Source organism: Novosphingobium sp. NFX11, from assembly GCF_057376415.1.
Window position 1 is genome coordinate 735,066 of sequence record NZ_CP080384.1, and the last position, 115,343, is coordinate 850,408.

The 115,343-nt window shown below is 65.9% G+C and carries 87 protein-coding genes, 2 tRNA genes and 20 pseudogenes (1 of these 109 only partly in view); 59 read left to right on the plus strand and 50 right to left on the minus strand.

Features of this window, described 5'->3' with window-relative positions:
• Positions 1-10 precede the first annotated feature (10 nt).
• The 8 genes and pseudogenes from KZO24_RS03835 to KZO24_RS03870 all read right to left on the minus strand — a co-directional run bounded on the left by KZO24_RS03835 (position 11) and on the right by KZO24_RS03870 (position 10,857).
• Entirely contained in the window at positions 11-154 is a 144-nt protein-coding gene (locus KZO24_RS03835; RefSeq protein WP_486486892.1) for a hypothetical protein, read from the minus strand.
• Positions 151-1,239 (minus strand): GDSL-type esterase/lipase family protein, encoded by a 1,089-nt coding sequence (locus tag KZO24_RS03840; protein WP_486486893.1) that lies wholly within the window; start codon positions 1,237-1,239, stop codon positions 151-153. Before KZO24_RS03840 ends, KZO24_RS03835 begins: the two co-directional genes overlap by 4 nt.
• A 70-nt stretch (positions 1,240-1,309) precedes the next feature.
• On the minus strand, positions 1,310-4,198 hold the full coding sequence (locus tag KZO24_RS03845) for a TonB-dependent receptor (RefSeq protein WP_271184197.1): 2,889 nt from the start codon (positions 4,196-4,198) through the stop codon (positions 1,310-1,312).
• Between the two features lie 132 nt (positions 4,199-4,330).
• The gene (locus KZO24_RS03850) at positions 4,331-5,548 is read right to left on the minus strand and encodes a GH35 family beta-galactosidase (protein ID WP_486487136.1); all 1,218 of its coding nucleotides are present in this window, start codon (positions 5,546-5,548) and stop codon (positions 4,331-4,333) included.
• The gene (locus tag KZO24_RS03855) at positions 5,443-6,006 is read right to left on the minus strand and encodes a beta-galactosidase (RefSeq protein ID WP_486486894.1); all 564 of its coding nucleotides are present in this window, start codon (positions 6,004-6,006) and stop codon (positions 5,443-5,445) included. Before KZO24_RS03855 ends, KZO24_RS03850 begins: the two co-directional genes overlap by 106 nt.
• 21 nt (positions 6,007-6,027) lie before the next feature.
• Positions 6,028-7,311 (minus strand): MFS transporter, encoded by a 1,284-nt coding sequence (locus tag KZO24_RS03860; protein ID WP_271184202.1) that lies wholly within the window; start codon positions 7,309-7,311, stop codon positions 6,028-6,030.
• 5 nt (positions 7,312-7,316) lie between these two features.
• Positions 7,317-8,527 (minus strand): annotated as a pseudogene (gene manD, locus KZO24_RS03865) (D-mannonate dehydratase ManD).
• A gap of 8 nt (positions 8,528-8,535) precedes the next feature.
• Positions 8,536-10,857, minus strand: coding sequence for a glycoside hydrolase family 3 N-terminal domain-containing protein (locus tag KZO24_RS03870; RefSeq protein WP_271184203.1), 2,322 nt, complete (start codon positions 10,855-10,857; stop codon positions 8,536-8,538).
• 302 nt (positions 10,858-11,159) lie between these two features.
• Here KZO24_RS03870 and KZO24_RS03875 point away from each other — a divergent pair.
• A pseudogene (locus KZO24_RS03875) lies at positions 11,160-13,263 on the plus strand (alpha-glucuronidase family glycosyl hydrolase).
• A gap of 184 nt (positions 13,264-13,447) precedes the next feature.
• Here the strand turns inward: KZO24_RS03875 and KZO24_RS03880 are convergent.
• From KZO24_RS03880 to KZO24_RS03915, 8 genes and pseudogenes are all read right to left on the minus strand, one after another.
• A complete protein-coding gene (locus KZO24_RS03880; protein WP_486486895.1) occupies positions 13,448-14,548 on the minus strand; it encodes a LacI family DNA-binding transcriptional regulator in 1,101 nt (366 codons plus the stop codon).
• 135 nt (positions 14,549-14,683) lie between these two features.
• Positions 14,684-15,523: an aldose 1-epimerase gene (locus KZO24_RS03885; protein WP_430097340.1), complete on the minus strand. Its 840-nt coding sequence runs from the start codon at positions 15,521-15,523 to the stop codon at positions 14,684-14,686.
• A complete protein-coding gene (locus KZO24_RS03890) occupies positions 15,520-16,968 on the minus strand; it encodes a sugar porter family MFS transporter (RefSeq protein ID WP_379525513.1) in 1,449 nt (482 codons plus the stop codon). The genes KZO24_RS03885 and KZO24_RS03890 overlap by 4 nt, the downstream gene beginning before the upstream one ends.
• A gap of 88 nt (positions 16,969-17,056) precedes the next feature.
• Positions 17,057-17,950, minus strand: a complete 894-nt coding sequence (locus KZO24_RS03895; protein WP_271181553.1) for an SMP-30/gluconolactonase/LRE family protein — start codon at positions 17,948-17,950, stop codon at positions 17,057-17,059.
• Positions 17,934-18,739 (minus strand): annotated as a pseudogene (gene xylB, locus KZO24_RS03900) (D-xylose 1-dehydrogenase). Before xylB ends, KZO24_RS03895 begins: the two are co-directional and overlap by 17 nt.
• 143 nt (positions 18,740-18,882) lie before the next feature.
• Positions 18,883-20,046 (minus strand): fumarylacetoacetate hydrolase family protein, encoded by a 1,164-nt coding sequence (locus KZO24_RS03905; RefSeq protein ID WP_379525515.1) that lies wholly within the window; start codon positions 20,044-20,046, stop codon positions 18,883-18,885.
• A 99-nt stretch (positions 20,047-20,145) separates the two neighbouring features.
• On the minus strand, positions 20,146-21,930 hold the full coding sequence (locus tag KZO24_RS03910; protein ID WP_271182293.1) for an IlvD/Edd family dehydratase: 1,785 nt from the start codon (positions 21,928-21,930) through the stop codon (positions 20,146-20,148).
• 139 nt (positions 21,931-22,069) lie between these two features.
• The gene (locus KZO24_RS03915; protein ID WP_486486896.1) at positions 22,070-23,641 is read right to left on the minus strand and encodes an aldehyde dehydrogenase (NADP(+)); all 1,572 of its coding nucleotides are present in this window, start codon (positions 23,639-23,641) and stop codon (positions 22,070-22,072) included.
• Between the two features lie 209 nt (positions 23,642-23,850).
• On the opposite strand from KZO24_RS03915, the gene KZO24_RS03920 reads away from it, so the two are divergent.
• Both KZO24_RS03920 and KZO24_RS03925 read left to right on the plus strand, forming a co-directional pair.
• Positions 23,851-24,285, plus strand: a complete 435-nt coding sequence (locus tag KZO24_RS03920; RefSeq protein WP_271182295.1) for a hypothetical protein — start codon at positions 23,851-23,853, stop codon at positions 24,283-24,285.
• Between the two features lie 357 nt (positions 24,286-24,642).
• Positions 24,643-25,085, plus strand: a pseudogene (locus KZO24_RS03925) (transposase); the annotation flags it as partial.
• Here the strand turns inward: KZO24_RS03925 and KZO24_RS03930 are convergent.
• The 3 genes and pseudogenes from KZO24_RS03930 to yghU all read right to left on the minus strand — a co-directional run bounded on the left by KZO24_RS03930 (position 25,086) and on the right by yghU (position 26,489).
• The gene (locus KZO24_RS03930) at positions 25,086-25,250 is read right to left on the minus strand and encodes an Arm DNA-binding domain-containing protein (protein WP_271181215.1); all 165 of its coding nucleotides are present in this window, start codon (positions 25,248-25,250) and stop codon (positions 25,086-25,088) included. It lies immediately after the preceding pseudogene.
• 219 nt (positions 25,251-25,469) lie between these two features.
• Positions 25,470-25,544: transfer RNA gene (locus KZO24_RS03935), tRNA-Gln, on the minus strand.
• 98 nt (positions 25,545-25,642) lie between these two features.
• Positions 25,643-26,489, minus strand: a pseudogene (gene yghU / locus KZO24_RS03940) (glutathione-dependent disulfide-bond oxidoreductase).
• Positions 26,490-26,675: 186 nt separating this feature from the next.
• Between yghU and KZO24_RS03945 the strand changes: the two are divergent.
• Positions 26,676-27,398: a DUF7700 domain-containing protein gene (locus KZO24_RS03945; RefSeq protein WP_486486897.1), complete on the plus strand. Its 723-nt coding sequence runs from the start codon at positions 26,676-26,678 to the stop codon at positions 27,396-27,398.
• On the opposite strand, the gene KZO24_RS03950 is transcribed toward KZO24_RS03945, so the two are convergent.
• The 3 genes from KZO24_RS03950 to KZO24_RS03960 all read right to left on the minus strand — a co-directional run bounded on the left by KZO24_RS03950 (position 27,283) and on the right by KZO24_RS03960 (position 29,775).
• Positions 27,283-28,383, minus strand: a complete 1,101-nt coding sequence (locus KZO24_RS03950) for a branched-chain amino acid aminotransferase (RefSeq protein ID WP_271181212.1) — start codon at positions 28,381-28,383, stop codon at positions 27,283-27,285. The genes KZO24_RS03945 and KZO24_RS03950 overlap by 116 nt on opposite strands.
• Before the next feature lie 781 nt (positions 28,384-29,164).
• Positions 29,165-29,371: a hypothetical protein gene (locus tag KZO24_RS03955; protein WP_486486898.1), complete on the minus strand. Its 207-nt coding sequence runs from the start codon at positions 29,369-29,371 to the stop codon at positions 29,165-29,167.
• A complete protein-coding gene (locus KZO24_RS03960) occupies positions 29,335-29,775 on the minus strand; it encodes a hypothetical protein (protein ID WP_486486899.1) in 441 nt (146 codons plus the stop codon). The genes KZO24_RS03955 and KZO24_RS03960 overlap by 37 nt, the downstream gene beginning before the upstream one ends.
• Here KZO24_RS03960 and KZO24_RS03965 point away from each other — a divergent pair.
• The 8 genes and pseudogenes from KZO24_RS03965 to KZO24_RS04000 all read left to right on the plus strand — a co-directional run bounded on the left by KZO24_RS03965 (position 29,774) and on the right by KZO24_RS04000 (position 35,387).
• Positions 29,774-30,549: pseudogene (locus KZO24_RS03965) on the plus strand (TlyA family RNA methyltransferase). The gene KZO24_RS03960 and the pseudogene KZO24_RS03965 overlap by 2 nt on opposite strands.
• A 130-nt stretch (positions 30,550-30,679) precedes the next feature.
• Complete coding sequence (locus tag KZO24_RS03970; RefSeq protein ID WP_486486900.1) at positions 30,680-31,192, plus strand: TspO/MBR family protein; 513 nt, start codon at positions 30,680-30,682, stop codon at positions 31,190-31,192.
• 41 nt (positions 31,193-31,233) lie between these two features.
• Positions 31,234-31,485, plus strand: coding sequence for an accessory factor UbiK family protein (locus tag KZO24_RS03975; RefSeq protein WP_271181208.1), 252 nt, complete (start codon positions 31,234-31,236; stop codon positions 31,483-31,485).
• Between the two features lie 79 nt (positions 31,486-31,564).
• A pseudogene (locus tag KZO24_RS03980) lies at positions 31,565-31,753 on the plus strand (hypothetical protein); the annotation flags it as partial.
• A 101-nt stretch (positions 31,754-31,854) separates the two neighbouring features.
• Positions 31,855-32,459, plus strand: a pseudogene (gene recO / locus KZO24_RS03985) (DNA repair protein RecO).
• 10 nt (positions 32,460-32,469) lie between these two features.
• On the plus strand, positions 32,470-33,513 hold the full coding sequence (gene leuB / locus KZO24_RS03990; protein ID WP_271181206.1) for a 3-isopropylmalate dehydrogenase: 1,044 nt from the start codon (positions 32,470-32,472) through the stop codon (positions 33,511-33,513).
• A gap of 58 nt (positions 33,514-33,571) precedes the next feature.
• Positions 33,572-34,767 (plus strand): annotated as a pseudogene (locus KZO24_RS03995) (glycosyltransferase).
• A 62-nt stretch (positions 34,768-34,829) separates the two neighbouring features.
• On the plus strand, positions 34,830-35,387 hold the full coding sequence (locus tag KZO24_RS04000; RefSeq protein ID WP_486487137.1) for a DUF2238 domain-containing protein: 558 nt from the start codon (positions 34,830-34,832) through the stop codon (positions 35,385-35,387).
• On the opposite strand, the gene KZO24_RS04005 is transcribed toward KZO24_RS04000, so the two are convergent.
• Positions 35,374-36,654 (minus strand): phospholipid carrier-dependent glycosyltransferase, encoded by a 1,281-nt coding sequence (locus KZO24_RS04005; protein ID WP_271181203.1) that lies wholly within the window; start codon positions 36,652-36,654, stop codon positions 35,374-35,376. The two genes, KZO24_RS04000 and KZO24_RS04005, sit on opposite strands and share 14 nt — an antisense overlap.
• A gap of 208 nt (positions 36,655-36,862) precedes the next feature.
• Here KZO24_RS04005 and KZO24_RS04010 point away from each other — a divergent pair, with 208 nt between their 5' ends.
• The 4 genes and pseudogenes from KZO24_RS04010 to KZO24_RS04025 all read left to right on the plus strand — a co-directional run bounded on the left by KZO24_RS04010 (position 36,863) and on the right by KZO24_RS04025 (position 39,531).
• Positions 36,863-38,071: a trans-sulfuration enzyme family protein gene (locus tag KZO24_RS04010; protein ID WP_271181202.1), complete on the plus strand. Its 1,209-nt coding sequence runs from the start codon at positions 36,863-36,865 to the stop codon at positions 38,069-38,071.
• 73 nt (positions 38,072-38,144) lie between these two features.
• Positions 38,145-38,219 (plus strand) — tRNA-Asn (locus KZO24_RS04015).
• An 86-nt stretch (positions 38,220-38,305) separates the two neighbouring features.
• Positions 38,306-38,704 (plus strand): Co2+/Mg2+ efflux protein ApaG, encoded by a 399-nt coding sequence (gene apaG / locus KZO24_RS04020; RefSeq protein ID WP_008831267.1) that lies wholly within the window; start codon positions 38,306-38,308, stop codon positions 38,702-38,704.
• Positions 38,705-38,741: 37 nt separating this feature from the next.
• Positions 38,742-39,531: pseudogene (locus KZO24_RS04025) on the plus strand (LysR family transcriptional regulator).
• A gap of 203 nt (positions 39,532-39,734) precedes the next feature.
• Here the strand turns inward: KZO24_RS04025 and rlmN are convergent.
• Positions 39,735-41,064: pseudogene (rlmN, locus tag KZO24_RS04030) on the minus strand (23S rRNA (adenine(2503)-C(2))-methyltransferase RlmN).
• A gap of 301 nt (positions 41,065-41,365) precedes the next feature.
• Here rlmN and KZO24_RS04035 point away from each other — a divergent pair.
• Positions 41,366-42,037, plus strand: a complete 672-nt coding sequence (locus tag KZO24_RS04035; protein WP_486486901.1) for an outer membrane protein — start codon at positions 41,366-41,368, stop codon at positions 42,035-42,037.
• Positions 42,038-42,090: 53 nt separating this feature from the next.
• Here KZO24_RS04035 and KZO24_RS04040 read toward each other — a convergent pair whose 3' ends face one another.
• The 5 genes from KZO24_RS04040 to KZO24_RS04060 are packed head-to-tail and all read right to left on the minus strand — an operon-like array spanning position 42,091 to position 46,177.
• Positions 42,091-42,585 (minus strand): hypothetical protein, encoded by a 495-nt coding sequence (locus tag KZO24_RS04040; RefSeq protein WP_271181199.1) that lies wholly within the window; start codon positions 42,583-42,585, stop codon positions 42,091-42,093.
• Position 42,586: 1 nt separating this feature from the next.
• Positions 42,587-43,360 carry a TSUP family transporter gene (locus KZO24_RS04045; protein WP_309298974.1) on the minus strand — a complete coding sequence of 258 codons (774 nt, stop codon included), beginning with the start codon at positions 43,358-43,360 and terminating at the stop codon, positions 42,587-42,589.
• Positions 43,360-43,839: a transcription elongation factor GreB gene (greB, locus tag KZO24_RS04050; protein WP_036523799.1), complete on the minus strand. Its 480-nt coding sequence runs from the start codon at positions 43,837-43,839 to the stop codon at positions 43,360-43,362. Before greB ends, KZO24_RS04045 begins: the two co-directional genes overlap by 1 nt.
• Before the next feature lie 30 nt (positions 43,840-43,869).
• Positions 43,870-44,166 carry a hypothetical protein gene (locus KZO24_RS04055; protein WP_271181197.1) on the minus strand — a complete coding sequence of 99 codons (297 nt, stop codon included), beginning with the start codon at positions 44,164-44,166 and terminating at the stop codon, positions 43,870-43,872.
• 19 nt (positions 44,167-44,185) lie between these two features.
• Complete coding sequence (locus tag KZO24_RS04060) at positions 44,186-46,177, minus strand: lytic transglycosylase domain-containing protein (RefSeq protein WP_486486902.1); 1,992 nt, start codon at positions 46,175-46,177, stop codon at positions 44,186-44,188.
• Between the two features lie 100 nt (positions 46,178-46,277).
• Here KZO24_RS04060 and dapA point away from each other — a divergent pair, with 100 nt between their 5' ends.
• Positions 46,278-47,159, plus strand: a complete 882-nt coding sequence (gene dapA / locus KZO24_RS04065) for a 4-hydroxy-tetrahydrodipicolinate synthase (protein WP_271181195.1) — start codon at positions 46,278-46,280, stop codon at positions 47,157-47,159.
• Positions 47,160-47,208: 49 nt separating this feature from the next.
• Here the strand turns inward: dapA and KZO24_RS04070 are convergent, their stop codons facing one another.
• From KZO24_RS04070 to KZO24_RS04080, 3 genes are read right to left on the minus strand one after another with little or no spacing between them, the layout of a single operon-like run.
• Positions 47,209-47,505, minus strand: coding sequence for an alpha/beta hydrolase family protein (locus tag KZO24_RS04070; protein WP_486486903.1), 297 nt, complete (start codon positions 47,503-47,505; stop codon positions 47,209-47,211).
• Positions 47,403-48,230: an alpha/beta hydrolase family protein gene (locus KZO24_RS04075; protein WP_486487138.1), complete on the minus strand. Its 828-nt coding sequence runs from the start codon at positions 48,228-48,230 to the stop codon at positions 47,403-47,405. The genes KZO24_RS04070 and KZO24_RS04075 overlap by 103 nt, the downstream gene beginning before the upstream one ends.
• Entirely contained in the window at positions 48,134-49,159 is a 1,026-nt protein-coding gene (locus KZO24_RS04080; RefSeq protein WP_486486904.1) for a hypothetical protein, read from the minus strand. Before KZO24_RS04080 ends, KZO24_RS04075 begins: the two co-directional genes overlap by 97 nt.
• A gap of 224 nt (positions 49,160-49,383) precedes the next feature.
• Here KZO24_RS04080 and smpB point away from each other — a divergent pair, with 224 nt between their 5' ends.
• From smpB to KZO24_RS04110, 6 genes are all read left to right on the plus strand, one after another.
• Positions 49,384-49,866, plus strand: a complete 483-nt coding sequence (smpB, locus tag KZO24_RS04085; protein WP_008831278.1) for an SsrA-binding protein SmpB — start codon at positions 49,384-49,386, stop codon at positions 49,864-49,866.
• Positions 49,867-49,872: 6 nt separating this feature from the next.
• Positions 49,873-50,460, plus strand: coding sequence for a DUF2062 domain-containing protein (locus KZO24_RS04090; protein ID WP_271181193.1), 588 nt, complete (start codon positions 49,873-49,875; stop codon positions 50,458-50,460).
• 13 nt (positions 50,461-50,473) lie between these two features.
• Positions 50,474-52,909: a hybrid sensor histidine kinase/response regulator gene (locus KZO24_RS04095; protein ID WP_271181192.1), complete on the plus strand. Its 2,436-nt coding sequence runs from the start codon at positions 50,474-50,476 to the stop codon at positions 52,907-52,909.
• A gap of 122 nt (positions 52,910-53,031) precedes the next feature.
• Positions 53,032-54,102, plus strand: coding sequence for a recombinase RecA (gene recA, locus KZO24_RS04100; protein WP_008831281.1), 1,071 nt, complete (start codon positions 53,032-53,034; stop codon positions 54,100-54,102).
• A gap of 681 nt (positions 54,103-54,783) precedes the next feature.
• Complete coding sequence (alaS, locus tag KZO24_RS04105) at positions 54,784-57,432, plus strand: alanine--tRNA ligase (RefSeq protein ID WP_486486905.1); 2,649 nt, start codon at positions 54,784-54,786, stop codon at positions 57,430-57,432.
• A gap of 142 nt (positions 57,433-57,574) precedes the next feature.
• Complete coding sequence (locus KZO24_RS04110; RefSeq protein ID WP_271181189.1) at positions 57,575-58,510, plus strand: glutaminase; 936 nt, start codon at positions 57,575-57,577, stop codon at positions 58,508-58,510.
• A 106-nt stretch (positions 58,511-58,616) separates the two neighbouring features.
• On the opposite strand, the pseudogene KZO24_RS04115 reads toward KZO24_RS04110, so the two are convergent.
• Positions 58,617-59,554: pseudogene (locus KZO24_RS04115) on the minus strand (DMT family transporter).
• A 113-nt stretch (positions 59,555-59,667) separates the two neighbouring features.
• Between KZO24_RS04115 and KZO24_RS04120 the strand changes: the two are divergent.
• Positions 59,668-59,748 (plus strand): annotated as a pseudogene (locus KZO24_RS04120) (AsnC family transcriptional regulator); the annotation flags it as partial.
• Between the two features lie 61 nt (positions 59,749-59,809).
• Positions 59,810-60,145, plus strand: coding sequence for an Lrp/AsnC family transcriptional regulator (locus tag KZO24_RS04125; protein WP_486486906.1), 336 nt, complete (start codon positions 59,810-59,812; stop codon positions 60,143-60,145).
• Here the strand turns inward: KZO24_RS04125 and KZO24_RS04130 are convergent.
• Entirely contained in the window at positions 60,142-61,920 is a 1,779-nt protein-coding gene (locus tag KZO24_RS04130; protein WP_271181186.1) for a cation:proton antiporter domain-containing protein, read from the minus strand. The two genes, KZO24_RS04125 and KZO24_RS04130, sit on opposite strands and share 4 nt — an antisense overlap.
• Positions 61,921-62,020: 100 nt before the next feature.
• On the opposite strand from KZO24_RS04130, the gene KZO24_RS04135 reads away from it, so the two are divergent.
• The 5 genes and pseudogenes from KZO24_RS04135 to ligA all read left to right on the plus strand — a co-directional run bounded on the left by KZO24_RS04135 (position 62,021) and on the right by ligA (position 70,122).
• The gene (locus KZO24_RS04135) at positions 62,021-62,815 is read left to right on the plus strand and encodes an outer membrane protein assembly factor BamD (RefSeq protein ID WP_271181185.1); all 795 of its coding nucleotides are present in this window, start codon (positions 62,021-62,023) and stop codon (positions 62,813-62,815) included.
• Positions 62,816-63,261: 446 nt separating this feature from the next.
• Positions 63,262-65,800 (plus strand): annotated as a pseudogene (locus KZO24_RS04140) (TonB-dependent receptor).
• A 259-nt stretch (positions 65,801-66,059) separates the two neighbouring features.
• Complete coding sequence (locus KZO24_RS04145; RefSeq protein WP_486486907.1) at positions 66,060-66,263, plus strand: hypothetical protein; 204 nt, start codon at positions 66,060-66,062, stop codon at positions 66,261-66,263.
• A 14-nt stretch (positions 66,264-66,277) separates the two neighbouring features.
• Positions 66,278-67,941 (plus strand): annotated as a pseudogene (gene recN / locus KZO24_RS04150) (DNA repair protein RecN).
• A 45-nt stretch (positions 67,942-67,986) separates the two neighbouring features.
• A complete protein-coding gene (ligA, locus tag KZO24_RS04155; RefSeq protein WP_486486908.1) occupies positions 67,987-70,122 on the plus strand; it encodes an NAD-dependent DNA ligase LigA in 2,136 nt (711 codons plus the stop codon).
• A 114-nt stretch (positions 70,123-70,236) separates the two neighbouring features.
• On the opposite strand, the gene sciP is transcribed toward ligA, so the two are convergent.
• Positions 70,237-70,539, minus strand: a complete 303-nt coding sequence (gene sciP / locus KZO24_RS04160; RefSeq protein WP_271181180.1) for a CtrA inhibitor SciP — start codon at positions 70,537-70,539, stop codon at positions 70,237-70,239.
• A 231-nt stretch (positions 70,540-70,770) separates the two neighbouring features.
• On the opposite strand from sciP, the gene KZO24_RS04165 reads away from it, so the two are divergent.
• Positions 70,771-71,046 (plus strand): PilZ domain-containing protein, encoded by a 276-nt coding sequence (locus tag KZO24_RS04165; RefSeq protein WP_271181179.1) that lies wholly within the window; start codon positions 70,771-70,773, stop codon positions 71,044-71,046.
• Between the two features lie 21 nt (positions 71,047-71,067).
• On the opposite strand, the gene KZO24_RS04170 is transcribed toward KZO24_RS04165, so the two are convergent.
• Together KZO24_RS04170 and bla are read right to left on the minus strand one after the other, a co-directional pair.
• A complete protein-coding gene (locus tag KZO24_RS04170) occupies positions 71,068-71,970 on the minus strand; it encodes a 50S ribosomal protein L11 methyltransferase (protein WP_271181178.1) in 903 nt (300 codons plus the stop codon).
• Entirely contained in the window at positions 71,967-72,863 is an 897-nt protein-coding gene (gene bla, locus KZO24_RS04175; protein ID WP_271181177.1) for a subclass B3 metallo-beta-lactamase, read from the minus strand. Before bla ends, KZO24_RS04170 begins: the two co-directional genes overlap by 4 nt.
• 150 nt (positions 72,864-73,013) lie before the next feature.
• On the opposite strand from bla, the gene sdhC reads away from it, so the two are divergent.
• The 6 genes from sdhC to KZO24_RS04205 all read left to right on the plus strand — a co-directional run bounded on the left by sdhC (position 73,014) and on the right by KZO24_RS04205 (position 78,666).
• Entirely contained in the window at positions 73,014-73,409 is a 396-nt protein-coding gene (gene sdhC, locus KZO24_RS04180; RefSeq protein WP_008831297.1) for a succinate dehydrogenase, cytochrome b556 subunit, read from the plus strand.
• Between the two features lie 12 nt (positions 73,410-73,421).
• A complete protein-coding gene (sdhD, locus tag KZO24_RS04185; RefSeq protein WP_008831298.1) occupies positions 73,422-73,808 on the plus strand; it encodes a succinate dehydrogenase, hydrophobic membrane anchor protein in 387 nt (128 codons plus the stop codon).
• On the plus strand, positions 73,808-75,616 hold the full coding sequence (gene sdhA, locus KZO24_RS04190; RefSeq protein WP_036523815.1) for a succinate dehydrogenase flavoprotein subunit: 1,809 nt from the start codon (positions 73,808-73,810) through the stop codon (positions 75,614-75,616). Before sdhD ends, sdhA begins: the two co-directional genes overlap by 1 nt.
• 232 nt (positions 75,617-75,848) lie before the next feature.
• Positions 75,849-76,436 carry a DUF308 domain-containing protein gene (locus KZO24_RS04195; protein ID WP_271181176.1) on the plus strand — a complete coding sequence of 196 codons (588 nt, stop codon included), beginning with the start codon at positions 75,849-75,851 and terminating at the stop codon, positions 76,434-76,436.
• Between the two features lie 56 nt (positions 76,437-76,492).
• The gene (locus KZO24_RS04200) at positions 76,493-76,891 is read left to right on the plus strand and encodes a BlaI/MecI/CopY family transcriptional regulator (RefSeq protein ID WP_271181175.1); all 399 of its coding nucleotides are present in this window, start codon (positions 76,493-76,495) and stop codon (positions 76,889-76,891) included.
• Entirely contained in the window at positions 76,888-78,666 is a 1,779-nt protein-coding gene (locus KZO24_RS04205; protein ID WP_486486909.1) for a M56 family metallopeptidase, read from the plus strand. The genes KZO24_RS04200 and KZO24_RS04205 overlap by 4 nt, the downstream gene beginning before the upstream one ends.
• Before the next feature lie 120 nt (positions 78,667-78,786).
• Here the strand turns inward: KZO24_RS04205 and KZO24_RS04210 are convergent, their stop codons facing one another.
• From KZO24_RS04210 to ypfJ, 3 genes are all read right to left on the minus strand, one after another.
• Entirely contained in the window at positions 78,787-79,374 is a 588-nt protein-coding gene (locus tag KZO24_RS04210; RefSeq protein WP_271181173.1) for a hypothetical protein, read from the minus strand.
• Between the two features lie 160 nt (positions 79,375-79,534).
• On the minus strand, positions 79,535-80,263 hold the full coding sequence (locus KZO24_RS04215) for a hypothetical protein (RefSeq protein WP_486486910.1): 729 nt from the start codon (positions 80,261-80,263) through the stop codon (positions 79,535-79,537).
• Between the two features lie 10 nt (positions 80,264-80,273).
• On the minus strand, positions 80,274-81,149 hold the full coding sequence (gene ypfJ / locus KZO24_RS04220; protein WP_271181171.1) for a KPN_02809 family neutral zinc metallopeptidase: 876 nt from the start codon (positions 81,147-81,149) through the stop codon (positions 80,274-80,276).
• Between the two features lie 202 nt (positions 81,150-81,351).
• On the opposite strand from ypfJ, the gene KZO24_RS04225 reads away from it, so the two are divergent.
• The 4 genes and pseudogenes from KZO24_RS04225 (at position 81,352) to KZO24_RS04240 (ending at position 86,335) form a co-directional block, all read left to right on the plus strand.
• Positions 81,352-82,902 carry a M28 family peptidase gene (locus KZO24_RS04225; RefSeq protein ID WP_271181170.1) on the plus strand — a complete coding sequence of 517 codons (1,551 nt, stop codon included), beginning with the start codon at positions 81,352-81,354 and terminating at the stop codon, positions 82,900-82,902.
• A gap of 115 nt (positions 82,903-83,017) precedes the next feature.
• Positions 83,018-84,475: an IMP dehydrogenase gene (guaB, locus tag KZO24_RS04230; RefSeq protein ID WP_069708019.1), complete on the plus strand. Its 1,458-nt coding sequence runs from the start codon at positions 83,018-83,020 to the stop codon at positions 84,473-84,475.
• A gap of 139 nt (positions 84,476-84,614) precedes the next feature.
• A pseudogene (locus KZO24_RS04235) lies at positions 84,615-85,780 on the plus strand (RsmB/NOP family class I SAM-dependent RNA methyltransferase).
• Positions 85,781-85,792: 12 nt separating this feature from the next.
• Entirely contained in the window at positions 85,793-86,335 is a 543-nt protein-coding gene (locus KZO24_RS04240; RefSeq protein WP_008831309.1) for a tetratricopeptide repeat protein, read from the plus strand.
• A 180-nt stretch (positions 86,336-86,515) separates the two neighbouring features.
• On the opposite strand, the gene KZO24_RS04245 is transcribed toward KZO24_RS04240, so the two are convergent.
• Positions 86,516-86,998 carry an RNA pyrophosphohydrolase gene (locus tag KZO24_RS04245; protein ID WP_271181167.1) on the minus strand — a complete coding sequence of 161 codons (483 nt, stop codon included), beginning with the start codon at positions 86,996-86,998 and terminating at the stop codon, positions 86,516-86,518.
• A gap of 253 nt (positions 86,999-87,251) precedes the next feature.
• Between KZO24_RS04245 and KZO24_RS04250 the strand changes: the two are divergent.
• The 3 genes and pseudogenes from KZO24_RS04250 (at position 87,252) to KZO24_RS04260 (ending at position 91,268) form a co-directional block, all read left to right on the plus strand.
• Positions 87,252-89,209 (plus strand): annotated as a pseudogene (locus tag KZO24_RS04250) (2-oxoacid:acceptor oxidoreductase subunit alpha).
• A gap of 35 nt (positions 89,210-89,244) precedes the next feature.
• On the plus strand, positions 89,245-90,258 hold the full coding sequence (locus KZO24_RS04255) for a 2-oxoacid:ferredoxin oxidoreductase subunit beta (protein ID WP_271181165.1): 1,014 nt from the start codon (positions 89,245-89,247) through the stop codon (positions 90,256-90,258).
• Between the two features lie 59 nt (positions 90,259-90,317).
• Positions 90,318-91,268: a metal-dependent hydrolase gene (locus tag KZO24_RS04260; RefSeq protein ID WP_486486911.1), complete on the plus strand. Its 951-nt coding sequence runs from the start codon at positions 90,318-90,320 to the stop codon at positions 91,266-91,268.
• Here KZO24_RS04260 and KZO24_RS04265 read toward each other — a convergent pair.
• Positions 91,225-91,917 carry a phosphatase PAP2 family protein gene (locus KZO24_RS04265; protein WP_271181163.1) on the minus strand — a complete coding sequence of 231 codons (693 nt, stop codon included), beginning with the start codon at positions 91,915-91,917 and terminating at the stop codon, positions 91,225-91,227. The two genes, KZO24_RS04260 and KZO24_RS04265, sit on opposite strands and share 44 nt — an antisense overlap.
• A gap of 54 nt (positions 91,918-91,971) precedes the next feature.
• Here KZO24_RS04265 and KZO24_RS04270 point away from each other — a divergent pair, with 54 nt between their 5' ends.
• Entirely contained in the window at positions 91,972-93,351 is a 1,380-nt protein-coding gene (locus KZO24_RS04270) for a cryptochrome/photolyase family protein (protein ID WP_271181162.1), read from the plus strand.
• Between the two features lie 33 nt (positions 93,352-93,384).
• Here the strand turns inward: KZO24_RS04270 and KZO24_RS04275 are convergent, their stop codons facing one another.
• Complete coding sequence (locus KZO24_RS04275; protein WP_271181161.1) at positions 93,385-93,612, minus strand: hypothetical protein; 228 nt, start codon at positions 93,610-93,612, stop codon at positions 93,385-93,387.
• A 171-nt stretch (positions 93,613-93,783) separates the two neighbouring features.
• Between KZO24_RS04275 and KZO24_RS04280 the strand changes: the two genes are divergently transcribed.
• Positions 93,784-95,091 carry an SAM-dependent methyltransferase gene (locus tag KZO24_RS04280; protein WP_271181160.1) on the plus strand — a complete coding sequence of 436 codons (1,308 nt, stop codon included), beginning with the start codon at positions 93,784-93,786 and terminating at the stop codon, positions 95,089-95,091.
• 157 nt (positions 95,092-95,248) lie between these two features.
• Here KZO24_RS04280 and KZO24_RS04285 read toward each other — a convergent pair whose 3' ends face one another.
• The 3 genes and pseudogenes from KZO24_RS04285 to purF form a co-directional block, all read right to left on the minus strand.
• Positions 95,249-95,587: a PilZ domain-containing protein gene (locus KZO24_RS04285; protein ID WP_271181159.1), complete on the minus strand. Its 339-nt coding sequence runs from the start codon at positions 95,585-95,587 to the stop codon at positions 95,249-95,251.
• Between the two features lie 77 nt (positions 95,588-95,664).
• Positions 95,665-96,373: pseudogene (locus KZO24_RS04290) on the minus strand (SDR family NAD(P)-dependent oxidoreductase).
• Positions 96,370-97,815 (minus strand): amidophosphoribosyltransferase, encoded by a 1,446-nt coding sequence (gene purF, locus KZO24_RS04295; protein WP_486486912.1) that lies wholly within the window; start codon positions 97,813-97,815, stop codon positions 96,370-96,372. Before purF ends, KZO24_RS04290 begins: the two are co-directional and overlap by 4 nt.
• 886 nt (positions 97,816-98,701) lie before the next feature.
• Here purF and KZO24_RS04300 point away from each other — a divergent pair.
• From KZO24_RS04300 to KZO24_RS04330, 7 genes are all read left to right on the plus strand, one after another.
• Entirely contained in the window at positions 98,702-98,995 is a 294-nt protein-coding gene (locus tag KZO24_RS04300) for a hypothetical protein (protein WP_486486913.1), read from the plus strand.
• A gap of 385 nt (positions 98,996-99,380) precedes the next feature.
• A complete protein-coding gene (locus KZO24_RS04305) occupies positions 99,381-100,622 on the plus strand; it encodes a lipoprotein-releasing ABC transporter permease subunit (protein ID WP_271181154.1) in 1,242 nt (413 codons plus the stop codon).
• Complete coding sequence (locus KZO24_RS04310) at positions 100,615-101,298, plus strand: ABC transporter ATP-binding protein (protein WP_271181153.1); 684 nt, start codon at positions 100,615-100,617, stop codon at positions 101,296-101,298. The genes KZO24_RS04305 and KZO24_RS04310 overlap by 8 nt, the downstream gene beginning before the upstream one ends.
• Before the next feature lie 155 nt (positions 101,299-101,453).
• The gene (locus KZO24_RS04315; RefSeq protein WP_008829733.1) at positions 101,454-101,732 is read left to right on the plus strand and encodes a hypothetical protein; all 279 of its coding nucleotides are present in this window, start codon (positions 101,454-101,456) and stop codon (positions 101,730-101,732) included.
• A gap of 9 nt (positions 101,733-101,741) precedes the next feature.
• Positions 101,742-102,248 carry a glutathione peroxidase gene (locus tag KZO24_RS04320; protein WP_271181152.1) on the plus strand — a complete coding sequence of 169 codons (507 nt, stop codon included), beginning with the start codon at positions 101,742-101,744 and terminating at the stop codon, positions 102,246-102,248.
• Positions 102,249-102,528: 280 nt separating this feature from the next.
• A complete protein-coding gene (locus tag KZO24_RS04325) occupies positions 102,529-102,810 on the plus strand; it encodes a carboxylesterase family protein (RefSeq protein WP_486486914.1) in 282 nt (93 codons plus the stop codon).
• 82 nt (positions 102,811-102,892) lie between these two features.
• Positions 102,893-103,756, plus strand: a complete 864-nt coding sequence (locus KZO24_RS04330) for a carboxylesterase family protein (RefSeq protein WP_486486915.1) — start codon at positions 102,893-102,895, stop codon at positions 103,754-103,756.
• Here the strand turns inward: KZO24_RS04330 and KZO24_RS04335 are convergent.
• The gene (locus KZO24_RS04335; RefSeq protein ID WP_271181150.1) at positions 103,753-104,961 is read right to left on the minus strand and encodes a GGDEF domain-containing protein; all 1,209 of its coding nucleotides are present in this window, start codon (positions 104,959-104,961) and stop codon (positions 103,753-103,755) included. The two genes, KZO24_RS04330 and KZO24_RS04335, sit on opposite strands and share 4 nt — an antisense overlap.
• Positions 104,962-105,290: 329 nt before the next feature.
• Between KZO24_RS04335 and dnaE the strand changes: the two are divergent.
• A pseudogene (gene dnaE / locus KZO24_RS04340) lies at positions 105,291-108,889 on the plus strand (DNA polymerase III subunit alpha).
• 40 nt (positions 108,890-108,929) lie between these two features.
• Here the strand turns inward: dnaE and KZO24_RS04345 are convergent.
• Positions 108,930-109,199 (minus strand): hypothetical protein, encoded by a 270-nt coding sequence (locus KZO24_RS04345; RefSeq protein ID WP_271181148.1) that lies wholly within the window; start codon positions 109,197-109,199, stop codon positions 108,930-108,932.
• Positions 109,200-109,568: 369 nt separating this feature from the next.
• Positions 109,569-110,638, minus strand: a pseudogene (locus KZO24_RS04350) (PA0069 family radical SAM protein).
• Positions 110,639-110,747: 109 nt separating this feature from the next.
• Here KZO24_RS04350 and KZO24_RS04355 point away from each other — a divergent pair.
• Positions 110,748-111,329, plus strand: coding sequence for a TetR/AcrR family transcriptional regulator (locus tag KZO24_RS04355; RefSeq protein ID WP_271181145.1), 582 nt, complete (start codon positions 110,748-110,750; stop codon positions 111,327-111,329).
• Between the two features lie 142 nt (positions 111,330-111,471).
• The gene (locus tag KZO24_RS04360; RefSeq protein WP_271181144.1) at positions 111,472-112,320 is read left to right on the plus strand and encodes a TauD/TfdA dioxygenase family protein; all 849 of its coding nucleotides are present in this window, start codon (positions 111,472-111,474) and stop codon (positions 112,318-112,320) included.
• 101 nt (positions 112,321-112,421) lie between these two features.
• Here the strand turns inward: KZO24_RS04360 and KZO24_RS04365 are convergent, their stop codons facing one another.
• Positions 112,422-113,645, minus strand: a complete 1,224-nt coding sequence (locus tag KZO24_RS04365; protein ID WP_008829742.1) for an NADP-dependent isocitrate dehydrogenase — start codon at positions 113,643-113,645, stop codon at positions 112,422-112,424.
• Positions 113,646-113,800: 155 nt separating this feature from the next.
• On the opposite strand from KZO24_RS04365, the gene KZO24_RS04370 reads away from it, so the two are divergent.
• Together KZO24_RS04370 and KZO24_RS04375 are read left to right on the plus strand one after the other, a co-directional pair.
• Positions 113,801-114,562: a crotonase/enoyl-CoA hydratase family protein gene (locus tag KZO24_RS04370; RefSeq protein ID WP_271181143.1), complete on the plus strand. Its 762-nt coding sequence runs from the start codon at positions 113,801-113,803 to the stop codon at positions 114,560-114,562.
• 231 nt (positions 114,563-114,793) lie between these two features.
• Positions 114,794-115,343, plus strand: partial view of a glycosyltransferase 61 family protein gene (locus tag KZO24_RS04375; RefSeq protein WP_271181142.1) — the 5' portion only. The gene runs 485 nt beyond the window's last position; the window shows 550 of its 1,035 coding nt (coding positions 1-550); the start codon lies at positions 114,794-114,796; its stop codon lies off the right edge, out of view.

Sequence of the window (115,343 nt, forward strand, 5' to 3'; positions counted from 1 at the left end):
CGCCCCTTCCTCATTTCAGCAGATGTAACGAAACGGCCTCCCCCATGGCCTTGTAGCCGGCCGGGTTGGGATGGATCGCGTCACCCCCGTCGTAGGCCGGATTGAGATGATCGGGGCGCGCGGGATCGCGCATTACCGCGTCGAAGTCGATCACCGCGTCGAAGTGGCCGGGGTCCGGATCCAGGCGTTGATCGCCTGCCGGTCGGCCTCGCTGGCGGCGGCGGGGTGGTAGTATTCCATGCCCATGAACGGCAGCAGGGTGCCGCCGTAGACCGTGATGCCGCGTGCATGCGCGCGCGCGACGATCTGGGCGTAAGCGCCGGTTACTTGCGCGACCAGTGCGGCATGGGCCTCGGGCGTGGCCGGCGCGTCTCGCGTGAGCATGCCGATGTCGTTGATCCCCTCCAGTACGATCAAGTGGGTGACGCCGGGGACCGAGAGCACGTCGCGATCGAAGCGCGCCACCGCGTTCGGGCCGGTGCCGTCGAGCAGCACGCGGTTGCCGCCGATACCCTGGTTCACCACGGCGCGCTTGCCGGAGAGGCGGCGGGCCAGCACGTCGGTCCAGCGATCGTTGCCGTTGGTGGTGGAGCCGCGTCCGTCAGTGATCGAATCCCCGAGTGTGACCACGGCGCCGGCGCCGCAGCGGCGCATCTCGATGCCGGAGAGCATGTACCAGTGATCGGTCGTGGTCGCGCCCGCGAAGGGGTTGTCGTTCGTCCGGTCGCCGTTCAGCCAGTATGAGGTGGCGCGTGATCCCGGGTGGCCGGTCTGCTGCACGGGCAGCGCCGCGAAGTGCAGCGACACGGCGAGATCGTCGAATGCAGAGACGGCCATGCGGACGGGGTCGGAGAGCCAGTCGGCACCGGTGGGGATGACTACCCGGTCCTTGCCGTCGAAGCGCAGCGGCACCGAGGAACCGGCGGTGAGGTCGGGATGCTGCGGGGAGGCCGCGCGGGCCAGCGTTGCGTTCTCGATGACCAGCGGCGCCTCGCCAAAGGCGTTGGAGAGTCGGATGCGCAGCTCGCTTCCGGCGGTCGAGGGGCGGACGATCTGGCGCAGGGTAACGTCGCGGCGGGCCGCTTCCGGCAGGCGATCGTCACCGTTCAGCGGCATCTGCGAGGAACCCCATGCGGCGGTCCATGGACATTGCGCGGCTGCAGGCGCAGCCGTGGCGGGAAGCGGCGCGGCGAGCGCAAGCGCGGCGGTCAGAACGGCTGGGCGCAGCATGTGTGTCATGAAAACGAAGTCTCCCGAAAAAGAAAGAGCCGGCACAAAGGCCGGCTCAGTGGGTAGGGTAGGGAGGAAATCAGAAGTTGGCCCTTATGCCGGCCAGTACCTGACGGCCCGGCTTGTAGACCGAGTAGGCCGCGTTCGAGTATTCGAAGGTGGTGCGGATCGACTCGTTGGTGATGTTCAGCACATCGAGCGTCAGACGCACGCCGTCGTTGAGGAATGGCAGCTGGTAGCCCGCCGACATGTCCAGCTGGCCGCGTGCGTCGTTGCGCAGCGAAGCGTTGGCGATGCCGTTCTGCGGCTTGTTCACGGCGATCGACTTGTCGTTCCAGACGTAATTCACGCTGATCGACAGGCCGTTGTTCTCGTAGAAACCCTGCAGATTGTAAGAGTACTTGGACACGCCGGTGGCAACCAGGCCCGAGGACGAGGACTGCTTCAGGTACGTGCCGTTGGCCGAGAAGCCGAGGCCCTTGACCAGAAAGTCGAGCGGCTGGACCCAGGTGGCTTCCATACCCTTGATCTTCAGGTCGCTCAGGTTGACAGGACGGTTGACCGTGATCGGCAGGTTGTTGACGGCGATGCCGGTCGCAGCCGAACGATCGTTAAGAGCGTTCTGCTGCGTCGAGAGCAGGCCGTCGAACGGGATGTTGAGCGAACCGAAGGTGACTTCGTTCGAGGTGGTGACGGTGAAGCCCTGGATATTCTTCATGAACGCCGACAGGCCGATGTAGCCAATGCCGCCGGTGTAGAGTTCACCGCCGATATCGTAGTTGTCGGAGGTGTAGGGCTTCAGGTCCGGGTTGCCCGCCGTCGCCGTCAGCGCCGAGGGATCGGAGAAGGTGATACCGGGCAGGATCTGGCCCGCATCCGGACGGGTCATCGTGCGCGACGCGGATGCGCGCAGCTTGATGTTGTTCGCCAGATCATAGGTCAGGTTAATCGAGGGCAGGAAGTTCTCGTACTTCGACTTCGAGGTGATGTCGATGATCGAGGTGCCGACCTGGCTCGGCCCGGTCACGGTCTGGTTGGTGTGGGCATAGCGCATGCCGGTGTTGATATGCAGGTCGCGGCCCGCGATCGTGGTCACGCCGTTCAGCTCGAAGTAGGCGCCCATGACCTCTTCGTCCATGTCGCCGGTCGCGCCGCCAGTCACCGCGCCGCGCGTTTCAGGCGCGCTGTCGCGGTAGCTGGCGTAGTTCGTGGCGCTCTTGATCGCGTCAAAATCGGGCACGATGAAACCGGCGACCGACGAGCTCTTGAGGTACTCCGAGATTTCGCCGGTGGTAATCGAACCGGTGTTGCCGGTGCAGCCGGTGCCGCAGACCGACAGCTGGTAGGCGGTGCTGTTGTCGTATGCGCGGATCGAGCGCGTAGCACGGTCATAAGCCGCGCCGACCTTCACGTTGAACATGTCATCACCGTACGTGACGTCGAGGTGCGCACCCTTGGTTTCCGTCTTGCGGCGAACGAGCTGGATGTTCTGGCGATACCACTGCCAGGTGCCGCTATCGGGATCGTTCAGGTCGATGTTGCTGGTGATCGACGGATAGGAACCGCTCGTGTTGTCGTAATAGACGTCCACGCCCGACTGCGGAGTAGTCTGGAAGGCCCAGGTCGGCTGTTCACGGAAGAAGCTGCTCTTCGAATAGTTCGCGCTCGCCTCGATCTTGAGATCTTCGGTCGGCTGCCAGGTTACGCTGGGGTTGATGTTCCAGAACTTGGTCGTCTGCTTGAACAGGCTAGCCTCGAGGAAGAACGACGAGTTGGCGAACGTACCGCTGGTGACGACGTTGTTGTCATCCACGGTCAGGTCGATCGGGATCATGCCGCCGGTCGACTGCGCGCTGGTGCCCGGGCCCGAGTTGCGGACCTGCCAGTTCATGTTGACCTTGCTGTAGTTGCGCTGCGACTTGGCCCAGAGGCCGTCGAGCGCGAAGTGCAGCTCGTCGCTGGGGCGCCATTCGAGCGAGGCGAGGGCGGACACGCGCGAGCGGGTGCCTTCGGTCAGGCTCTGGCGGCCGAGGCGCGGGATCAGCGCGGTGCTGAGCTGGTCGGCGGTCAGGCCCGAGGTGGCCACCACGTCTACGGGATCGCCGGCGGTCAGGCCGTGGCCCGCGTTGGCGGGAACGACCGAAGCCCACGAGAAGTTGTTGCCGCCTGCGTCGGTGCAGTCGGTGCCGCAGGACAGGTTGCCGTCGGTCCAGCCAACGGACTCGAAGCCCTTCACGCGGGTCTTGGTCTTCACGCCGGCAACGCCGACGAGGATGCCGAAGGTATCGGTGGTGTGGCTGGCGACGAGGGCGCCGCGCGGGCTGAACTTGTCGTTGGTGTCGGTGTACTGGCCCTGTGCCACGACGGTGACGTGGGTGCCTTCCTTGTCGAAGGGCCGCGCGTTACGCAGGTTCACGGTGCCGGCAATGCCGCCTTCGAGCGTCGAGGGCGACGGGCTCTTGGCAAGGTCGAGGCGGGTGAACAGTTCCGAGGGGAAGAAGTCGAGGTCGACTTCGCGGTTGGCGCTGCCGCCGTTGGTGCCGCCGTCCGACGCCACCTGCAGCTGCGAACCGTTCAGCAGCACGCGCGTGAAGCTGGGGCCGAGGCCGCGGATGGCGACCTGGGTGCCTTCGCCGTTGATGTCGCGGTTGAGGCGCACGCCGGGCATGCGGTTCAGCGTTTCGGCGAGGTTGGTGGCGGGCAGCTTGCCGATGTCCTCGGCGAAGATGCTGTCACCGAAGCTCACCGCGTCGCGCTTGGCGTTGGTCGCGCTCTGCAGCGAGCCGCGAATACCGGTGACGATGATGTCTTCGGCCGAAGCGCCGGTATCGTCCACGGTCGAGTCGGTGGCCTGAGCCTGCGCTGCTACAGTTGCAGCGTCCTGCGCCCGGGCGGCGGAACCGACGAACGGGGTGAGCGCGGCGGCTCCCAGCAGAACGGCGCGAACGGTCACGAAATTACGTGTCATAATATCTGAACTCCCTCCCATGCGTCTGCTGCCCTTTGCTCGGGGCTCGCAGGATGCGCTGGCTTTGCTAGCGCTATCATTTTTCCATATTCCTGTGACCGGATGCCGTCAAGAACAATGATAGCGTTATCTTTACTTGTAGGTGTAGAGCTTCACCCGCTGGATCTGCCACTGGCCCGGGAACAGCCGGATATGGCGGCCCTGATGGGTCTGGTCGCCGTTGAGCAGGCGTCCGGCCACCCATTTTCCGGCGGCGTCATAGTGGCCTTCCCAGGCCGAATCGATGCCTGCGAGGGCACCGCCGTCGGCGCGCGGCTTGAAGGTCACGGTGATGCCTTGACCCGCGATCAGGTATTCCTCGGGACCGGTCTGGATGATGATGCCGCCCGCCGCCGCGATGGCGGCATTGGCGGCTTTCCGCTCCTCCGCCCCGGGATCTGCGCCCGGCTTGGGGGCATCGACATAGCTAATGGTGAAGCGATAGGGCCCGACGTCGCGCGTTTCCGGTTCGGTGGCGAGGGTTTCGTCGTAGAGCTGGCGCGGCTTGAAGCCGACCATGCGATCGGTGCCCTGCGCATCGAGGATATAGGGCTTGAGCTGCTGCAGCACGCCGTAGGCATCCTTGAGCGCGCCGGGGTTCTCGTCGACCGAGTCGATCGAGAACGGGCCGAAGCCGATCGCGTCGAGCTGGCCGATGGCATAGAACGCATTTGCCGGGGCGATGGGATTGTCGGAGTTATGCGCCTCGGGAATGAACAGCACGTTGTCCGGCCGCTTGTAGCCGTTCACGATGTCCACGAAGTTCGGGAAGTAGATGTCGGGCGCCAGGAAATCGAGGTGAGGGGCGCCTGCCTTCCAGACGTCGAGCAGGTGCGGCAGCGGGCCGCCGCTGGGGTATTCGCCGGGAATCCGGCCCGGCCGGTTGAGCGCGACATTGACGTACATCGGCAGCGGGTAGGCGGCCTTGCCTGCCGCCGTCAGCTGGTCAGCGAAGCGGGCGTAGTGCCAGGCGGCGAAGATCTCGGCGGAGGTGTCGCCCGCGCCGAACAGGTCTTCCCAGGTGCCGCTGGTGCGCGCGCCGCGCTCCGCCCACACGCGCTTCATGGCGGGGACGAGGGTGTCCTTGTGCGCGACGAGATAGTTGACGAGGTCGGTCGGCACCGGTTCGCGGAAGACGGCGTTGGCCGCCGCGCTGTAATCGCGTGCGACCGGGAGCATGCCGATCTCGTTCTCGACCTGCACCATCAGCACGGTGTTCTGCGCGGCATCCACCGCCTTGATGTGCGCCAGCAGCGCGGCATAGGCGCGCTGGTCGGCCTGCAGGGTGTCGCCGCCGAAGGTGGAGAGAATTTCGACGCTCTGGCCGTTGGGCATCGCCGCGCGCGGAAGCGCTGCTGGTCGCGCTTGACCCATGCGGGGACGTAAGTGGACATGGAGTTCTTCCACGCCCCGAACCACAGCACCACCAGCTTGAGGTTGTTGGCGCGCGCCGCCTTGATCTGCGAGTCCACCGATGACCAGTCGAACTGGCCCTCGACCGGCTCGATCAGTTCCCACGACACCGGGGTGATCACGGTGTCGAGGTTCATGTCCTTCAGGCGCTTCCAGTGCGGCGCCATGTAGTCCGCGCTGGACGAGGCCGAATTGCTCAGTTCGCCCGCGATCATCAGCACGGGCTTGCCGCCGACGATCAGCTGCTTCGTGTCGCCCTTGGTCTCCAGCCGGGGTACGTCGGCATGCGCCGGGGCCGCGAGGGTGAGGGCGGTAGCCAGTATCGACGTGGCGGCCAGTGCTGTGCGTAAGGTCATCCTGATGCTCCCGAATTTATCTTATGCGTGCGTGAGCTGGTAGCGCGGCAGGATCAGGTGGATCGCCGCGAGCGCCACCAGATACGCGCAGGAGGCGACGAGGAAGATCGGCTCGTAGCTGCCGATCGTCTCTAGGATCACGCCTGCGAACTTGGCCATGAGCATGCCGCCCACCGCGCCCGCCAGTCCGCCGAGGCCGACGACCGAGCCGGTCATCCAGCGCGGCATCGTGTCGCCGGGCAGGGCGTAGAGGTTGGCCGAGAAGCCCTGATGTCCGGCGCAGGCGAGGCCGATCAGCGCCACCGCCGTCCACAGGCTGGTCGCCTGCGGGGCCAGCGCGATCGGCACGGCGCACAGCGCGGCCAGCAGCATCGCCGTCTTGCGCGCGCGGTTGAGGCTCCACCCGCGGCCCATCAGGCGCGAGGAGGTCCAGCCGCCGGCCACCGAGCCGACGTCGGCCAGCAGGTACACCGCGATCAGCGGCGGGCCGAAGTCCAGCATCTTGACGCCGAACTGCTTGTTGAAGAAGTCTGGCAGCCAGAACAGGAACGTCCACCAGACCGGGTCGATCAGGAAGCGGCCCAGCATGTAGGCCCAGGTCTGGCGCAGGCGCAGCACGTCGCGCCAGCGCACCGGCTGTACCGGGTCGACGGGATCGGCCTCGATCCATGCCAGTTCTTCGGTGGTCAGGGTCTTCTTCTCGCGCGGGCGGCGGTAGAAGCCCAGCCACGCCGCCAGCCAGATCACCGTCAGCGCGCTGGTCAGGATGAAGGCCCAGCGCCAGCCCAGCGTCAGCGCGATCACCGGCACCACCAGCGGGGTCAGGATCGCGCCGACATTGGAGCCCGCGTTGAAGATGCCGATCGCCAGCGCGCGCTCGCGCTTGGGGAACCACTCGTTGGTCGCGGCGATGGCGGCGGGGAACGTCCCCGCCTCACCAATCGCGAGCGGGATGCGTGCCAGCAGCATGCCGCTGGTGCTGGTGAACAGCACGTGGGCGATATGCCCGAAGGTCCACAGCGCCACCGCCAGCGCATAGCCCGCACGCGCGCCGATCCGGTCGATCAGGCGCCCGAAGAACACATAGGCGATGCCGTAGCCCGCCTGGAACCAGATCGCGAGGTCGGCATAGCCGCTCTCGCTCCAGCCGTAGCGCGCCTGCAGTTCGGGCTTGAGCGTGGGCAGGACCAGACGGTCGACATAACTGAGCACCACCGCCGCGAACAGCAGTGCGCATACGATCCAGCGCACGCGCCCGGCCGGCTTGGCCGGGGCTTCCGTTTCGACGGCGGTGACGGCCTGCATCGTGCTCACCAGTTGTACATCGTGCCGTCTTCGAGACGGTTCACCGGCAGGAAGGCGCGCTTGTATTCGTAGCCGGCGGCCAGTTCCTCGTCGATATCGACGCCGAGGCCCGGCGCGTCGCCCGGATGCATCATGCCGTTCTCGAATGTGTAGGCATGCGGGAACACGGCGTCCGTCTCGGGCGTGTGGCGCATGTATTCCTGAATGCCGAAGTTGGGCACCGAGAGGTCGAAGTGCAGCGCGGCGGCCATGCAGACCGGCGAGAGGTCGGTGGCGCCGTGGCAGCCGGTGCGGATCTGGTAGAGGTCCGCCAGCGCGGCGATGCGGCGCAGATGGGTGATGCCCCCGCGTGGACGACGGTGGCGCGGATGTAGTCGATCAGCTGGTTCTGGATCAGATCCTTCGCATCCCAGATCGAGTTGAAGATCTCGCCCACGGCCAGCGGCGCGGTGGTGTGCTGGCGGATCAGCTTGAACGCTTCCTGGTTCTCGGCCGGGGTCGCGTCTTCCAGCCAGAACGGGCGGTAAGGCTCCAGATCCTTGCCCAGACGGCCCGCCTCGATCGGGGTCAGGCGGTGGTGGATGTCATGCAGCAGGTGCACGTCCCATCCCAGCGCCTCGCGCGCGGCCTTGAACAGTTCGGGCACGACGCGCAGGTACTTCGAGGTGTTCCAGACGTTCTCGGTCGGCAGGTCGGCATCGGCAGGCTCGTAGAAATACTTGTCCTTCGAGACGCCGTACGTCGAGGCCATGCCGGGCACGCCGCACTGCAGGCGGATCGCCTTGTAGCCCTGCGCCTGATAGTCGAGCGCGACGTTGATGGTGTCCTCGATCGAGGTGCCGTTGGCGTGGCCGTAGACCATCACGCCCTCGCGGCTGGCACCGCCGAGCAGCTGGTAGACCGGCAGGCCCGCGATCTTGCCCTTGATGTCCCACAGCGCCATGTCGACGGCGGCGATGGCGGTCATCGTCACCGGGCCGCGGCGCCAGTAGGCGCCCTTGTAGAGATACTGCCAGACGTCCTCGATGCGGTGCGCGTCGCGGCCGATCAGGCAGGGGATGACGTGGTCGGTCAGGTAGCTGGCGACCGACAGTTCGCGGCCGTTGAGGGTGGCGTCACCGACGCCGGTGGTGCCGTCGTCGCAAGTGATCTTGAGGGTGACGAAGTTGCGGCCGGGGCAGGTCACGATGACCTTGGCGTCTACGATCTTGGGCATGATGGTCCTCAGGCGATTTCGAGGGTTGCGGTCTTCAGGGCGGCGCTGCTGTTGCCGACCATGATGTCGAAAAGTCCGGGCTCGACGACTTCGCGCATGTCCTCGTTCCAGAGGCTGAAGTCGTCGCGGCCGAGGGTGAATTCCACCTTGCGGGTCTCACCGGGCTTGAGGGTGACGCGGCGGAAACCGCGCAGTTCCATGACCGGGCGGGTCACGCTCGCCTCGCGGTCGTGGACGTAGAGCTGCACCACCTCGTCGCCTTCGCGCGCGCCGGTGTTGGTCACTTCGACCGCGACGGTGACGGTGCCCGCCGCCGCGATGCGCGGGGCCGAGAGGGCAGGGGCGCCGAGGGTGAAGCTGGTGTAGCTGAGGCCGAAGCCGAAGGGGTATAGCGGCGCGGTGTCGGCGAACAGATAGCCGCGCTTGGCCGATGGCTTGTGGTTGTAGAAGAACGGAACCTGGCCCACGTCCTTGACCACGGTGACCGGCAGCTTGGCGCCGGGGTTGACGTCGCCGAACAGTGCTTCGGCCATGGCGGTGCCGCCTTCCTGGCCCAGATACCAGCATTCGAGGATCGCGTCGGCCTGCTCTGCCACGGTCGGCCACGAGGGCGGGCGGCCGTGGAGCGCGACGACGATCACCGGCTTGCCGGTGGCCTTGAGCGCTGCGAACAGCGCGTTCTGTTCGCCCAGGAGGTCGAGGTCGGTGCGGTCGCCGAGGTGGTTCTTCGCATAGCCTTCGCGGCTGGTCTGCTCGGTATCGCCGATGGCGAGGATGACCACGTCGCTGGCCTTGGCGGTCTCGACCGCCTCGGCGATCAGCGCGCGGTTCTTCGCGGGATCGGCCAGCAGCACTTCGTTGGCGGAGCGGTCCTCGCTCTGGGTGATGAACACGCCCTGCGCGAAGACGACTTCGGCCTTGCCCTTCAGGCGCGCCGTGATGCCCTCGACCAGATTGACGCTGGAGCGCGGCTCCGACGAATAGCCGCCGAGGCGCGTGACGTTGGCGTTGGGGCCGATCACCGCGACGCGCTTGTGCGCGCCGGGGGTGAGCGGGAGCACGCCGCCGTTCTTGAGCAGGCAGATCGACTTGCGTGCTGCCTCAAGAGCCAGCGCGCGCGCCTCGGCGTTGGCGGTGAGTTTGGCCGAAGCCTTGGGGTCGATCGGTCCCGCCTCGAACATCCCGGCGCGGAACTTGAGCGTCAGCATGCGGCGGCACGCGGCATCGACGACCGAGACCGGCACCAGACCCTTGCGCACCTGATCGGCGAGCGTGCGATAGGCTTCGCCATCAGGCAGGTCGGTATCGACGCCTGCGTGAAGGGCAAGGCGCGCGGCGCCCTCAAGGTCGGCGGCGAGGTGGTGGAACGTCGCCAGTTCGGGGATCGCGGCGTAGTCGCTGACGATCGCGCCGTCGAAGCCCCATTCGCCGCGCAGCACGTCGTTCAGCAGCCAGCGGTTGGCGTGGCTGGGGATGCCGTCGATCTCGTTGTACGAGGGCATGACGGCGGCGATGCCGGTGCGGCGCACGACCTCACGGAACGGCGGGAAGAAGCTGTCGTACAGTTCGCGCCTGCCGAGCGGGGCCGGGGCGACGTTGTTGCCCGCTTCGGGCTGGCCGTGGCCGGTCATGTGCTTGAGCGTGGCGAAGACCTTGCCCTCGGGCAGTTCCTTGCCGGGGCCCTGCAGCCCGCGCACGGCGGCGACGCCCATTTCGCCGCACAGGTACGGGTCTTCGCCGAAGGTCTCCTCGATGCGGCCCCAGCGCGGGTCGCGGGCGATGTCGACCACCGGGGAAAGCGCCAGCGTCGAGCCGTGGGCGCGAACCTCGCGGCCGATCACCGACTGCACGCGCTCGACCAGTTCGGGATCGAAGCTGCCCGCCATGGCGATCGCCTGCGGGAAGCTGGTCGCCTCGGGCGCCATGTAGCCGTGGAGCGATTCCTCATGGAACAGCACCGGGATGCCGAGGCCGGTCGCGCGCGCCCATTTCTGGGTGGCGTTGACGAAGGCGATCGTCTCGGCGGGCTTGCGCCAGCGGCCGGTGACGTCGGTGCCGGTGTTGTTGGCGGTCGCCGCGCCGCCCCGGTCGGAGGGGCGGGCGATCTGGCCGATGCCGTGGGGATAGGCGCGGGTGGCGCGGGCCGGGTCGAAGGCGCGGTCCTCGTCCATCACGTCGCGCTTGCGGGTGGACAGGGTGATGATCTGGGCGACTTTCTCGTCCAGCGTCATGCGGCTCATCAGGTCGGCGACGCGAAGGTCCACCGGTGCGCGGGCGTCCTTGTAGACCGGCGCGGCGGCACGCGCGGCGACGGGCAGGAAGGCGAGCATCGAAGCACCGCCACCCCAGCCGAGGAGGACGCGGCGCGATACGGCGAAACGCGATTCAGCAGGGCGCAGGCTCATGCCGTCACCGCGCGCTGTGCCGAGGCTGCGTGTCGATACAATGCGTGATGGCATCCCACTTCCCGATACTCCCAAATGCCCGTTCCGGCTGCACTCGCCCCGATTCGGCAAACGGCGTTGCCTCGGCCGGTTCTTTTGTGATAGCGCTATCTTTCAAGGTAACGACGAAGCTTGTCAACCGCATTGGGCAGGCAAATTTTTAAGGGATGGACGGGATGCAGAGGCGAATGTCGCGGATTTGCGCGTGGACTTCGGCGTGGCTTGCGGGGACGGCGCTGGCCGTCGGCGTGCTGCCGGGCGCGGCGCTGGCGAACGACGGATACGACTTGTGGCTGGCGCCTGCACCGGCCGGATCGGCCCAGGCGGACGTGCGCGTGGTGGGCGATCTCGCCGACGCTGCAACTGGCCGCTGCCGAGCTTCGCCGTGATCTTGGCGCTGCGCCGCTTCCGGTGGTGCTGGCCCGCGCGGACGCTCCGGAACTGGCGGCGCTGCGCCTGCCCACCGCGGGGCTCGGCACCGAGGGCTACCTCGTGCGCGCTGCCACGGTTGCCGGGCGCCCCTCGCTGCTGGTCACCGGCAATTCCGATGCCGGGGTGCTCTACGGCGCTTTCGCGGCGATCCGTGCGCAGAAGACCGGCGGCAATCTGGCGAAGCTTGACCTCACCTCCACGCCGAAGGTCAAGCTGCGCGTGCTCAACCACTGGGACAATCTCGATGGCAGCGTGGAGCGCGGCTATGCGGGGCAATCGCTGTGGGACTGGTGGACGCTGCCGGACTTCAAGGATCCGCGCTACACCGACTATGCCCGCGCCAACGCCGCGCTCGGCATCAACGGGACGGTGCTGAACAACGTCAACGCCAGCCCCGACAGCCTGAGCGCGGCCTATATCGCCAAGGCCGCCGCGCTGGCCGACGTGCTGCGGCCCTGGGGCATCAAGGTCTACCTTTCCGCGCGCTTCTCCGCGCCGATCGAGCTGGGCGGGCTGAAGACCGCCGATCCGCTCGATCCGCAAGTGCAGGCCTGGTGGAAGGCCAAGTCGGACGAGATCTACCGCGCGATCCCCGACTTCGGCGGCTTCCTCGTCAAGGCGAACAGCGAGGGCCAGCCCGGTCCGCGCGACTATCACCGGACACATGCCGAGGGCGCCAACATGCTCGCCGCCGCCGTCGCGCCGCATGGCGGCGTGGTGATGTGGCGCGCATTCGTCTACGCAGAGACCGATCCAGACGACCGCGCCAAGCAGGCCTATAGCGAGTTCAAGCCGCTCGACGGCAAGTTCGCCGACAACGTGCTGGTGCAGGTCAAGAACGGCGCGATCGACTTCCAGCCGCGCGAGCCGTTCCATCCGCTGTTCGGCGCGATGCCGAAGACGCCGATGATGCTGGAACTGCAGATCACCAAGGAATACCTCGGCTTCGCGACGCACCTGGCCTACCTCGGCCCGCTGTTCGAGGAAGCGCTGGAGGCGGATACCCGCGCGAAGGGCAAGGGATCGACGGTGGCGAAAGTCGTCGACGGCGCGCTGGAGGGGCATGACCTCACCGGCATGGCGGGCGTCGCCAACATCGGGCGCGACCGTGACTGGTCGGGCTCGACGTTCAACCAAGCCAACTGGTACGTCTTCGGCCGCCTCGCCTGGGATCCGACGCTGTCGGCCGAGGCGCTTGCCCGCGAATGGGCGCGCCAGACGTTTGGCAACGATCCGCGCGTGGTCGATACCGCCGTCTCGATGATGATGGAATCGCGCGAGGCGGTGGTGGAATACACCGGCCCGTTCGGGCTCGCGCACCTGATGGACACCGGCCACCACTACGGGCCGGGGCCATGGGTGAACGAACTCGCCCGGCCCGAGTGGAACCCGACCTATTACCACAAGGCCGACCGCGGCGGCATCGGCTTCGACCGCACCAGCACCGGCAGCAATGCCGTTGCCCAGTATGCGCCGCCCGTCGCGCGCATGCTTGCCGATCCGCGCACGACGCCGGAAACCGAACTGCTGTGGTTCCATCATCTGCCGTGGGACTGGAAGATGAAGTCCGGCCGCACGCTGTGGCAGGAGATGGTCGCCCGTTACGATCGCGGCGTCGCCACGGTGGCGCAGATGCAGCAGCAGTGGGACGGCGTGAAGGACAAGGTGGACGCCGAACGCTGGTCCAAGACCGCGACCTATCTTGCCATCCAGCACAACGAAGCGCGCTGGTGGCGCGATGCGAGCCTGGCCTACTGGATGTCGGTCAACGGCTTGTCGCTGCCGGAGGGCAGCCCCGCGCCGGAGCACGATCTGGCGTGGTACAAGGCGCAGCGCTTCCCGCTGGCGCCGGGGCATTGAGGTAACGCCGGTCCCGCCCTCGCGAGATCGCGGCGGGGCCTGCGGTCACCCGCCTCGGATCGTCATTGCGGGCGCAGCGAAGCAATCCAGAGCGGTTTGGTCTGCCCTGGATTGCTTCGCTGCGCTCGCAATGACGAGGAAGGGTGATGCCCCCTGCGATATAGGGGGCAGCGCGGAACTTCGTTCACCCCTGACGCGGGGACGCATCCGATCTGCGCTGGATGAACTCGAAGGGCATCTGGACGTGCGAGGGCGTGACGGCGCGCCCCTCGCGGCGCCCCCGGATTTCCTCGACCAGAAGCTGCACCGCCGTGCGCGACATCTCGGCGATCGGCTGGCGGATCGTGGTCAGTTCGGGCCAGGTGAAGGTCGCCTGCGGGGCATCGTCGAAGCCCACCACGGTCAGGTCGCCGGGCACGTCGAAACCCAGCCGGTGCGCGACGGTGACGGTCGCGGCCGCCATGTCGTCGTTGCTGGCGAAGATCGCCGTCGGCGGCTCATCGCGTTCCAGCAGGCGGTGCGCTGCCTCAAGGCCCGAGCGATAAGTGAACAGGCCGGGCAGGACCAGTTCCTCGTCGATCGCGATGCCGTTGTCGCTCAGCGCCGCCTGAAATCCCTGGAGGCGCCGCGCGCCAGCGCTCTGGTTGGGGTTGCCCTTGATGAAGCCGATCCGCCGGTGGCCCAGCGCTACGAGGTGGCGCGTCATCGCCTCGGCCGCGCCGAGGTCGTCGATGTTGACGGACGACAAGTCCTTGGACGGCTTGCCCGATGCCACGATCACCGTCGGCGTGCCTCTTTCCAGCAGCAGGTCGAGGATCGCCGTGTTGTCGCACAGCGGCGGCGGCAAAACGACGCCGTCGATGCCGTTGCCGACCAGTCGGCGCACGATGGTGAGCACTTCGTCCTCGTTGTCGCAGAGCTGGACGAGGAGCTGCGCGTTCGACCCGTTCGCCTGATCGAGACTGCCGACCAGAAACTCGTTGAGATAGCCGGCGCTGGGGTTGGCGTAGAGCAGGCCGATGCGGATCTCCGCAGCGGCGGCAAGGTTGCGGGCGGCGGCGCTGGGCGAGTAGTTGAGTTCCTCGATCGCCTTGAGCACGCGGGCGCGGGTGTCTTCCTTGACGTTGCCCTTGTCGTTCATCACGCGAGAGACCGTCATCAACGAGACTTCGGCTCGCTCGGCCACGTCGGCGATAGTGATGGTGGCCCGGGATCGCCGCGCGGTGCGCCGCCGTGGGCTGGCGCGGTCTGCGGGTTTATCCTGGGTCGTATCCTGATCTGTCACGCTGGCCTGATCCCCGTGCGGCGGGCCGGGTCGCTACGGAATCCCGCCGCTTACATGTTCAGCCTATTACAATTTTCCTGCCACGCCGCCAGCGATTACGTGCCGGGCGACGATGAGCTGGTCAATTCGAGCTGGTCAATTCGAAGCAGCGCGGATGACCATGCCCAGACCTGTGCTCTGGCCCGGTTCGAGGACGGCGGGGCCTGCATTGTCGCGACGGTTGAAGGTATCGGGCATCTGGCTGGTAGGTTCGATGCAGACGAAATCCTCGCCGGGCGGGGCGAAGACATGGACGAACCGCGCGTCGTCTGACCGGAGTTCGACGCCTTGCCATGCGGCGGTGCCGTTCCAGCCGAACCAGCAGTTGTCGGTCAGGGTGTCTGCCCGCGGCACGGCGCCCTGCGCGAAGTGGCCGAAGTGGTCGGCCGGGGCAGGGTGTTCGGGCATCATGCCGGCATTGTTGATCCATACGCCCTCTGCGGCGAACTGCAGCCGGCCGCCCGGCTCCCGCACGAAGTAGGGGTGTTGGCCCAGCGCACAGGGCATCGCGCGGTCGGACCGGTTGGTGGCCTCCAGCGTCACGTGCAGCGCGCCGTCTTCCAGCACGAAACTCTGCGTGGCGGACCAGTCCCACGGCCAGTGCGCGTCCGCCGAATGCATGCAGGTGAGGACCGCGCGGTCGGCCTCCTGTGCCCTGACCATCCACGGCATGATCCAGCCGAGACCATGGATCGGATGCTCGAAGCCCGCGACGTTGCGGGGGAGGGCATAGTCCTTTCCCGCGAAGGAGAAGCGCCCATCGGCAATGCGGTTGGCGTAAGGAACCATCGGAAAGCAGGCGGCGTCCAGCGGGCTCGCGGCGTCCGCCGGGGTTGGACGCAGGATGTCCCTGCCGCCGACCGCGAACGAACCGATGGACCCGCCCAGATGCGGCAGCAGCGTGGCTTCGCTGCTGCCCGAACGCAGCTGGATCAAGCCGCCATCTCCTCAAGCGTGCGGCCGCGCGTCTCGGTCACCATGGCGCGCACGAAGAAGAACGAGAGGAAGGCGCTGAGCGCATAGAACCCGTACGTCAGCGGCAGGCCGAGCCCGGCAGCCATCGCCGGGAAGCTGACCGAGATGCCGAAGTTGGCGATCCACTGCGCGAAGCCCGAGACGGCCAGGGCCGAGCCGCGAATCTGGTTGGGGAACATCTCCCCCAGCATCACCCACATGACCGGGCCCCAGCTGACGTTGAAGAACACGACGTAGGCATTCGCGGCGATCAGCGCGACGGTGCCGGTCTGGTCCGAAAGGGTCAGGTGCCCGCCGGTGAAGCTGCCGCTGGCGAAGCACACCGCCATCGTGCCGAGGGTCACCGCCATGCCCGCCGAACCGATCAGCAGCAGCGGCTTGCGGCCCAACCTGTCGATCAGTAGCACGGTGACGAGGCAGGCCAGGATCGAGAGCGAGCCGGACAGGATGTTGATGAGCAGCGCGTCGCTTTCGGAGAAGCCGACCGACTGCCACAGCACCGCGCCGTAATAGAACACGATGTTGATGCCAACCAACTGCTGGAACACGGCGATGCCGATGCCCGCCCAGACCAGCTTGCGCCAGCGGCCGGTCTTGGGATCCTTGAGGTCGGCGAAGCTCGGGCGGTGATGGTCGGCGGCGATCGCGATCAGGCTAGCACGGATGTCGGCGGTCATCTTTGCGGCCGTCTCGGCTCCGAAGATGCGGGTGAGCACGGCCTCGGCCTCGGCATCGCGCCCGGAGGCGACAAGGAAGCGCGGGCTTTCCGGGATCATGAACAGGGCGACGAGGTAGATCACGGCGGGGATCACCTGCATCCAGAACATCCAGCGCCAGGCGGGCAGGCCCAGCCACAGCGGCGCGGTGCTGGACCCGGCATGGCTGGCCAGCGCCCAGTTGGCGACGAAGGCACCGGTGAGGCCGGTGATAATCATGATCTGCTGCAGGCTGGACAGGCGCCCGCGGATCGAGGCGGGGGCCACTTCGCTGATGTAGACCGGCGCCAGCACGCTGGCCGCGCCCACGCCGATGCCGCCGATCAGGCGGGCGATCACGAACAGCAGCGATGATGTCGCCGCGCCCGCGCCCAGAGCGCTGACCACGAAAAGCGCCGCGCCGATCATCATTACGCTGCGCCGGCCCCAGATGTCGGCGAGGCGGCCCGCCACGAAGGCGCCGATCGCACAGCCTACCAGGATCGCGCCGACGTTGAGGCCGGTGCCCAGCTTGGAGAGGTTGAAGGCCTTTTCCAGCCCGTCCTGCGTGCCGTTGATGACGCCGCTGTCATAGCCGAACATGAAGCCGCCGATCGTCGCCACCGCAACGATCATGGCGACGAAGGCCATGTTGACCTTCCCGCCGTACTCGACGCCCGCAGGCGCGCTGCCCATATCTATCGCGGCCATTCGATCACATCCTCTTCACTTGTGCCTGTCGTGGCATTCTTGTCGTCGCATTCTTGTCTTAGCGGGCCTGTCCGCTGGTGCGATAGTGTCAGCCCGCAGGATATCCCGGTTTCAGGCCGGGTACTTCCACCGCGAAGGTGAAGAGGTCTCCGGCATGCGGTTGTGCCGCGAGTTCGGCGTCCGACAACCCCTTGCGTGCCGTCGTCGCATAGACGGTGGTGAGGTCCGGGCCGCCGAACGCGATCTTGGTGACGTTGGCGACCGGGAATTCCACCCGGCCGAGGAACGTGCCGTCGGGCGCGAAGCGGGCGACGCCCCAGCCGCCGAACAGGCCGACCCAGACGGTGCCCCCGCTGTCCACCATCGGACCATCGGGATAGCCCATGCCGTCCGGCACCCGCGCGAACAGGCGCGCCTCGCCGGGATGGCCGTCGGCGTCCACCGGTGCGGACAGGATCGTGCGCTCCAGCGTATCGACGAGATAGACCATGCGGCCGTCCGGCGAGAAGGCGGGGCCGTTGGTGATGACCATCGGTTCGGGCGAAAGCGCGATGCAGGTATCGCCGTCGAACCGGTAGTAGCCGCCGCTCGGCGCTTCCTCGGCGTTGTCCATGGTGCCCAGCCACACCGAACCGTCCGGATGCACGGCGGCGTCGTTCAGGCGGTTGCCGGGCAGATCGGGCTCGACCGCGTGGATCAGGGTGAAGGCGTAGTCGGCGAAGCGGTGGATACCCGCCTTCGCGCCCACCAGCAGGGCTCCGTCCGCCAGCGGCAGCACCCAGCCGGGTTCCGCCGGCGCATCGGTGCTGTCGAGCGCGCCGCTGGCCGGATCGAAGCGGTGAAGCTTGTGGCCCTTGATGTCGACGAACCACAGGCAGCCGCGCGCCGTGTCCCACACCGGGCCTTCGCCCAGCGTGGCGCCCAGCCTGCAGGCGACGGCAGGCGTCATTGGGGCCGTCATCGTCTCAGCGCCAGCCGGCATCGACGAAGTACTCGTGGCCCGTGCACATGCGCGCGTCATCGGAGGCGAGGAACAGCGCCAGCGCCGCCACGTCGGCCGGCTGCACGCGGGCCTTCAGGCACTGTGCATCGAGGATCTCGCGCTCGCCCTCGGGGGTGTACCACTTTTCCTGCCGGGGCGTCTGGACGTTGCCGGGCACGATCGCGCAAACACGGATGTTCCGCTCGCCCAGTTCGCGGGCCATCGCGCGGGTCATGCCCTCGATCGCGGCCTTGGCGGTCTGGTAGAGCGAGAGCTGGTCGAGCGCGAGGTGCCAGCTGATCGACCCGAAGTTCAGGATCACGCCGCCGCCCGCCGCTTCCATGAAGGGCACGGCGGTCTGCGCGGCGAAGAACAGGTGGCGCAGGTTCACCGCCATGCGCTCGTCCCAGTATTCCGGGGTGACGTCGGCGATGGCGTGGCGGTCGTCGTTGGCTGCATTGTTGACCAGCACGTGGAGGCCGCCGAGCGCGTCATGCGCCGCCGCGACTTGCGCCTGCACGAAGTCGAGGTCCTTGAGATCGCCGGCGACGAAGCGGGGGTGAACTCCACCGTGCCATCAAGGCTCGCCACCAGCGCTTCGGAAGGTTCGGCGGCGATGTCGACGAAGAAGACTTTCGCGCCCTGTCGCGCGAAACCCTCCACCAGCGCGGCGCCGATGCCCGAGCCGCCGCCCGAGACGAACACTCCCTTGCCCGCAAGCGAGGGAAAGCGCGCGGCCTGCGCGGTGGAGGAGGGGTCGTGGTGGTCAACATGGAAGTCCTTGGAAATGCGGGTATTCGTAAGCGGGTGCGGTGCATTCCGGCCCCAAACTCCGCTCGTCATTGCGAGCGGAGCGAAGCAATCCAGGGCGGTCTATGCTGCCCTGGATTGCTTCGGCGGTTTCACCGCCTCGCAATGACGGGGAGGAGGAATCAGGCAAGCGCGTCGGCTTTCGCGCCGATCAGTCCGCGCGCGGCGAGGTTGCGGTAGAGGGCGGAAATCCCGGTTTCCCAGGCAGGCGCATCGCGCGAGGTGGCGACGGTGTTGACCAGCGTGCCGAGGCGGTCGCTGGAGATCGTCACGACGTCTCCGACCTTGTGCGTGAAGCCGCGTCCCGGCGCGTCACGGTCCTGCGTCGGCGCGAACAGGGTGCCGAGGAACAGCACGACGCCGTCGGGATAGTGATGCTCGGAAAAGCACTGGCGCAGCAGGTCGAGCGGCGGACGGCTGATTTCCGACATGCGGCTCTCGCCTTCGAGCAGGAAGCCCTCGGTGCCCTCGATGCGCAGCAGCACCCGCGCGTTCTCGACATCGGCGACGGTGTAGCCCTGATCGAACAGGCGCACGAACGGACCGACTGAGCAGCTGGCGTTGTTGTCCTTCGCCTTGCCTAGCAGCAGCGCCGAGCGGCCTTCGAAATCGCGCAGGTTGACGTCGTTGCCCAGCGTCGCGCCAACGGCCTTGCCGCGCGCGTCGGCAAGGATCACGATCTCCGGCTCGGGGTTGTTCCAGTCCGAATCCGAACGCACGCCGATCGTCGCGCCCGATGCCACGGTGGAGAGCACCGGCGACTTGGTGAACACTTCCGCGTCCGGCCCGATCGCGACTTCGAGGTACTGCGACCACATGCCGTCCTCGATCAGTGCCGCCTTGAGCGCCGCTGCTTCCGGGCTGCCGGGCACGACTGAGCGGATCGAGCCGCCGATGCGTTCCTCCAGCCCGCCGCGCACCGCCTGCGCCTTGTCGGCATCGCCGCGCGCGCGTTCCTCGATCACGCGCTCCAGTGCGGAGACTGCGAACGTCACGCCCGCCGCCTTCACGCACTGCAGGTCGATCGGGCTGAGCAGTGTGGCACGGGCCAGAACTTCTTCCGCCGGACCCAGCGCGCGGCCCTGATTTGCGTCGAAGATACCGGTGTCAACGAGGTCGGCGACAGTAGCGGCAACGCCGCTCATATCATAGGTTACGCCGCCCTGCAGCAGCACGGGGGTCGGGCCTTCGCCAAGGTCGAGACGGCCGAGGAACAGGCCCTCGCGCCAATCGGAAGGCAGCATGTCCACGGGAAGGAGGGAGAGGATATCGGTCATGTCGGGCATCCGCTTTCGTTCTATAATGGGAGCGCTATCACACTGCCATGCATTGTCAATCACGCAGGGCTGGACGGGCCGTCCGCCCACCCGACCCCGTTGGGTGCGTCAGTGATTGTGGCGCGGTGTCTTCGCGGCGATGCCCCGATACTTGACAGCCATTTCCATGACGGCGCCTTCGGCCATCTGTCCGGTCTTCTCGCGGAAGAGTTCCTCCCACGGGGTATGGCTGTGCGGAACGGGCGGCGGGGTGTCTTCGGCCTTGCGGCGGGCGATCTCGGCCGCGTCGATCAGCGCGTTGCAGGTGCCTGTGCGGATATCGATGCGGATGGTGTCGCCGGTGCGCAGCCACGAAAGACCGCCGCCCGCCGCGCTTTCGGGCGAGCAGTTGAGGATCGAGGGGCTGTCGGACGTGCCCGACTGGCGCCCGTCGCCGAGCGTCGGCAGCCACTGCACGCCCGCCTTGATGAGCGCATCGGGCGGCTGCATGTTCACCACTTCGGCGGAGCCCGGCCAGCCCATCGGCCCGGCGCCGCGCATGACGAGGATGCAGTCGGCGTCGATCTCCAGTGCGGGGTCGTTGATGCGGTGGTGGTAGTCCTCGCCGCCCTCGAAGACCACGGCGCGGCCCTCGAACACACCTTCGGAGCCGGGGCGGGAGAGGTAGCGGCTCTGGAACTCCTCGGAGATCACCGAGGTCTTCATGATGCCGAAGTCGAACAGGTTGCCCGACAGGACGAGGAAGCCCGCCTTCTCGCGCAGCGGCTCGGCGAAGGGACGGATGACCTCGCGGTCGCGGGTTTCGCGGCCCTCGATGTTGGCGGCCAGCGTCTCGCCGGTGACGGTAAGGCAGTTTTCGGCAAGCACGCCCGCCTGCTGCAGTTCCCACATGATCGAGGGCACGCCGCCCGCGCGGTGGAAGCGTTCGCCCAGGAACCGCCCGGCGGGCTGCATGTCGAGGATCAGAGGCAGGTCGTAGCCGTGCTCGGTCCAGTCCGAGGCGGTGAGTTCCACGCCCGCGTGGCGCGCCATCGCCATGATGTGCGGCTGCGCGTTGCTCGACCCGCCGATCGCGCTGACGACGCGGATCGCGTTGAGGAAGCTGTCGCGCGTCAGGATATGCGAGGGGCGCAAGTCTTCGTGCGCCATCTCGACGATGCGGCGACCGGTCTCGTAGGCGTATTGTCCGCGCTCGCGGTAAGGCGCCGGGATCGCCGCGCAGCCGGGGAGCGAGAGGCCCAGCGCCTCGGCCACCGCGTTCATGGTCGATGCGGTGCCCATGGTGTTGCAGTGCCCGGCCGAGGGGGCGCTGTCGCAGGCGCGCTGGAGGAATTCCTCCTCGTCGATCTCACCGGCCGCCAGCTTGCGGCGGCTGCGCCAGATCACGGTGCCCGAGCCGACTAGGTCGCCCTCATGCCAGCCGTCGAGCATTGGCCCGCCGGACAGGACGATCGCGGGAATGTCCACGGTGGAGGCGGCCATGACCTGCGAGGGCGTGGTCTTGTCGCAGCCGGTGGTCAGGACGACGGCATCAATGGGGTAGCCGTAGAGGATCTCGACCAGCCCCATGTAGGCAAGATTGCGATCGAGAGCGGCGGTGGGTCGACGGCAGTTCTCGAAGATCGGATGGACCGGGAACTCCATCGCGATCCCCCCTGCGTCCCGGATGCCGTCGCGCACCCGCTTCGCCAGATCGAGGTGGATGCGGTTGCAGGGCGACAGGTCGCTGCCCGATTGCGCGATGCCGATGATCGGCCGCCCCGATCGCAGTTCCGCAGGCGTGATGCCGTAGTTCATGAAGCGCTCCAGATAGAGCGCCACCATGTCCGAGCGCGCGGGATCGGCGAACCAGTCCTGCGAACGGAAACGGCGGGGAGTGGGGGCGTCAGTCATCGTCCTGTGCCTTATGAGGAGGTCGTCATTTCGTATCCCCTTTCGTCATTGCGAGCGGAGCGAAGCAATCCAGGGCGGTGTCCACCGCGCTGGATTGCCGCGGCTCTGCGCGCCTCGCAATGACGAAGCGGGGGCAGGCTCAACCCAGCTTGAGCACGCCGTCGATGCGGCGCGGGGCGTTCCACGGGTTGCCGTCGCGCAGGCCCTCGGGGAGCAGGGCAGAGGGCATGTTCTGGTAGCACACCGGGCGCAGGAAGCGCTCGATCGCCGAGGCGCCGACCGAGGTTGTCCGTCCGTCCGAGGTCGAGGGGAACGGGCCGCCGTGGACCATCGCGTGGCACACTTCGACGCCGGTGGGCCAGCCGTTGACGAGGATGCGTCCGACCTTGCGCTCCAGCACCGGCAGCAGTTTGGCAACCTCAGGTTCGTCCTCGGCATCGGGGATCAGGGTGGCGGTGAGCTGGCCTTCGAGGGCGGCGATGACCTTGAGCGCTTCGCCCATGTCGGTCACTGTGATGACCAGCGAGGAGGAGCCGAAGACTTCCGCCCCCAGCGCCGGATCGGCAAGGAAATCGGTGGCGGTCGTCTTGAACAGGGCGCCCTGCGCCTGATGCGGGCCTGTCGGCTCCACGCCGCGCGCCAGGGTGGTGACGGCGCCATGGCCTGCCAGCGCGTTCACGCCCTCCACATAGGCCGAATGGATGCCCGGCGTCAGCATGTCCTGCGCCGCGCTGCCGCCCATCGCCGCCGAGGCCGAGGCGAGGAAGGTATCGAGATCAGGCCCGTCGATGGCGATGACGAGGCCGGGATTGGTGCAGAACTGTCCGGCACCCATCGTCAGCGAGCCGACGAAGGCCGCGCCCAGCGCTTCGGCGCGCGCGGCAAGGGCGGCGGGAAACAGCAACACCGGATTGATCGAGCTCATCTCGGCATAAACCGGGATCGGCTCGGGCCGGGCGGCGGCGGTGCGCATCAGCGCCATGCCGCCGGGGCGCGATCCGGTGAAGCCGACCGCCTTGACGCGGTGATCGGCGACGAGCGCGGTGCCCGCTTCACGCGAGGCGGGCAGGTACGAGAACACGCCCTCGGGCAGATGGCACAGCGCCACCGCGCGCTGGATCGCGCGGGCGACCAGTTCGCCGGTACCGGGGTGGGCGGAGTGACCCTTGACGATCACCGGGCAACCCGCCGCAAAAGCCGAGGCGGTGTCGCCGCCCGCGACCGAGAAGGCGAGGGGAAAGTTGCTGGCCCCGAACACCACGACCGGGCCGAGCGCGACCTTGCGCACGCGCAGGTCCGGGCGCGGCAGCGGCGCGCGCTCGGGCAGGGCAGGGTCGATGGTCAGGCCCGCCCAGCTGCCTTCGCGCAGCACTTGCGCGAACAGGCGCAGCTGGCCGGTGGTGCGGCCGCGTTCGCCTTCGAGGCGGGCGCGGGGCAGGCCCGTCTCGGCCATGGCGCGCTCGATCAGCGGTTCGCCGATGCCGACGATCTCGTCAGCGATGGTTTCGAGGAACACCGCGCGGGTTTCCGGCTCGGCCTCGGCGAAGGCGATCGAAGCGGCGTCGGCCAGTGCGCAGGCGCGCTCCACTTCGGCGAGACCCGCCGTGGTGAAGCGAGGCTCCAGCGTCGCCCCGGTCGCGGGGTTGATCGCGGCATAGCCCGCCTGCGTCTGCGCTTCTTCGCGGCCGATGAGAATGGCGCCGGTGATCATTGCTGCATCCCCTCAGGTCAAGGCTTTGCCCGTGCGTTTCGTATGTCTTTTCCCGGTCTGCCCAAAGCCCCACGCTGCATTGCAGCCACAGGATTTCATCGCCGTCCGAATATGAATGATAGCGCTATCTTTCAAGGGGGTGTCAATGCCTCGTGATCGATCGGCAAAGCGGTCCAGCGACAAGCGCCCCATTGCGGACATGAGCATTCGTGCTCAAGATGCCGTATGCGGTTTTTCAGCAGTGGTGTCTTTTGGGCTTCTCTTGGGATGTGGCAGCCCTCTATCACCTCAAACCGAGTTTGGCTCAGCGCCAAAAAGCAAGAGCGAACCACATCGCGTCTAAAACTAACCCCGAAACTAAAGCCGATATTAGTATGGCAGGCGAGGAGTTCCGCATCCTGAGCGTCATTACAATGAGGAGCGGTGCGATTAAGGTGCCTATCCAAATCACCATAGTCGCAGGATATTTCGCATCCCACAAGGTAAACCCATACGTCAGTCCGACGACTAACATAAATATCGCAAATAACCCGGATGGGATTAGTGAAATCCAAAGCATTGCGCGCAAAAAGAGGGTCAGGATACTTCGTTCCTCTCGATCGATGTCACTCATATCGGCCCAAAACTATCGTGCGCCGCGCTAAGCGCAATGTCTGCAAAGGGGCGTCTCCCGTAAGACCGCTTTTATTCGCGGGTGGTGACTACCGGACAGGCCGATATGGAGCGCAGCCCTCAGCCTCCTAAATGGCTGAAAGGGGTGGTAAGCGGTCATAGGTTAGCTGCTCTGAAGGCGACACAAGTGACATAAAATTTCTGGTGTCATTGGTGCGCGCATATTGATCCCGAGCGCAGTTCCGACACCGGGCACCTCGAAGGCAAGCCTTACCTCCACGCGATCGTCCCGAGGCACGCTGATCTCAGTTAGCCCCCATAGCGACTGACGTGCTCCCCTGAAATGTGACCGATTTTGAGTAGAGTCCGACGAGAAGGAGTCGGACGGAATGAAGCGCAGCAGGTTCAGCGAAGAGCAGATCATCGCGATCTTGAAGGAGCAGGAGGCCGGGATGGCGACAGCGGATGTGTGCCGCCGCCACGGGATCAGCTCAGCGACGTTCTACAAGTGGAAGTCGAAGTATGGCAGCCTGGAGGTGTCGGAGGCTCGGCGCCTGCGCACGCTCGAGGAAGAGAACAGCCGGCTGAAGAAGTTGCTGGCCGAAGCCATGCTCGACAACGTGGTGTTGAAGGATCTGGCATCAAAAAAATGGTGACGCCCGGCGCTAAGCGGGATGCCGTCGCCCATGCCCGTGAGCATCACGGGCTGAGCGAGCGTCGGGCGTGCAACCTGGTTGGCGTGAGCCGGCGGGTGATCCGGTATCGATCGTCGCGTCCGGACTATGGTCCGCTGCGACAGCGTCTGCGCGAGCTGGCGGCCGAGCGTCGCCGCTTACTCGCCGCCATAGAAAGTCTTCTGCTTGCCGTCGAAGCGATAGGCGAGACGCCAGCGCTTCTTGCCGTTGGGCATGACGATGATGTGCAGGCCGCCGGCATCGGATTTCTTGATCGGCTTGTCGCGGGCGGTGAGGGTGGTGAGGATTTGGTCGGTCAGCATGGTCGGCACCTTGGGCTCTGCTGTCGCTGATCCGTTCCTGCCTAGGCCGATTTAGCTGCCTTCGAGGCCTGTTTTACCAACAGGATGACCAACAAATCGCATGACACTGCCTGATCGGAATGGCTCCGGTGTGAGACAGATTATCCGAAATATGTCATTGAAAAAGTAGATTTTTTCGATACCTCTTGAGACCTTGTTGGTCAAAATGGGCCGAAATATTGGCTGGGGCGGCAGGATTCGAACCTGCGAATGCCGGTACCAAAAACCGGTGCCTTACCACTTGGCGACGCCCCAGCGGATCGGCCGTGCATGGCGCCGCCGATCGGGAGAGGGGCGCTTAGCGTGTTGTCCCGGCGCTGGGAAGAGGTTTTCCAGCGTCGGGCACATCATTTTCAGGCGTTCAGCACCGCGTCGATGTCGGCGGCGCTGTGGCGCTCGGGCAAGAAGCCTTCGCCCTTGCGGTTAACGATGCGGCCACGGCGCACCGGCTCGCGCGCGCCCAGTTCCTCGCCCCAGCGCGTGAGGTTCTCGTAGCTCGGGACGTCGAGGAACGTCGCCGCGTCGCCATAGGCGTCGCCGCGCACGAAGCCGCCGAACCAGCCGTAGGCGGCAATGTCGGCGATGGTGTACTCGTCACCCGCCAGATAGCGCGTTTCGCCGAGGCGCTTGTCGGCGACGTCAAGGATGCGCTTGGCCTCCATCGCGTAGCGGTCGATCGGGTACTGGTACTTTTCCGGCGCATAGGCGTAGAAGTGGCCGAAGCCGCCGCCCAGCATCGGCGCGCTACCCATCTGCCACATCAGCCAGTTCATGCATTCGGTGCGGCCGGGGCCGGAGGTGGGCATGAAGGCGCCGAACTTCTCGGCAAGGTGGAACAGGATCGAACCCGATCTCGAACACGCGTACCGGCTCTGGGCCGGACAGGTCGAGCAGGGCGGGGATCTTGGAGTTCGGGTTGATCGACACGAAACCCGAGGAGAACTGGTCGCTGTCCGAGATCGAGATCAGCCACGCATCGTATTCTGCGGCATATCCGGCGGCGAGCAGCTCCTCGAGCATGATCGTCACCTTCTGTCCGTTCGGGGTGCCGAGCGAATGGAGCTGGAAGGGATGCTCCCCGCGCGGCAGTTCGCGTTCGAAGCGGGCACCGGCGGTCGGGCGGTTGATGCCGGCGAACTCGCCGCCGTTAGGCTGGTCCCAGGTCCAGACCTTGGGCGGGGTGTAGGTGAGATCGGCCATGCTGGAACGCTCCTTGGGAGATGGAATACGGCGCACAGGTAGGTTCGCGAGGGGGCGCCGACAAGGCCGGGACATGGCAATAAAGGCGCTCCGTCCGGACGTTCGATCAAGCCGGTACGGTTGACAGCGGGGAGCTTCGCGCGTGCAATCCGCCTATCGGATAAAGGGACGAGGGGAGACCGCGCCATGAACACCACCGTCGCCATGCGGCCGGCAGGTAACCGCACCGTCGAGACGATCCGGGGGCAGCATCACAAGTTCATGCTCATCCCGATGATCGAGCGCAATGCCCGATGGTTCGACGCCGGGCCGGTCTCGATCGCGGTGGAGGCACGGGCGCTGGGGGATTCGCCGCAGCGCATGGTCCGGGGGCCGAGCATCCACGTCTTCAACGCCGCTCGCACCGAAGAATACCTGCGCTTCGATGTTTTCGGGCGGGTGCTGCACTATCACTACATCCTCAATGCAGAGGGGCACAACGTGCTGTGGGGCTACGACCCGGACGTCAACGGGCCGATGATTCCGTGGGTGGTCGCAGCCTTGCTGCACCGGCTGCCGGTGATGCTGCGCCGTGCCGGGACCGAGGTTCTGGCGGACGAAATTGAGCAGCAGGGCTGGGACAGCTCCGTCCTGCCCGATGTCGCACGGGAGGCGGCGGCGGCGCTTGCTCCGCGCGAAGACGACATGGTCAGGGCGCGCGAGGGGATGGACTGGATGTACGAATGGAAACGCATCCATCCGCAGTTCAATACGGTGGAGGAGGGGAGTACTGAGCCTCCCCGAATCCCCTGCTTCAGCCGATCTTGCGGATCCAGCCGTGAGTGTCCGGCGCTTCGCCGCGCTGGATCGACACGAGGCGGTTCTTCAGCTTGCCGGTCAGCTGGCCGGGGCCGCCGGTGCCGATGGTGAAATCTCCATCGCGGCCCGAGACCTTGCCGACCGAGGTGACGACCGCAGCGGTGCCGCAGGCGAACGTCTCGATCAGCTTGCCCGAAGCGGCATCCGCGCGCCACTGGTCGAGGCTGTAGCGGCCTTCCGTCACCGTCAGGCCCTCTTCACGGGCGAGTTGCAGCAGGCTGTCACGGGTGATGCCGGGCAGGATGGTGCCGGTCAGTTCAGGAGTCAGCAGGGTGCCGTCGTCGAACGCGAAGTACAGGTTCATGCCGCCCAGTTCCTCGATCCACTTGTGCTCGGCGGCGTCGAGGAAGACGACCTGGTCATGGCCGCGCGCGATCGCTTCGGCTTGGGGGACGAGGCTGGCGGCGTAGTTGCCGCCGCACTTGGCTGCGCCGGTGCCGCCGGGGGCGGCGCGGGTATAGTCCGAAACCCAGATCGAGACGGCAGGCGCGCCCGACTTGAAGTAGTTGCCCGCCGGACTGGCGATGACGATGAACTTGTACTGCTTGGCCGGGCGCACGCCGAGGAACGCCTCGGTGGCGATCATGAACGGGCGCAGGTAGAGCGACGCGCCTTCGCCCTCGGGAATCCAGGCGCGGTCGATCTGCACCAGCTTCTCGATGGCTTCGACGAACACATTCTCGGGAAGCGCGGGCATGGCGAGACGCTCGGCCGACTGGTTGAAGCGCGCGGCGTTGGCTTCGGGGCGGAACAGCGCGATGGCGCCGTCGGCCTGCTTGTAGGCCTTGAGGCCCTCGAAGATTTCCTGCGCATAGTGCAGCACCGCCGCCGCCGGATCGAGCGGGATCGGCTGGCGAGGGCCGATTACCGCGTCATGCCAGCCCTGACCTTCAGTCCACTCGATCGTCACCATATGGTCGGTGAAATTGGTGCCGAAGCCAGGGTTCGCCAGCACGGCTGCGCGCGTCTCGGCGCTGGCGGGGGCGGGGTGGGCAAGGGTGGTGAAAGTCAGGCCGGCATCGGCGAGAGTCGCCATCGAACGTATCCTCAAGTCTGCAACAGAATTGCGCCGTTGAACGAAAATTTCGCAGAATGCAACCCGGAAGCAATATTGCTACTCAGACATTCAGTCTTAGCACGATGGTCCGGAGAGGCAAATCATCGAAGAATACCCCTCCGTCAGCGACTTCGCCGCTGCCACTTCCCCATCGCTTCGCGACAGGGAGGATCAAGCCCATCCTCCCTGTCGCGAAGCGATGGGAGGGAACCGCCGACGCAGTCGGCGGTGGTGGGGCGCACAAATGAGAAGGGCCGCACCGGCTTGCCGGTACGGCCCTTCGCATGGTCAGCGGCCGGGAAGTGCCGCCAGCGAAGCCTTTATCGCTTGTTTATCAGCGATAATGCCTCGCGACGGGAATTGCCGACCTCTCTGCTGAACCATGAGACATCGGATCACCTCCTTTCGCGCTGTTTAGCCATAGTGCGCCGCTTTCACGGCTGGGACTTCGGCTGCTCCCGGGCGCGTATCCCGAAGGCCGTTGTCTTGAGTGAAATCTGGTATATTCCGCAGCGCACAACAAGTCTTGAAAACTAATTTTTTCAGGTCATGATCTTCGCTTCCGGCCAGTTATCCCCAGCCGCGCGGTGATTTGAAATCGCTGCTTTTGGGGGCTCTGGAGTGCGGCCTGAAATCACCCTTTTTGATGTTGTGCGCGGCTTGGCTCCGTTCGACAGGCTCAGCCTGAGCGGGATTCAAAAGTGATCTCTCAATCCCGCTCACGCTGAGCTTGTCGAAGCCCCGTCGTTAAAGCGCTCCCTCAGCGGCAATCCTCGATCACACGCGAGATTTCGGTCCAGCTCGGCAGGTAGAGCGTGGGCTCTCCGGTCACTAATACGGCGAAGCGGCCGCGACTGAATGCCATGGCGTCGAGCGCCGAATCGCGGGCGGGCAGAGTGACGACCACGCCGCGCGGCGTGGCCGTGCCGGTCAGCGCGCGTGCGCCAGTGGAACTGGTGATCGACATGCCCACCGCTCCTGCCCGGGCGCTGCGGCGCGCAGGAGGGTGACGGTGCGCGCGGTGTCGCACTGGACGATGAACTGGCCGTTCCCGAACGTCGCGCCCGAGGCGGCGCCGTTGCCCGCGTAGCTCCAGTTGCCCGGCGTCTGCGGTGCATCGCGCCAGTCTGCGGCCATTGGCGAGGGCGGCGGGGCAGTCGGAGTCGCCGGGCGGGGCTGCGGTGCATGCGTGGTGCCGGGGCGCGGGGCGGGCGTGCTCGGCGGCGGCGGTACGCATCCCGACAAAGCCGCCGTTGCAGCGAGACCGGTAAGAAGCAGGGCGGAAAGAGGGGTGGCGCGGCTGCGCGGATTTGCCTTCATGCCCGTGGTATGGAACGAGGCGCCGCCCATCTCAAGTGCATACCATCCCATGACCGACACGCCTCGCCCCCGTTCCCCTGACAAGAAACCTGCCAAAGTGCGGGTCGACCAGCTGTTGGTCGATCGCGGGCTGGCGGAGAGCCGTACCCGCGCGCAGGCGCTGGTGCTGGCGGGCCTCGTGTTCTCGGGCGAGACCAAGATCGCCAAGCCGGGCCAGTCGGTGAAGGACGACGCCGCCATCGAAGTGCGCGGCCGCGACCATCCCTGGGTCTCGCGCGGGGGATCAAGCTGGCCCACGCGATCGAGCATTTCGGGCTCGATCCGAAGGGCGCGGTCGCCATGGACATCGGCAGTTCGACCGGCGGCTTTACCGACGTTTTGCTGACCAATGGCGCGAAGCGGGTGTTCGCGGTCGATTCGGGCACCAACCAGCTCGCGTGGAAACTGCGCACCGATCCGCGCGTGACCGTGCTTGAGCAGACCAGCGCTCGCATCCTTACCCCGGAGCAAATCGACGCGCCGTGCGACTGGGTGGTGTGCGACGCCAGCTTCATCGGCCTCGCCAAAGTGCTCGAAGTGCCGCTGCGCCTCGCCGCGCCGCGCTGCCGGGTGGTCGCGCTGATCAAGCCGCAGTTCGAGGTCGGGCGCGGCGAAGTGGGCAAGGGCGGCGTGGTCCGCGACCCGGCTCTCCACGCCCGCGTGTGTGAGGAAGTGCGCGAATGGCTGGAGGGCGACGGCTGGGAAATCCAGGGCATCGTCGAAAGCCCGATCAAGGGTCCTGAAGGAAACTTGGAGTTTCTCGTTTCGGCACACCGGGGTGACTGACTGTTCGCTAACGATTGCGCAGCGGCCCGCCGCGTACCACAAACCGCGCCATTCTTGGGTAAATTCCTGATTCGGGACCTTTTGCGCGCATGAACCTGTTAGCTTCCCCGGCCAGTTGCGCGCCAGCCTGATGCGCTGGCTGCTGGTATGCGTTCCCGTCGTGCTGCTGCTGGGGTTCCTCTCCGGACAAATGGCGGGAAGCGGGCCGGGCAATCCGTGGTTCGACGCATTGGTGAAGCCCGCCGTCTATCCGCCGCCGGTGACTTTCGCGATCGTGTGGTCGGTGCTCTACGTGATGATGGGCGTGGCTCTGGCGATGGTGCTCGCGGCGCGCGGCGCGCGTGGACGCGGGATCGCGGTGCTGGCCTTCGCGGTGCAGTTCGTGCTGAACCTGGCGTGGTCGCCGGTGTTCTTCGGCATGCACCGGATGAGCGCGGCGCTGGTGCTGATCGCGGCGATCCTGCTGGCGGCGGTGGTGACGACGATACTCTTCGCCCGCGTGCGCACTGTCGCGGCGGCGCTGCTACTGCCTTACGTATTGTGGCTGGTCTTCGCGACTTATCTCAACTTCGCGTTCCTGCACGCCAACCCGGGCATGGACGGCGTGCAGCGTTCGAGCGCGGTGGAGCGGTTCGACATCTGATACCCCTTGCGCCTTGCCTTCGCGCGCTCCATTTAGGGCCCATGCAAAGCGAAAACCCCTTCGTCGCCGACTTCGCCAAGATGTTGAACAGCGCCGCCGGCACTCTTGCGGGCATGGGCCGCGAGGCGCGCGATTCCGCGCGTGAGCGCGTGAAGGAGTTCATGGGTGACATGGACTTCGTCAGCCGCGAGGAATTCGACGCGGTCAAGGAACTCGCCGCCACCGCGCGTGCAGAGACGGAATCGCTCAAGGCGCGGCTCGACGCGCTCGAGGCCAAGCTGAGCGCCAACTGATCAGCTTGCGTTATGTGCGCCGGGAACGTTTCTCGCGCACGCAGGGTTGAACATCGCGATAGCCCATGAAAGGCACGCGATGTTCACGCAGCTCAATCCTACTATTCCGCTTCACGTCGTCGGCAAGGGCGATGGCTATGCCATCGGCATGATCGACTACGGGCAGGAGCATAATCTGATCTGGGTCACCGCTCTCGACGGTTCGGGCGAGATCTGGTGTGCGCCCAACCAGACCGTCCGCCTCGGTCGCAACTGGACGATGGGGCGAGTGGAAAACCCCTCATCACCAAGGACAAGCAGGCCGAGCACGCGCGCGCCGAGGTCGAGGAAATTTGCAACTGACGCATTGAACCGGCAGAGGAAGGCGCGATGCACTTTCGCGCCCCCGCCCTTGTCTGCGCCGCCCTGCCGCACGGCGAGAACGCCGTCATTGCGCGCCTGCTGACCGCCGACCACGGCCTCGTCGCGGCCTTCATCGCCGGGGAAGGGGGCGCGAACTGCGGCCGGTCCTGATTCCCGGCAACACCGTCGAGGCGGACGTCCGCTCGAAGTCCGACACCCAGCTTCCCTTCGCCCGCCTTGAACTGCTCCAGAGCCGCGCGCCCTGGATCACGGAGCCGTTGCCCGCCGCCGCGATCGGCTGGGTCACCGCACTCGCGGCCTCGGTCCTGCCCGAGCGGCAGCCGTTTCCCGCTCTCTACGAGGCGCTGTCGGGCGTGCTGGAGGCGATCTGCGTCGCGCCGTCCGCGCGCGGCTGGGCGCTGGGGCTCCTGCGCTACGAAGTGCTGACATTGCGCGAACTGGGCTACGGCGCGCGAATTGCGCGCCCGCCGGAGCACGATTGGCCCGCGCTGCTGGCCACCTTCGACGCCATTGGTCGAGAATTGGCCCGCTACCCGCTTGCCGATCGCAGAAGAGACGTTATGGCGGCGCGCGTCCTGCTGCGCGAGCGGCTGGCTCGGATCGAGGCTTGAGGAAACGACTATGCGCATCGCTGTATTTGCCGGAGACGGGATCGGTCCCGAAGTGACTGCCGAGGCAGTCCGCGTGCTCGAAGCGCTGCAGATCGACGGTCTTGAGCTGGTCGAGGGCGACGTCGGCGGCGCGGCTTATCGCAAGCACGGCCACCCGCTGCCCGCCGCGACGCTCGAGATCGCGCGGTCTTCCGACGCGATCCTGTTCGGCGCAGTGGGCGACTTTTCGCTCGACCACCTGGAGCGCGCGCTGCGCCCCGAGCAGGCGGTGCTGGGCCTGCGCAAGGAGCTGGGCCTCTTCGCCAACTTGCGTCCCGCGACGGTGTTCAAGGGCCTTGAGGACCTCTCCACCCTGCGTCCGGAAGTCGCCGGCAAGATCGACCTGCTGATCGTGCGCGAACTCAACGGCGACGTGTACTTCGGCGAGAAGGGCACCCGCACGCTGGAAGACGGCCGCCGTCAGGGCTGGGACATGATGTCCTACGCCGAGGACGAAGTTCGACGCATCGCCCACGCCGGTTTCAAGGCCGCGCAGGGTCGCTCGAAGAAGCTGTGCTCGGTGGACAAGGCCAACGTGCTGGAAACCTCGCAGCTTTGGCGCGACGTAGTGATCGAGGTTTCGGCCGAGTACCCGGACGTCGAACTGACGCACATGTACGTCGACAACGCGGCGATGCAGCTGGTGAAGAACCCCGGCGCCTTCGACGTGATCGTCACCGGCAACCTGTTTGGCGACATTCTGAGCGATCAGGCCAGCATGTGCGTCGGTTCGATCGGCCTGCTCGCATCGGCCAGCCTCGCGGAAGGCAGCTTCGGCCTCTACGAGCCGATCCACGGTTCGGCCCCGGACATCGCGGGCAAGGGCCTGGCTAATCCGATGGCGACGATCCTTTCGGCCGCCATGCTGCTGCGCCACTCCTTCGGTCTCGAAGCCGAAGCCGCCCGCATCGAAGCCGCCGTTGCCGCTGCGCTCGCGGACGGTATCAAGGGCGGCGACCTCGGCGGCTCGGCCGGCACGAAGGAAATCGGTGACGCGGTGCTCGCGCGCCTGTAAAGGTTGCGCCGCTACGCAATAATCGTTTCTTGACGTTTACAACCTAAAAACAGGGCGCATGAACATTTCCACGACCGATCTCGCGCAGGCTTCCGAAGCCGCCGTTCGCGCAGTTTCGCCGCAGGCGAAGCCGCTGGAACTGGCGGTGGTCCTGCCGACCTACAACGAGCGCAAGAACATCGCGACGATGATCGAGCGACTCGACAAGGCGCTCGCCGGAATCACGTGGGAAGCCATCTACGTCGACGACAACAGCCCCGACGGCACCTCGGACGAGGCGCGCCGCCTGTCGCTGTCCGATCCGCGCGTGCGCTGCATCCAGCGCATCGGCCGCCGCGGCCTCGCCAGCGCCGCGATCGAGGGGATGTGCTCCACCGCCGCTCCTGTCGTCGCGGTGATGGACGCCGACCACCAGCACGATCCCGCGCTGCTGCCGGGCATGCTCAAGGCCGTCGCCTCGGGCGAGTACGACCTCGCCTATGCCTCGCGCTTCGCCGAGGGCGCCAGCACCGAGGCATGGGGCCGCCCCGACCGCGTCAAGGCATCGGGCTTCGCCAACCGCATCGCCAACAAGGTGACCGGAGTGGAGCTGACCGACCCGATGAGCGGCTTCTTCATGCTGCGCACCCAGACCCTGCGCGCCGACGCGCACCGCTTGTCGGGCGTCGGCTTCAAGATCCTGCTCGACATCCTGGCGACGGTGGACACCCCGCTGCGCGTCAAGGAATTCCCCTCAACTTCGCCGCGCGAGCAGAAGGCGAAAGCAAGCTGGACCAGACCGTCGTGTTCGAATTCCTCGTGGGCCTTTACGACAAATGGCTGGGCCGGATCATCCCGACCCGTTTCGCGCTGTTCGGCACCGTGGGCGCCATGGGCGTGGTGGTGCAGCTGGCGGTGCTGTGGACGATGCTCCACGTCGTCTTCGGCGAGCGTTTCGTCTACGGCAACTGGTCCGAGAGCACGACCTTCAACATTGCGAACACGATCGCCGCGCTGGTGGCGATGACGTTCAATTTCGTGCTCAACAACGAACTGACCTATTCGGACAAGCGCCTGCGCGGCTTCGCGCCGTTGATGCGCGGCTGGGCGCAGTTCGCGCTGACCTGCTCGCTGGGCCTGCTCACCAACATCGGTTCGGCCGCCGTGCTCAAGACCATCGGCATCCACGACGTGCTGGCGGTGATCACCGGCGTGCTGCTGGCCTCGGTGTTCAACTTCGCGCTCTCGTCGAAGTTCGTCTGGGGCAAGTACTGATCCCGAACCGCACGCAAGCGGTTCTGCTGGGGCTGACGGCGCTATGGGCGCTCGTCAGCCTCATTGATTCGCCGTACCCGACCCTCGCGCCGCTGCAGAACCTGCCGACGCTGGTGATCGTCGCGGGGTTGTGGCTGGCGCTGCGGCGCTGGCCGATGCCGACGAGCGCTGTAGCCTGCGCCTGCCTGTTCCTGTGGCTGCACACGCTAGGCGGACGCTACATCTATTCCTTCGTTCCCTATGAGGACTGGGCGAGGGCGCTCGGCCTGCCGTCGCCCGCTGCGACGCTGGGATTGCAACGCAATTCGTGGGACCGGCTCGTCCATTTCAGCTTCGGGGCCTGCTGGGTCCATCCCATCTCGGCCTGGCTGGCACGGCACCGCAAGCTCTCGCTTTCGCTGGCGACTTACATCGCGGTCGAGTTCGTGCTGGCGGGCAGCGCGATCTATGAAATCTTCGAGTGGCTGTTGACCGTGTTCATGGCCGGGCCCGACGCGCTTGCCTACAACGGGCAGCAGGGCGATCCGTGGGACCCGCAAAAGGACATGGCGCTCGCCGGGATCAGCGCGGTGGCGGCGGCAGGGTTCCTGCGGCTGCGCACGCGGCTTACCGCCAGCTAGGCAGCCACATCCACAGGTTGTAGGCGTCCTTGAAGGGCAGCGGCCAGCCCGAGATGATCGGGTAGAACACCACGAACAGCGCCAGCGACAGGCCGAAGACCCACCGCGCCACCAGTCGCCAACGGTCGCGCCGGTCCCACAAGGCGTCGAGGCCGAGCGCCAGCAGCGCCATCAGGAACGCGCCCGGCAGCAGGTAGTGGTAGTAGAACTGCACCGGCTTGCCGTTCACCGCCCACATGCCCACGCACACGAAATAGAGCACCGCGAAGAACAGCACGTCCCGGCGGCCGCGGAAGAGGGCGGCCCACACACTCCAGAAGAACGCGAGGAGGCCCGCGATCATCGCCATCGGATTGCCGATCATCACCACGCCGCGGTGCGCGCCGTCGACGTTCTGGAACAGATACCAGATGCCCCGCCAGTCGACGATCCACTGATACCAGTACGTCTTGTAGGGGTGCGGCTTCTTCACGCTATCCTGCAGGCGTACCATCAGTTCGTGCTGTTGGACGAAGCCCCAGGGCGAGAGGGTATGGTGCGGGTAGAACATCGCCGGGATGAACGTCGCCCAGTAGACCGCGATCGGAAACAGGCCGAGCCACAGCGCGGCTTCGAGCAGGCTCACGCCCTTGATCGGCCCGGCCCCGCGCTTGCCGATGAAGACCGGCCCGGTATCCGCGATGCGCATGGCCAGGAAGGCAAGGCCGGGCATCGCCAGTGCCGGAGCACCGCTCCACTTCGCGCCCAGCGACAGGCCGAGGGCCAGGCCGCTCAGGATCAGGTGCAGGCGCGCGATGCCGGTGCGCTTCGCCCGCCAGGCGGCGGCGAACTGCCACAGGCCCACCATGCACATGCCTGCGGCGATCATGTCGAGCATGGCGATGCGGCTTTGCACGAACCACATGAAGTTGGTGGCCAGCAGCGCCGTCGCCAGCACCGCCGCGCGGCGCAGCTGCGTCACGTGCCAGACCAGCCGCGCAAAGGCGAACAGGCCGAGTCCGCCGAATAGTGCCGGGCCGAGGCGCCACGCCAGCGGCTTGTCGCCCAGCAGGTGGATGAAGCCGGCGATCACTTCCTTGGCGAACAGCGGATGTTCGCGGTTGGCGGGGATCAGCTCCAGCAGCTTGAGCGCGGCGGGGACGTAGTGAACCTCGTCGAAGTAGTAGCGCGAGGGGATCGTCAGCCGCCACAGCACCAGCGCCTGGAACGCAGCGACGATGAGAAGGCACCAGCCGAGCGGATCGCGATTTTGACGGGAGAGTGGCATCGGATGCGCGGATAAAGAGGGGCACGGGTTTGGGCAAGCGCTTGAGCGGTTCGCCCCACCCCGTCCGGCTAAGCCGCTTCGCGGCCAAGCCTACCGCCCATCCCGCATGGGGGAGGGGTAGCGAGACTTGGCAGTTTGCTGCCTAGTCGCAGCGGGGTGGGCCCAGCGCGCTTGCACAGACTCGCGCGCGCCCTTAGAGGCTTGCGCCATGAAACGCACCACCGGACAGGACCGCAGCCAGACCCAGAGCTGGCGCCCCGCAACCCGCGCCATCCGCGGAGGCACCTGGCGTTCGGAAATGGGCGAGACCAGCGAAGCGCTGTTCCTGACTTCGGGTTACAGCTACGACGATGCCGCCACGGTCGCCGCCCGCTTCCAGGGCGACGAGGAAGGCATGACCTACTCGCGCCTGCAGAACCCGACGGTGGCGATGCTGGAGGAGCGCATCGCCCTCCTCGAAGGCGCGGAAGCCTGCCGCACCCAGGCCACCGGCATGGCGGCGATGACCGCCGCGCTGCTGTGCCAGCTCTCGGCGGGCGACCACATGGTGAGCGCGCGCGCCGCCTTCGGTTCGTGCCGCTGGCTGGGTGATCACCTGCTGCCGCGCTTCGGCGTCGAGGTGACGCTGGTGGACGCCGGTGACACCGCGCAGTGGGAAGCGGCGATCCGCCCCAACACCAAGGTCTTTTTCTTCGAGACCCCGGCGAACCCGACCATGGGCGTTGCCGATCTTGCCGCTATCGCCGAGATCGCCAAGGCGCACGGCATCACCACGGTCGTCGACAACGCCTTCTGCTCGCCCGCGCTGCAGCGGCCGATGGAATTCGGCATCGATGTCGTCGCCTACTCCGCGACCAAGCTGATGGACGGGCAGGGGCGTGTGCTCGCGGGCGCCGTCTGCGGCTCCGAACAGTTCATCAACGACGTGCTGCTGCCGTTCCAGCGCAACACCGGCCCGAACCTCTCGCCCTTCAACGCCTGGGTCGTGCTCAAGGGCCTCGAGACGCTGGACCTGCGCGCCAAGAAGCAGAGCGAGAACGCGCTGGCTCTCGGCAAGTTCATGGAAGATCGGGTGCCCACGATCCTGCACCCCTGGCTCGACAGCCACCCGGCGCAGGCGCTGGCGATGAAGCAGATGGATGCTTGCGGGCCGATCTTCTCCTTCGTGCTCGACGGCGGCCGCGAACAGGCACACGGGTTGCTCGATGCGCTCAAGCTCATCGACATATCGAACAACATCGGCGACTCGCGTTCGCTGATGTGCCACCCGGCCTCGACCACGCACCACAACATGGGGGCGGAAGGCCGCGAGGCGATGGGCATCGGCGAAGGCATGCTGCGCATCAACGTCGGCCTCGAGGATATCGAAGACCTCAAGGAAGACATGGACCAGGCGTTGAAGGCCATCGGCCTTTAAAGTAGCGCCGACGCGGTCGCGTTGAAGAGCGACTGCCAGTTTAGCCTGCCAGCCCCCGACGCTGGCAGGCCGTTCCCCGATAGCTCAGCGGTAGAGCATTCGACTGTTAATCGAATGGCCGTAGGTTCGAATCCTACTCGGGGAGCCAAAGTCCGATAGCGGAGCAGATTGCCGGAACCTGCTCACTTCTACACGGTTGTAGCCTGAAAGAATCGTGGTTAGGTTGCCCGTGTCATGAAGGAACTGTTCCAGCACTCCGCGATCACCGACGGCCTCACCGTGCGTGTGGCCGTCAATTTCCTGCCCGAGCAATCGCGTATCGAGGCGGGTAAATGGTTCTGGGTGTATCACATCCGGATCGAGAACGAGACCGACCACACGCTGCAACTGATGACCCGTCACTGGCGCATCACCGATGCCAACGGCAAAGTCGATGTGGTCGAGGGCGAAGGCGTTGTTGGCGAACAGCCGTTGCTCGAACCGGGCCGCAGTCACGACTACGTCTCGGGATGCCCGCTCTCGACGCCGCAGGGTTCGATGGAGGGGTATTACACCTTCCGCCGCGATGACGGCACCGAATTCCGCGCCAGCATCCCCTTCTTCCCGCTTGCTGCGCCCGCGACCGCAGGCTGATATTGCCCCGCGCGATTGTGGCGCTTAGGGAAGCGTCATGAAGCGCACGCACCTGCCCCTCAACGCCCTGCGCGTCTTCGACGCAGCGGCACGCCATCTCTCGTTCACCCGCGCCGCCGACGAACTGGCGGTGACGCCCGCCGCCGTCGGCCAGCAGATCCGCGCGCTGGAAGACCTGCTCGGCGTGGTGCTGTTCCGCCGGACCAGCAAGGGGCTGGAACTGACCGAAGAGGCGGGCGCCGGCCTTGCCGCGCTGCGCAGCGGGTTCCTCCATTTCGAGGACGCCGTGCAGGCTATGCAGGCGGGGCAGTCGAGCCACGTCTACACCATCGCCTGCCCGCGCGAGTTCTTCGCCGCCTGGCTGGCACCGCGCCTTGCCGCATTTCGCGCGGCAGAATCCGCAAGTGCGATACGTGCTGGTCGATGGCGAGATGACGGATTTCACAGAAGCTAACCTCGACCTCGCGGTGCGCTGGACGGATGGGCCGGGCGACCTTGAGGGCGTGGCGCTCGGTAGCGCCGAATGGGTCGAGGTCGGCTCGGGCGACTGGATCGGCTGGCCGGGCGACCCCGAGCCGGACGGTGAGGGAGAAGAGGCCAAGCCGCCGGTCGTGGTGAGCGATGCCGGGCAGGCGATCGCCGCCGCGCTGGCCGGGATCGGCCGTGCGCGCATTCCGGCGCTGCTTGCGGCGGGCGTCGCCGGGCGCGATGCGGCGGTAGGTGAACCTACGCCGAGCCGTCGTGGCTATTGGCTGGTCGCGCCCACGCCGCAATGGCGGCAGAAGAAGGTCAAGGAACTCGTCGCGGCGCTTACCGGAGATCAGTGAGACCGCAACCTCGCGCACGGTCCTTCGACAAGCTGAGGACGAGCGAGGTTTGGTAAAACCACCATCGTCATTGCGAGCGTAGCGAAGCAATCCGGGGCGGCTCAAGACTGCCCTGGATTGCTTCGCTACGCTCGCAATGACGATCGGTTCGGTTCGCGCTCAGGCTGAGCCCATCGAAGCCCCGGCGTGCGGGGCTTGACCGTTCAACCCAGCAGCGCGGCTTCCTTCTCCGCCAGCAGGCGGTCGATCTCGGCGCGGCTCTTCTTTTCCGCCGCCGTCTTGAGCTGGCCGCAAGCCGCATCGATGTCGCGCCCGCGCGGCGTGCGGACCGGCGCGGAAATCCCGCCCTGGAACACGATCTCCGAGAACGAACGGATGCGCTCGGGCGTCGAGCATTCGTAAGGCGCGCCGGGCCAGGGGTTGAACGGGATCAGGTTCACCTTGGCGGGCAGCTTGTAGTGCTTGAGCAAGCGGACCAGTTCGCGCGCGTCGTCATCGCTGTCGTTCTTGTCCTTGAGCATCACGTACTCGAAGGTGATGCGCCGCGCGTTGCTGGCGCGCGGATAGTCGGCGCAGGCCTGCAGCAACTGCTCGATGCCGTACTTCTTGTTCACCGGCACGATCTCGTCGCGCACTTCCTTGGTCACCGCGTGGAGCGAGACGGCAAGGTTGACGCCGATCTCCTCGCCGCAGCGCTCCATCTGCGGGATCACGCCCGAGGTGGACAGCGTGATGCGGCGCTTCGACAGGGCGAGCCCGTCGCCGTCCATCACCAGCTTGAGCGCATCGCGCACGTTGTCGAAGTTGTAGAGCGGCTCGCCCATGCCCATCATCACGATGTTGGTCAGCAGGCGGCCGCTGGGGTGGTAGCCGCCTTCCTCGTCATCGTCGTCACCAATGTCGTCCATCAATGCGGCGAGGCGGCGACTGTCTTCGGCGTTCTTGGGCCACTCACTGAGCGAGATCGCGCGCCAGCATGACCTGGCCGACGATCTCGCCCACGGTCAGGTTGCGCACGAGGCGCATGGTGCCGGTGTGGCAGAAGCGGCAGTTGAGCGTGCAGCCGACCTGCGAGGAGACGCAGAGCGTCCCGCGATCGGCGTCGGGGATGAACACCATCTCGAAGTCGTGCGCGTCTGCCGTGCGCAGCAGCCACTTGCGGGTGCCATCGCTGGAATGCTGCGCCTCGACGATCTCCGGGCGGCCGATGACGAAGCGCTCCGCCAGCCAGGGACGCATGGTCTTGGCGATGTCGGTCATCGCCTCGAACTCGGTCACGCCGCGGTGGTAGAGCCAGTGGTAGACCTGCTTGGCGCGCAGCTTGGCGGCCTTCACGTCCAGTCCCGCGCCCTCGAACAGCTCGGCGATGCGCTTCTTGGGCAGGCCGATGAGGTCGATGCGCCCGTCCTCGCGCGGGGTCACGCCGTCCACCAGTGAAGGACGCGCCACGGTCATCGGGTCGACGTTGCCCGGGATCGGCGTGAGGCCGGCGGCGGTCGAGACCGCTGCGGGGGAGATGTGCTGCTCTGACATGATCGGCGGGCATATAGTGCATATCGCCCCGAAACGGAAGATGCGTGCCCATGCGAGCGAACGCGCGGGCCTGCGCGAACGGCGAGCGCTTCGCCAGGTTCCCGTCACACATCGCGCAAGGAACTCCGTCCATCGACGCAGTGTTGCGAAAAAACATCAACGATTTCGTTGTGTTAGGTTCAGGAAACTCCGGACCGTAGATCGGCTTTTGACCAGTCCAAGGCGGGGCGACCCGCTCACTGGCACCCGATGGGCAAGCGGGAACAGCCCGCCTCACGGGATCGTTTTTGGAGTACCGTTTATGAAGAAGATCCTTGTTTGTCTCGCCGCAGGAACCGCCATGGCCTCGGCCGCTCCGGCTTTCGCGCAGAATGTCGCGCCGGTCGATCCTTTTTCGCAGTTCCACGTCGAGGCGCTGGGCGGCTACGACGCCACCAAGGCGAGGAGCAGCGTTGACGACGACGTCAACGAGGACAACAACAAGACGGTCGACGGGTTCACCTACGGCGTCGGCGCGGGCTACGACTTCCGCGCGGGCAACCTTGTGGTCGGCCCCGAGGCAGAAGTGACCTGGTCCACCGCCAAAACCCGCTTCAACGACGGCGAGTTCGAGGGCTTCGGCCTCGGCAACGTCAAGGCGAACCGTGATCTCTACGTCGGCGCGCGCGTCGGTTACGTGATCAGCCCGAAGACGATGCTCTATGCCAAGGGTGGCTACACGAACGCCAAGTTCGACGTTCGCAGCACCTTCGGCACGGTCGACACCAATCGCGACATCGATGCCGACGGCTGGCGCATCGGTGCGGGCGTCGAGCAGGCGGTGACGAACAACGTCTTCGCCAAGATCGAGTACCGCTACTCGAACTACAGCAAGGGCGAGATCGACTACACGAACGAAATCCCCGACAGCCAGCGCTTCAACCTCGACCTCGACCGTCACCAGGTCATGGCGGGCGTGGGCGTGCGCTTCTAAGGTTTCACGACCTCATGGCGAGGGAAGGGCGGGGCCGTGGCTCCGCCCTTCTTCTATCTGAGCCGGGAGCAGCCGATCAGCGCGGCGTCCATGGCGGAAGCGGCCCCGGGCAGGACATACGTATCGCCGAAAGGCAGCCCCCGGTCGTCGCGCGCGCCGATGGTCATCGTGCGGGCAGAGCGCATGGCGGCGCTGATCGCGGCGTTGTCGGCATCGCTGCGCGGCCATGCATCGCCGCCGCCGCCGGTCAGTTGCAGGCGCCTGTCACCGATGCGAAGGGTGATCACCGCATTCTGCGCGAGCTTGCGCGACAGCCGGAAATGCACCTGCCCCCGCGCTCCGCGACTCGGCCATGTGCCGATCGCCGCGTAAGGCTGGTAGTCACGCCGCTTTGCGCTCGGCTCGGCCTTGGCGATGGCGTAGCAGCGCGGGACGAGCGGATCGCGAAAGGCGCCCCATGTGCCGTAGAGGCCGAGGCTCTCGCGGGCCTGTGCCGAGGGGGCGAGCGCAAGGCATGACAGGGACAGGAGAGCTGCGAAGCGAAGCATTTCAGAACAGGCTCCACAGCGGGTTCTTCGGGTCGGAGAGCAGCTTCACCGTCAGTGCGAAGGACATGACGACGAGCAGCGGCCGCACGCCCTTGCCGCCGTAGCGGATCGCGAGACGCGCGCCGACCTGGTTGCCCGCGACGTTCGCCGCCGCCATGCCCGCGCCCAGCAGCCACAGTACCTTGCCGCCCGCGATCATCGCCAGCAGCCCGGCGACGTTGGTGGACAGGTTCAGGAACTTGGTATTGGCGATCGCGCGCACGAGGCCGAGCCCGCCCAGCGCCACCAGCGCCGTCGTCAGGAACGAGCCGGTGCCGGGGCCGAAGAACCCGTCGTAGAAACCGATGCCGGTGGTGATCAGCGTCAGCCCCACGCGGCCGACGCGGGCGTGGCGATCGACCTCGCTCATCGGCGGGGCGAGCAGGAAGTAGAGCCCCATCGCGATCAGCAGCACCGGCACGAAGGCGGCGAGGAACTTGGGATCGACGAACTGCACCGCCGTTCCGCCCGCCACCGACCCAATGAAGGCGCCGAGCGCCGGAAAGGCGAAGGCTTTCAGGTCTACATGCCCGGCGCGGTGGAAGGTCAGGAAGGCGGAGGACGTGCCGATGGTGCTCTGCAGCTTGTTGGTCGCCAGCGCAGAGACGGGCGGTATGCCCGCTGCCATCAGCGCCGGGATCGTCAGCAGCCCGCCGCCGCCCGCCAGCGCGTCGACCCCGCCCGCAAGAAAGGCGATGGCGATGAGGAAGCCGATCGCTTCGACGCTCAACTCCATCATGGGTAGCTTACCGCCATGATCTCCCACTCCTTCTCGCCGGACGGGAGGCGCACGATGCGCAAGTCGCCCACGCCTGCGCCGCGCAGGGCGCGGGCGATCGGGGCGCTCCAGCCGATGCGGCCGGTGGAGGCGTCCTGTTCGTCGTCGCCGACGATGGTGATGGTCAGGCGCTCGTCGTCCTCGTCGGCGAGTTCGACGGTGGCGCCGAAGAAGACTTTGCCGCGCTCGGTCTGGTCGGCCGGATCGACGACCCGCAGCGCCTTCATGCGGCGGGCGAGGAAGGCCAGTTCGCGGTCGATCTCGCGCATACGCTTGCGGCCGTAGAGATAGTCGCCGTTCTCGGAGCGGTCGCCGTTGCCCGCCGCCCACGATACGATCTCCACGATCTCGGGGCGCTCCTTGCCGAGCAGGTGGTCGTAGCGGGCGCGCAAGGCGGCCATGCCAGTGGGAGAGATGGGAGGACCGGCGGGTTTCATGTCGCCGCTGATAGGGCGAGCGGCGCCCGATTAGAAGCGGCGTTTGCGCGTCATCAACCATGCCAGCGCGCAGGTGCCGACGAGCGGGCCGATCCAGTCGATCCACTGGTCCACCTTGGGCCAGACGCGCAAATCGAACGGCCCCCACCACGGCATGTTCGCGCGCAGGCCGTGGCCGAACTGCTCGATCCAGCGATACTCCGCCTGCGCCGCCTCGCGCCCGATGAAATAGGCGCTTGCGAGCGCCGCGCCGGTCCACCAGTTGCCGGTCAGGCGGGCGACGAGGACCTGCACCGCCAGCGCCAGCAGCAGATGTTCGAGGTACATCACCGGGCGGGCGCAGCGATCAGCCCGGCGCGCGCTTGCCCGGCATCAGCCGCGAGAGCTTGTTCGCGCCGTTGTAGTCCGACTTCTCCGGATACATCGTCTCGTAGACCACGGCGTTTTCCAGCACGCGCTGGACGTAGTTCTTGGTCTCGTAGATCGGGATCTGCTCCAGCCAGTCGAGCCACTCGACGGAGCCGGTGCGCGGATCGCCGTTGGCGCGCAGCCACTTGTTCACGTTGCCGGGGCCGGCGTTGTAGGCGGCAATGGCCAGCGGAAGCGCACCACCGAAGTAGTCCTTCACGCGGCGGAAGTAGGCGTCGCCCAGCAGGATGTTGTAGCTGGGATCGCTGATCAGCGAGTCCTGATTGTAGGCGAGGCCCATCTTGCCCGCCTGCTCGCGCGCGGTGCCAGGCATCAGCTGCATCAACCCGCGTGCGCCCGCGTGGCTGAGCGCGTTCTGGGCGAACTGGCTTTCCTGCCGGGCGAGGGCATGCACCATCGTCCAGTCGGTGCCCTGCGGGGTCGGCACCAGCGGGAAGGAAATCTTGCCGAACTGGTCGAACCCGCCCGCGTGCGCGCTCTGGCCCATGATGACGGCGAGGTCGCGGCGGCCGATCTCACGCGCCAGATCGGCGACGAGCACGTAGTCCTCGGCGGTCTGCGCCTGGTTGGAGATCTCGCGGTAGAACTGCACGCCGGTGCGCCAGTCGGCGTCGCGGGCGACGTCGCGCACCGCCCGCGTGATCGGCAGCGAGGCGAACGAGGTGCGCTGGGCCATGCTCGGCACCGCGCTCGGCCGGGTGTCGAGGTTGGGGATCGGGCGGCTCAGCCGTTCGAGCGAAAGCTGGCCGTAGAAGTACTGCGGATACTGCGCCGCCATCTCGAAGTAGCGGTTGGCGCCTGCCGTGTCGCCGCCCATCGCGGCGGCGCGGCCAGCCCAGTAGAAGCCCTTGGAGCGCGTGCCCGGCGTCTGCGCGGCGGCGCCGTAGCGGTAGAACAGCGGTGCGGCCTGACGGGGGCTGGAGAGGCTCCACAGTGCCTTGGTGCCGCCCAGCCACATCAGCGTGGTGTAGTCGTCGCGCACGCGGAAGGACTGGCGGCTGACGTCCGTGCCGGGGGCGAAGGCGTCGTCGATCGAGGCGGCGATGCGCACCGCGCTCGATGCGTCGGCGGCTTTCGCGGCGGTGAGCAGTTCGCGCACCCACTGCTCGGGCTGGGCTACCGGGCGCGACAGTGGCGGGCGATTGGCGAGCAGGCTCACCGCACCGGCGCTGTTGCCCGAACGGCGCGCCTGCACCGCGCGGTTGTAGATATAGCCGGGGTCGGACGCGATGCCGGAGGGCAGGCTCATCCCCAGCGTACCGGGGGCGGAGCCTTGCAGCAGCGTCAGGCGCTCCATGAACTCGGAGCGGCGCGCGGCGGAGACGAAGGAAATCTGCCGCTCGGCCTGCGCGGTTTCGCCCTGCCACAGCAGCGCATCCATGCGCGCGTCGTGATCGGCGGCGGTGAACTGGCCTCGATAAAGGCCGAGGAGGGCGGCCTCGTCCGGATCGATCAGCGCCCCCATGCGCCAGGCGGCGACGGCATTGGTCGCGGCATCCGCGCGGCGCATCGTCGAGAGCGCCACGGCATAGCGGCCCGCCGCGCGGCTGCCGATCGGGGCGAAGCGGTCGAAATAGCCGATCACCGCCTGGGCCGAGGGCGATTCGGTCAGCAGCGCCTTTTCGGCATAGCCCCTGATCTTGTCCTGCTGCGGATAGCCCGGATAGGTCAGCAGGAACGAGGTATAGGCGGCGAAGCCCATGCGGTCGTTGGCGCTCAGCAGCTTCCACTGGTCGATCGACTGATGAACGTTCATGTCGTGCGTCTGCATCGACTGCGCCCTTGCCGCATCCCATTCGCGGCCGTCCGGCGTCCCGTAGGGCGACGTTGACTGGGCGAGTGCGGGAACGGCAAAAACGGTGAAAGAAATGCTCAGCAGCAGGTGGGGGGCGCGCAACATGCTGGACATTTTCTCAAGAGGCTCCTTATCAGGCGCTGAACGTGACGTTCAGCAAGCGGGGTTGTTCCCCGGCTGAGCGATCATTGAGCATCGCTAAGAGGTAAAGTCCATGTTCTCCGGCTCGATTCCCGCGCTTGTCACACCGTTTCGCGACGGGGCGTTCGACGAACAGGCTTTCCGCCGCCTTGTCGACTGGCAGATCGAATCGGGCTCCTCCGCGCTCGTCCCCTGCGGCACCACGGGTGAGAACTCGACGCTGTCGAACGCCGAACACCACCGCGTCATCGAAGTCTGCATCGAGCAGGCGGCGGGCCGCGTGCCGATCATCGCCGGCTGCGGCAGCAACGACACGATGAACGCGCTGCTGCACATGAACTTCTCGAAGAAGTGCGGCGCGGCCGCCGCGCTGCTGGTCGCGCCCTACTACAACCGCCCGAGCCAGGCGGGCCTGCTGGCGCACTTCAGCTATCTTGCCGAGAACAACGATCTGCCGATCGTGCTTTACAACGTGCCCGGCCGCACCGTCACCGACCTGTTGCCCGAGACCGTCTGCGAACTCGCCCGCCGCTTCCCGGGGCGCTTCATCGCGATCAAGGACGCGAGCGGCGACCTCAGCCGCGTGACCGACCACCGCATGGGCATCGGCAAGGACTTCGTGCAGCTTTGCGGCGATGACGAACTGGCGCTGCCGTTCAACGCGGCGGGCGGCGTCGGCTGCATTTCGGTGACCGCCAACGTCGCGCCTGCCTTGTGCGCCGAATTCCAGGCCGCCTGCGCCGCCAATGATCTGGAGAAGGCGCGCGAGTTGAACGACCGCCTCTACCCACTGCACTACGCCATGTTCGAGGACAGCTCGCCGGGGCCGTGCAAGTACGCGCTGGCGCAAGTCCACGACTGGATGGAGAACGAACTGCGCCTGCCGCTCGTCACCTGCGGCGAAGCGGCGATGAAGTCGGTGGACGAGGCGCTGGTCCACGCCGGCCTGGTGTAAGGCTTCCGCGGCGCCCCGGCACAAGTCCGGGGCGCCGCGCCTTTCCGCCTTACTCCGCGGGATTATGCTGCTGAACGAAGCGCATCGCCGCTGCCAGCATCTGCTTGCGGGTCTCCTCGCGCGAGAGCCAGTGGTCCTCGCCCGCCAGCGTGACCAGTTCGTAGGGCTTACCGGCATCCTTCAGCGCATCGGCCATGACCAGGCTCTGGCGATAGGGGACGACCGTATCGTCCTTGCCGTGGATCAGCAGCACAGGCGCATCGGCCCGTGCGGCGAAGCGGCGCGGCGATGCGGCTTCGAAACCCTTGCGGTCGCCGAGTTGCTCGACCAGTGAACGGCCCAGCATCTTGGATCCCCGCTTTCGCGAAGATCGGTGTCGTACATCAGCTTGATGTCGGCGACGCCCGCCACCGAGACCGCGCACTTGTAGAGCCCCTGCTGGATCGTCACCCCGGCCAGTGCGGCATAGCCGCCGTAGCTGGCGCCGACGATGCAGGCCCGCTTCGGATCGACGATGCCGCGGCTGGTGAGTTCTGCAACGCCATCGGAAATGTCGGTCTGCATCTTGCGACCCCACTCGCCGTCACCGGCATGGCGAAAGGCGTCTCCGCGTCCGGTCGAGCCCCGGAAGTTGGGCTGGAACACGGCATACCCGCGCGAGGCGAAAGCCTGCGCCCACCAGTCGAACGCAGGCTTGTCGTAGGCGGCCGGGCCGCCGTGGGGCAGCACGACGAGCGGCAGTCCCTTGGCCTCGCGTCCCGGTGGCAGCGTGAGGATGCCGTCCATCTCCAGCCCGTCCTGCGCCTTGTAGTCGATGGCCGAGATCGGTCCGACCTGCTCGGGAGCGATGCTTGGCCTTTCGTCGCCGACCGGATCGGCCCGGCGCTGCGCGACGTCGACGAGATACCAGGTGCCGCTGTCCTGGTTGCCGCTGGTGCGCAGCAGGACCTTGGAGAAGCCCGGCGTCCAGTCGATCAGGTCAACCTGCCTGCCCGCGAAGGCTTTGAAGATGCGGGTGATGGCGTGCTGCTGCACAGGATCGTCCATGACCGTGCGCGGCACTTCCTCCATCGTGCGGTAGCCGATGAGGATGCCGGTGGTGCGGTCCACGAAAAGGCGATCGATGGCGATGCCGGGCAGATACTCCTGAGGTGTTCCCCGGCGAGCGGCACTTCGAACCAGCGCTGGACGCCGTCCTTGTCCTCGATCTGGTAGATCACGCTCGCCCCGCCGCGCCCGAAGGCGACAAGGCTGACGTCGCCGGTCGGGTCGACGCCGCGCACCAGTTCCTTTCCGCGCAGCGTGTCGATCGTCCACAGGCCGCTTTCCTCCGCGATGTCGAGCGTGACCGAGACCGTGCCCGAGGCATCGACGAGCCAGTCGCGATAATGGTTTTCCGAGGCTGGAGGAGCGACCACGCGCGGTTTGTTGGTGGCGATGTCGACGGCGTAGAGCGTCGTGCGCCCGTGCTTCCAACTCGGCTCGCCACGGGTGGTGGTGTCGAGTGCGATGCCGCCGAAGAAACCTACCGTGCGCCCGCCGATGGTGCGCAGGCCATAGCGGCCGCGCGTGGCATTCACGATCGCGCGGTTCTTGCCGAAGACCAGCCCGGTCTCGTTCCCCGCCTTGAGCGGGATCAGCACGGTGCCGTTCATCTCCACCTTGTCGGCGGTGAAGCCGAACAGCGGCACGGTGGCGCTGTTGGTGAGGAGCACGGTGTCGGCATCGGCCCAGTCGATCCGTCGTATCTTGTTGGTGCCGCTGGCGGCGTTGAAGCGAACCTTGCCGTCCCGGGTGACCACCAGGATCCGGCGCTCGCCCTGGGACTGGGCGACGCTGGCGATGGAACCGCCGTCAGGCGAGAGGGCGGCATCCTCCACGCGCGGCAGTTCTCCATAGGCATCGAGCGGTGGCGGTTCGACCGTCGCCGCCGAAGCTGCCGGCAGCACTTGCAGGAAGAGAAGGGCGGTCGGAACGGCCGCCCGCAGGACTGTGCGCATATGAGAAATTCCCCGAATTTGTACGCGATATTCCCGCAATTCCGGGCGTTTGCAACGCAAGGTTGATCCGGAAGGCGATGACAATCCGTTAACACCGCCGTTCATTCGCGGGCGCGGCTGTCCATCCGGTTCGGCCGCTTCGTGGCGCGTGGAGGATTTCTCGCGCTGAACCGGATCAAAGGGGCGTTTTCTTTTCGCCGTCTTGTCCCTACATGCGGCTGATCATGGCACGCCCTCAAAACTCCGTATTCGACAAGTTCAAGACCGTTGCGGAAAACCGCAAGGCACGGTTCGACTATTATATCGAGGACAAGTTCGAGGCCGGCATCGCGCTCACCGGCACCGAAGTGAAGTCGCTCCGTTTCGGCGAGGGTTCGATCGCCGAATCCTTCGCCGAGATTCGCGGCGGCGAATGCTGGCTGGTCAACGCCAACGTGCCTGAATTCAGCCACGGCAACCGCTTCAACCACACGCCCAAGCGCCCCCGCAAGCTGCTGCTGCATGAACGGGAAATCTCCCGTCTGCAGGGCGCTGTGGAGCGCAAGGGCATGACGCTCGTGCCGCTGTCGATCTACTTCAACAGCCGGGGCCGCGCGAAAGTCGAACTGGCGCTCGCCAAGGGCAAGAACGCCGCCGACAAGCGCCAGACGATCAAGGACCGCGACTGGAAGCGCGACCAGGCCCGCATCATGCGCGACCACGGCTGAGCCGGGATGAGCGCAATCCTCCACCGCATGTCCGTGTGGCTGCACCGGCAGATGCCCACTCACGCCCAGCTTGAGGGGAATCGCTTCACCGCGCCTTTCGCAAGGCGGCAGGAACTGTTCCGCTTCACCCGCCGCTCGGTCCCGCGCGGCATGGCGGTGGGCATGTTCATCGGCATCTTCGCGCTGATTCCGGGCGTACAGATCGTCGGCGCGGCGCTGATGTGCGTGCCGTTTCGCGGCAACATCCCGCTCGCGGCGGCGGTGACCTTCATCTCCAATCCGTTCACGACGCTGCTGATCATCCTCCCGCTCGCGGTTTCGATCGGCAATAGCTTCGGTTACCATGCCGACATCGCCACGGTGAACGCGATGGTGCGTGAAGGCGCGGGTTTCCAGCAGTGGTGGCACTGGCTGCTTTCCGATACCGCGCCCGCCGTGGTGATCGGACTGTTCATCCAGTCGGTCATCGCCGCTTTCGTCAGCTATTTCCTGACCTTGTGGTTCTGGCGCTGGTGGATCGGCCACAAGCACCGCGCCCGCCGCCTGCGGCCGAAACGGGATCGCATTGAAGCCCCCACGGAAACCCCCGCATGAATGAAGTCTCTGCATGAACTCTGGCATACAGCGCCCCGGACTGCGCACTGACGTCCTCGTCGTCGTCGGAGCCCTGCTTCTGAGCGCCGTGCTGATCTGGATCGTCTCGGGCGACGTGCTGCTGATGGCGACGTTCCTCGCCGCGATCCTCGTGTTCGGTGCAGGCGCATGGGCGCTTGCCCGTCGCCGCGCGCCCGCCGCCGAGGTCGAGTTCGCCCAGCCCGACTGGTCGGTCACCGTCGCCGGGATCGAGCGCGCCGACATGGCGATTGCCGTCACCGACCGTGCCGGGCGCCTGACTTGCGCCAATTCCTGTTTCGAAAACTGGTTCGGCCCCGCTGCCGCGCCGCCCAGCCTGCCGGTTCTGCCGATCTCGCTCGAACGCCTCGCCGAAGCCACTCGTCGCGCCTGGCGCGACGGTCACGGCACGGCCGAGATTGCCAACGAGGACGGCGTCCACTGGCGCGCAGACGTGCGCCGCACCGGCAGGGGCGACGATTTCCTCGTCTGGCGCATCGGCGCCATCGGCTCCAGCGACCCGGTCGGCGAACTCGTCGCGCAGCTTGATGGCAAGCTGGGACGCGGCCTTTCCAAGGCGGGCATCGCCGCCGCGCTGGTCGATCCCGACGGCACCATCCGCGCCGCGAGCGCCGGTTTCGCCCTGCGCGCCACCGGTGATGCCCATGCCGACATGACCGGCGCCGACTTCGTCGCGCTGCTCGGGCAGGAGGAGGGCGAGCGGATCGGCTGGGCGCGCGATGGCGGGCGCGGCGGCGCGCTGGTACTCTATCACGTCCCCGTCACCGACCCTGACCGTACCGACGAGGCCGACCCCAACACGACCCCGTCGCTGATGCTCGTGGTCGAGGCCTCGCAGGGCATCGGCACCGGAGGCGGCGGCACCGGCTCCGCGCCGCATCTGGAGGCACTTCTCAGCCAGCTCCCGCTTGGCCTCGCCATGGCCGACCGCGACGGACGCCTCCTCTTCGCCAACCCGGCCTTCATGCGCGCGGCCGGCCACGAAGGGCAGGAGCCGCCGACCTACCCGACCGACCTCGTCGTCAAGGATGACAAGCGCGCGCTGTCCGAAGCGATCCGTCGCTTCGCGCAAGGCCCGGCTGCGGCGGGAGACCTCGCGATCCGCCTGACCAGTCAGCCGGATGATCCCGTCTCGCTCAGCCTCGCGGGCGTGCGCGGCCTTGGCGATGCCGCTGTGTTGCTCGGGCTTACCGATACCTCTGAGGAAATGCGCCTCAAGCGTCAGGTCGCACAGGCCACCAAGATGCAGGCGGTGGGCCAGCTTGCGGGCGGCGTCGCGCACGATTTCAACAATGTGCTCACCGCCATTCTCGGCACCTGCGACCTCATGCTGATGCGCCATACGCCGGGCGATTCGGACTATGACGACATCCAGCAGATCCGCGCCAACTCCAACCGCGCCGCCTCGCTGACCCGCCAGTTGCTCGCCTTCTCGCGCCAGCAGACCCTGCGGCCCGAGGTGATCCAGGTGCCCGACGTCGTCGCCGACGTCTCGCAGATGCTGCGCCGCCTGATCGGCGAGAAAATCCAGCTTGCCGTCACCCACGACCGCGATCTCGGCCCCGTCCGTGCCGACCCGACGCAGCTTGAGCAGGTCATCGTCAACTTGTGCGTCAACGCCCGCGACGCCATGCAATCGCGCGGCGACGGCGCGGGCAAGCTGACCCTCGCCACTCGCCGCATCACCACCACCGATGTGCGCGCGATGCGCTCGGAAATCATCCCGGCGGGCGAGTACACCGCCCTCATCGTTGAGGACACCGGCGGTGGCATCCCGCCCGAAATCCTCGGCAAGATCTTCGAGCCGTTCTTCACCACCAAGGAGCAGGGCAAGGGCACCGGCCTCGGCCTCTCGACGGTCTACGGCATCGTCAAGCAGTCGGGCGGCTTCATCTTCGCCGAGACCGACGTGGGCCAAAACGGCAAAGGCGGCGGCACGCGCTTCACCGTCTATCTTCCCGTCCACCACGCGACCCCCGGCAGCCTCCCTGAAAAGGCGATCGTCGCCCCCACCCCGCCGCCGACGCAGTGGGCGGGCGGCGGTTCGATCCTGCTGGTCGAGGACGAAGACCCGGTGCGCATCGTCGCCGAACGCGCGCTCACCCGGCAGGGCTACCAGGTCACCTGCGCGCGCGACGGTGAAGAGGGCCTCGAACTGGTGGAGGAGGGCGGCCAGTTCGACCTCGTCGTCTCCGACGTCGTCATGCCCACGCTCGACGGTCCGGCCATGGCGCGCGAGATTCGCCGCTTCGCGCCCGACCTGCCGGTGCTGTTCATGTCGGGCTATGCGGAGGAGCAGCTGCGCAAGCAGATCGGCATCCCCAACGCCTGGTTCATGCCCAAGCCGTTCTCGGTCCAGCAGCTCTCCGAAAAAGTCGGGGAAGTTCTGGCGCAGACCGTCAAGGGCTGATTCCCGCGTTAAAAAACGGAAATCTGCCGAAGTTCCTGTCTTGTTCTGGTGGAACGAAGCGAGTACAGGTCGCTTCGTGACGTTGACCTTTCCGGTCAGCTAGGTAGCAGGAGGTAAGTAATATGGCCGCTCAGCTCAAGCTGATCCAGGAAGGCAAGGAAAAGGACTCCATGGACCGTCAGAAGGCGCTCGAAGCCGCGCTCGCACAGATCGACAAGGCGTTCGGCAAGGGCTCCGCGATGAAGCTGGGCTCGAAGGAGACCATGCAAGTCGAAGCGATCTCCACCGGTTCGCTCGGTCTGGATATCGCACTCGGCGTCGGCGGCCTGCCGCGCGGCCGCGTGATCGAGATCTACGGTCCGGAAAGCTCGGGCAAGACCACGCTCGCGCTGCACTGCATCGCCGAAGCGCAGAAGACCGGCGGCACCGCCGCCTTCATCGACGCCGAACACGCGCTCGACCCGGTCTATGCCAAGAAGCTGGGCGTCAACATCGACGAACTGATCGTCTCGCAGCCCGACACCGGTGAGCAGGCGCTGGAAATCGTCGACACGCTGGTGCGCTCGAACGCGATCGACGTGCTGGTGGTCGACTCGGTCGCCGCCCTCGTCCCCCGCGCCGAAATCGAAGGCGAGATGGGCGACAGCCACGTCGGTCTGCAGGCCCGCCTGATGAGCCAGTCGCTGCGCAAGCTGACCGGTTCGATCAGCCGCTCGCGCTGCATGGTGATCTTCATCAACCAGCTGCGCATGAAGATCGGCGTCATGTACGGCAACCCGGAGACGACCACGGGCGGCAACGCGCTCAAGTTCTATGCCTCGGTCCGCCTCGACATCCGCCGCACGGGCGCGATCAAGGACCGCGATGAAGTCGTCGGCAACGCCACCCGCGTCAAGATCGTCAAGAACAAGGTCGCCCCGCCGTTCAAGCAGGTCGAATTCGACATCATGTACGGCGAAGGCGTCTCCAAGATCGGCGAAATCCTCGACCTCGGCGTCAAGGCCGGCCTCGTCGAGAAGTCGGGCGCATGGTTCAGCTACGATTCGATCCGCATCGGGCAGGGGCGTGAGAACGCCAAGACCTACCTCAAGACCAACCCCGAAGTCTGCGATCGTCTCGAGAAGGCGATCCGCACCAAGACCGACGGTCTGGCGGAGGAAATGATGGTCGGACCTTCCGAGGACGACGCCTGATCCGACAAGGAACCCCGGCAGGAATGTCGGGGTTTTTTGTTTCGGGAAGAGATTGAAGTATGAATGCGAGGGTTAACACCCTCGCGCTCCCGGGACTGTCGGCCTCGCGTCTTGCAGCGGCGTTGGGCTGTCGGGCAAAGTCCTCGTCATTGCGAGCGCAGCGAAGCAATCCATGGCGGTTTACGCTGCCCTGGATTGCTTCGCTGCGCTCGCAATGACGAGCGATGGAAGAAATCAGAGGTGGGACAGGGCCAGGATGGTACCGGCTACTGTCACGGCGGCGCCGATGCTCAGTTGGATGGGATTGGTCAGGCGCCGCAAGGGCAGGGCGAGGGATTGTTCGATCTTGGACATCCTCTGAATATACGACTGAAGCGCTTGCAGTGCTCACGCAGAGAATCGTTCACAGTCATGCGCTTTCCGCGGCGAAGCCGTCTTCCATGTCGAAATAGCCCGCGGCACCGTGATCCACGAAGGCAATGCGTACCCAAGACTGCTGCACGCGCGGCGACGACAGGTAATGGGGGTGCAGGGGGCTATGCTCCCCTGCGTCTTCTTCCCTTCTTCCGTAACCCGCCCGCCACTATGGTGCAAAAACCGGCGTATCATCGCAATTCCCGACCAGTCTGACCGCAGACTCCCGCTTGCCGCCGCGCGCGGTGTCCATTATCGGCGCAAATCATGCAGACTACGAACGACATCCGCCGGTCCTTCCTCGACTACTTCGCCAGCAATGGTCATGAGGCCGTGCAGTCCGCGCCGCTCGTTCCTTACAACGACCCGACGCTGATGTTCGTCAATGCGGGCATGGTGCCGTTCAAGAACGTGTTCACCGGCCTGGAAACCCGCGCCACGCCGCGCGCCACGTCCTCGCAGAAGTGCGTTCGCGCGGGCGGTAAGCACAACGATCTCGATAACGTCGGCTACACCGCGCGCCATCACACGTTCTTCGAGATGCTCGGCAATTTCTCGTTCGGCGATTACTTCAAGGAGCAGGCGATCACCCATGCGTGGACGCTGCTGACGAAGGAGTGGGGCCTGCCGGTCGAGAAGCTGCTGGTCACCGTCTATCATACCGACGACGAAGCCTTCGACTTGTGGAAGAAGATCGCCGGTCTGCCCGAGCAGAAGATCATCCGCATCCCCACGAAGGACAACTTCTGGGCGATGGGTGATGAAGGCCCGTGCGGTCCGTGCTCGGAAATCTTCTTCGATCATGGCGACCACATCTGGGGCGGCCCTCCGGGATCGCCGGAAGAGGACGGCGACCGCTTCATCGAGATCTGGAACCTCGTGTTCATGCAGTTCGAGCAGTCGGCGGGCGAGATCGTCGGCAACCTGCCCAAGCCCTCGATCGACACCGGCATGGGTCTGGAGCGCATCTCCGCCGTCATGCAGGGCGTGCACGACAACTACGACATCGACACCTTCAAGGCGCTGATCGCCGCGTCGGAAAGCCTGACCGGCGTTGCCGCCGAGGGTGACAGCCGCGCCAGCCACCGCGTGATCGCCGATCACCTGCGCTCGACCAGCTTCCTGCTGGCCGATGGCGTGCTGCCTTCGAACGAGGGTCGCGGCTATGTCCTGCGCCGCATCATGCGCCGCGCCATGCGCCATGCGCACCTGCTGGGCGCGCACGATCCGTTGATGCACCGTCTAGTGCCCGCGCTAGTCGCTGAGATGGGCCAGGCCTATCCCGAACTCGGCCGGGCTCAGCCGCTGATCGAAGAGACGCTGGAGCGCGAGGAAGTACAGTTCCGCCGCACCCTGTCGAACGGCATCAAGCTGCTCGACGAGGCGACCACCGGCATGGGCGAGGGCGGCGAACTTCCGGGCGAAACCGCGTTCAAGCTCTACGACACTTTCGGCTTCCCCTATGACCTGACCGAAGACGCCCTGCGTTCGCGCGGCATCGCGGTCGACAAGGCGGGCTTCGACGCCGCCATGGCGCAGCAGAAGGCCGCCGCGCGCGCCGCGTGGAAGGGTTCGGGCCAGGCCGCCGACAGCGAAGTGTGGTTCGACATCGCCGAGCGCGAAGGCGCCAGCGAGTTCACCGGCTACACCTCCACCACCGGCGAAGGCCAGGTCGTGGCGCTGGTGAAGGACGGCAAGGAAGTCCAGTCGGCGAACGCGGGCGACGAGGTCGTCGTGCTCACCAACCAGACCCCGTTCTACGGCAGATCGGGTGGTCAGGAAGGCGATCGCGGCTCGATCTCTGGCGCGAACGGCCTCAAGATCACCGTAACCGACACCGCCAAGCCGCTCGGCCGCCTGCACGCGATGAGCGGCACGGTCGAGGCGGGCACGATCAAGCTGGGCGATGCCGTCGCCATGGCGGTCGATGTCGAGCGCCGCGATGCCGTGCGCGCCAACCACTCCGCGACGCACCTGCTGCATGCGGCACTGCGCGGCCGTCTGGGCGACCATGTCACGCAGAAGGGCTCGCTTGTTGCGGCGGACCGTCTGCGCTTCGACTTCTCGCACCCCAAGGCGCTTTCCGACGACGACATCGCCGCGATCGAGGCCGAGGTGAACGCCGAAGTCCGTGCCAACGAGCAGGTGCTCACCCGCCTGATGACGCCGGAAGACGCCATCGGAGCAGGCGCCATGGCGCTGTTCGGCGAGAAGTACGGCGACGAAGTCCGCGTACTCTCGATGGGCCGCCATTCCGGCGACCGGACGTATTCGGTCGAGCTTTGCGGCGGCACCCACGTGCGCGCCACCGGCGACATCGGTGTGTTCCGCATCGTGTCGGAAAGCGCGGTGTCCTCGGGTGTGCGCCGTATCGAGGCGATGACCGGCGAGGGCGCGCGCCAGTGGCTGGTCGGCCGCGAGGATGCGCTGAAGAACGCCGCCAGCCTGCTGCGCACGACGCCGGAGGACGTGGAAGCCCGCGTCGCCGCGCTGCTCGACGAACGCCGCAAGCTGGAGCGCGAACTGGCCGAGGCGAAGAAGGCGCTTGCCCTCGGCGGTGGCGGCGCGAAGGCCGAGGCGGCTGACGAGGACGTAGGCGGCGTGAAGTTCTCCGGGCAGGTGCTCGAAGGTCTCGATCCCAAGGAATTGCGCGGGCTGCTCGATCAGGCCAAGCAGCGGCTCGGTTCGGGCGTGGCGGCGATCGTCGCGGTGAACGAGGGCAAGGCGAGCATCGCCGCTGCCGTCACCGAAGACCTCACCGGCACCGTCAGCGCGGTCGAACTCGTCCGCAAGGGCGTCGAGGCGCTTGGCGGCAAGGGCGGCGGCGGCCGCGCCGACATGGCGCAGGGCGGCGGTCCCGACGGCGACAAGGCGGCGGATGCCATCGCGGCGGTGAAGGCGGCGCTGGCGGGGTAACCGCTGGCTGCGAATGAGGCGTCGTCCCGGACTTGATCCGGGACCGGTGGCTGTCTTTAGGTGAGAGGCGGCCGCGCGCGGTGCGAGGTGGGTCGTTCACGGCCAGCGGTCCCGGATCAAGTCCGGGACGACGGGAGTTGTAATGGCGTCCGACCTTGCTGAAATCGTCGCCGATATCGCCGAGGAAATGCGCGGCATTGCCGAGCGCGGCACCGTCGCCTCCTATATTCCGCCGCTCGCGTCGGTTCCGGCCGACAAGTTCGGCATCGCCGTGGTCATGGCCGACGGCACGGTTCACGCCGCAGGCGATGCGGACGAGGCGTTTTCGATCCAGTCGATCTCCAAGGTCTTCGCGTTGACGCTGGCATTGGGCGCGGTGGGGGACCAGTTGTGGAACCGGGTGGGCCGCGAGCCTTCGGGGTCGGCGTTCAACTCCATCGTCCAACTGGAAACCGAGCACGGCATTCCGCGCAATCCCTTCATCAACGCCGGGGCTATCGTGGTGTGCGATGTGCTGCTTGGCCGGTTGCAGCCGCGCGAGGCGATCGGGCAGATGCTGCGTTTCGTGCGCGAACTGGCGGGCGACGACGATACGATCCGCATAGACGAGACCGTCGCCCGCGCCGAGCAGGAGACCGGCTTTCGCAACATGGCGCTGGCCAATTACATGCGCGCCTTCGGGAACATCCATGGCGACGTGGAACTGGTGCTGGGCACCTATTTCCACTTCTGCGCGCTGGCGATGAGCTGTCGGCAGTTGGCAATGGCGGGGCGCTTCCTGATGGGGGACGGGCGTGTGGAGGGGCACCGGGTGGTCACTGCACGGCGGGCGCGGCGCATCAATGCGCTGATGATGTCCTGCGGGCACTACGACAATTCGGGCGACTTCGCCTATCGCATCGGCCTGCCGGGCAAGTCGGGGGTCGGGGGCGGCATCTTGTCGGTGGCTCCGGGGATCGCCAGCATCGCGGTGTGGTCGCCGGGGCTGAACGAGGCGGGCAACTCGCACCTCGGGCAACTGGCGCTGGAACAGCTTGTCCACCGCACGGGATGGTCGGTGTTCGAGCCGAGGGGATAGGTCCTTGAGGTGGGGCTTTCCACCAATCGTCATTGCGAGCAGAGCGAAGCAATCCAGAGCGGTGTAATGCTGCCCTGGATTGCTTCGCTGTGCTCGCAATGACGAATCAGGGGCGGCGATGCGCCGAAAGGCAGGTGACCACGCTCGCTACGACTAGCGTGAAGGCCGCCAGTTCCATCGGCGTCGGCAGGCGGCCTTCCCATGCGAAGCCGTAGATCAGCGCGAACAGCGTTTCGAACAGGATCATCTGGCCGACGAGGGTGAGTGGCAGCAGGCGGCTCATCCGGTTCCACAGCGCATTGCCGAGAATCGAGGCGAGGAGCGCGACGGCGACGCAGACGGCCGCGAAAGTCAGCCATTCGGGGGCGGGGCGGCGCCAGTCCTCCAGCACGAGCGAGACGGGGAGGAGGAGCAGGGCCTGCGCTCCGGTGACGAGGCCGGTCAGCAGGTTCCACTCATGGACTGAGACTTTGGTACGGACGAGGCAGCGGGCATTGCCGATCGCGAACGTGGTCCACGAGGCGAGCGCGCCGATGGCGCAGGCGAGGCCGGTCAGTTGCGCGGTCGTCGATCCGGAGGCGGGCGAGGCCAGCGACTGCCAGCCGATGCAGACCGCTCCTCCGGCGCAGAGCAGCAGCGAGGGCGCGAGGCGGCGCAGCGGTACGGCACCATGGTCGCGGCTGCCCACGATGGTCACCGCTACGGGCAGGAAGCCGATCACCAGCGAGGTCATCGCGACCCCGCCCGATTGCACGGCGCTGGCGAGGAACACGAAGTAGGCGGTGTTGCCGAGCAGGGCGAGCCAGGCGAGGCTCCACCACTCGCGCCGGGTCAGTGCTGAGAAGACCTGGCGGCGGCGCGGGGCGATCAGCACGGCCGATGCGGCTCCGTAACACAGGTAGCGGCCGATGCTCAGCTGGAGGGGGAGAAGCTGCCCGCCAGTTCGGGCGCCAGGAACACGAGGCCCCACAAGGCCCCCGCGCCGATGCCGCAGAGCACGCCGGTCAGGCGGTTGTCAGTGGGGATTGCCGTGCCTGTGGTCATCGTGTGGTAGCTTTATGTGCCGCTGAGTGCCGTTATGTGCCGTGAGCGAATATCACCTGGACAGCGGGTTGTGCGCTCTTGATTTAGCGGCGAAACGCAACAAAAACTCGCATATGCCCAAGAAGACCACCCCGCTCGACGCCTTCGACCGTGAAATCCTGCGAATCCTGCAGCGTGATAACAAGACGCCCCAGCGCGCGATCGGGGAAGCGGTGAACCTCTCGGCGGCGGCGGTGCAGCGGCGAGATCGCGGCGATGGAGCAGTCGGGCACGATCGTCGCCAACGTCGCGCTGGTCGATCCGGCGGCGCTCTCGCTGACGGTCACCGCGATCGTCGAGGTGTTCCTGCGCGACGAGCGCACCGCCAGTATCGATCGCGCCAAGGCGCTGTTCCGCGAGACGCCCGAAGTGCAACAGTGCTACTATACGACCGGCGGCACCAGCTTCGTTCTGGTGGTCGTCACTACGGACATGAGCGCCTACGAAGTGCTGACGCGGCGGCTGTTTTCCGACCACGAATGGGTGGCGAGTTTCCGCACGCTGATCGCCCTTGACCGGGTCAAGGGTGGTGCGGAAGTGGTTGTTCCCTAAGCTCTTTCCGCCTCACGCAGCTGGCCGGATTTCAGCGAGGGCTTCTCCGAAAGGCCGCCGCGTTCCATGATCATCTCGCGGAATTCGTCGCGCTTTTCGTGGATCGAGGCGATGATCGGTCCCATCGCGACGCCGGTTTCGACAAGCGCGGCCTCGGAAAGCTGCAGCGAACTTTCCAGTGTTTCGGGCACGGCATAGCTGGCTCCGGCGCGGTAGAGCTGGGCGGCATGGTCGGCGTCGCGGGCGCGGGCGAGAATCGGCAGGTCGGGGAACTGCTGGCGTAGTTTGCGCACGATGCGCTGGGCGGTGACAGGCTCGTCCATGGTGAGGATCACCGCCGCCGCCTCCGCCGCGCCGAGCCGCACCAAGGCGTCGCCGCGACCCGCGTTACCGAAGGCGACGGTGTAGCCGAGGCGCCGGCCGTGGGTCACGAGGTCGGCGTCGCTGTCGATGGCGAGATAGGGCCGCCCGTGCCGGGTCAGCATGTCGGCGACGAGGTGGCCGACGCGGCCGAAACCGACGATCAGCGTGCGCGGGCGGGTGGCGTCGTCGGCGGGACGGTGCGGCGTTTCGGCGCCGTCCACGCGCTTGCCCATGACCTTACCGGCCATCGCCAGGAGCGGGGTCACCGTCAGGCCGAGCGCGGTGACGATCTGCCAGAACTGCGCCGTGCCGGGCTGGATCAACTGGGCGGTGCTGGCCGCGGTCAGCACGATCAGCGTGGTCTCCGAAGGGCTCGACATGAGGATGCCCGCTTCGGTCGCAGTGCCGCGCCGGGCGCCCATCACCCGCAGCATCACGCCGGTCACCACCGATTTGAGCACGATGACCACGACCGTCGCGATCAGGATCGAGGCGAGGTTTTCCCAGACGACATAGAGGTCGATGCTCATGCCGATGGTGATCAGGAAGACGCCGAGGGCGAGGCCCTTGAACGGTTCGGTGATCTGCTCGACCTCCGAATGGTACTCGGTCTCGGCGATCAGCAGCCCGGCGACGAGGGCGCCGACGATGGGGGAAAGCCCGGCGGCGGCGGTTGCCAGCGAGGCGACGATCACCACCAGCAAACTCGCGGCGAGGAACAGTTCGGGGCTCTTGGTGCGGGCAGCCTGCGCGAACAGCGGCGGCAGCAGGTAGCGGCCGAAGATCAGCAGGCCGCCGACCACCACGGTGCCCCACAACAGGGTGTTGAGCAGGTCGCTGACACCGTCCCCGGTGTGCGGGCCGAGCGCGCCGAGCAGGAAGATGATGGGGACGAGGGCGATATCCTCGAACAGCAGCATCGCCAGTGCGGCCTTGCCGACCGGCGTTGTCGTCTCGGTGATCTTGAGCACCAGTGCGGTGGACGACAGCGCGAGGGCGAGACCCAGCGCCATGGCGCCGGAAAAGCTCTGGCCGATCGCCGCAAGGATGAAGGTCAGAGAGGCGGCGATGACAATCAGTTCGAGCGAGCCCAGCCCGAAGACCATGCGCCGCATCTCCCACAGGCGGGCGAAGGACAGCTCCAGACCGATCGAGAACAGCAGCAGGATGATGCCGAATTCGGCGAAGATATCCAGCCCGTCCGGGTCGGTGATGGTGATGTAATGCAGCCAGCGATGGTCGAACACATGGCGGCCGAGCCCGAACGGACCGACCAGCAGGCCGACGAGGATGAAGCCGATGACGGGCGTGATGCGGAACCGGTTGAACACCGGGATGACGATGCCTGCCGCGCCCAGGATCACCAGGGCGTCGGACATCATCGGGGAATAGAGATCGCTGCTGCCTGCCATGCGGGAAGCCTAGAGGTTGTAGCGGCTTGCGACAATTGCGCTGTCCACTCTTGCGCAACTTCACTTGGCGTTCAGCGAAGCGCTGGTTATAGACCCGTCCATGTTCGCACGCTCGTCGCTCAAGACCGCCATCCTCGCCGCCGCTACCGGGGCGATCGTTCTCACTGCCGGTTGCGGGGGACGGGCGAAGAATCGCGATACCGCCTACGTCGCGCGCGACGTCGATACGCTCTATGCCGCCGCGCAGGAACGGCTGGAAACCGGCCGCACCAAGCAGGCCGCCGCGCTGTTCGACGAGGTCGAGCGCCAGCATCCCTATTCGCCCTGGGCGCGCCGCGCGCAGCTGATGAGCGCGTTCAGCTACTATGCAGCGCGTGACTACAACAAGGCTGTCCAGTCGGCGCAGCGCTTCCTGTCGATTCACCCGGGCAACAAGGACGCGCCTTACGCCTACTACCTGATCTCGATCTGCTATTATGAACAGATCAGCGACGTGACCCGCGACCAGAAGACCACGCAGCAGGCCAAGCAGGCGCTGACCGACGTGATGCGCCGTTATCCCGGCACGACTTATGCGCGTGACGCCCAGCTCAAGATCGACCTCGTCAACGATCACCTCGCGGGCAAGGAAATGACCATCGGCCGCTCCTATGAGCGTAGCGGCAAGTGGCTGGCGGCGACGCTGCGCTTCCGCAATGTGGTCGATAACTTCCAGACCACCAGCCACACGCCCGAGGCACTGTACCGCCTTGTCGAGGGCTACCTTTCGATGGGTATCCCCGAAGAAGCGCAGAAGGCAGCAGCCGTTCTGGAGCACAACTACCCGAACAGCGACTGGTATGCCCGTGCCTACAAGCTGATGGAAAAGAGCGCGCCGAAGAACGTCGCGGCCTGATATTCCGGCCCTCTTCCGGGCTTGCTCGGGAGAGGAGTACAGCCCCGTACACGGGGCCAATCATGCTTTACATTTGTCCTCTAGCGGCCGCGCTTCCCAGCGCCGCCGCTTTTCTCGTGGGCCACGCCGCGGCGATCCCTCGCTTTGCCGCCGAGCAGTTTCACTTTAGCGCCTGATAGCTGAAGTCTATTGTCCACTAAATAAGTTGAGATTAGAAAAGCTCAACAAGAGGCGAAACGGCCTGGAGGAAAAGTCATATGAGGGCCACGCGGTGCCACCGCAGGCATTCCATGATCCCTTCCGGCCGAACCCGCAAGCGGCGCATTCGACAGCGAAGTGCCGCGCGCAGACCCTCGAGCCATACCTGCCGGCCCTGAAGGGGAAGGCCGACCAGGTGCACACCGGATCGCCGGTTGCATTCAATTCCCTGACAGAGGATTTGAATAATGACTTCGTTCGTCCGCCGGACATTACTGGCAACCACCGTACTCGCTTCGGCGACGATCGGCTTCTCTGCGGCACATGCCGAAGAAGCCGCGCCTGCTGCCGCAGCCACCGCGTCCGCCGCCGACGAGCAGGACAATCCAACTTCGGTCGGTACCGGTGCGCGTGACCGCGGCGCCGACATCGTCGTCACTGCACGCCGCCGCCAGGAATCGAGCCAGGAAGTGCCGCTCGCGATTTCGGTCGTTGGAGGGGAGCACATCGATTCGACCGGTTCCTTCAACGTCGGCCGCCTGCAGCAGCTGACGCCGACGCTTCAGTATTACTCGTCAAACCCGCGCAACACCGCCGTCAACATCCGTGGTCTGGGCGTTCCGTTCGGCCTGACCAACGACGGCATCGAGCAGGGCGTCGGCATCTACGTCGACGACGTCTACAACTCGCGCGTGGCCTCCGCGACGTTCGACTTCCTCGACGTGGCACAGGTCGAAGTGCTGCGCGGGCCGCAGGGTACGCTCTACGGCAAGAACACCACGGCAGGCGCGATCAACATCACGACCAACCAGCCGACCTTCGACTTCGAGGGCAAGGCCGAGGTCTCGATCGGCAACTACAACTTCAAGCAGGCCAAGGCCGCGATCTCCGGCCCGCTGACCGATAATCTCGCGGCGCGCATCGCCGTCTCCTCGACCAGTCGCAAGGGCACGATCTACAACGTCACCACTGGCGAGCACATCCAGAGCCAGGACAATCTGGGTCTGCGCGGCCAGCTGCTGTGGAAGCCGACCGATACCATCGACGTGACCCTCGCGGGCGACTTCAGCAACCAGGACGCCAACTGCTGCGGCTCGGTCTACGTCCGCACCGGCGCCACCCAGCGAGCCATCAATCGCCAGTTCGCGGCTCTCGCCGCTGCTCAGGGCTATGCGCCGCCGAGCCTGAATGCGTTCGACCGTCTGACCGATCTCGACACCGACCTGCGCGCCAAGAACAAGATCGGCGGCGCTTCGCTGCGCGTGAAGTGGGAACTGGGCGAGGGCACGCTGACCTCGATCACTGCCTGGCGCTTCTGGGACTGGGATCCCTCGAACGACCGCGACTTTACCGGGCTGCCGATCGTCGCGTTGTCGCAGAACCCGTCGCAGCAGGACCAGTACACGCAGGAACTGCGCTACAACTACAGCAGCGACAAGATCGACTTCGTCGTCGGCGCCTTCGGTTTCTACCAGCGCATCGACACGCAGGGCACCGAGGCGCAAGGCGCGGCCGCGAGCCGCTGGAGCATCAATCCGGGCAGCGTCGCCGCCGTCCCGCCGGGCTCCTCGGGCTGCGGTACGAGCGCGGCGAACCAACTCGCCTGCGATCCGACGGTGCTTGACGGCCTAGTCGCCTACAACACGCAGTACCTGAAGAACACCAGCGCCGCACTCTATGGCCAGTTGAGCTGGCACATCACGCCCGAACTGACCCTGCAGCCCGGCGTGCGCCTCAACTACGACAAGAAGGAAGGCTACTACCAGCGCCGCGTGTTCGACGGGCAGGGCAACGAACTGCTGCTCGGCCTGCCCAGCTACACCGCGCGGCAGAGCGCGCAGCTGGCGATCTATACACCGCAGGAAATCTCGCCGACGTTCAGCGACTGGAACTTCAGCTACGACTTCACCGCCAGCTACAAGGTGGCGCAGGACGTGCTGCTCTATGCGACCTATGCGAAGTCGTTCAAGTCGGGCGGCATCAACCAGAACGGCGTGCCGGTCGATGCGCAGAACAACCCGATCCTGGCGACCGCGACGGTCAAGCCCGAGTCGGTCCATCACTATGAAGCCGGCATCAAGACGCAGTTCTGGGATCGCCGTGCGACCTTCAATCTCTCGATCTTCCGCACCGACATCACCAACTACCAGGCCAACGTGAACAACGGCCAGTACGGCGTGCTGCGCGGCTATCTCGCCAATGCAGGAGCGGTGCGTTCGCAGGGTGTCGAGGCGGACTTCTCGGTCCGTCCGAGCGAACGGTTCAACGCTTACGTCAACGGCGCCTACACCGACGCGACCTATCGCAAGTTCACCGACGCGCCGTGCCCGCCGGAGCTTTCCGGCGGCACCACCGTCACATCGACCACAACGGTCAGTCCCGCAGGTACACCGGGCGGCATCAGCCCCGAAAACTGCGACATCTCTGGCCAGCGCCTGCCGGGCGTCTCGAAGTTCTCGTTCTCGTTCGGTGCCGAGGTCAACGCCCCGGCCAAGCTGCTCGGCAAGGAGGGTGAGGTCTACTTCGGCTATGACGGCTCGGTGCGTTCGAACTTCTCGTCGAGATCCGTCGCCCTCGGCCTACACGTGGATCGACGGTTACAGCCTGCACAACTTCCGCGCTGGTTTCCGCACTGAAAGCGGGTTCGACGTCTACGGTTGGGTGCGCAATGCCTTCGACGAGAACTATTTCGAGCAGCTGATGGTCGGCCCCGGCAATACCGGCCTGATCGCCGGCCTTCCGGGTGACCCGCGGACCTGGGGCTTCACCATCAAATCCGCCTTCTGAAACCCGCCTGAAGCTTGTACCCCCGCAGCGTCATCCGCGCTGCGGGGGTAAATTTATTGCGGCAAGCCGGGAACTTTTTCCGACGGGCTGATCTGAAAAATCGCTTAAATCGTTTGCACTGTGAACCTTAAGTAATTTCTCTTTGATGGAAATCGTCCTTATGGTGGTTTTTACCAATTAAGGTGAGCCTACATAAAGGGAATTCGGACAAAAGCCGGAGACTGCCGACAGGCTGGGACAGGTCGCAAGAGCAATGAACATGAAGCACGATTTCCCGTTCGAGCCCGACATCCGCGTCGAGATCCGCCCAGAAGCGGACATGGCGACCCGAGCTTGCCGCGATCGTCGCCATATTCCTCGCGGGCTGGGCCGCGCTCGTCGCCCATTACTTGAACGGCAGTACGGGCTGGTAATCGCCTTTGCTTCGCGCGAAGCGGGTGACGGGCGGTCACGCATCGGCTAGAACGCTTCGCGAACATGCTTAGCCGGCTTTCCATTCGCAACATCGTGCTGATCGAGGCGCTCGACCTCGATTTCGCCCGTGGCCTCGGCGTCCTCACTGGTGAGACCGGTGCGGGCAAATCCATCCTGCTTGATGCGCTGGGCCTCGTGCTCGGCAATCGGGCGGATAGTGGACTTGTGCGCGGGGGAGAGGATCGGGCCAGCGTCACCGCCAGCTTCGATGTCTCGGCGATTCCTGCTTCCGTGCTGGCGACGATCGACGACGCCGGGCTGGAGATCGAGCCCGGCGAGCCGCTCATCCTAAAGCGCCAGCTCAAGGCCGACGGCGGCTCGAAGGCTTTCCTCAACGACCAGAGCGTCGGTGTCGCCCTGCTTCGCGAGATCGCGCCCGCGCTGGTCGAGATTCACGGCCAGCATGACGATCGTGGTCTGGTCAACGCGCGCGGCCACCGCGCGCTGCTCGACCGTTTCGCGGGCGGTGAGGTCGCGGGGGTCGAGGCGGCGTGGAAGGACTGGCGCGGCGCGCAGGATGCATTGGAACTTGCACGCGAACGCGTCGCCCGCGCCGCCGAGGATCAGGACCTGCTGCTCGCGCATCTCGCCGAACTGACCACGCTCGCCCCTGTCGAGGGGAGGAGGACGAACTCGCCGGTGCCCGCGCGCAGATGCAGAAGGGCGAAAAGCTGGCCGACGATCTCTCGGCCCTGCAGCACTTGTGGACCGGCTCTGATTCGGCGCTGGCGCAATTGCGCACCGCCTCGCGCCGCCTCGACCGTATCGCCGGAGAGCACGAACTGCTGGAAGAAGCGCTGGCCGCGCTCGATCGCGCCGTGATCGAGGCGAGCGAGGCCGAGGACAAGCTCGACAAGGCGGCCGAAGCGCTGGCCTTCGACCCGGCCGAACTCGACCGCATCGAGACCCGGTTGTTCGACTTGCGCGCCGTCGCCCGCAAGCAAGGCTGCCAGGTCGATGACCTGCCCGCGAAGATGACCGAGATGCGCGCCGCGCTCGACGACATCGAAGGCGGTAACGAGCATATCGTCGAACTGGAAAAAGCGGCGCAGAAGGCCGCGCTGGCCTATCGCGAGAAGGCGGGCGCGCTCCACGATTTGCGGCGTGCGGCGGCGAAAAAGCTCGACGCAGCCGTGGCGACGGAACTGGCGCCGCTCAAGCTGGATGCCGCGAGGTTCCAGACTTCGGTGGTGCGTCTTCCCGAGGAGCGCTGGGGCGCTTCGGGCATGGATGCGGTGGAATTCCTCATCAGCACCAACCCCGGCTCCGATTTCGCGCCGCTCGGCAAGATCGCCAGCGGCGGCGAATTGTCGCGCTTCATCCTCGCGCTGAAGGTGGCGCTGGCCGAAGAGGGCGGTGCGGCGACGGTGATCTTCGACGAGATCGATCGCGGCGTCGGCGGTGCGGTGGCTGACGCCATCGGCGAACGCCTCTCGCGCCTCGCCTCCAGCGGGCAGTTGCTGGCGGTGACGCACTCTCCGCAAGTCGCGGCGCGCGGCGACCGGCACTACATGATCGCCAAGTCCAGCCAAGGCACCGTCACGCGCACTTCGGTAACACCGCTGACTGACGCCGAGCGCAAGGAAGAGATCGCCCGCATGCTCTCCGGCGCGCAAGTGACCGACGAGGCGCGCGCGCAGGCGGACAGGCTGCTGGTGCGGGTGTAAGCAGCAGACTGGTCCCGGCCCGCGCAACGTTGCATAGCGCAAATCATGACTGCCGATTCCCCGAACGAAGCCGAAGCCGCCAACGAACTCATGCGGCTTGCGCGCCAGATCAACCGCGCCAACCGCCTCTACCACGCCGAGGATGCGCCGGAGATCACCGACGCCGATTACGACGCGCTGGTGCGGCGTAATGCGGAGCTGGAAGCAGCGTTCCCGCATCTTACGAGACCCGATCTGCCCAGTAACAAGGTCGGCCACGAAGTCGCCGCCTCACCGCTCGGCAAAGTGACGCACGAGGTTCGCATGATGAGCCTCGACAATGCCTTCACCGACGAGGAAGTCGGGGAGTTCCTGACGCGCGTGCGGCGGTTCCTGTCACTTGCCGCCGAGGAACCACTGGTGATGACGGCGGAGGACAAGATCGACGGCCTCTCCTGCTCGCTGCGCTACGAGCACGGCAAATTGGTGCGCGCCGCCACGCGCGGGGACGGGCAAGTGGGCGAGGACGTTACCGCCAACGTCGCGCATATCGCCGACGTCGTGCAGGAACTCGAAGGCGAGGACATTCCCGAGGTCTTCGAGGTGCGCGGCGAAGTCTACATGGAAAAGGGGGCGTTCCTCGCCCTTAACACCCAGTTGATGGACGAGGCGCGCGCGCTGGCCGACAGCAAGGGCGAGGCGTTCGACGACAGCAAGGTCCGCCAGTTCGCCAACCCGCGCAATGCCGCAGCCGGATCGCTGCGCCAGAAGGATGCCAGCGTCACCGCGAGGCGCCCTTTGCGCTTCTGGGCGCACGGTTGGGGCGCCGCCAGCCATATGCCCGGCGCGAGCCAGCATGAAGTCATCCGTCGTATCGAAAGCTGGGGCCTGCCGGTCTCGCCGCAATTCCGCCAGTGCCACTCGATCGACGAGATGCTGGCCGCTTACCGTGCCATTCGCGATGGCCGCGCTGCGCTGCCGTTCGAGATCGATGGGGTGGTCTACAAGGTGGACCGGCTCGACTGGCAGCAGCGGCTGGGCTTCGTCGCCAAGGCGCCGCGCTGGGGCATGGCGCACAAGTTCCCCGCCGAGCGAGCGGAGACCACGCTCGGATCGATCGATATCCAGGTCGGGCGCACCGGCAAGCTGACGCCGGTGGGACGCCTCAAGCCGGTGCTGGTGGGCGGCGTGACGGTCACCAACGTGACGCTTCACAACCGCGACGAGATTGTGCGCCTCGGCGTGCGTCCCGGTGACCGGGTGGTGCTCCAGCGCGCGGGCGACGTCATCCCGCAAGTGGTCGACAACCTCTCCCGCGAGGAGGAGCGTGAGGCTTACGTTTTCCCGGACCATTGTCCGCAGTGCGACTCCGAGGCGGTCGCGGCGGAGGGTGAAGTCGATGTCCGCTGCACCGGCGGGCTGATCTGCCCGGCGCAGCGGACCGAGCGTCTCAAGCACTTCGTCAGCCGCGCCGCACTCGACATCGAGGGTTTGGGCGAGAAGACGATCGACGAGTTTTTCGCACAGGGCTGGCTCGAAAGCCCGGCCGACATCTTCCGTCTCCGCAGGCGCCGCGAGGAGATCCTTGCCCTCGAAGGGTGGAAGGACAAGTCTGTGGACAACCTGTTGGCGGCTGTGGAAAGCAAGCGCAGCCCCGACGCCGCCCGGCTCCTGTTCGGCCTCGGCATCCGCCACGTCGGGGCCGTGACCGCGCGCGATCTGCTCAAGCGCTTCACGACGCTTCCCGAACTGCGCGCTCTCGCCGAGCAGGCGCAGGTCAAGCAGGGCGAAGACGAAGTGAAGGCAGCAAGCGACGCCTATGCCGAATTGATCTCCATCGACGGCGTCGGCCCGGTGGTGGTCGAGGCGCTGGGAGACTTCTTCCACGAGGAGCACAACCGTGCTGTCTGGGACGACCTGTTGAGCGAGGTGTCGCCGCCGCCTTACGTCGTCGAGACTAAGGAAAGCGAAGTCTCGGGCAAGACCGTGGTGTTTACCGGCAAGCTGGAGACGATGAGCCGCGACGAAGCCAAGGCACAGGCCGAGCGGCTGGGCGCCAAGGCTGCGGGATCGGTATCGCCAAAGACGGACATTCTGGTCGCGGGACCGGGGGCGGGCTCGAAATTGAAGAAGGCGGCCGAGCTGGGGATTCGGGTGCTCAGCGAAGAAGAATGGGCCGAGATCGTTCGCGCGGCGGGATAAGGCAAAGCAAAGCCCTCCCGCGAGCGGGAGGGCCGGAAGGCTGGCCCCGAAGGGCTGGCCGGAATGCTTTTCAGCTACGCGCGACGTGCAGGGGGATACCGCAGCGCGATAGGCTCAACTGTAACGGCCGCGGCGCTCGTGCACCTGACGGTAATGCTGGACGCGCGTGGCGCGCAGACCAGCCATTCCTTCGCGTTCGATCGAGCGCTGCCAAGAGGCAAGCTCTTCGAGCGTAAGATCGTAGCGCTCGCACGCTTCCGCGATCGTCAGCAGTCCGCCGTTGACCGCAGCTACCACTTCAGCCTTCCTGCGTACCACCCAGCGCGAAGTCTTGGGCGGCGGTAGGCTGTCGATGCTCATCGGTTCGCCGAGCGGACCGGTGATGACCGTTGGACGGTCGTTCTTAACGTCTTCCATGGTTGGCCTCGTAAAAGCTGTCTGCCAACCCCCTGTCGATGTCTATTCTGCGTATTAAACCTTAACTTGAGGCAATCGCGGTTGGTTAATTGATGTTTACGATGTTTTACATATTCTCGGGGAAAAATTCATAAAAATGCAATCGATACAGGAGCCAAATCTTTACCGGCCGTTTACCAGTGTTAATTACCTTTACCTCCTGACCAGATCCATTGCTCAAGAGAGGTAAACGTGCAGAGCCGCCGCAAGCTGTCGACGCATGCTTCCGCCGTGGCGCGGCACGTGACTTCGGACGGCTGCCAGTTCGTTATCGAGCGGGCGGGTGTCGCTGCGGGCCAGTGCTTCAGCTTCGTGGTGGATGATTATCCGCCGGTGCGCGGCACCGTGCGCTGGGTGGTCAAGGACCGCGTCGGTTTCGCCTTCGACCGGCCGATCTCACGCGACGCACAGGCCGCGATGCTGCGGCGCAGTCGCGTGGTTCAGGGGCTGGAACTGCTTCCGGTGTGAGATTTCAGGGGCAGGCGTGTGTTAACGCCCCCGCTTGCGCATCCACAGGATCGACCAGTCGCCATTGACCATGCGCGCGGCGAGGCGCAGGCCTGCCTTGCGGCACGCAGCGCGCACGGCGGCTTCCTGCGTCTCCAACAGGCCCGCCAGCAGCAGGTGCCCGCCCGGGACGAGCGACTTGCCGAAATCGGGTGCGAGGCTGACCAGCGGTCCGGCGAGAATATTCGCCAGGATCAGGTCGTAAGGCCCGCGTGCCTCCAGCACCGGATGGGTCATGCCGTCGGCCACTGTCATCACCAGTTCGCCGCGCCGGGCCCCCATCGTCACGCCATTGGCCTCGGCATTGTCTTGGACCACGTTGACGCAGACGGCATCGATGTCGCTCGCGATCGCCAGCGTGCGCGGCCAGAGCGAGAGTGCGGCGAAAGCAAGCAGGCCGGTGCCGGTGCCGATGTCGGCGCAGTTGCGTACGACGAGCCCCTGCGCCTTCATGTGCGTCAGCATCGCCAGGCACCCGGCGGTCGTGGCGTGATGGCCGGTGCCGAAGGCCTGGCTGGCGGGGATCGCGAAGTCGAAGACGCCGGGCTCGTCCACTGCCGGGTGATCGGGGGTGTGCACGTGGAAGCGTCCGGCGCGGATCGGCTCAAGCCCTTCCTGGCTGGCGACGAGCCAGTCGGTTTCCGGCAGTTCCTCGACGATCAGCTTGGGTTTCGTCTCAGCGAAAAGGACAGTGATCGCGGTTTTGTCCGCCCTGGTAGGCTTGCGGTCGAGCCAGGCTTCCAGAACCCAGTCCTCGGGCTGGTCCTCGGCGACTTCGCGGCCGGAAAGGACGATCTCGTGATCCCAGTCCCAGGCGTCTTCATGCGCGACGAGAGCTGCCTCGATGACGGGGCGGGCGGCGAAGACGGTGACTTTCCAGCTCACTTGGCATTTTCCTTGGCAAGACGCTGGGCAAGGCGCCCCTCTGCGAATTTCGCATAAGCGGGGCAGGCGTTGTTGTCGGCTAGCGGCGTATTTCCGGCGAAGCGTTCCATCATCTCGCTCTGGCCGGGATGCGGGGTGAGCAGGATGTCGCAGGGCAGGGCGGCCATCACCGGCAGGCCCTTTCGGATCGCCGCAATGCGCTGCGGGTGATCGGTGAAGCGGTAGCCGTCAGACGAGATCGTCGAGGAGCTGTCCGCGTAGGCGATCCTGCGGCAGCCCAGCTTGGGCGCGCAGGAGGTCCACGTCCAACTTGTCGAGCCCGGAGCGTGCACCGGCGTTGCATGTGCGGTCAGCAGCAGATTGCCTACGGCTAGGGTATCCCCGTCCTTCAACACGCGATCGACGCGGACCGGGGCCATAGGGTCGAGACCGGCGAATTGCGGGTCGTCGGCGCTCGGCTTGCCGCTGGCGAGAGCCGCTTTCTGCGCGGGAAGGGCTGCAACTTTTGCACCCGTCGCTTGCTGCAGTGCGGCAAGCGCGCCGACATGGTCGAAGTGCTCGTGACTGGCAACAATCCAGCGCAGGTCCTTCGGGTTGAACCCGGCGCGCCGGATGTTCGCCAGCACCAGCGGGGCAGCCTTGGTCACGCCCGCGTCCACCAGCACATGTCCCTTGTCGCCCGTCACCAGGATCGCGGAAATGCCGCAGGTTCCCACGTACCAGGTATTCGCGAAGATGCGCGCAGGGGGAGCGGGGTCCGCCCATTCGTCCTTGCCCTCGCATGCCTTGGCGAGCGTCGCAGGCGTTACCGCTCCTTGCTCTGCGGCGCGGGCCACGAAAGGAGAAATGGCCGTCAGGGCAGCCAGCGCGATAGCCAGGGAGGTGCGACTCATGCGCGATGCTTTACGGCGCGCCTGTAAGATAGGCCAGTCCACCACGCAGATGTTGCGCCGCAGAACTTGCACCGTCCCTCGATTTGTCTAAGGGGGCTTGCAATAGGGCAGTTCATGACACTGCCGCAGGCAAGGGGATTCGTAAGCGCCATGGCAAACGCCGGGACCAAGAACCGTCCGCTCTCGCCGCACCTCCAGATCTGGAAGTGGGGCCCGCACATGTTCGTGTCGATCCTCCACCGCGTCACCGGCGATGGCATGGCATTCGCCGGCCTCGCTGTGCTGCTGTGGTGGCTGGGCGCGCTCGCCGGAGGCCCGGCCTCCTATGCGACCTTCGCGTGGGCGATGACGACGCCGATCGGCTATCTGGTGCTCGTGGGCATCTCGTGGGCCTTCTTCAGCCACATGGCGAGCGGCATTCGCCACTTCTTCCTCGACGTCGGGGCCGGCTTCGAACTGCAGGCGAACCGCCTGTGGTCGATCCTGTGCCCGGTCCTGGGTGTCGTTCTCACCGCCGCCTTCTGGGCGCTCCTGCTGCTTCGCTGAGGGTAACGAACAATGGGTAACGGAACCTCCATCGGCCGCGTGCGCGGCCTCGGCTCGGCAAAGGGCGGCGTCCACCACTGGCTGCTGCAGCGCTTCACCGCGATCGGCAACCTGATCTCGGTGCTGTTCCTGATCGTCTCGCTGGTGCTGCTGCCGGACTATTCCTACGGCACCATCGTCGAGTGGATCGCACGTCCGGTCCCGGCCGTGATGATGATCCTGCTGGTCGTCACGACCTTCTGGCACGCGCGCCTCGGCCTGCAGGTGCTGGTCGAGGACTACCTGCACGACCACGCCAACAAGTTCGCCGCCATCGCCGCGCTGAACCTTGCCGCTTGCGGCGGGATCGCGTTCGGCGTGTTCTGCATCGTCCGTATCGCGCTGGGAGCACACGCCTGATGTCCGCGCCTGCCTACAAGATCATCGACCACACCTACGACACCGTCGTCGTCGGCGCCGGCGGCTCGGGCCTGCGCGCCACGATGGGCTCGGCCGAAGCCGGGCTGAAGACCGCGTGCATCACCAAGGTGTTCCCCACACGAAGCCACACCGTTGCGGCGCAGGGCGGCATTGCCGCGTCGCTCAAGAACAACACGCCGGACCACTGGACCTGGCACATGTACGACACCGTCAAGGGGTCGGACTGGCTGGGCGATCAGGACGCCATCGAATACATGGTGCGCGAGGCTCCCGCAGCCGTGTACGAGCTGGAGCACGCAGGCGTGCCCTTCAGCCGCAACGCCGACGGCACGATCTACCAGCGTCCGTTCGGCGGCCACATGCAGAACATGGGCGAAGGCCCGCCGGTGCAGCGCACTTGCGCCGCCGCCGACCGTACCGGCCACGCCATGCTCCACGCGCTGTACCAGCAGTCGCTGAAGTACGACGCGGACTTCTTCATCGAATACTTCGCGATCGACCTCATCATGGACGGCGGAAAGTGCGTCGGCGTGATCGCGCTGTGCATGGATGACGGCACGATCCACCGCTTCCGCTCGCAGGCCGTCGTGCTCGCGACCGGCGGCTATGGCCGTTCGTACTTCACTGCGACTTCGGCCCATACCTGCACCGGCGACGGCGGCGGCATGGTGCTGCGCGCGGGCCTGCCCCTGCAGGACATGGAGTTCGTCCAGTTCCACCCGACCGGCATCTACGGCGCCGGCGTTCTCATCACCGAGGGCGCACGCGGCGAGGGCGGCTACCTGACCAACTCCGAAGGCGAGCGCTTCATGGAGCGCTACGCTCCCTCGGCCAAGGATCTCGCCAGCCGTGACGTCGTGTCGCGCTCGATGGCGATGGAAATCCGCGAAGGCCGGGGCGTCGGTCCGCACAAGGACCACATCTACCTGCACCTCGATCACATCGATCCCAAGGTGCTGGGCGAGCGTCTGCCGGGCATCACCGAGAGCGGCAAGATCTTCGCGGGCGTGGACCTTACCCGCCAGCCGTTGCCGGTCGTCCCGACCGTGCACTACAACATGGGCGGCATCCCGTGCGACTATAACGGCCGCGTGATGACCATCGGCCCCGACGGCGATCCCGAAACCGTGGTTCCGGGCCTGTTCGCGGTGGGCGAGGCGGCTTGCGTCTCGGTTCACGGCGCCAACCGTCTGGGCTCGAACTCGCTGATCGACCTCGTGGTGTTCGGCCGCGCGACCGGCCTGTACCTCAAGGAAAACCTGACGCCGAACGGTACGCAGGCGGAACTGCCCAAGGATTCGGCCGATCTGGCGCTCACCCGCCTCGACCACTTCCGCAATGCCAACGGCTCGTCCTCGACGGCGGAAATCCGCACCGAGATGCAGCGCACCATGTCGCTTCACGCGGCGGTGTTCCGCACCGACGAACTGATGGTCGAGGGCAAGGAAAAGCTCGCCGCGACCTATCAGAAGATGAACGACATCAAGGTCACCGATCGCGGCCTGATCTGGAACTCGGACCTGGTGGAGACGCTGGAGCTGGACAACCTGATCTCGCAGGCCACCGTGACCCTGCACGGCGCACAGAACCGCAAGGAAAGCCGCGGCGCGCATGCGCACGAGGACTTCCCGAACCGCGACGACGTGAACTGGATGAAGCACACCGCGACCTGGTTCGACGGCTGGGGCGGCAAGGGCGGCGACGTCCGCATCGACTATCGTCCGGTCCACGAATTCACGCTGACCGACGACGTCGAGTACATCAAGCCCAAGGCCCGCGTGTACTGATCTTCGGCGCAAGCTGAAAACGAGAGGAGGGCGGCGCAGCGGCAAGGCTGCGCCGCCCTTTTCGTTTCACTCCCAGCCCCTCCCGCAAGCGGGAGGGAGAAAGTGCGAGAATGCCCCTCCCGCTTGCGGGAGGGAGCGAGACTGGGCCGCAGGCCCTAGTCGCAGCGGGGTGGGCGCGTCGGCGCGCAACCCTTCGCCCTGCCGTGCATTGCAGCGGGTGAAAGGAACCCCCATGCAACGCACCGACGTCGATCCCCTGCTTGAGCCCAACGTGCACCGCGACCCGCTCGTGCGCGAGATGGAGCGCGCGCCCGGTAGTACCTGGGGCTGGGTGATGGGCTACGGCGTGCTGCTGATCCTTGCTGCGCTGATCGTACTGCTCAATCCGCTGGTAGCGGGTGTGGCTACCGGGCTGATCCTTGGCGTGATCCTCATCGTTGCGGGCGTGGCGGCGATCGCGGCGGGCTGGACCTCGCTGTCGAGTCGCGCGCGGTGGACGGAGATCCTGCTCGGCGTTCTCGCGCTGCTGGCGGGCATCTTCGCCGTGGCAGACCCGGTTGCGGGCGCGCTGTCGCTGGTCATCGCCATCGGGCTATGGCTGGTCGTCTCCGGCGTGTTCCAGATCGCCTTCGCGCTCAAGGCACGCCACGACAAGGGCTGGCGCCTGCTGCTCGGCGTGCTCGACGTGGTGCTGGGGCTGGTGCTGCTGTTTTCGAGTGCGGCGACGGGCCTCGCTTTCCTCGCCATCATCGTCGCGATCAGCCTTACGGTGCGTGCGGTGTTCCTGATCCAGCTGGCCCTGCTGCTCAAGCGCAGCTGAGTTGACATTCACCCATCGTTCATGTTTACAGACGTAGTCGATTACGTGTGTAGACGATGGAGAGATGGGTGTCCGAGTCCCCTGAACAGCCCGACCGCATTTCCGAAGCCGAGCATGCGGTGATGGAGGCGCTGTGGCAGCGCTCTCCACTCACTGCCCAGGAAGTCTGCGAGGAAGTCTGCGGTCCGCGCGGCTGGAGCCTCGCCACGGTCAAGACGCTGCTGTCGCGCCTCGTCGCCAAGCAGGCGGTCGAGACCGAGCCTGACGGCAAGCGCTTCCTTTACTCCCCTCGCATCGCGCGTACAGTCTATGTCGGTGCGGAAAGCCGCCGCCTCGTGGACCGCCTGTTCGGCGGCCGCGCGGCGCCGCTTTTCGCGCACCTGGCGCAGAGCGAACAACTCAGCGACGACGACATTGCCGAGATCGAAGCCCTGCTGAAGGAGCTGAAGTCATGACCGAATGGCTTACCGATACGCTTCTGGCGACCGGCGTGCTGATGGCGCTGGTGCTGCTCGTCCGCCGTCCCGTGGCGCGTTGGTTCGGTCCGGGCGCGGCTTATGCGCTCTGGGCGCTGCCGATGATTCGGCTGGTGCTGCCGCCTCTGGCGCTGCCTCGCTTCATGCCGCACGGCTTGCTGTCCAACCTGCATTTCGGAGTTGAGCCGATCACCGCGTCGGCCGCCGGGGTGCAGTCCGCCATACCGGTCGAGGCGGTCATGGTTCCCGCAGTCACTGAAGGCATTGCCGCACTGCCCGCCGCCGAAGTGGTTACCTCCACCTCGGTCGATCCGGGGCTGCTGGCGCAAATGCCGTGGATGACGCTGGGGCTGGCCGTCTGGCTCGGCGGTGCGGTGCTGTTCATCGCCTGGCGCACCATCACCTATCGCTGGATGCGGCGTGACCTGCTCGACGGTGCGCGCGTCATCGCGCATTCCGATACCGTACGCATTGTCGAGACATCCGCGATCACCGCGCCGCTTGCCTTCGGGGTGTTCGACAAGGTCGTCGCGCTGCCGCAGGGCTTTCTGGCGGACGCGGACTCCGAGACTTCCGACTTCGCCATCGCGCACGAGATGGAGCACCATGCAGGCGGCGACCTGCTGGCGCTCATCGTGATGCAGCCGCTCTTCGCGCTGCACTGGTTCAATCCGATCGGCTGGGCCGGTTGGCGCGCGGTGAGGGCCGATCAGGAGGCGTTCTGTGACGCGCGCGTCATGGCGGGCCGCACTCGAGCCGAGCGGGCGCGCTATGGCCGCCTGATCGCCTCGATGGCGGGCGGAACACGGCTTGGTCTGGCCGCGCCGATGGCCGGGCCGCTTTCGGGCGAGAAGCCGATCATCCAGCGCCTCAAGGCACTGGCGGCTGCCGATGTCAGTCCGACACGGCGGCTGCTCGCCCGCAGCCTCTTCGCGCTGGCCATCGTCGCGGTGCCTGCTACCGCGACGGTCAGCTATGCCGCGATGGACGAGGCGGAGGCCGATCCGGTCCCCCCGCAGGCGCATCATTCGGCGATGCCGTACGCCCCGCAGCCGCCTGTGCCGCCTGAAGCTCCCGAGGCGCTGGCCGAGGGCGACCTGCCGGAGCCCCCGAGGCGCCCGAGCCGCCGGAAATGCCGGATGTCGATATGGCGGAAGGCATCGCGGCGCCGGTGCCGCCGGTTCCTCCCGCACCTCCGGCTCCCCCGCCGCCCCTCCACTCTCGCCGTACCGGCGCCTCGTCCGATGCCGAACGCCCGGGTCACGATGCGCAAGACGATGACGACCGACGATGTTCGCCAGATGCACGACCGCTTGCGCAGCGCGGCGGATGCCCAGCGCAGCGTGGCCGATGCACAGCGCCGTTCGACGGAAGCACAGCGCATGGCCGCAGAAGCCTTGGCGCGCGCGCCCAAGGTGGAGGAATCGGTCTCGGCCGATGGCAAGCGGCATACCATTCGCATCGTGCAGAAGGACGGCTCGCGCGTTTCTGCCCGGACCGTGGTGCTCGACGAGAATTGCCCCGCCGACAGCCGCCGCCGCGAGGCGAGCCGCGAAGGCAACGGGTCTAGTGCATCGGTGGTCATCTGCACCGGCGAGCCCAAGGCCGCGAAATTCGCGGCAGTGAATGCCCTGCGCAGCGCCCGGGCCTCGATCGCGGCAGACCGTGCGCTGGATGCGAAGGTCCGTGCGGAAATCCTCGCCGATCTCGACGGAGAGATTGCCGATGCTCATCGCGAGGCGAATGCGAATTGATTATGGGCTAGCTAACTTCGGCTTGCTCAATCTCACCTCGTCATTGCGAGCGAAGCGAAGCAATCCAGGGCATTACTACGCCACCCTGGATTGCTTCGCTTCGCTCGCAATGACGAGTGTTCAGAGCGTCCGCAGCTTCGCCGAGGTGATGTGCCAGCCTTGCGAGATGCCCATGCCGCGATTGATCTGGCGCAGCGCATAGCTGCCGGTGAAGCGCTGGCGCCGGCCGTCGTCGAGTTCGGCATTCACGGTTACGGGAACCGTCACGTAGATCGACCCGGCGCCTCCCTCGACGTCCGACACTTTGCCGATGTCGACATGGACGCGGCGAGTATGAGCGTAACCGTCGCTGAAAGCCTGCAGGGTCTTGCCGCTGGGGCCACCATCCGGCCCCCACAGCGTCCATGCAGAGGCATAGTCGCGCGCGTTGATCGCGGCGTAGTAGCGATCGACCATGTCGGCGGCAGCCTCCTTGCCGATGGGATCGATACCGCCGCATTCCGGTGTCTTAGCCCACTCTTCACCGAGAATGGCGCAGCCGCGCGCCACTTCGTTGCGGATCATCGCGCAGGAGTTGGCGGCGTTGCATGGCGGGCGCGTCGCGGGAGAAACTGCGATACACTGCGCGACGAGCTTGCGCGCCGCCGCTTCGCCGATTTCGGACGAGCAGGCAATCGGCCCGGCTTCGGCGGCAGGGGAAGCGGGCATGCTGTGCGGTGGCGCCTCGGTAGACTCGGCGTTCAAGCTGGCGACAGGTGCTGACGAAGGCGCTTCGCTGGTCGCTGGCGCGGATGGCTCCCCGCCGCAGGCCGACAACATCAACGCGAGTGCACTGACCGTGCAAAGTGCCCGAAGCATCACGCGGCCGTCAGTTCTTGGGGACTGGCTGGCGGGCGTCGGGTTCGGTCTTGAAGGCAAGGTCGCGATCGGACTTCGCGTCGGCCTTGGCCTCGGATTTCGCCTTCTTCTTCGCGTCCTTTTCCTGCTCCATCGCCTTCAGTTCGTCCATGCGCGCCTGGACCACGCTGGCCGGGGCAGGGGAGGCGGGATAGCGGCAGCCCTTGGCCGAGCCGACGCCCTTGAGGAAGCCGCGGCGGGTCAGGCCCGCCTGGATCGCCGCATTGACCTTGCGGTCCTGCGCGTTGGCGCCCGAGACCTCGCGGATCAGGCCGCGGAAGGGGATGAACGAGGCGACCACCCACTTGCCCACGCGCCCGGCGCTGATGCGGTCACGCTCCTCGGCGGGGAGATCGATGTCGGGGCCGAGAACTTCGTCGAGCTGCTGGATCGCCCCGGCGATCTGACGGCACTTGGTCAAGCCGCTCAACGTGTAGGGCTGCGCGGTGGCCTTGACGAGGAGCGGCGGGATTTCGCCATCGCGCCCTACGTTGAGGTCGTTTACGGGGGTCTTAGCCACGTCCATCGCATCGGGATCGCGCGAGGTTATCGGCTTGTCTTCCTGCCGTGCCGTCGCTGGCGAGGCCACAATGCCCGCACTCAAACTCGCAACGACGATCGCACCCAGCCACTTGCGGCTCATGTCCCTGTTCTCCTGTCCCCGGCGCGCGGTCGCCGATCCGCCACCGGGTCCGCTCACGCCTGTGATGTCATCCTGTTGAAGAGAACGTGTCACATGCGTCCTCGTTCCCGGTTTCGAGGCCGCGCTTGAGCCAGCGCATGCGCTCGGCGCTGGAGCCGTGGGTGAAACTCTCCGGCGTCACCGCCTGTCCGGCGTTCTTCATCAGCGTGTCATCGCCGATCGCGCTGGCGGCGGTCAGACCTTCCTCCATATCGCCAGGCTCGATGCGGTCGCGGTTCTTGGCGGCCCAGACGCCCGCGTAGCAGTCTGCCTGCAGTTCCATCTTCACCTGCAGGGCGTTCTCCTGCCGGGGGTTCTGCTGCTGCGCCTTGCGGACCTGCTGGTCGAGGCCGGTGAGGTGCTGGACATGGTGCCCGTACTCATGCGCCATCACATAATAGCGCGCGAAGTCGCCCCGGGCGCCGAGCTGCTTGTCCATCTGGTCGTAGAAGCTGACGTCGATGTAGATGCCCTGGTCGGCGGGGCAGTAGAACGGCCCCATCGCGCTGCTTGCCGCGCCGCAGCCGCTGCGGGTGCCGCCGGTGTAGAAGTGCAGCATTGGCTGCTCGAAGGGCACGTTGGCCTTCTGGAACAGCGGCTGCCAGGTCTTGTCGAGCGAGGACAGCGCATTGCACGATTCGCGCGAGTAGGCGTTCTGCGTGCAGATCTCGGTGGCGCTGCGCGCACCGCCCGCCGGTTGCTGCGTGGTGGTCGGCACCTGCTGCTGTACGTTCTCCAAGGTGCCGAGCATCTGCCCCGGGTCCACGCCGAAGACGAGGGCGCCGATCAGCACGATGATCAGGCCGCCGCAGCCTAGCTTGCCGCCGCCGATGGGAAAGCCGCCGCCACGGCTGCCGCCTTCGGTGACCTTGATGTTGTCGGGGTCGAAATCGTCCAGCCGCATGGGTGCCGTATCCTCTTTCCGCCGTTGCCGGGCAGCGTCTCGCGTGCAGATCAATTCGCAGAACTCGGGGTGTTCCGCAAGTCTCCCGAGTGTTGCGCGGCTGCGTCATTATCGCCGGATGAAGCGGGAAATGTTGCAACTGCACGCGATTGGAGGAAATTTTACAACCGTGCTCGAAAATGTGTCGTATAGGTGCAGCGCAATGAAGTCGGGCATCCGGGCAGTGGGACGTGCAGCAGGGAAAAGTGCGTGGAGGACGGCAGCGTTCTTCGCGCTTTTCGCCGTAGGAGTTCCCATCGGCGTCATTGCCGCCAGCGTCAGCCGCGCCGACCGCGAGATCGAGGACCGGCTGCGCGCGCATATCCAGATCCTCGCCAGCGACGATTTCGACGGTCGCGAACCCGGCACCGATGGCGAGGCAAAGACGCTGCGCTATCTCGCCAAGCAGTGGTTCGACATCGGCCTCGTTTCGGGCACAAATGATCCGGGCAATGAGTGGTTCGCGCCGGTTACTGTCGTCGCTCACGAACCGTCGAGCGGTTCCGCCCGCTTTCTGCGCAAGGGCTTCCGCGCCACCATTGCGCCTAGCGACGTACTGGTCTTCACCTCTGGCAAGCGTTCGCTGGTGCGCAATGCGCCGCTGCTGTTCGTCGGCCGCGCGCGCAGCCAGGACTTCACCCGCAACGAACTGGCAGGCCGCATCGCCGTGGTGCTCGACGGCAATACCCCCGACAGTGCGCGCCAGAATGAGCTGTTGGCTCTGGGCGCCTCGGCCGTGCTGACCGTGCTCGACGGCGAGCGCACGCTGGACGAGGTCGCGGCCCGGCGTCGGCGTTCGGGCTACGCGCTCTCGGACGAGGCGCTGGGCGGCGATCTTGAGGCGTTCATCGGCCGCGCGACGATGGAAACCCTGCTCAAGGGCACCGCTCATACTTTCGATGATCTGGAGCAGGCGGCAAGCAAGGACGATTTCGCGCCCATCGTGCTGGACGTCACCGCCTCGCTGGAAGCCGCGACGGACGAGACGACGATCCGAACGCATAACCTGATCGGCAAGCTGCCGGGGCGCAGCAAGCAGGCGGGCGCGGTGCTGTTCGTGGCTCATTGGGACCATTTCGGAGAATGCGGCGAGCCTCCCGCCGAGGACGTCATCTGCAACGGAGCAGTAGACAACGCCAGCGGCGTCGCAGCGTTGACCGAAGTGGCGCGCCGTCTGTCGCGCAGCCCGCAGATGGACCGCGACGTCTATTTCCTCGCCACCACGGCGGAGGAACTCGGGCTGCTGGGCGCGCACGCCTTTGCCGAGAGCCCGCCGCTGCCGCTGGAGCGGATCGTCGCGGCCTTCAACATTGATTCGATCGCGATCGCGCCGCGCAAGACGCCCTTCGCCATCGTCGGACGGGGCATGACCGGGCTCGACAAGGACATCGCCAAGGTCGCCAAGGCGGAAGGCTTCAAGCTGCGCGAGAACAACGACGCCAATGAATACGTGAAACGGCAGGATGGCTGGGCCTTGCTGCAGCACGACATTCCCGCCGTCATGGTGACGACGTCCTATGGCGACATCGAGCGGATGCGTGCCTTCTTCGACGGCGACTATCACCGGCCGAGCGACGATCTGTCCCACCCGATCGAGCTTGGCGGGGCCAGCGACGACGTGAAGATGCTGACTGCGTTGGGCCGCTGGTTCGCCGATACGCGCAAGGTGCCGGTCACGCCCATGGTGGCAAAGGCGCCGGTCTCGGCGAAATAGCCGGACCTGTCGCACCAGAAACGCGAAAAACATGGGATTCGCCCCCTAGCCCAAACCGCCCCCTTTGATTACATGGGCCGCCACGATTCTCCCCTCGAAGGCATTGGTGGCGCACATGGATATCCAGCTCGGACTCACTTTCGACGACGTACTTCTGCGTCCCGCCAAGTCCGACATCGTCCCCACCCAGGCCGATACCCGCTCCATGCTGACCCGCACCATCGGGCTGAACATTCCCGTGATCTCCTCCGCCATGGATACCGTGACCGAGGCGCAGATGGCGATCGTCATGGCGCAGATGGGCGGGATCGGCGTGCTGCACCGTAACCTGTCGATCGAGGAGCAGGTTGCCGCCGTCCGCCAGGTCAAGCGCTTCGAGAGCGGCATGGTCGTCAATCCCATCACCATCGGCCCCGATGCCACGCTGGGCGAGGCGCAGGCGTTGATGACCGCGAACCGCATCAGCGGCATCCCGGTGGTCGAGGCGTCGGGCAAGCTCGTCGGCATCCTCACCAACCGCGACGTGCGTTTTGCCGCCAACGCCGCGCAGCCGGTGCGAGAACTGATGACGCATGAAAACCTCGCAACCGTGAAGGTCGGCGTCGATCAGGACGAGGCGCGCCGCCTGCTGCACGCCCGCCGCATCGAGAAGCTGCTTGTCGTCGATGAGGGTTTCCACTGCGTCGGCCTCATCACCGTCAAGGACATCGAGAAGGCCGTCCTCTTCCCCGAGGCCACCAAGGACGAAGCGGGCCGCCTGCGCGTCGCCGCCGCCACCACCGTGGGCGACAAGGGCTTCGCCCGCACCGAGGCGCTGCTGGCGGCCGAGTGCGACGTCGTCGTCATCGATACCGCGCACGGTCACAACCGTGACGTGGCGCTGGCGGTCGAGCGGGTGAAGAAGCTGTCGAATTCGGCGCAAGTCATCGCCGGCAACATCGCCACCGCCGAAGCCGCCAAGGCGCTGATCGACGCGGGCGCGGACTGCGTGAAGGTCGGCATCGGCCCCGGCTCGATCTGCACCACGCGCATCGTCGCGGGTGTCGGCGTGCCGCAGCTCACCGCCGTGATGGAAGCCGCCGAGGAAGCCGAGAAGGCGGGCGTGCCGGTCATCGCCGACGGCGGCCTGCGTACCTCGGGAGACGCTGCCAAGGCGCTCGCCGCCGGTGCCTCGACGATCATGGTCGGCTCGATGCTCGCGGGCACCGAGGAAGCGCCGGGCGAGACGTTCCTGTACCAGGGCCGCGCCTACAAGTCGTACCGCGGCATGGGCTCGGTCGGCGCGATGGGCCGCGGCTCGGCGGACCGCTACTTTCAGGGCGACATCAAGGACCAGATGAAGCTGGTGCCCGAGGGCATCGAAGGCCAGGTCGCGTTCAAGGGCGCCGCCAAGGACGTCATCCACCAGCTGGTGGGCGGCATCAAGGCGGCGATGGGCTACACCGGCTCGGCGACGATCGAGGACCTGCGCAAGAACTCCAAGTTCATCCGCATCACCAATGCGGGCCTGCGCGAGAGCCACGTCCACGACGTGACGATCACCCGCGAGGCACCGAACTATCCGACGCGCTGAGGCAGCTAACCCCTCCCGCAAGCGGGAGGGGTAGCGAGACTTGGGCCGCAGGCCCTTAGTCGCAGCGGGGTGGGCACTGACGCCGACCTCGCGTTCTCATGCGCCCACCCTCGGCCTCTCCTGCAGGCGGGAGGGTGAATTGACCCCCGCAGCCCGCATTCAGGCAGCCATTGAGGTGCTCGATCTCGTCATCGAGGCCGCGCGGTCCAACGGCGCGCCTGCCGATCGCCTGATTTCCGAGTGGTTCCGCGCCCGCCGCTGGGCAGGGAGCGGGGACCGCCGCGCGGTTCGTGAACTCGCCTACCGCGCCATCCGCGCCTGCGGGGAAATCCCCGCGACCGGCCGCACCGCCATGCTGCGTGTCGCGGATATCGACCCGCAAATTGCGGCTCTGTTCGACGGATCGCGCCACGCACCTGCACCGATCGATGCCGCCGAGCCCAAGGCCGAGGCCGGTGTCGCTCCGGCATGGCTGATGCAGCGCCTCGCCGACAGCGGCGTCGAACATCCTGAAGCCCTGCTGGACCGCGCGCCGCTCGACATCCGCGTCAACACGCTTAAGTCCGGCAGTCTCGACCTCCCCGAAGGCGGGGAGAAGACCGTCGCCGCGCACGGCTGGCGCTACCCGCCCGAGACGAAGATCGAGCAGTCGCCCGCTTACCTCGAAGGCATGATTGAGGTGCAGGATGCCGGCTCGCAACTCACCTGCGAGGTCGTGGCCGCGCGGCCGGGCGAGACGGTGATCGACTTGTGCGCCGGGGCAGGGGGCAAGACCCTCGCGCTCGCCGCCGCGATGGAGAACGTCGGGCGGCTGATCGCCTGCGACGCCGACCGCGCGCGCCTGCAACGCCTGCCGCCCCGCGCCGAGCGGGCCGGGGCGACCGGGATCGAGACTTTGCTCCTCGACGCCAACCGCGAGATGCAGGCGCTTGAGCCTTTCGTCGGCGCGGCCGATGCGGTGCTCGTCGATGCGCCGTGCTCGGGTACCGGCACCTGGCGCCGCAACCCGGAAGCGCGCTGGCGCCTGACCGACAAGCAGCTTGAACGCTACGTGGCGATCCAGTCACGCCTGCTCGACATCGCGGCGACGCTGGTGAAGCCGAGCGGGCGGCTGGTCTTCGTGACCTGCTCGCTGCTCGACGCGGAAGGCGCGGATCAGGCCGAAGGTTTCTTGACCCGCCATCCCGACTGGCGCGCCGAACTGCCTGTTTTGCCCGCCGGAACCCCGCGCGGCGCCGGCCTGCGTCTCTCTCCTCGCGCGATGGAACCGACGGGTTTTTCGTCGCGCGCTTCGTCAGGCTGTGATAGCGTCACGTCATGATGAGGACGAAAACCTCGGCCAAGGACCTGCTGATGCGTTATACGCCCGTTGCCGTTGCCCTTTCCCTGCTAGCCGCCACGTCCTCCAGCGTCCTTCTGTCGCAACCGCCCGAGCAACTCGATCCGCGCGCCAGCATGCTGCTGAGCGAGGGCCGCGCTGCCGCTGCGGCGGGCAACATTGACGGGGCGATCGACGCCTATGAATCGGCGCTGACGGTCGAGCCCGGCAGCGTCACCGTGCTGCTCTCGCTTGCCGACGCCACGCGCCGTCAAGGCATGCAGGGCAAGGCGCTGCATTACTACCGTGTCGCGCTGACCAGCGATCCGCGCAACGTCACGGCGCTTGCCGGCGAGGGCATGGCGCTGGCCGAAAAGGGCGCGACCGAGAAGGCCAACCGCAATCTCGCGCGGCTCCAGACGCTGTGCGGCAAGGACTGTGCGGAAGCGCAGTCGCTGGCGGGCGCGATCGCCAAGGGGCCGACGCCGCGCATGGTCACTGCCGATGCGGTCACGCCAAAGACGGCGGTTTCGGAAAACTGAAGCGCGGCGCTATCTGCGCGGGGGCTTCGACAGGCTCAGCCTGAGCGGGTTTGCCGCCGCCGTCGTCCCGGACTTGATCCGGGACCGGTGGCCGTCTTTAGGTGTGAGCGTGTTGCTCGCGCAGCAAGATCGGTGGTTCACGGCCACCGGTCCCGGATCAAGTCCGGGACGACGTAAGCCTCAGATCAGCGTCTTGAACTCTTCCAGAACAGCACGATAGACACGCTTCTTGAAAGGCACGATGAGGTCCGGCAGCAATGTCGCCTCGACCCATTTCCAGTCGCAGAACTCCGCTGGCTTGTGCGCATTCAGGTCGATGTCGGCATCGCTTCCTTCGAACCGGGCGAGGAACCAATGCTGGCGCTGCCCCCGATATTTGCCCTTCCACAGCTTGCCGACAAGTTCAGGCGGCAGGTCGTAGAGCAGTTCCTCGCGGGTCTGCGACAGCAGCTTGACATGCTTCCTGGTGACGCCGGTTTCCTCGTGCAGTTCGCGAAAGGCGGCTTCCTTGAGGTCTTCGCCGTCGTCGACGCCGCCTTGCGGCATCTGCCACCAGTCGCCTTCACGCGTGTCGATGCGCTTGCCGACGAAGACCTTACCATCGGCGTTGACGAGCATGACCCCGACGCAGGGGCGATAGGGCAGGGACGAGAAATCGTTCATCGAGATAGGCGAATCCGAATTGAAGGGGAGGGGCTCTCTACGCGATTCGACAGGAATTGCACCCATGTCTGCCTCATGGTCACAGGATGGCGGAACCACCGGCGCTTGACTAGCCCGCATTGAGGTCCACACTCCTCCCCATGGCGGCAAACGCGAAGTTTGTTCGCCCAAGAGAAAACTAATTTGTCATTGGGAACCTGAGTCCGCAGCCTCGACGCAGAAACCGGCGCGGACCGGCAGCAGAGGATAGACCATGGCGACACTGGCCGGAGACCACGATACCGACGCATCCGCTGTCGAGACATCGCCCGTAGAAGCGGTCGTCGTTCGCTTCGCGGGCGACTCGGGCGACGGGATGCAGTTGACCGGCGGCCAGTTCACGCTGTCCACGGCGCTTGCCGGCAATGACCTTGCCACATTCCCGGACTTTCCCGCCGAGATCCGCGCGCCGCAGGGCACGCTGTTCGGAGTCTCCGCTTTCCAGATCAATTTCGGGTCGCAGGAGATTACCACGGCGGGCGATGCGCCGGACGTTCTGGTGGCGATGAACCCGGCGGCGCTGAAGGTGAACGTCGGCGCGCTCAAGCCCGGCGGCCTCGTGATCGCCGACACCGGCGAGTTCAACAAGCGCAACCTCGAAAAGGCGAAGTACGCAGAAAACCCGCTGGAGGACGGCAGCCTCGCGAAGTGGGACGTGCTGGCCTTCGACATCTCGGCGCTGACACTGGAGGCGGTGAAGCCTTTCGGGCTTGGCAACAAGGAAGCGCTGCGCTGCAAGAACATGTGGACGCTTGGCCTGGCGCTGTGGATGTTCGACCGCGACCGCCGCCCGCTGGTCGACTGGCTCCATGCCAAGTTCGCGCATGCGCCGGTACTGGCCGAGGCGAACATCGCCGCGCTCAACGCCGGGCATGCCTATGGCGAGACGGCGGAACTCACCGGCCCGCTGCGCAAGCTGCATATCGATCCGGTGCCGACCGAGCCGGGGCTCTACCGCACGGTGACCGGGGCGGAGGCGGTGTCGCTCGGGCTGGTGGCGGGGGCGCAACTGGCGGGGCTGGAGATGTTCTTCGGAGGCTATCCGATCACGCCAGCTTCGGCGGTGCTGCATCACCTCGTGAAGATGAAGGAGTTCGGCGTCACCACCTTCCAGGCCGAGGACGAGATCGCGGCCATCTGCGCAGCGATCGGCGCGTCCTATGCCGGGCATTTGGGGGTCACGTCCTCGTCGGGGCCGGGCATCGCGCTCAAGGGGAGGCGATGGGGCTGGCGATCATGACCGAACTGCCGCTGGTCATCGTCAATTCGCAGCGGGGAGGGCCGTCCACCGGGCTGCCAACCAAGACCGAGCAATCGGATCTCTATCAGGCAGTCTACGGGCGCAACGGCGATGCCCCGCTGCCGGTGATCGCCGCGCGCTCGCCTGCCGATGCCTTCGAATGCGCGATCGAGGCCTGCCGCATCGCCACGCAGTTCATGACGCCGGTGATCCTGCTGACCGACGGCTACATCGCCAATGCCTCGGAGCCATGGAAGGTGCCTGATCCCGGCGGCTTTACCCCGTTCCCGGTGGAATTCCTGACCGAGACCAACAACCCGGAAGGCAAGCCCCTGCCCTTCAGGCGCGACCGGCGCGGAGTGCGGCCATGGATCAGGCCGGGGACGCCGGGGCTGATGCACCGCATCGGCGGCATCGAGAAGGCCGTGGACACCGGCAATATCGACTATGCCCCCGACGTCCATCAGGCCCAGACCGACGCGCGCAAGGCCAAGGTGGACGCCGTCGCGGGCGCCGTGCCGCCGCAGGAGGTGGCGCTCGGGGCGGCGTCGGGCAGGCTGGCGGTGGTCGGCTGGGGATCCACCTTCGGGCCGATCCATCAGGCGGTGCGGCGGGCGCGGCGCAAGGGGCTGGACGTCAGCCACATTCATGTCCGCCACATCTGGCCGCTACCCCTGAACCTTGGCGGACTGCTGGCCGGGTTCGAACAGGTCGTGGTGCCGGAGATGAACACCGGGCAGTTCAAGACGGTCCTGCGCGACCACTTCCTGATCGATGCGGTGCCGCTCTCCAAGACCAGCGGCCAGCCCTTCGCGATCGCCGAGATCGAGGCCGCCATCGCGACCTTCTTCGATGCGGTCCCCGGCAACGAGGGCGGCGAAGTCTCGGTCAACGAGACGCAGCTTCCGGCACCGGAAATCGAACGACCCTGAGTGCTTAGGCCCAATTCGTCAGGATAGATCTCATCATGAACGACATGACCCCGATCCAGACCACGCTGAAGGACTGGGAAACCGACCAGGAAGTACGCTGGTGCCCCGGATGCGGCGACTATGCGATTCTCAAGGCGGTGCAGCGCACCCTGCCGATGGTCGGTGCGGACCCGAAGAACACCGTGTTCGTATCGGGCATCGGCTGCTCCAGCCGCTTCCCGTATTACGTCGAGAGCTATGGCTTCCACACCATCCACGGCCGCGCCCCGGCCGTCGCGACGGGGATCAAGCTGGCCAATCCCGAACTCGACGTGTGGATCGTCACCGGTGACGGGGACGGCATGTCCATCGGCGGCAATCACACGATGCACGTCCTGCGCCGCAACCTCGACTGCCAGATCCTGCTGTTCAACAACGAGATCTACGGGCTGACCAAGGGGCAGTACTCGCCGACGAGTCGGGTGGGAACGCCGTCGCCGACCTCGCCGATCGGTTCGGTGGATCGTCCGGCGAGCCCCTGCGCCTTCGCGCTGGGGGCTGGCGCAAGGTTCGTGGCGCGCGGCTACGACGTGTCCAAGGACCTGCCGGACGTTCTCAAGGCCGCCTATGCGCACAAGGGCGCGGCGTTCCTTGAAATTTTCCAGAACTGCATCGTCTATAACAAGGATCGCTTCGACGACTTCACGGCCAAGGCCGTCGCATCGGATATGCAGATCGTCTGCCAGGACGGCGAACCGCTTTTGTTCGCAATGAAAACCAAAGGGTTGTCACTCGATCTTGAGACCCTTTCGCTAAAAGTCGTCGATGTGGGCGATGGCGACTGGCGGGCGGCGGGGGTCGCGGTTCACAATGTGCGCAACCGGGGCCTCGCGCATATGCTGGTGGAGATGCCTTTCGGTCCGTTCCCGATGGCGCTGGGGGTGATCTACGACGATCCCGCGCCGACGTTTGAAAGCGCCGTCGTCGCCGAGCGGGCAAGCCTGACGGCGGGAAAGAGTGCGGACCTTTCGAAGCTGCTTGGCAAGGGACAGACCTGGACCGTGGACTGACGGCTTGCAATGCTGCATCGCAAACCCGATAAAGTCTGCGATGCAACTATCTGTCTCTCATGGATAACCTGACGCACAGCCTGGTCGGCTGGGTGCTCGCTGAAACGGGCCTCAAGCGCCGGACACGCAAGGGGCTCGCGGCCTGCGTGCTGGCGGCGAACATGCCGGACATCGATGTGTTCTTCGGCTGGGCGTCTTGGGCTCCGCTCGCCATGCACCGAGGCTTCACGCATGGGCTGGTCGGGGGAGTGTTGTTGATGCCGCCCCTGCTGGCGGGGTTGCTCTGGCTGTTCGATCGCTGGCAGGCATCGCGCGGCGCTACTTTCCGCAGCGGGTTGCCGATGCGGTTCGGATGGCTGCTGGCGCTGTGCTATCTCGGCGCGCTGACGCATCCGCTGCTCGACCTGCAGAACACGTATGCAGTGCAACTTCTCTCGCCGACGAGCGGGCGGTGGTTCCATACCGACGGGTTGTTCATCGTCTCGCCCTGGCTGCTGGCGATCATGGGTTTGGGGCTGTGGCTAGCGTGGCGGTGGAAATCGGCAAAGCCTGCCGTCGCGGCGCTGGCGGGCGTGATCGGCTTCATCGCCCTCAACATAGGGATTTCCGCGATGGCGTGGGATGCGCCGCGCCAGAAGGACTCGACCTTCAACCCCGACCGCATCTTCGCCTCGCCCGAGCCTTTGCTGTTGTGGCGGCGCGACATGATCTGGCGGCAGGCGGGGCGCATTTTCTATGGTCGCTATGATCCGCTCCACGATCCTGCAGGGCTGGTTTCCGCCGAGCATCCTATAACCGACAACATGGCCGATCCACTGGTGCGCAAGGCTGCCGTCGCCACGCCGGAAGTCGTCAAGTTCCTCGCCTGGTCGCAACTGCCGATGGCGCGGATCGAGCGGCAGGGGTGCAGCGCCGTGGTGACTTTTGGCGACGCGCGGTTCACCGGGCCGCGTCTCAGCCGCAACTTCAATGTTTCGGCGAGGGTTCCGGCGGACTGTCCAGCGCGCTGACCGCCTCGGCGGCAAGCTGCGCGGGGCGCTGAAACAGGGCGTTCGCGAGGAAAGCCCACCCGGCGCCGCCCAGCCATCCGGCGACCACGTCGCTCGGCCAGTGGACGCCGAGCCAGACCCGGCTCCATGCGATTGCAAGGGTGCCGAAAAGTGCGGCACCAATGAGCGTGCGGCGCACCGAGGGACGGTTGCTCATCGCCCCGAAGGCTAGCGCCATTGCGATATATATGACCGCGGCATTGAAGCTATGCCCGCTCGGGAAGCTGTTACCGCCCGCTTCGGTGAGATGAGGCACGATCTCCGGACGTGGGCGTCCTACGAGCGCCTTGAGGGCGCTGTTGACCAGCCAGCCGGCCATGACGGTGAGCGCGAAGAGCAGGGCCTCCCGCCGCTGCCGCAGGAAAAGCAGCGCCACGATCGTGCCGATGGCGAAGAGGTTGCGCAGCAGCACCCCGCCAAGCGCCGTCACGTCGCGCACGGCCTCCAGCAGCTTGACCGGGCCAAGCGGCTCGAGCGTGTCGTCGCGCCAGAACAGCAGGCCGGTCCGGTCGAGAGCTTCGGCATGGCCGCCGTGCACTGCCAATGCGATCACGGCTACACCCAGCCAGCATAAGGCGGCGGCGAGGATCAAGGCCCGACGGTGGTGCATCGAAAGCGTCATCGCGCTAGGGAACGCCGGTTATCGAAGGACGTTGCCCCGCTCATGAGTTCTCCTGTCATCGTCTGGCTGCGGCGCGACCTGCGCCTGTCCGATCAACCTGCCATCGCCGAGGCCGCGCGCAAGGGGCCGGTGATCCCTGTCTACATTCTGGACGACGAGACGCCCAGGCACCGCGCCATGGGCGGCGCCTCGCGCTGGTGGCTGCACCATTCGCTCGAAAGCCTCGACGCGGCTTTGCGGGAGAAGGGCTCGCGGCTGATCCTGCGGCGGGGGAGAAGCGATGAGGTTCTCGCCAAGCTGGCCGAGGAAACCGGTGCGCAGGAGGTCCACGCGCTGCATCACTACGAACCGTGGTGGCGCAATGCCGAAAAGGCAGTGGGCAAGATGGGGGGCAAGGTGCTGACGCTTTGCCTGCACCACGGCAACTACCTCGCCCCGCCGGGCTCGGTGACGACCGGCTCGGGCGGGCTCTACAAGATCTACACGCCGTTCTGGCGCGCCTTGCGTGAGCGGATGCCGCCGCATGATCCGCAGCGGCGGCCGCAGACGATTGCTGCGCCGTCGAAGTGGCCGGAGTCGGATACGCTGGCCGACTGGAAACTACTCCCCACCACGCCCGACTGGGCGGGCGGCATGCGCGCGATGTGGGAACCGGGAGAGGAGGGCGCGCGCAAGCGGCTGCACGCCTTCGTCGAGGAAGCCTCATCCTATGAAGGGCAGCGTAACCTGCCGGGTGTGGAGGGCACGTCCATGCTTTCGCCGCACCTGCACTTCGGGGAGGTCTCGCCCGCGCAGGTCTGGCATGCGGTGGCGGATGCGGGCGGCTCGGTCGCGACGTTCCTCGGCGAGATTGGCTGGCGCGACTATGCGCAGAACGTGATCCTGCAGTATCCCGACTACGGCGGCCGCTACGCGCGCGATCCCTTCGGCGCGTTCCCCTGGCGCACCAGCACGCGCGATCTGGAAGCGTGGCAGCAGGGGCGCACCGGCTATCCCATCGTCGATGCCGGGATGCGGCAGTTGTGGCACACCGGCTGGATGCACAACCGCGTGCGGATGATCGCGGCGAGTTTCCTCGTGAAGCATCTCCTCATCGACTGGCGCGCGGGCGAGCAGTGGTTCTGGGACACGCTGGTCGATGCGGACTATGGCAGCAATGCGGTGAACTGGCAGTGGACCGCCGGATCGGGTGTGGACGCCAACATGTTCGTGCGGATCATGGCCCCGCTCACCCAGTCGGAGAAGTTCGACGCCGCAGCCTACATCCGCGAATGGGTGCCGGAGCTGGCGGACCTGTCCGACGCGGACATCCATGACCCGCCCTCGGGCAAGCGGCCGAAGGGCTACCCCGACAAGCTGATCGAGCACCGCGACGCGCGCGAGCGGGCGCTGTCGGCGTGGCAGCAGGCGAAGGGCGGGTAGAGACGCTCAGCCCCGCTGCCGAAGCGCCGTCGATCAGCAGGGGCGGCCGTAAGCTGGGCCGCAGCGGTTGTCGCGCTGGTAATCGCGGCGGGTTTCCCGCGCGTTGCGCTTCGCCTCGCGTTGATCGCGGCGGTCGCCATAGCGATAGGCGTCGCGAACGTCGCGGCGGGCTTCGCGCACGTCGTGACGGCTAGTGTAGGACTGGCAGCCGGAAAGCATCGACATGGCCAGCACGCTGCCGATCAGAGCACCCTTCATCATTGCATCAAACTCCGTGTGGTAGACGATGATGAAAGCGGTCCTGCCGCGTAACTGTTCCGGAACGCACGGTTTTTCTTCCAGAGAACCAGTCCGCACTCAATGTTTTCGAGGGAGATTGGACAGGCCAGCTAACCAATTGCCGAGCGACGAAATCGAGTCCATCATCGCGCCATGAACGCACAGGCGCCGGGCAGAGGTGGGGAACTTGTGGACGGGGGACGCGCGATCGGCGTCGGCTCCCAGTTGCTGGCGCGGCTGTGGTCAGGCGGGGTGCACCGGATCCTCGACCGCATTGATCGCGGGCTGGAGCGCGGTTCGATCATGGCGACGCTGCCCGGCGGTCAGACCCGGCTGCTCGGCGGTCGTCAGTCCGGTTTCGATGCCGTGGTGGAGATCACTAGCTGGCGCGCGCTGCTGCGGCTGGCGACGGCGGGGTCGGTCGGCTGGTATCAGGCCTGGGACCTCGGCGAGTGGGACAGCCCGGACCCGGTGCCGCTGTTCGCGTTGTTCATGGACAATGCCATGGCGCTGGGAAACACCGGCCGTGCGCATGGTCCGTGGCGGCTGCTCACCCGTGCGCTGCACGCGCTTCATCGCAATACGCGCAAGGGTTCGCTGAAGAACATCCACGCGCACTATGACCTCGGCAACGACTTCTACGGGCAGTGGCTGGGCGAGACGATGCTCTATTCCAGCGCGCTCTATTCCGAAGTCGCCGCCGGACCGAACCCCTATGCCCAGTTCGTGACCGAACTGGACGTCGCGCAGTCGGCCAAGGCGGGCGCGATCGTCGAGCGGCTGGAGCTGGAACCCGGCGATCGTGTGCTGGAGATCGGCTGCGGCTGGGGCACGCTTGCGGCCTTCGTGGCCAGCCATGCCGAGGTGCACGTCGATGCGATCAGCCTCTCGGACCAGCAGCTTGCCTATGCGCGTGAACGCTGGACGTTCGAGCGCAGTGACGGACGTGGCAGCGTCGATTTCCGCAAGCAGGACTATCGCGACGTTATCGGTCAGTACGACGCGATCATGTCGGTGGAGATGGTCGAGGCGGTGGGGCAGGCCTACTGGCCGGAATTCCTCGACTGCATCGCGCGCAACCTCAAGCCGGGTGGGCTGGCGGCGCTGCAACTGATCTCGATGCCTGATGCGATCTTCGAGGGCTATGCCCGCAGCGCCGACTTCATCCAGACCTTCATCTTCCCCGGCGGCATGCTGATTCGCGAGAGTGAGTTCCGCGCGTTGGCCGAGGAGAGGGGGCTGGTCTGGGAGGATCGCGTCGGTTTCGGGGCGGACTATGCGCGCACCTTGCGCGAATGGCGGGCGAACTTCGATCTCGCGGTGGAGGGAGGGCGTTTGCCCTCGGGCTTCGACGAGCGATTCGTGCGGCTCTGGCGGTTTTATCTGATGTACTGCGAGGGTGGATTCCTCGGCGGCGGGATCGATGTGGCGCAAGTGACGCTGGTGAAGACGCTCGATTGAGAGGCGATCGTCGAGATCAAAGCCCGTCATCCCAGCGAAGGCTGGGACCGCTATGACCATGATGCGTCCCATCGGCAGGGCGCCGCTGACTTTAGAGAAGCCTCGCCGCAATCTTACCATGCGCCGAGAGCGGTCCCAGCTTTCGCCGGGATGACGGTTAGCGTCGATCGCGATTCCAGCGCGTCATGACCGCATCCAGTTCATGCGGTTCCAGAAGGTGCTCGAAAGCGCAGCCGACAAGCCCGTTGTCCCACCACACCACTTTTGCGGGCAGCGCCTCTTCCCTGCCGGGCAGCGTCAGCCAGCACATCGTGCGCGGCGCGATATGGCTCATCGCGGTCGCCGAAAAGCCGGAGAGCGACAAGTCGCGCACTGCCGTCTGGAAACTTTTGGACCCGGAGGGGCGCAGCGTGGCAGGGATCGAAATGCGGTTGCGATGCGCGCTGCGGTCTTCCTGCGCAGCGGCGGCGTAGCGTTCCTGCTGGGTGTGATCCATGGGCGACCTCGCGCAAATTACGACGTGTCTACAACGCCTATTTGCCCGATGTGTCCCAGTTTGGGGTTACGATCCGGTTATTGCGGCTGGTTAACGGTTTCCCGGTGGCCCGTCGCGAAACTCTCTCCGAGCAGCGCCGTGAGGCGGTCCGCCACGACTTCGGGCGGCTTGACCGAGGCCGGTGCCTCGCCCGGATAGGCCCGCGCGCGCATGGCGGTGCGGGTCGCGCCGGGGTTGACGATGGCGACGCGAATGTTCGAGGTCTTCGCGGTTTCCTGGGCGTAGCAGTCCAGCAGCACCTCGAACGCGGCCTTGGTGGCGCCGTAGGCCCCAGTAGGCGCGCGGCGCCTGCGCGACGGTGGTGGTCAGGCCCACCACGCGTGCGTTCGGGCTCTTCTTCAGCAGCGGATCGAAATTCGCGATCAGTGCCTGCGTCGAGAGAACGTTGGTGGTCAGCGCTTTGTTGAAGGCGCGCTGGTCGATGTCGGCGACGCTGGTGAGTTCGGGCAGGATCGCCGCGTTGATCACCAGCACGTCGAGCCGGCCCCAGCGGTCCTGCACGGCACTGGCGAGGCGTGCGATGCCGTCGGGCTCGACGAGATCGACGGGGGCGATGGTCGCCGATCCGCCTGCGTCATAGATGCGCTCTTCGACGCGTTCGAGCGCCTTGGTATCGCGCCCGGTCAGGACGACATGCGCGCCCTCAGCGGCCAGCGCAACGGCAGTGGCTTCACCGATACCCCGGCTGGCGCCGGTGACGAGTGCGACCTGATCCTTGAATGTCACGCTGCGTCGAGTTCCGGGAAGCGGTCCGAGAAGTCGGTCAGCTTGGTCGGGTATTCGCCCGAGAAGCAGGCGTCGCAGAACTGCGGGCAGCTCTTCTTGCGCTCCGATTCGCCGACGGCGCGGTAGAGGCCGTCGATCGAGACGAAGGCCAGGCTGTCGGCCTTGATGAAGTCGGCCATCGCCTCGGTGTCCATCGTCGCCGCCAGCAGCTTGGAGCGCTCGGGCGTATCGACGCCGTAGAAGCACGAGTGCTCGGTCGGCGGGCTGGCGATGCGCATGTGCACTTCGGCGGCACCCGCATCGCGCATCATCTCGACGATCTTCTTCGAGGTCGTGCCGCGCACGATCGGATCGTCGATGAGGATGATGCGCTTGCCTTCGACGACGGCGCGGTTGGCGTTGTGCTTGCGCTTCACGTCGGCGTGCCGGGCGGCGTCACCGGGCTGGATGAAGGTGCGGCCCACGTAGTGCGAGCGGATGATGCCCAGCTCGAACGGGATGCCCGATTCCTGCGCATAGCCGATCGCGGCGGGAACGCCGCTGTCGGGTACGGGGATGACCACGTCGGCGTCGGCGAAGGATTCCTTGGCCAGTTCGACGCCGATCTGCTTGCGAACCTGGTAGACCGAGAGGCCGTCCATGACCGAGTCGGGGCGCGAGAAATAGACGTGCTCGAAGATGCACGGGCGCGGCGAGGGATTGCCGAACGGGCGGTGGCTGGAGATCGTGCCTTTGTGATCGACCTGCACCATTTCGCCCGGCTCGATCGTGCGCACGAAGTCGGCGCCGACGATGTCGAGCGCGACGGTTTCGGAGGCGAAGACGATGGCGTCGCCAATGCGGCCCATCACCAGCGGGCGGATGCCCAGCGGATCGCGGCAGGCGATCATGCCCTCGTTGTTCATGCAGATCAGCGAGTAGGCGCCTTCCACCATGCGCAGGGCATCGACGAAGCGGTCGAGCAGCGTGGGGTAGCGGCTGGTGGCGACGAGGTGGATGATCACCTCGGTGTCGGAGGTCGACTGGAAGATCGAGCCCTTGGCCACGAGATCGCGCTTGAGCGTCATCGCGTTCGAGATATTGCCGTTGTGCGCGATCGAGAAGCCGCCGTCGGCAAGATCGGCGAACAGCGGCTGGACGTTGCGCAGGCCCGAGCCGCCGGTGGTGGCGTAGCGCACGTGGCCCGAGGCCATCGAGCCGGGCAGAGTGTCCACTTCCTTCTGGCGGAACACCTGCGCTACATGGCCGATGCCGCGGTGCGAGTGGAACTCCGCGCCGGAGAAGCTGGTGATGCCCACCGCCTCCTGCCCGCGATGCTGGAGCGAATGGAGCCCGGCGGCGGTGATGGCCGCGGCTTCCTTTGCCCCGATAACGCCGAAAATACCGCACTCTTCGCGCAGTTTGTCCCCGTCGACATCAAGGAAGGGGTGAGTCATGTTCATGGTATTTTTCCAGCCCGACTGGCGCGTCCAAACGCGACGCGCATTTGGCTGCGATCGCGTCGAAAAGCAAGGGGGAAGGGATGGGCCGTTGAGGGCGGTGGTTCCTGCGCCCGTTTGGTGACGGGAAGATGACGGGTTTGGGAGCCATGCATCACTTTCCCCGTTCATGCTGGGCTTGTCCAAGCAGGGGAGCCGGAGCGCCCAGCCTCGAGGGGCTTCGACAAGCTCAGCCTGAGCGGGGTTGGGATGGTTTCCGGACAGGCTGAAAGTCGCTCTAGCTTAGCAGCTATCGGCTTCTTTGCGAGGGTTTGCACGTCGCCAAATCCGGTGAATTCGCCAACACAGTAGGCCTAACGTAACCAACGCTAAGGGGGTGGCTACGAGCAGTCGAGATATAGGCTGAATGCCATCTAATCTGTTGGCCAATCCGATGGCTGCTGCAGCTAAAATCGAAAGGCTCATATAGGTAGCGTCAAAGATTTCGGATTTATATCTTTTCCAAAGGACTGAAGAATGAAATTTCTCTTTCTCTTCTTTTTTCAGGCCAAGGCAATATCTGTCCCACTGTGCAGTCGGGCCTGTGAACGCGGCGATGATGAAGAATGCCAGGCTAAATATAAACGGAATAATGAAGCCAAGCATAGACGCACCAGATAGAGGTGAGTGAATATCGTCTCGATTGCCTGAAAGGCTGCATCGTAAGCTAGCCATCTGTCAAGGAAGGGCCGTTTTGGTGCGTGTCCGGTCAGGCTGCATTTCTTCGCGCGCGGCGAGCACCGGACGGACGGCTATAGAGCGCAGCGCTCGCCGCCCGGAATGGCGAAAACGGGTGGAAAGCCGACGCCGAAAGACATAGCCTCGTTCAGAAAATCAAAAGGAGGACGTGGTGATGCGTGACGGACGGCTCATGATCGCGTTGGTCCTATTCATTGTTGCCCTAATCGCTGGGGTCATTCAGGCATGGATCATTCGTCTCTACCTCACCGCAGCCGTCATGGGCGGAGAGTACTGGGATCATTTCACCGACCTTTTTGGGCTGAAGCCGATTGTTGGCCCAAATCAAGTTTGCTTTGACTACTGTGCGCCGCCCCTGCCGTTTGTTGCGGGATGGATTGGTATCACTGCATTTCTCAGCGGGGGCATGGTGCTCGCGTTCGCATGGTGGCGACCGAAGCAATAATTGTGCGGCTCATCCGAACGTCCGACAAGGGGCGCTTGCCGACGGTCCGCTTTCCTACACGCGGCCGGGTCCGGTACATTACACCCATACCCAGTCCGATCACCGCAGACCGCACAAGTTTACACCACAAGGTTACACCTTTGCCCCACAAGGTGACACATCGCATTCGTAAGGTCACACCGATCAGCTCGCGCTGCGCTTAAAACCCACGAAAATCCGCCCTTCACCGGCGGTCAGGCATCAACGGTTCACCCATCAGACAGTGTAAACCCTGCAGACCTCCCGCATTCGTACCACCCCTCGGGAACCATCCGCCCGCCCGCAGCTTGCCAGCACCGCCTGCGCATCCTAATGCCTCTTCACCTTTTCAAGACGGACCCCTCGCTTGATCCTATCCCCCTTCGAATGGACGATCGCCAAGCGCTACATGCTGCCCGGAAAAGGCGAGCGCTTCATCGCTCTCGTCGCCGGCATCAGCCTCGTCGCGGTCATGCTCGGCGTGGCCGCGCTGGTCATCGTCATGAGCGTGATGAACGGTTTCCGCGCCGAACTGTTCGACAAGATCGTCAACCTCAACGGCCACGCCATCATCCAGGCTTACGGCGGCCGCCTCGACAACTGGCAGAGCGTCCTTGAGGACGTGCGGGGGACGCCCGGCGTCACCCGCGCCTCGCCGCTGATCGAGCAGCCGCTGCTGGCCAGCTTCAATGGCCGGGTCGAGGCTATCCTGGTGCGCGGCAACACCGGCGAGGACATCAACCGCCTTGCCGACAAGGTGAAGGCGGGCAATCTCCCCGAACTGAAGACCGGGTCCGACAACGTCGCGATCGGCAAGCAGCTGGCGCAGAACCTAGGCGCGCAAGTGGGCGACGTGATCACCATTATCAACCCGGCGGGCCGCTCGACGCCCTTCGGCACGGTGCCGCGCCAGATCGCCTACCGCATCGCGGCGATCTTCGAGATCGGCGTCTACGACTACGACAACGCCTTCGTGGTCATGCCGATGAAGGACGCGCAGACGCTGCTGCTGACCGGCGACCAGATCGGCATGATCGAGGTCACCACCAACAACCCCGACCGGGTGGGTGAGATACTCGCGCCGCTGACGCGCCAGCTCTCGGGTCGCGCAGTCGTCACCGACTGGCGCACCATCAACGCCTCCTTGTTCGAGGCGCTGGCGGTGGAGCGGGTGGCGATGTTCGTGATCCTGTCGATCATCGTGCTGGTGGCGGTGTTCAACATCCTCTCCTCGCTGATCATGCTGGTGCGCGCCAAGACACGCGACATCGCGATCCTGCGCACGATGGGGGCGACGCGGCACTCGCTGCTCAAGGTCTTCGTCACGGCGGGCTTCTGCATCGGCGCGATGGGCACCGTGGCGGGTGTGATCATCGGCTTCATCTTCCTCTATTTCCGCCAGCCGATCGTGCATCTGGTGGAGATCCTGACGGGCCAGAACCTGTGGGACCCCTCGATCCGCTTCCTGACCGAGCTGCCTGCGCGCTCCGACCCGGTGGAGATCGCCACGATCTGCATCATGGCGCTGGTGTTCAGCTTCCTTGCCACGCTCTACCCCGCCTACAAGGCGGCGAGCACCGATCCCGTGCAGGTGCTGCGCTATGAATGATATCGTTGACCCTGTCGTCCGCCTGACCGACGTGACCCGCAGCTTCGAGCAGGGCGGGGTGAAGATCGACGTCCTGCGCGGCGTGAACCTGCAGGTCCGTCCCGGAGAGATCGTCGCGTTGCTCGGTCCCTCGGGATCGGGCAAGTCGACGATGCTGCAGGCGATCGGCCTGCTCGAAGGCGGCTTCGGCGGCAAGATCGAGATCGCCGGGATCGACGCCAGCAAGCTGGGCAAGGACCAGCGCGCGGCGGTGCGTCGCGATCACATCGGTTTCGTCTATCAGTTCCACCATCTGCTGCCCGACTTCAACGCGATCGAGAACGTCGTGCTGCCCCAGCTGATCACCGGAAAGCCGCGCTCCGAGTGCGATGCGAGAGCGACCGAACTGCTCACTGCGCTTGGCCTCGGCGCAAGGCTGGAGCATCGTCCGAGCAAGCTCTCGGGCGGCGAGCAGCAGCGCGTCGCCGTGGCCCGCGCGCTGGCCAACCGCCCGCACATGGTGCTGGCCGACGAACCCACCGGCAATCTCGACGAGGCGACGGCGGACAAGGTCTTCGCCCAGTTCCTCGCGCTAGTGCGCGGAGAGGGCAGCGCCGCGCTCGTCGCCACGCACAACGAGCGGCTGGCGGCGGCGATGGACCGGGTGGTGCGACTGCATGACGGGGTGCTGACCTGAGCGGCGCAAGCGCAGTTCTCTCATGCCCCTCCCGCTGACGGGAGGGGCAGGGGTGGGCAATCTCAGGTTCCTGATTCTTCGCCGGAACCGCCGTTGAACTCGCGGTTTTCCTTTCCCACATTGCTTAATCCAGGCGATAAGAAAGGAACCCGCCAATGAGCGACATCCCGTCCACTATCGCAGCCGGCAGCACTCCGCCTCGGAGCTTCGGCTGGGACGACACGGCCGAACTGCACAAGTGCGAGGACGGCGGCGGGCTGTTCCACAACTTCAAGACGATCCGCCGCGGCACCGTGGCGGAACTGGTCGCCTTCGTGATGGGACTGCCCGAGGCGAAGCAGGACGACTATGCGATCGAGAAGGACGGCGACCACACGATGCGCATCGGGGAGATTCGGCACCTCTCGCGGCGCGCCGATTTCCCGGCTTCCTGAGCGCTATCGGTGAGTACAGACCCTCGCACCATTGCGGATTTCAACGCGACATTGCCCAATGGCGAGACGATCAGCCTCGCCGACCGGCTGGGCAAGGTGGTGCTGGTGGTCAACACCGCCAGCAAGTGCGGCTTCACCCCGCAGTACAAGGGGCTGGAGGAACTCTGGCGCAAGTACCGCGAGCAGGGGTTCGAGATCATCGCTTTCCCCTGCAACCAGTTCGGCGGGCAGGAGCCGGGGGATGCCGACGAGATCGCAGCCTTTTGCGAGGTGAACTTCGGCCTTTCCTTCCCGCTGATGGGCAAGGTCGAGGTCAATGGGCCAGACACTGTGCCGCTTTACGACTGGCTCAAGGCCGAGGCGCCGGGACTGCTGGGCTCGAAATCGATCAAGTGGAACTTCACCAAGTTCCTCATCGACCGCGAAGGCAAGGTAGTGCGCCGCTATGCGCCGACCGACAAGCCCGCTGCGCTTGAGCAGGCCATCTCCAGGCTGCTGTCGTCGTCCCGGACTTGATCCGGGACCGCTGGCGGTCTTTAGTCCGCAGCGTGCGCCGTGCGCCTTGCCGAAAGGTGGGGACGTTCACGGCCAGCGGTCCCGGATCAAGTCCGGGACAACGACGTCAGGAGACCTTCTTGAAAGAGCCCATTTTTCTCTCGGCCATTCTCTTTGCCACCACCGCCTGTTCACCGGTTGCCGTCGCCGATCCTGTGGCGGTCACGCGCAGCGGCGAGGTCCGGGGAGAAGTGAGCAAGGGTGTGGTCAGCTGGAAGGGGATTCCTTTGCCGCGCCGCCGGTGGGCGATCTGCGCTGGCGCGCGCCGCAACCGGTCGCGGCGTGGACGGGCGTGCGCCCGGCGACCGCCTATGGCCATGACTGCATGCAGAAGCCGTTCCCCAGCGACGCCGCGCCGCTCGGCACCCCGCCGGCCGAGGACTGCCTCTACCTTAACGTCTGGAAGCCGGAAGGCGCCAAAGCGAAGCTGCCTGTGGTGTTCTGGATCTACGGCGGCGGTTTCGTGAACGGTGGTTCCTCACCCCCACGTACTCGGGCGCGGAACTGGCGCGGAAAGGCGTAATGGTGGTGAGTTTCAATTACCGGGTCGGCCGCTTCGGCACTTTCGCTCATCCGCAATTGAGCAAGGCGGATGCGGACGGGGATTGCTGGGCAATTACGGCACTCTCGATCAGGTGGCGGCGCTCAAGTGGGTGCGTGACAACATCGCGGCCTTCGGTGGCGATCCTGACAACGTGACCCTCATCGGCGAAAGTGCGGGCGGCATGTCGGTGCACATGCTGATGACCTCGCCGATGACGCAGGGCCTGTTCGCGCGGGCCGTCGCCATGTCCGGCGGTGACGGCACGGCGCTCGGTGCGGGAGGTCTGGCCGAAGCCGAAAAGACCGGGGCCGCCTTCGCCGCGACCAAGGGCATCGCCGAGGATGATCCCCAGGCGCTCGTGAAACTGCGCGCGCTGCCGGCGGAGCAGGTGGTCGATGGCCTAAATCTCGAGGCGCTGTTCGCGGCGAAGCGCCCGCCGTTCTCCTCGCCTTTCGTCGACGGGCGCATCGCCGTCGACGTGGCCAAGGCTTATGCTGCCGGCAAGTTCGCCAAGGTTCCGGTGATGGTCGGGGCCACCAGCGCCGACATGGGCGGCCCGGACGGCTTCATGATCAAGGGTGCCCGTGATGTCGCGCGCACGCTCTCGCAGTCGGGCGTGCCGGTCTACGCCTATCGCTTCTCCTATGTCGCCTCTTCGGTTGGAAAGCCGGGGGCGGGGCACGCGAGCGACATACCGTTCTTCTTCGACACCCAGGCGATCAAGTATGGTGACGCGACGACCGCCCGCGACGATGCTATCGGGAACATGATCAGCGATACGCTAGTCGCCTTTGCGACGACGGGAAATCCCAACGGCGGCAAGCGTCCGAACTGGCCGCGCTATGATCCGGCCCGGGACGTGATCATGGACTTCGCCGTCGATGGCGAGGCGCGCGTGGGCCGCGATCCGCTGACGGTACGCTAGGCGGAGGCGCGGCGTCCGGCGGCAGCGCGAAAGTCGATCGGCGCCGTGTCCTTGCGTTCACCCGGCTCGGCCATGACCGTCTGGTTGCGGCCGAGGCGCTTGGCCGCATAGAGCGCTTCGTCGGCATCGGTGAACCGCGCCGCATGATCGTCGCCGGGTTCGAGCATGGCCACGCCGACGCTGATGGTGCAGCGGCGCGTTTCGCCACCGCTGACGTGACTGCGTGCCTCGAAGGCGATACGCATCGCTTCGGCGCGGGCCATGATCGCCTCTGGCGTGCGGGCCTGGATGATGGCGGCGAACTCCTCCCCACCGACGCGGAACACGTTTCCGGCGCCGAGGGTCTCGCGCGCGACCATGGCGGCGCCGACGATCACCATGTCGCCGAAACCGTGGCCGAGCCCGTCGTTGATCGCCTTGAAGTGGTCGATATCGAGCACTGCTACTGCGGTGCTTCCTTCTGCCCGAGGCGTGCGGGCGAGCGCCTCCATGCGATCGTCCAGCGCGCGGCGATTGCCGATCCCGGTCAGCGGGTCGATAGAGGCGAGACGATAGTGCTGCGCCGCTAGCTGCTCACGCCCCAGCGCCGTCAGGAACACGCCGAGCAGCAGCCCTTGCAGCACGATCAGGAAGTTGAACAGCGCGATCGACCAGACTTGCGTTTCCTTCGGCCCGAAAGGCGCGGGGAGTGAGAGCGAGAATGGCGCGCGCAGCAGTTCGAACACGCAGAAAACCGCGAAGATCCAATAGAGCGTCGTGGCCGACTGCAACTGCGGCTGGCGCATCCGCATGAATTCGCGCGCGGCCAGCCCGTCGAACAACGCAAAGAGCAGCACGCGCGGCAACATGCGCAGTTCCGAGATCGCATCGTCGGCGCCGATAGTCGCCGAGAACAGCAGCACCGCCACGCACGGCAGCAGCATCAGCAGCGGGCGAGGGCGGCGCCCTCCCGTCACTCGTGCGGCCAGCCAGGCAGAGCCGTATACGACGGTCAGCGCAAACCAGCCGAGCCTCAGGCCCAGCGGTCCCGGCAGGATTTCCGGATACGTCAGCAGGATACCGGCTGGCACCGCAATGCCGAACGGGGCGAACTGCCAGCGCCGCTGTGTCGGGCGACCGTCCTTGAACCAGGACAACAGGATCGCGATGCACATGATAGCACCGAGCGCAGTGCTGCACGCGGCGATGGTGGTGATGTCCGGCATCCGGTCAGCAGCACTTTCGAAACGGATGCGGCAGATCGGTCATCAGCAGGTCCGTTCGAGGATGCGAATCACATCCGGCCCATCCGGATGTGCACGTAGACGCATAGAGGGGTGTCGTTAACGCTTAGTGTTTGTGCGAGGCAAGAGCGTCGCGTCGCAAATCATTGCTTGAGCGGGAGTTTCCTGAGGGTGCAGATTACGTGCTCGCGGACTTTCGATCGTCGCAAGGGCCGCCATCGATCGCCTCTGGTTAACCATGCCTCCATGTATCCCCTGCCTTGTCATGTCACAGCCTTGATTGCGGCGGGGGCAGTGCATAGATTTAGCGGATGCCGCATGCTTCGTTCGTACCGCTTCGCATCTTCTCCAGCTTCACCATGCTGGATGGCGCGATCGACCCGAAGGCGATCGCCAAGCTGGCCAAGGAGCGCAAGTTTCCCGCTGCCGGATTGTGCGATCGCAACGGCCTTTATGCTGCCCCGATCTACGCGGGTGCTGCCAAGAGCATGGGCGTACAGCCTATCGTCGGCACTTTCCTCGCCATCGCCCGGCCCGGAGCTGTGGCGCAGGGGCAGGAGCGCCCGATCGACTGGATCGCACTCTTCGCGCAGAACGAGGCGGGCTGGCTTAACCTGTGCCACCACGTCAGCCGCGCGCACCTCGACCGACCGCTGGAGATGGACCCCAACGTCGAGCTGGACTCGCTGCGCGGCTATACCGACGGCCTGATCTGCCTCACTGGCGGCAACGAGGGCGCACTTGCACGGCTTTATGCGGCCGGCCGCCACGAGCAAGCAGAAAGCTACTGCGACACCCTCCAGTCGCTGTTCGGCGACCGCCTCTACATCGAGATCACCCGGACCGGCGAACCTGAGGAGGACGAGAGCGAGGAAGACCTGATCGCGCTCGCCTACCAGCGCGATATTCCGCTCGTTGGCACCAACCCAGCGCAGTTTGCCGAGAAGACCTTCCACGCGGCCCATGACGCGATGCTGTGCATCGCCAACTCGACGCAAGTTGATGCGGCGGACCGTCCGCGTTCCTCGTCCGAGCGCTGGGTGAAGCCGGCCGCCGAGATGGCGGAGCTGTTTTCCGACCTGCCCGAGGCGCTGGCAAACACGCTCGTCGTCGCGCAGCGCTGCGCGTACATACCGCCAAAGCGCAAGCCGTTGCTGCCGAGCCTCGCCGGCGATCGCGAAGGCGAGGCACGCATGCTGGCGGACGACTCGCGCCGTGGTCTTGCGGCGCGCCTCGCGCCATACTGGCCAGAAGTGACCGAGCAGGAACTCGACGAGGCGATGGCGCTGAAGGGCGACGAACGCCGCGCCGCATATGAAGCCCTGCGTGAAAAGGGCGTCACCGAAGACTTTCTCGAATACGCGGATCGTCTCGATTTCGAGGTCGGCATCATCGTCGGGATGGGGTTCCCTGGCTACTTCCTGATCGTTGCCGACTTTATCAAATGGTCGAACGAGAACGGCATCCCGGTGGGTCCCGGCCGTGGTTCGGGTGCAGGCTCGCTGGTGGCATGGGCGTTGACCATTACCGGCCTCGATCCGCTCAAGCTCGGCCTGCTGTTCGAACGCTTCCTCAACCCCGAGCGCGTCTCGATGCCGGACTTCGACATCGACTTCTGCGAAACCCGGCGCGGCGAGGTGATCCGCTACGTCCAAAAGAAGTACGGGCACGATCACGTCGCGCAGATCATTACCTTCGGCAAGATGAAGGCCCGCGCGGTGCTGCGCGACTGTGGCCGCATCCTGCAGATGGGCTATGGCCGCGTCGATTCGCTGTGCAAGATGGTGCCCAACCATCCGACCGATCCGTGGACGCTGACCGAGACGATCCAGGGGCGCAAGGCGCACGGCGTCACCAAAGACCCGCCGGTCGCGGAGTTCAAGCGCGAGTACGACAACGACCGCGAAGTGCGCCGTCTGGTAGATCTCGCGGTCCAGCTTGAGGGTCTGCCGCGCAACTCGTCCACCCACGCGGCGGGCGTGGTGATCGGTGATCGCCCGCTGGCGCAGCTGGTGCCACTCTACCGCGACCCGCGTTCCGACATGCCGGTGACCCAGTTCGACATGAAATATGTCGAGGATACCGGACTCGTGAAGTTCGACTTCCTCGGCCTCAAGACGCTGTCGGTGCTGCGCAAGGCGTGCGACCTTCTCGAACGACGTGGCATCACGATCAACCTGTCGACGCTCGCGTGGGATGATCCGGGCGTTTACGAACTGCTCAAGCGCGGCGATACGGTGGGCGTGTTCCAGCTCGAATCGGAAGGCATGCGCCGCACGCTGGCGGCGGTGAAGCCGACCAACTTCGGCGACATCATCGCGCTCGTTTCGCTCTATCGCCCCGGCCCGATGGACAACATCCCGCTGTTCGGCCAGCGCAAGAACGGCCTCGCACCGATCGAGTATCCGCACGACAAGCTGGCGGGCATCCTGGGCGAGACTTACGGCATCTTCGTCTACCAGGAACAGGTCATGCAGGCCGCGCAGATCCTGGCGGGCTACTCGCTCGGTGACGCCGACCTTCTGCGGCGCGCGATGGGCAAGAAGGTCCAGGCGGAAATGGACAAGCAGCGCCAGCGCTTCGTCGACGGCTGCAAGGAAGTCTCGGGAATCGACGCCGCCAAGGCCAACGAACTGTTCGACTTGATCGACAAATTCGCCGGTTACGGCTTCAACAAGTCGCACGCAGCCGCCTACGCGCTGCTGGCATATCATACGGCGTGGTTCAAGGCCCATTACCCGCACGAATTCTATGCCGCAGCGATGTGCTTCGACATGCACCAGTCGGAAAAGCTCGCGATATTCGTGGACGACGCGCGACGCAACGGCATCGAACTCGCCGCGCCCGACATCAACCGCTCGGAGGCCGAATTCATCGTCGAGGAGACGGCCGAAAGCCACGCAGTGCGCTATGCGCTGGCGGGTATCCGCAACGTCGGCGAAAAGGCGATGGACGCCATCGTCGCCGAGCGCGAGGCGAACGGGCCGTTCGTCGATCTCGACGACGTGTTCCGCCGCGCGCCTGCCGGATCGATGAACCGCCGCCAGCTGGAAAGCCTGGCGGCAGCGGGTGCGTTCGATGCGCTGGAGCCGAACCGCGCCAAAGTGCTCGCCAATGCCGATACCCTGCTCGCCGAGGCAGACCGTTCCTCGCGTGAGCGTAATTCCAGCCAGCACGGGCTGTTCGGCGGAGACGATCACGTCGAGCAGGCCCTTCGTCTTGTCGAAGCAGACAAGTGGGACCGTGCCGAGCACATGGCCAAGGAGCGCGAGACGTTCGGCTTCTACTTCGCCGCACATCCGGTGGAGCAGTATCGCGCGGTCGCCTCTGCCAACGGTGCGCGGACGTACTCCAGCCTCATGGCCGGCGGCGGAGGAGGCCGCACCGGCGCGGTGATGGCGGCGATGGTGGAGGGCGTCCAGAAGCGCAAGACCCGCAAGGGCAAGGACTTCGTGATGGCCGACTTCTCGGATTCGTCAGGCAATTTCTCGGCTTCGTGTTTCGAGGAGAGCCTGGTCGAGAACTTCGTGAAATGGGCCAAGGAAGGTGCCTGCATCCTCCTCAATGTCGAACTTGATTCGCCCAGTCCGGACGAACCCCCGCGCGTCACCGTACGTGGCGGCAGGCCTCTGAACGAAGTGAAGGCCGACGCTCGCATGGTGCTCAAGCTCGACATCGATCGGGTCGAGGCGGTGCAGGAGCTGGCGCTGCTGATGCGTCCCGGTGCGCGCGGAGCGGGGAGGTGATCGCAACGCTCCACCTCGGAGACGGGCGCACGCAGAAAGTGCGGCTCGGCCGTGACTTCGCGCTCGACGGCGAATTCGCCGAGCACCTTCAGAGTGTGCAGGGGATAACGAACGTCTCGCTGACGGCCAAGCGCGGACCTGAGCGGGTTGCCATGGCCGCCTGATCCCCGGCGCGGGGCTGCCTTCGCGCCGGATACTGCCTGATTACTTGTCAGTCTTGACCGCGTCCTGGGCAGCATCGCCGACCTTGGTGGCGGCATTGCCGACGTCGTTGGCAGCTTCGGCGATGGCGTTGTCCTTGGCGGTCTCGCTGTTCTGGCTGAACAGGTAGATGCCGCCGACGATCGCGACGAGCAGCACGAGGGCCATCACGATCCCGGTGCCGCCGCCCGTCGAGCGTGTTTCGCGTATGATGGTGGTCTGACCCGGCGCCGCGTTTGCCGGGTGTTCGGTGGTAACGGTTTCTTCTGCCATGGTGGACTCCTGTCCTTTTGGTTGCTGGCAGGAGGAACGCGTAATTTTTGGGGAGGTTGCCCGACAAGTTGTCGGGACGTCTTCAGCGGTCGGGATACTGCGGTGGGCGTTTCCCCTCGACAGCGGCGACGCCTTCCGAGAAATCCTTGGGCATCAGCATCATGACCTGCTGCCGATCTTGCCTCCCACCACACCCGACAGTGACCGGGCATCGAGATTGCGGTTCGGCGTTTATTTGGTGAGCCTGAGGCCCATCGGCATTGTCGACCGTCTCCCCGCATCGCGGCGTTCGACAAGGATCGGATGGGCCATGGCGCAGGACAGGCCGGGCCGGAGATTGCGTAATCACCAGAGCGCCATCGTGCTTGCTTACAAAAGCGAGAGTTGCCCATCCAGAGAGGGGCGACGGAACCGTGTGCAATCCAGTGCGACATGCGGCCCTGTGATGCCCAGTCGCGTGGCGGCCACGCGGAAGCGGCGGCGGAACAGGTCGGCCCAGACGCCCTCGGGCCTCATGCGGGTAACGAAATTCGGATCGTTGTCCCGTCCGCCCCGGATCGAGCGGATCGTCGCTATCACCTTGCCGGCGCGCTGCGGAAAATGCGCGTCGAGCCATTCACGGAACAAGGGAGCGACTTCGTGCGGCAGGCGGATCACGATCCATGAGGCCGACCGGACACCGCGCGTGGCGGCATCCTCCAGTATCGCTTCCATGAAACTGTCGGTAATCGACGGGATGACCGGGGCGATCGAGACATGTGCCGGCACGCCCGCCTCTACCAGTCGACCGAGCGCTGCCATGCGTTTGGCGGGTGAGGCTGCACGCGGTTCAAGTTTCTGCGACAGCACCGGGTCGAGGCTGGTCACCGATATTCCCACATGCACGAGATTGTGCGTCGCAAGCCGTTCCAGCAGGTCGAGGTCGCGCAGCACGCGGTCGGACTTGGTGGTGATCGTCACTGGATGGCGCACATCGAGGCACAGTTCCAGCACCTCGCGCGTGATGTGATAGCGGGTCTCGATCGGCTGGTAGGGGTCCGTATTGGTGCCCATCGCGATCGGCGCGGGCTTGTAGCCGGGCTTTGCCAGCGTTTCGCGCAAGAGCTTCGCAGCGGTCGGTTTAGCGAACAGTTTCGTTTCGAAATCGAGGCCGGGCGAGAGATCGTGATAAGCATGCGTGGGCCGCGCGAAGCAGTAGATGCAGCCATGCTCGCACCCCTGTAAGCGTTGATCGAACGGTCGAACGGCACATCGGGCGACTTGTTGAAAGAGAGGATCGAGCGCGGGTGCTCCTCCGTAACGGTGGTCGCTGGGTGGCGGGCAGGGCCGTCGACCGTTTCTGCCGCGTCGAGCCAGTCACCGTCCGCTTCGCGTGCAGGCAGGTTGAAGCGCGCGCTCGCCGCGCCACTGATCGCTCCTCTGCCCTTGATCGCTTCCATGGTAGTGGGTTGAACAAAATAGGAACAAAAGTCAATCTGTCGTTACGTGTCCCAGCGCAGGTTGATCTTGCTGCGCTGCACCCTTAGGCGGGCGTGAAAGGGGAATTTAATGGCAGGCGCAGCGCGCAGGGTCGGAGCCGAGACGTCCGCGACACGGGCGGTCATCGTCGAGGCCACCAACCAGTTGATCCGGGACGAAGGCTATGCCGCCGTCAGCACGCGGCGCGTGGCGGCCCGGGCAGGGCTCAAGCCCTCTCTGGTGCACTACTATTTCCCTACCACCGACGACCTGCTGGTGGAGGTTTCGCGGCAAGGGGCGGCGCAGAGCGACCGCATGATCGAGGAGGCGCTGGCTTCCGACGACCCGCTGCGTGCGCTGTGGGGATTCTTCATCGATACCAGCAGGGTGGCGATGGCGCTGGAGTTCATGGCGCTCGCCAACCATCGTCCCGCGGTGCGTGACTACATGGCGCAGCACAGCGAGGAAATGCGCGCGCGGCAGGTCACGATCCTGCAGCACCTGCTCGGCGACAGGTTGGACCGGCTCGATGGCTTCGATGCGGCGGGGTTCAGCGTCGTTCTTGCCGGGATCGGACGGGCGGTGGTGATGGAGCAGGGGCTGGGGGTGAAGACCGGTCATGCCCAGGCGATCCGTATCGTAGAAGGTTGGCTGGACAAGCTGGCCGCCTGAGACACGATGCCGACACATACCGCGCGGGCGCTGATTGGGGTGCCGCAGGGGGTGGTGTGTGCAACTCGGCTTGATTCTCTCGGATGCTGGGCGAAGAACGTGGTAACAGCGTTCTCATACGGCATTCCTGGGAGACAAGGCCATGACGGTCGCCACCACCACTGCTCAGCTGAAGGCTGAGCACATCAAGCCGAAGATCGGCAGCCGCATTCTCAATTCGAAGGAAGAACTGCTTTCCGGCGAACTCGCCGCGCAACTGCGCGAAGAGCTTGAGGCGCGCGGCATCCTGGTCTTTCCGAAGATCAATTTCGATGACGCGGAGCAGATCGCCTTCACCAAGACGCTCGGCGAATACGCGCCCGAGGGGCCGGACGGCGGGCCGAGCAAGATCACGCTCGACGTGAAGGAAAACCCGGCCAGCGCGGAATACCTCAAGGGTTCGCTCTACTGGCACATCGACGGGACCCGCAACGAAGTGCCGATCCTGGCCTCGCTGCTCTCGTGCAAGGTGCCGAGCCCGAAGGGCACGGGCAACACCGGGTTCTCGAATACTTATGCCGCCTATGACGCGCTGTCCGACGAGGACAAGGCATATTACGACGACTTGCGCGTGCTCCATGGACCCTGGGCCTCGCTGTTCTACTACGAGCCGGAGCCGAGCCTAGCCAAGCTCAAGATCATGCAGGGGATCGGCGAGAAGGTGCTGCCGCTGGTGTGGAAGCACGCCTCGGGACGCAAGTCGCTGGTGCTGGGTTGCACCTGCCATCACGTGCAGGGCGTCGACCACCTGGAGAGCGCGCGGATCATCCATGGCCTGCGCGAATGGGCGACGGGGCCGGAGTTCACCTATAGCCACGAATGGTCGGTGGGCGATCTCGTGATCTGGGACAACACCGGCACCATGCACCGCGCGGAGGCTTACGACCCGACGTGCGGGCGCATGATGCACCGCACCAAGCTGGAGGGCGAGGAACCCTGGGCGGTGGAGTAGCGCTGAACGATTTCTCCCCGCGCGTGTCTCGGGGAGGAACAAAGAAAAAGCCCGCCGCCTCGTCTGAGGGGGCGGGCTTTTTCATTGAACCGACCGAAGGATCAGGCCCAGGTGGCCATTTCGGTCTCGAGGTTCTCGACGATCGCCTCGAAGAACTGCTCGGTGGTCATCCAGCTCTGGTCCGGACCGATCAGCAGTGCGAGATCCTTGGTCATCTTGCCGCTCTCGACGGTTTCGATGCAGATGCGCTCGACGGTCTCGGCGAACTTCACGACGTCCGGCGTACCGTCGAACTTGCCGCGATAGGCAAGGCCGCGGGTCCAGGCGAAGATCGACGCGATCGGGTTGGTCGAGGTCGCCTTGCCCTGCTGGTGCTGGCGGTAGTGACGGGTCACGGTGCCGTGGGCGGCTTCGGCCTCGACGGTCTTGCCGTCGGGCGAGAGCAGAACCGAGGTCATCAGGCCCAGCGAGCCGAAGCCCTGTGCGACGGTGTCCGACTGCACGTCGCCGTCGTAGTTCTTGCACGCCCAGACGAACTTGCCCGACCACTTGAGCGCCGAGGCGACCATGTCGTCGATCAGGCGGTGCTCGTAGATGATGCCGGCGGCGGCGAACTTCTCGGCGAAGCCTTCCTTGTCGAACACTTCCTGGAACAGATCCTTGAAGCGGCCGTCATAGGCCTTGAGGATCGTGTTCTTGGTCGACAGGTACACCGGCCAGCCGAGGTTGAGGCCGTAGTTGAACGAGGCGCGCGCGAAGTCGCGGATCGATTCGTCGAGGTTGTACATCGCCATGGCGACGCCCGGAGCCGGGAAGTCGAACACGTCGAGGTCGATCTTGTCGCCGTTTTCGCCGTCCCACACCAGGCGCAGCTTGCCGGCGCCGGGGATCAGGGTGTCGGTGGCCTTGTACTGGTCACCGAAGGCGTGACGGCCGACGACGATCGGGTCGGTCCAGCCCGGAACCAGGCGGGGCACGTTCGAGATCACGATGGGCTCGCGGAAGACGACGCCGCCGAGGATGTTGCGGATCGTGCCGTTGGGCGACTTCCACATCTTCTTGAGGCTGAATTCCTCGACGCGGGCTTCGTCGGGGGTGATGGTGGCGCACTTGACGGCGACGCCGAATTCCTTGGTCGCGTTGGCGGCGTCGATGGTGATCTGGTCACCGGTCTCGTCGCGCTTCTCGACCGAGAGGTCGTAGTACTTGAGGTCGATGTCGAGGTAGGGGAGGATCAGACGCTCGCGGATCCACTGCCAGATGATGCGGGTCATTTCATCGCCGTCCATTTCGACGACGGGGTTCACAACCTTGATCTTTGCCATTCTAAAGGGACTCCCTGGGGTGAGAATTGCGGCAGTCTCTAGGCACGGCTGCGCCCCATGGCAAGGCCGAGACTGGGGTGTGACAGCACCGACAGCGGCTTTGCAGGCCGGGTTCGACCCCGTGCCTGTCACTAAGTGCAGGAGAGGAGGGCAGGATGAGCGAGGAAGTGTTGCTGGCCGAACGCGATGGCGTGCTGGAGGTCACCATCAACCGGCCCGAGCAGCGCAATGCGATGACCAAGTTGGCGGCGGCGGGAATCGCGGCGGCGATGGATCGGCTCGAATCGGCGGATCACCTGCGCTGCGCGATCCTGACGGGCGCGGGCGGCAGCTTCTGCGCAGGCATGGACCTCAAGGGTTTCCTGAACGGCGAACTGCCGGTGGACGAGCGCGGCGGCTTCGGCGGCATCTGCACGTGGACGCCAGGCAAGCCGATCATCGCGGCGGTCGATGGGCCGGCGCTGGCTGGCGGCTTCGAACTCGCACTTGCATGCGATCTCATCGTCGCGAACAAAAATGCACGCTTCGGCATTCCTGAGGTCAAGCGCGGGCTGGTCGCGGCGGGAGGCGGCCTGGTGCAACTTCCTCGCCTGTTGCCCCGCGCCCTGGCGATGGAACTGGCGCTGACCGGCGATCCGATCAACGCTGACAGGGCATTGGAACTCGGCCTGATCAATCGCATTATCGATGGCCCTGCAATCGACGCCGCGAGAGAACTGGCTCAGCGGATCGCGGCCAACGGACCCCTGGCAGTGGCGGCATCCAAGGGGATCACGCGCGACTCGTGGCTCTGGCCGATCGACCAGATCAACGAATATCAGAACGCGCACGTGGCGCATGTCTTCACGTCGGAAGACGCGAGAGAAGGCGCCCTGGCCTTTGCCGAGAAGCGCACACCGGTCTGGAAGGGGCGGTAGAAGGCGCATTCGCGTTCCGCAGGTGCGGCTGGTCGAATCCACTTGGGGCTTTGCCTAAGGGATACTCTGTTCCGCCGGGTTCGGATACGCAGCTTGCCGGTGCTGTGGAAGTATTTCTGTGTGAATTTCACAAATACCGCACAGGACTTGCCCGTGATCTGTTTCCCTCGTTTCAATATTGCGAGCCGTGTACTTTGCGCAGGTTCGTGTTGACGGCGGAGGTCGGTCGACATGCGCCCCTCCATCCTTCCAGCCCTTCAGGGGTTGTCGCGCCTTCTGGGGCACAGGCCCGACGACGTCGTGTCGCACGCAAGCGAGCGGTGGCAGATCGCGCCCGGCGGTACGGTACACGTGAGGCCGGCATTGATGCTGGCCAATCAGATCGAGCGCATCCGGGGAGCGGAATTCGCCACCGTGGCCGAAGTGGTGCGCGATTTTCACGGCGGCTTCGATGTTCCGCAGCGGCCGACCATGGGCTATGCCTTTCGAGATGCATCGCTGCTGGACGGCGTGCTCTACGCGGGAACCGCAACGCGGCACTTGCGGCCCCGCGCCGGACGGCGACCCGTGGGCATGGTAGGTCACGCGACCGGGCGCGCGGCTTTCTACGAAAGCTGGACCGGCAATCGCTGGTTTGGCAACTGGCTCAGCGACGATTGCCTGACGTATCGTCTGGCCGAAAGTGCCGGCGTACCGACGACCACCTCGCCAGCAAAAGGACACCAACCCGACTACGAGCGAAGGCTGGGCATGGCGGTCACGCGCGCGCAGGCGACGGTGT

Coding starts and splice junctions, on each gene's coding strand:
- KZO24_RS03840 (WP_486486893.1), bottom strand. CDS start 1,239: ATGACACACATGCTGCGCCCAGCCGTTCTGACCGCCGCGCTTGCGCTC.
- KZO24_RS03845 (WP_271184197.1), bottom strand. CDS start 4,198: ATGACACGTAATTTCGTGACCGTTCGCGCCGTTCTGCTGGGAGCCGCC.
- KZO24_RS03855 (WP_486486894.1), bottom strand. CDS start 6,006: ATGACCTTACGCACAGCACTGGCCGCCACGTCGATACTGGCTACCGCC.
- KZO24_RS03860 (WP_271184202.1), bottom strand. CDS start 7,311: ATGCAGGCCGTCACCGCCGTCGAAACGGAAGCCCCGGCCAAGCCGGCC.
- KZO24_RS03870 (WP_271184203.1), bottom strand. CDS start 10,857: ATGCTCGCCTTCCTGCCCGTCGCCGCGCGTGCCGCCGCGCCGGTCTAC.
- KZO24_RS03890 (WP_379525513.1), bottom strand. CDS start 16,968: ATGGCCGCGATAGATATGGGCAGCGCGCCTGCGGGCGTCGAGTACGGC.
- KZO24_RS03895 (WP_271181553.1), bottom strand. CDS start 17,950: ATGCCGGCTGGCGCTGAGACGATGACGGCCCCAATGACGCCTGCCGTC.
- KZO24_RS03905 (WP_379525515.1), bottom strand. CDS start 20,046: ATGCCCGACATGACCGATATCCTCTCCCTCCTTCCCGTGGACATGCTG.
- KZO24_RS03910 (WP_271182293.1), bottom strand. CDS start 21,930: ATGACTGACGCCCCCACTCCCCGCCGTTTCCGTTCGCAGGACTGGTTC.
- KZO24_RS03915 (WP_486486896.1), bottom strand. CDS start 23,641: ATGATCACCGGCGCCATTCTCATCGGCCGCGAAGAAGCGCAGACGCAG.
- KZO24_RS03930 (WP_271181215.1), bottom strand. CDS start 25,250: ATGCTGACCGACCAAATCCTCACCACCCTCACCGCCCGCGACAAGCCG.
- KZO24_RS03945 (WP_486486897.1), top strand. CDS start 26,676: ATGAACACCACCGTCGCCATGCGGCCGGCAGGTAACCGCACCGTCGAG.
- KZO24_RS03950 (WP_271181212.1), bottom strand. CDS start 28,383: ATGGCGACTCTCGCCGATGCCGGCCTGACTTTCACCACCCTTGCCCAC.
- KZO24_RS03955 (WP_486486898.1), bottom strand. CDS start 29,371: ATGTCGATCACCAGTTCCACTGGCGCACGCGCGCTGACCGGCACGGCC.
- KZO24_RS03960 (WP_486486899.1), bottom strand. CDS start 29,775: ATGGGATGGTATGCACTTGAGATGGGCGGCGCCTCGTTCCATACCACG.
- KZO24_RS03970 (WP_486486900.1), top strand. CDS start 30,680: ATGCGCTGGCTGCTGGTATGCGTTCCCGTCGTGCTGCTGCTGGGGTTC.
- KZO24_RS03975 (WP_271181208.1), top strand. CDS start 31,234: ATGCAAAGCGAAAACCCCTTCGTCGCCGACTTCGCCAAGATGTTGAAC.
- leuB (WP_271181206.1), top strand. CDS start 32,470: ATGCGCATCGCTGTATTTGCCGGAGACGGGATCGGTCCCGAAGTGACT.
- KZO24_RS04005 (WP_271181203.1), bottom strand. CDS start 36,654: ATGCCACTCTCCCGTCAAAATCGCGATCCGCTCGGCTGGTGCCTTCTC.
- KZO24_RS04010 (WP_271181202.1), top strand. CDS start 36,863: ATGAAACGCACCACCGGACAGGACCGCAGCCAGACCCAGAGCTGGCGC.
- apaG (WP_008831267.1), top strand. CDS start 38,306: ATGAAGGAACTGTTCCAGCACTCCGCGATCACCGACGGCCTCACCGTG.
- KZO24_RS04035 (WP_486486901.1), top strand. CDS start 41,366: ATGAAGAAGATCCTTGTTTGTCTCGCCGCAGGAACCGCCATGGCCTCG.
- KZO24_RS04040 (WP_271181199.1), bottom strand. CDS start 42,585: ATGCTTCGCTTCGCAGCTCTCCTGTCCCTGTCATGCCTTGCGCTCGCC.
- KZO24_RS04045 (WP_309298974.1), bottom strand. CDS start 43,360: ATGGAGTTGAGCGTCGAAGCGATCGGCTTCCTCATCGCCATCGCCTTT.
- greB (WP_036523799.1), bottom strand. CDS start 43,839: ATGAAACCCGCCGGTCCTCCCATCTCTCCCACTGGCATGGCCGCCTTG.
- KZO24_RS04055 (WP_271181197.1), bottom strand. CDS start 44,166: ATGTACCTCGAACATCTGCTGCTGGCGCTGGCGGTGCAGGTCCTCGTC.
- KZO24_RS04060 (WP_486486902.1), bottom strand. CDS start 46,177: ATGTCCAGCATGTTGCGCGCCCCCCACCTGCTGCTGAGCATTTCTTTC.
- dapA (WP_271181195.1), top strand. CDS start 46,278: ATGTTCTCCGGCTCGATTCCCGCGCTTGTCACACCGTTTCGCGACGGG.
- KZO24_RS04070 (WP_486486903.1), bottom strand. CDS start 47,505: ATGCTGGGCCGTTCACTGGTCGAGCAACTCGGCGACCGCAAGGGTTTC.
- KZO24_RS04075 (WP_486487138.1), bottom strand. CDS start 48,230: ATGGAGGAAGTGCCGCGCACGGTCATGGACGATCCTGTGCAGCAGCAC.
- KZO24_RS04080 (WP_486486904.1), bottom strand. CDS start 49,159: ATGCGCACAGTCCTGCGGGCGGCCGTTCCGACCGCCCTTCTCTTCCTG.
- smpB (WP_008831278.1), top strand. CDS start 49,384: ATGGCACGCCCTCAAAACTCCGTATTCGACAAGTTCAAGACCGTTGCG.
- KZO24_RS04090 (WP_271181193.1), top strand. CDS start 49,873: ATGAGCGCAATCCTCCACCGCATGTCCGTGTGGCTGCACCGGCAGATG.
- KZO24_RS04095 (WP_271181192.1), top strand. CDS start 50,474: ATGAACTCTGGCATACAGCGCCCCGGACTGCGCACTGACGTCCTCGTC.
- recA (WP_008831281.1), top strand. CDS start 53,032: ATGGCCGCTCAGCTCAAGCTGATCCAGGAAGGCAAGGAAAAGGACTCC.
- alaS (WP_486486905.1), top strand. CDS start 54,784: ATGCAGACTACGAACGACATCCGCCGGTCCTTCCTCGACTACTTCGCC.
- KZO24_RS04110 (WP_271181189.1), top strand. CDS start 57,575: ATGGCGTCCGACCTTGCTGAAATCGTCGCCGATATCGCCGAGGAAATG.
- KZO24_RS04125 (WP_486486906.1), top strand. CDS start 59,810: ATGGAGCAGTCGGGCACGATCGTCGCCAACGTCGCGCTGGTCGATCCG.
- KZO24_RS04130 (WP_271181186.1), bottom strand. CDS start 61,920: ATGGCAGGCAGCAGCGATCTCTATTCCCCGATGATGTCCGACGCCCTG.
- KZO24_RS04135 (WP_271181185.1), top strand. CDS start 62,021: ATGTTCGCACGCTCGTCGCTCAAGACCGCCATCCTCGCCGCCGCTACC.
- KZO24_RS04145 (WP_486486907.1), top strand. CDS start 66,060: ATGAAGCACGATTTCCCGTTCGAGCCCGACATCCGCGTCGAGATCCGC.
- ligA (WP_486486908.1), top strand. CDS start 67,987: ATGACTGCCGATTCCCCGAACGAAGCCGAAGCCGCCAACGAACTCATG.
- sciP (WP_271181180.1), bottom strand. CDS start 70,539: ATGGAAGACGTTAAGAACGACCGTCCAACGGTCATCACCGGTCCGCTC.
- bla (WP_271181177.1), bottom strand. CDS start 72,863: ATGAGTCGCACCTCCCTGGCTATCGCGCTGGCTGCCCTGACGGCCATT.
- sdhC (WP_008831297.1), top strand. CDS start 73,014: ATGGCAAACGCCGGGACCAAGAACCGTCCGCTCTCGCCGCACCTCCAG.
- sdhD (WP_008831298.1), top strand. CDS start 73,422: ATGGGTAACGGAACCTCCATCGGCCGCGTGCGCGGCCTCGGCTCGGCA.
- sdhA (WP_036523815.1), top strand. CDS start 73,808: ATGTCCGCGCCTGCCTACAAGATCATCGACCACACCTACGACACCGTC.
- KZO24_RS04195 (WP_271181176.1), top strand. CDS start 75,849: ATGCAACGCACCGACGTCGATCCCCTGCTTGAGCCCAACGTGCACCGC.
- KZO24_RS04200 (WP_271181175.1), top strand. CDS start 76,493: ATGGAGAGATGGGTGTCCGAGTCCCCTGAACAGCCCGACCGCATTTCC.
- KZO24_RS04205 (WP_486486909.1), top strand. CDS start 76,888: ATGACCGAATGGCTTACCGATACGCTTCTGGCGACCGGCGTGCTGATG.
- KZO24_RS04210 (WP_271181173.1), bottom strand. CDS start 79,374: ATGCCCGCTTCCCCTGCCGCCGAAGCCGGGCCGATTGCCTGCTCGTCC.
- ypfJ (WP_271181171.1), bottom strand. CDS start 81,149: ATGCGGCTGGACGATTTCGACCCCGACAACATCAAGGTCACCGAAGGC.
- KZO24_RS04225 (WP_271181170.1), top strand. CDS start 81,352: ATGAAGTCGGGCATCCGGGCAGTGGGACGTGCAGCAGGGAAAAGTGCG.
- guaB (WP_069708019.1), top strand. CDS start 83,018: ATGGATATCCAGCTCGGACTCACTTTCGACGACGTACTTCTGCGTCCC.
- KZO24_RS04240 (WP_008831309.1), top strand. CDS start 85,793: ATGATGAGGACGAAAACCTCGGCCAAGGACCTGCTGATGCGTTATACG.
- KZO24_RS04245 (WP_271181167.1), bottom strand. CDS start 86,998: ATGAACGATTTCTCGTCCCTGCCCTATCGCCCCTGCGTCGGGGTCATG.
- KZO24_RS04255 (WP_271181165.1), top strand. CDS start 89,245: ATGAACGACATGACCCCGATCCAGACCACGCTGAAGGACTGGGAAACC.
- KZO24_RS04260 (WP_486486911.1), top strand. CDS start 90,318: ATGGATAACCTGACGCACAGCCTGGTCGGCTGGGTGCTCGCTGAAACG.
- KZO24_RS04265 (WP_271181163.1), bottom strand. CDS start 91,917: ATGCACCACCGTCGGGCCTTGATCCTCGCCGCCGCCTTATGCTGGCTG.
- KZO24_RS04270 (WP_271181162.1), top strand. CDS start 91,972: ATGAGTTCTCCTGTCATCGTCTGGCTGCGGCGCGACCTGCGCCTGTCC.
- KZO24_RS04275 (WP_271181161.1), bottom strand. CDS start 93,612: ATGATGAAGGGTGCTCTGATCGGCAGCGTGCTGGCCATGTCGATGCTT.
- KZO24_RS04280 (WP_271181160.1), top strand. CDS start 93,784: ATGAACGCACAGGCGCCGGGCAGAGGTGGGGAACTTGTGGACGGGGGA.
- KZO24_RS04285 (WP_271181159.1), bottom strand. CDS start 95,587: ATGGATCACACCCAGCAGGAACGCTACGCCGCCGCTGCGCAGGAAGAC.
- purF (WP_486486912.1), bottom strand. CDS start 97,815: ATGAACATGACTCACCCCTTCCTTGATGTCGACGGGGACAAACTGCGC.
- KZO24_RS04310 (WP_271181153.1), top strand. CDS start 100,615: ATGAATGATATCGTTGACCCTGTCGTCCGCCTGACCGACGTGACCCGC.
- KZO24_RS04315 (WP_008829733.1), top strand. CDS start 101,454: ATGAGCGACATCCCGTCCACTATCGCAGCCGGCAGCACTCCGCCTCGG.
- KZO24_RS04335 (WP_271181150.1), bottom strand. CDS start 104,961: ATGCCGGACATCACCACCATCGCCGCGTGCAGCACTGCGCTCGGTGCT.
- KZO24_RS04345 (WP_271181148.1), bottom strand. CDS start 109,199: ATGGCAGAAGAAACCGTTACCACCGAACACCCGGCAAACGCGGCGCCG.
- KZO24_RS04355 (WP_271181145.1), top strand. CDS start 110,748: ATGGCAGGCGCAGCGCGCAGGGTCGGAGCCGAGACGTCCGCGACACGG.
- KZO24_RS04360 (WP_271181144.1), top strand. CDS start 111,472: ATGACGGTCGCCACCACCACTGCTCAGCTGAAGGCTGAGCACATCAAG.
- KZO24_RS04365 (WP_008829742.1), bottom strand. CDS start 113,645: ATGGCAAAGATCAAGGTTGTGAACCCCGTCGTCGAAATGGACGGCGAT.
- KZO24_RS04370 (WP_271181143.1), top strand. CDS start 113,801: ATGAGCGAGGAAGTGTTGCTGGCCGAACGCGATGGCGTGCTGGAGGTC.